81 protein-coding genes and 1 pseudogene (1 of these 82 running past the window's edge) are annotated in these 115,343 nt (G+C 72.1%); 44 read left to right on the plus strand and 38 right to left on the minus strand.

Going from position 1 to position 115,343, the window contains the following annotated elements; all coding sequences use genetic code 11:
• Window positions 1-812 precede the first annotated feature (812 nt).
• Together NE234_RS15535 and NE234_RS15540 are read left to right on the plus strand one after the other, a co-directional pair.
• On the plus strand, window positions 813-1,151 hold the full coding sequence (locus tag NE234_RS15535) for a cupin domain-containing protein (protein WP_252780985.1): 339 nt from the start codon (window positions 813-815) through the stop codon (window positions 1,149-1,151).
• 114 nt (window positions 1,152-1,265) lie between these two features.
• Complete coding sequence (locus NE234_RS15540; protein ID WP_252780986.1) at window positions 1,266-1,949, plus strand: LppP/LprE family lipoprotein; 684 nt, start codon at window positions 1,266-1,268, stop codon at window positions 1,947-1,949.
• A gap of 25 nt (window positions 1,950-1,974) precedes the next feature.
• Here the strand turns inward: NE234_RS15540 and NE234_RS15545 are convergent, their stop codons facing one another.
• From NE234_RS15545 to NE234_RS15560, 4 genes are all read right to left on the minus strand, one after another.
• Window positions 1,975-2,838 (minus strand): hypothetical protein, encoded by an 864-nt coding sequence (locus NE234_RS15545; RefSeq protein ID WP_252780987.1) that lies wholly within the window; start codon window positions 2,836-2,838, stop codon window positions 1,975-1,977.
• 85 nt (window positions 2,839-2,923) lie between these two features.
• Window positions 2,924-5,521: a D-alanyl-D-alanine carboxypeptidase family protein gene (locus tag NE234_RS45320; RefSeq protein WP_252780988.1), complete on the minus strand. Its 2,598-nt coding sequence runs from the start codon at window positions 5,519-5,521 to the stop codon at window positions 2,924-2,926.
• A 314-nt stretch (window positions 5,522-5,835) separates the two neighbouring features.
• Window positions 5,836-6,051 (minus strand): 4-oxalocrotonate tautomerase family protein, encoded by a 216-nt coding sequence (locus NE234_RS15555; RefSeq protein ID WP_252780989.1) that lies wholly within the window; start codon window positions 6,049-6,051, stop codon window positions 5,836-5,838.
• 83 nt (window positions 6,052-6,134) lie between these two features.
• The gene (locus NE234_RS15560; protein ID WP_252780990.1) at window positions 6,135-6,908 is read right to left on the minus strand and encodes an SDR family oxidoreductase; all 774 of its coding nucleotides are present in this window, start codon (window positions 6,906-6,908) and stop codon (window positions 6,135-6,137) included.
• A gap of 140 nt (window positions 6,909-7,048) precedes the next feature.
• Here NE234_RS15560 and NE234_RS15565 point away from each other — a divergent pair, with 140 nt between their 5' ends.
• Window positions 7,049-7,930, plus strand: coding sequence for an MmyB family transcriptional regulator (locus tag NE234_RS15565; protein ID WP_256528841.1), 882 nt, complete (start codon window positions 7,049-7,051; stop codon window positions 7,928-7,930).
• Between the two features lie 45 nt (window positions 7,931-7,975).
• Here the strand turns inward: NE234_RS15565 and NE234_RS15570 are convergent, their stop codons facing one another.
• From NE234_RS15570 to aspS, 5 genes are all read right to left on the minus strand, one after another.
• Window positions 7,976-8,680, minus strand: coding sequence for a hypothetical protein (locus tag NE234_RS15570; RefSeq protein WP_252780992.1), 705 nt, complete (start codon window positions 8,678-8,680; stop codon window positions 7,976-7,978).
• Window positions 8,681-8,838: 158 nt separating this feature from the next.
• Window positions 8,839-9,291, minus strand: a complete 453-nt coding sequence (locus NE234_RS15575; protein ID WP_252780993.1) for a YdeI/OmpD-associated family protein — start codon at window positions 9,289-9,291, stop codon at window positions 8,839-8,841.
• Between the two features lie 133 nt (window positions 9,292-9,424).
• A complete protein-coding gene (locus tag NE234_RS15580; protein ID WP_252780994.1) occupies window positions 9,425-9,913 on the minus strand; it encodes a hypothetical protein in 489 nt (162 codons plus the stop codon).
• Between the two features lie 29 nt (window positions 9,914-9,942).
• Entirely contained in the window at window positions 9,943-10,374 is a 432-nt protein-coding gene (locus tag NE234_RS15585) for an ASCH domain-containing protein (RefSeq protein WP_252780995.1), read from the minus strand.
• Window positions 10,375-10,479: 105 nt separating this feature from the next.
• Window positions 10,480-11,787 carry an aspartate--tRNA(Asn) ligase gene (gene aspS, locus NE234_RS15590; RefSeq protein WP_252780996.1) on the minus strand — a complete coding sequence of 436 codons (1,308 nt, stop codon included), beginning with the start codon at window positions 11,785-11,787 and terminating at the stop codon, window positions 10,480-10,482.
• A 254-nt stretch (window positions 11,788-12,041) separates the two neighbouring features.
• On the opposite strand from aspS, the gene NE234_RS15595 reads away from it, so the two are divergent.
• Together NE234_RS15595 and NE234_RS15600 are read left to right on the plus strand one after the other, a co-directional pair.
• The gene (locus tag NE234_RS15595) at window positions 12,042-12,524 is read left to right on the plus strand and encodes a TSCPD domain-containing protein (RefSeq protein ID WP_252780997.1); all 483 of its coding nucleotides are present in this window, start codon (window positions 12,042-12,044) and stop codon (window positions 12,522-12,524) included.
• Window positions 12,525-12,559: 35 nt separating this feature from the next.
• Window positions 12,560-13,270 (plus strand): NUDIX hydrolase, encoded by a 711-nt coding sequence (locus NE234_RS15600; protein ID WP_252780998.1) that lies wholly within the window; start codon window positions 12,560-12,562, stop codon window positions 13,268-13,270.
• A gap of 52 nt (window positions 13,271-13,322) precedes the next feature.
• On the opposite strand, the gene NE234_RS15605 is transcribed toward NE234_RS15600, so the two are convergent.
• A complete protein-coding gene (locus NE234_RS15605) occupies window positions 13,323-13,769 on the minus strand; it encodes an ATP-binding protein (RefSeq protein ID WP_252780999.1) in 447 nt (148 codons plus the stop codon).
• A gap of 109 nt (window positions 13,770-13,878) precedes the next feature.
• Here NE234_RS15605 and NE234_RS15610 point away from each other — a divergent pair, with 109 nt between their 5' ends.
• Window positions 13,879-14,754, plus strand: coding sequence for a helix-turn-helix domain-containing protein (locus NE234_RS15610; protein ID WP_256528842.1), 876 nt, complete (start codon window positions 13,879-13,881; stop codon window positions 14,752-14,754).
• On the plus strand, window positions 14,747-14,833 hold the full coding sequence (locus NE234_RS45930; protein WP_406567017.1) for a DUF397 domain-containing protein: 87 nt from the start codon (window positions 14,747-14,749) through the stop codon (window positions 14,831-14,833). Before NE234_RS15610 ends, NE234_RS45930 begins: the two co-directional genes overlap by 8 nt.
• A 101-nt stretch (window positions 14,834-14,934) precedes the next feature.
• Here the strand turns inward: NE234_RS45930 and NE234_RS15615 are convergent, their stop codons facing one another.
• The gene (locus NE234_RS15615) at window positions 14,935-16,170 is read right to left on the minus strand and encodes a hypothetical protein (RefSeq protein ID WP_252781001.1); all 1,236 of its coding nucleotides are present in this window, start codon (window positions 16,168-16,170) and stop codon (window positions 14,935-14,937) included.
• Window positions 16,171-16,425: 255 nt separating this feature from the next.
• Here NE234_RS15615 and NE234_RS15620 point away from each other — a divergent pair, with 255 nt between their 5' ends.
• Window positions 16,426-19,524, plus strand: coding sequence for a DUF3427 domain-containing protein (locus tag NE234_RS15620; RefSeq protein ID WP_252781002.1), 3,099 nt, complete (start codon window positions 16,426-16,428; stop codon window positions 19,522-19,524).
• A 61-nt stretch (window positions 19,525-19,585) separates the two neighbouring features.
• On the opposite strand, the gene fxlM is transcribed toward NE234_RS15620, so the two are convergent.
• The 4 genes from fxlM to NE234_RS15640 all read right to left on the minus strand — a co-directional run bounded on the left by fxlM (window position 19,586) and on the right by NE234_RS15640 (window position 26,308).
• Complete coding sequence (gene fxlM / locus NE234_RS15625) at window positions 19,586-21,658, minus strand: methyltransferase, FxLD system (protein ID WP_252781003.1); 2,073 nt, start codon at window positions 21,656-21,658, stop codon at window positions 19,586-19,588.
• A gap of 31 nt (window positions 21,659-21,689) precedes the next feature.
• On the minus strand, window positions 21,690-22,961 hold the full coding sequence (locus NE234_RS15630; protein ID WP_252781004.1) for a lanthionine synthetase C family protein: 1,272 nt from the start codon (window positions 22,959-22,961) through the stop codon (window positions 21,690-21,692).
• On the minus strand, window positions 22,958-26,068 hold the full coding sequence (locus NE234_RS15635; RefSeq protein WP_252781005.1) for a lantibiotic dehydratase: 3,111 nt from the start codon (window positions 26,066-26,068) through the stop codon (window positions 22,958-22,960). Before NE234_RS15635 ends, NE234_RS15630 begins: the two co-directional genes overlap by 4 nt.
• Window positions 26,069-26,167: 99 nt before the next feature.
• Window positions 26,168-26,308, minus strand: a complete 141-nt coding sequence (locus NE234_RS15640) for a hypothetical protein (protein WP_252781006.1) — start codon at window positions 26,306-26,308, stop codon at window positions 26,168-26,170.
• Window positions 26,309-26,483: 175 nt separating this feature from the next.
• Here NE234_RS15640 and NE234_RS15645 point away from each other — a divergent pair, with 175 nt between their 5' ends.
• The 3 genes from NE234_RS15645 to NE234_RS15655 all read left to right on the plus strand — a co-directional run bounded on the left by NE234_RS15645 (window position 26,484) and on the right by NE234_RS15655 (window position 30,864).
• Window positions 26,484-27,758, plus strand: a complete 1,275-nt coding sequence (locus tag NE234_RS15645) for a hypothetical protein (protein WP_252781007.1) — start codon at window positions 26,484-26,486, stop codon at window positions 27,756-27,758.
• A 344-nt stretch (window positions 27,759-28,102) separates the two neighbouring features.
• Window positions 28,103-28,948, plus strand: a complete 846-nt coding sequence (locus NE234_RS15650; protein WP_252781008.1) for an LLM class flavin-dependent oxidoreductase — start codon at window positions 28,103-28,105, stop codon at window positions 28,946-28,948.
• Window positions 28,949-29,205: 257 nt separating this feature from the next.
• Complete coding sequence (locus tag NE234_RS15655; RefSeq protein ID WP_252781009.1) at window positions 29,206-30,864, plus strand: serine/threonine-protein kinase; 1,659 nt, start codon at window positions 29,206-29,208, stop codon at window positions 30,862-30,864.
• Between the two features lie 51 nt (window positions 30,865-30,915).
• On the opposite strand, the gene NE234_RS15660 is transcribed toward NE234_RS15655, so the two are convergent.
• From NE234_RS15660 to NE234_RS15710, 11 genes are all read right to left on the minus strand, one after another.
• Complete coding sequence (locus tag NE234_RS15660) at window positions 30,916-31,515, minus strand: hypothetical protein (protein WP_252781010.1); 600 nt, start codon at window positions 31,513-31,515, stop codon at window positions 30,916-30,918.
• Window positions 31,464-31,904 (minus strand): hypothetical protein, encoded by a 441-nt coding sequence (locus NE234_RS15665; protein WP_252781011.1) that lies wholly within the window; start codon window positions 31,902-31,904, stop codon window positions 31,464-31,466. The genes NE234_RS15660 and NE234_RS15665 overlap by 52 nt, the downstream gene beginning before the upstream one ends.
• 101 nt (window positions 31,905-32,005) lie before the next feature.
• The gene (locus NE234_RS15670; protein WP_252781012.1) at window positions 32,006-32,719 is read right to left on the minus strand and encodes a hypothetical protein; all 714 of its coding nucleotides are present in this window, start codon (window positions 32,717-32,719) and stop codon (window positions 32,006-32,008) included.
• 602 nt (window positions 32,720-33,321) lie between these two features.
• Window positions 33,322-34,317 (minus strand): RNA polymerase subunit sigma-70, encoded by a 996-nt coding sequence (locus NE234_RS15675; protein WP_252781013.1) that lies wholly within the window; start codon window positions 34,315-34,317, stop codon window positions 33,322-33,324.
• Between the two features lie 216 nt (window positions 34,318-34,533).
• The gene (locus NE234_RS15680; RefSeq protein WP_252781014.1) at window positions 34,534-35,526 is read right to left on the minus strand and encodes a zinc-binding dehydrogenase; all 993 of its coding nucleotides are present in this window, start codon (window positions 35,524-35,526) and stop codon (window positions 34,534-34,536) included.
• Window positions 35,527-35,653: 127 nt separating this feature from the next.
• Complete coding sequence (locus NE234_RS15685; RefSeq protein ID WP_252781015.1) at window positions 35,654-36,793, minus strand: serine hydrolase domain-containing protein; 1,140 nt, start codon at window positions 36,791-36,793, stop codon at window positions 35,654-35,656.
• Window positions 36,794-37,084: 291 nt separating this feature from the next.
• Window positions 37,085-37,963, minus strand: a complete 879-nt coding sequence (locus NE234_RS15690; RefSeq protein WP_252781315.1) for a 2-hydroxyacid dehydrogenase — start codon at window positions 37,961-37,963, stop codon at window positions 37,085-37,087.
• Between the two features lie 236 nt (window positions 37,964-38,199).
• Window positions 38,200-38,442, minus strand: a complete 243-nt coding sequence (locus NE234_RS15695; RefSeq protein WP_252781016.1) for a hypothetical protein — start codon at window positions 38,440-38,442, stop codon at window positions 38,200-38,202.
• Window positions 38,443-38,549: 107 nt separating this feature from the next.
• A complete protein-coding gene (locus tag NE234_RS15700) occupies window positions 38,550-39,872 on the minus strand; it encodes an acyltransferase family protein (protein WP_252781017.1) in 1,323 nt (440 codons plus the stop codon).
• Window positions 39,862-40,749: a DUF459 domain-containing protein gene (locus NE234_RS15705; RefSeq protein WP_252781018.1), complete on the minus strand. Its 888-nt coding sequence runs from the start codon at window positions 40,747-40,749 to the stop codon at window positions 39,862-39,864. Before NE234_RS15705 ends, NE234_RS15700 begins: the two co-directional genes overlap by 11 nt.
• 34 nt (window positions 40,750-40,783) lie before the next feature.
• The gene (locus NE234_RS15710) at window positions 40,784-41,602 is read right to left on the minus strand and encodes a DUF459 domain-containing protein (protein WP_252781019.1); all 819 of its coding nucleotides are present in this window, start codon (window positions 41,600-41,602) and stop codon (window positions 40,784-40,786) included.
• Between the two features lie 162 nt (window positions 41,603-41,764).
• Here NE234_RS15710 and NE234_RS15715 point away from each other — a divergent pair, with 162 nt between their 5' ends.
• Complete coding sequence (locus NE234_RS15715; RefSeq protein WP_252781020.1) at window positions 41,765-43,471, plus strand: ankyrin repeat domain-containing protein; 1,707 nt, start codon at window positions 41,765-41,767, stop codon at window positions 43,469-43,471.
• 110 nt (window positions 43,472-43,581) lie between these two features.
• On the opposite strand, the gene NE234_RS15720 is transcribed toward NE234_RS15715, so the two are convergent.
• Entirely contained in the window at window positions 43,582-44,454 is an 873-nt protein-coding gene (locus tag NE234_RS15720) for a helix-turn-helix domain-containing protein (protein WP_252781021.1), read from the minus strand.
• 121 nt (window positions 44,455-44,575) lie between these two features.
• Between NE234_RS15720 and NE234_RS15725 the strand changes: the two genes are divergently transcribed.
• From NE234_RS15725 to NE234_RS15740, 4 genes are all read left to right on the plus strand, one after another.
• Window positions 44,576-45,379 carry an alpha/beta fold hydrolase gene (locus tag NE234_RS15725; RefSeq protein WP_252781022.1) on the plus strand — a complete coding sequence of 268 codons (804 nt, stop codon included), beginning with the start codon at window positions 44,576-44,578 and terminating at the stop codon, window positions 45,377-45,379.
• Between the two features lie 117 nt (window positions 45,380-45,496).
• Complete coding sequence (locus NE234_RS15730; protein ID WP_252781023.1) at window positions 45,497-46,126, plus strand: sulfotransferase family protein; 630 nt, start codon at window positions 45,497-45,499, stop codon at window positions 46,124-46,126.
• A gap of 180 nt (window positions 46,127-46,306) precedes the next feature.
• On the plus strand, window positions 46,307-46,930 hold the full coding sequence (locus NE234_RS15735; protein WP_256528870.1) for a sulfotransferase family protein: 624 nt from the start codon (window positions 46,307-46,309) through the stop codon (window positions 46,928-46,930).
• A 65-nt stretch (window positions 46,931-46,995) separates the two neighbouring features.
• Window positions 46,996-48,549, plus strand: a complete 1,554-nt coding sequence (locus NE234_RS15740; protein WP_252781025.1) for a SagB family peptide dehydrogenase — start codon at window positions 46,996-46,998, stop codon at window positions 48,547-48,549.
• A gap of 39 nt (window positions 48,550-48,588) precedes the next feature.
• Here NE234_RS15740 and NE234_RS15745 read toward each other — a convergent pair whose 3' ends face one another.
• Window positions 48,589-49,932 (minus strand): 6-phospho-beta-glucosidase, encoded by a 1,344-nt coding sequence (locus NE234_RS15745; RefSeq protein ID WP_252781026.1) that lies wholly within the window; start codon window positions 49,930-49,932, stop codon window positions 48,589-48,591.
• A gap of 299 nt (window positions 49,933-50,231) precedes the next feature.
• On the opposite strand from NE234_RS15745, the gene NE234_RS15750 reads away from it, so the two are divergent.
• Window positions 50,232-51,038 carry a trypsin-like serine peptidase gene (locus NE234_RS15750; protein ID WP_252781027.1) on the plus strand — a complete coding sequence of 269 codons (807 nt, stop codon included), beginning with the start codon at window positions 50,232-50,234 and terminating at the stop codon, window positions 51,036-51,038.
• 48 nt (window positions 51,039-51,086) lie between these two features.
• Complete coding sequence (locus tag NE234_RS15755; protein WP_252781028.1) at window positions 51,087-53,300, plus strand: WD40 repeat domain-containing serine/threonine protein kinase; 2,214 nt, start codon at window positions 51,087-51,089, stop codon at window positions 53,298-53,300.
• An 11-nt stretch (window positions 53,301-53,311) separates the two neighbouring features.
• On the opposite strand, the gene qcrB is transcribed toward NE234_RS15755, so the two are convergent.
• Window positions 53,312-54,991 (minus strand): cytochrome bc1 complex cytochrome b subunit, encoded by a 1,680-nt coding sequence (gene qcrB, locus NE234_RS15760; RefSeq protein ID WP_252781029.1) that lies wholly within the window; start codon window positions 54,989-54,991, stop codon window positions 53,312-53,314.
• A 178-nt stretch (window positions 54,992-55,169) separates the two neighbouring features.
• On the opposite strand from qcrB, the gene NE234_RS15765 reads away from it, so the two are divergent.
• Entirely contained in the window at window positions 55,170-56,450 is a 1,281-nt protein-coding gene (locus NE234_RS15765) for a PucR family transcriptional regulator (protein ID WP_252781030.1), read from the plus strand.
• A 5-nt stretch (window positions 56,451-56,455) separates the two neighbouring features.
• Here NE234_RS15765 and NE234_RS15770 read toward each other — a convergent pair whose 3' ends face one another.
• Window positions 56,456-56,932, minus strand: coding sequence for a hypothetical protein (locus tag NE234_RS15770; RefSeq protein ID WP_252781031.1), 477 nt, complete (start codon window positions 56,930-56,932; stop codon window positions 56,456-56,458).
• A 134-nt stretch (window positions 56,933-57,066) separates the two neighbouring features.
• Here NE234_RS15770 and NE234_RS15775 point away from each other — a divergent pair, with 134 nt between their 5' ends.
• The 3 genes from NE234_RS15775 to NE234_RS15785 are packed head-to-tail and all read left to right on the plus strand — an operon-like array spanning window position 57,067 to window position 59,800.
• Entirely contained in the window at window positions 57,067-58,329 is a 1,263-nt protein-coding gene (locus NE234_RS15775) for a sensor histidine kinase (protein WP_252781032.1), read from the plus strand.
• On the plus strand, window positions 58,317-58,967 hold the full coding sequence (locus NE234_RS15780) for a response regulator (RefSeq protein WP_252781033.1): 651 nt from the start codon (window positions 58,317-58,319) through the stop codon (window positions 58,965-58,967). The genes NE234_RS15775 and NE234_RS15780 overlap by 13 nt, the downstream gene beginning before the upstream one ends.
• Window positions 58,964-59,800, plus strand: coding sequence for a DUF4097 family beta strand repeat-containing protein (locus NE234_RS15785; protein ID WP_252781034.1), 837 nt, complete (start codon window positions 58,964-58,966; stop codon window positions 59,798-59,800). Before NE234_RS15780 ends, NE234_RS15785 begins: the two co-directional genes overlap by 4 nt.
• Before the next feature lie 27 nt (window positions 59,801-59,827).
• Here the strand turns inward: NE234_RS15785 and metG are convergent, their stop codons facing one another.
• Window positions 59,828-61,402, minus strand: a complete 1,575-nt coding sequence (gene metG / locus NE234_RS15790; RefSeq protein ID WP_252781035.1) for a methionine--tRNA ligase — start codon at window positions 61,400-61,402, stop codon at window positions 59,828-59,830.
• Window positions 61,403-61,647: 245 nt separating this feature from the next.
• On the opposite strand from metG, the gene NE234_RS15795 reads away from it, so the two are divergent.
• The 3 genes and pseudogenes from NE234_RS15795 to NE234_RS45935 all read left to right on the plus strand — a co-directional run bounded on the left by NE234_RS15795 (window position 61,648) and on the right by NE234_RS45935 (window position 63,937).
• Window positions 61,648-62,163, plus strand: a complete 516-nt coding sequence (locus NE234_RS15795) for a hypothetical protein (protein WP_252781036.1) — start codon at window positions 61,648-61,650, stop codon at window positions 62,161-62,163.
• A 293-nt stretch (window positions 62,164-62,456) separates the two neighbouring features.
• A complete protein-coding gene (locus tag NE234_RS15800) occupies window positions 62,457-63,107 on the plus strand; it encodes a maltokinase N-terminal cap-like domain-containing protein (protein ID WP_252781037.1) in 651 nt (216 codons plus the stop codon).
• 12 nt (window positions 63,108-63,119) lie between these two features.
• A pseudogene (locus tag NE234_RS45935) lies at window positions 63,120-63,937 on the plus strand (NADP-dependent oxidoreductase).
• Between the two features lie 53 nt (window positions 63,938-63,990).
• Here NE234_RS45935 and NE234_RS15815 read toward each other — a convergent pair.
• Window positions 63,991-64,458, minus strand: coding sequence for a MerR family transcriptional regulator (locus NE234_RS15815; RefSeq protein ID WP_252781040.1), 468 nt, complete (start codon window positions 64,456-64,458; stop codon window positions 63,991-63,993).
• A 77-nt stretch (window positions 64,459-64,535) separates the two neighbouring features.
• On the opposite strand from NE234_RS15815, the gene NE234_RS15820 reads away from it, so the two are divergent.
• The 4 genes from NE234_RS15820 to NE234_RS15835 all read left to right on the plus strand — a co-directional run bounded on the left by NE234_RS15820 (window position 64,536) and on the right by NE234_RS15835 (window position 66,800).
• Window positions 64,536-65,384 (plus strand): SDR family oxidoreductase, encoded by an 849-nt coding sequence (locus tag NE234_RS15820; protein WP_252781041.1) that lies wholly within the window; start codon window positions 64,536-64,538, stop codon window positions 65,382-65,384.
• A 24-nt stretch (window positions 65,385-65,408) separates the two neighbouring features.
• A complete protein-coding gene (locus NE234_RS15825) occupies window positions 65,409-65,840 on the plus strand; it encodes an Rrf2 family transcriptional regulator (protein WP_252781042.1) in 432 nt (143 codons plus the stop codon).
• Window positions 65,841-65,907: 67 nt separating this feature from the next.
• On the plus strand, window positions 65,908-66,642 hold the full coding sequence (locus NE234_RS15830; protein WP_252781043.1) for an NIPSNAP family protein: 735 nt from the start codon (window positions 65,908-65,910) through the stop codon (window positions 66,640-66,642).
• A gap of 17 nt (window positions 66,643-66,659) precedes the next feature.
• Window positions 66,660-66,800 carry a hypothetical protein gene (locus NE234_RS15835; protein ID WP_252781044.1) on the plus strand — a complete coding sequence of 47 codons (141 nt, stop codon included), beginning with the start codon at window positions 66,660-66,662 and terminating at the stop codon, window positions 66,798-66,800.
• 58 nt (window positions 66,801-66,858) lie between these two features.
• Here the strand turns inward: NE234_RS15835 and NE234_RS15840 are convergent, their stop codons facing one another.
• From NE234_RS15840 to NE234_RS15850, 3 genes are all read right to left on the minus strand, one after another.
• Window positions 66,859-68,889 (minus strand): LamG-like jellyroll fold domain-containing protein, encoded by a 2,031-nt coding sequence (locus tag NE234_RS15840; RefSeq protein WP_252781045.1) that lies wholly within the window; start codon window positions 68,887-68,889, stop codon window positions 66,859-66,861.
• A gap of 320 nt (window positions 68,890-69,209) precedes the next feature.
• The gene (gene ccrA, locus NE234_RS15845; RefSeq protein WP_252781046.1) at window positions 69,210-70,523 is read right to left on the minus strand and encodes a crotonyl-CoA carboxylase/reductase; all 1,314 of its coding nucleotides are present in this window, start codon (window positions 70,521-70,523) and stop codon (window positions 69,210-69,212) included.
• Window positions 70,524-70,531: 8 nt separating this feature from the next.
• Window positions 70,532-77,095: a type I polyketide synthase gene (locus NE234_RS15850; protein ID WP_252781047.1), complete on the minus strand. Its 6,564-nt coding sequence runs from the start codon at window positions 77,093-77,095 to the stop codon at window positions 70,532-70,534.
• A gap of 166 nt (window positions 77,096-77,261) precedes the next feature.
• Here NE234_RS15850 and NE234_RS15855 point away from each other — a divergent pair, with 166 nt between their 5' ends.
• From NE234_RS15855 to NE234_RS15900, 10 genes are read left to right on the plus strand one after another with little or no spacing between them, the layout of a single operon-like run.
• Complete coding sequence (locus tag NE234_RS15855) at window positions 77,262-78,794, plus strand: MFS transporter (protein ID WP_252781048.1); 1,533 nt, start codon at window positions 77,262-77,264, stop codon at window positions 78,792-78,794.
• Between the two features lie 5 nt (window positions 78,795-78,799).
• Complete coding sequence (locus NE234_RS15860) at window positions 78,800-80,095, plus strand: glycosyltransferase (RefSeq protein WP_252781049.1); 1,296 nt, start codon at window positions 78,800-78,802, stop codon at window positions 80,093-80,095.
• The gene (locus tag NE234_RS15865) at window positions 80,092-81,822 is read left to right on the plus strand and encodes a fatty acyl-AMP ligase (RefSeq protein ID WP_252781050.1); all 1,731 of its coding nucleotides are present in this window, start codon (window positions 80,092-80,094) and stop codon (window positions 81,820-81,822) included. Before NE234_RS15860 ends, NE234_RS15865 begins: the two co-directional genes overlap by 4 nt.
• Window positions 81,823-81,878: 56 nt before the next feature.
• Window positions 81,879-82,298 carry an acyl carrier protein gene (locus NE234_RS15870; protein ID WP_252781051.1) on the plus strand — a complete coding sequence of 140 codons (420 nt, stop codon included), beginning with the start codon at window positions 81,879-81,881 and terminating at the stop codon, window positions 82,296-82,298.
• A gap of 6 nt (window positions 82,299-82,304) precedes the next feature.
• Window positions 82,305-93,254 carry a non-ribosomal peptide synthetase gene (locus NE234_RS15875; protein WP_252781052.1) on the plus strand — a complete coding sequence of 3,650 codons (10,950 nt, stop codon included), beginning with the start codon at window positions 82,305-82,307 and terminating at the stop codon, window positions 93,252-93,254.
• A complete protein-coding gene (locus NE234_RS15880) occupies window positions 93,251-103,843 on the plus strand; it encodes a non-ribosomal peptide synthetase (RefSeq protein ID WP_252781053.1) in 10,593 nt (3,530 codons plus the stop codon). The genes NE234_RS15875 and NE234_RS15880 overlap by 4 nt, the downstream gene beginning before the upstream one ends.
• Before the next feature lie 28 nt (window positions 103,844-103,871).
• Entirely contained in the window at window positions 103,872-107,579 is a 3,708-nt protein-coding gene (locus NE234_RS15885) for an amino acid adenylation domain-containing protein (protein ID WP_252781054.1), read from the plus strand.
• Window positions 107,576-107,797, plus strand: a complete 222-nt coding sequence (locus NE234_RS15890) for an MbtH family protein (protein ID WP_252781055.1) — start codon at window positions 107,576-107,578, stop codon at window positions 107,795-107,797. Before NE234_RS15885 ends, NE234_RS15890 begins: the two co-directional genes overlap by 4 nt.
• Window position 107,798: 1 nt before the next feature.
• Window positions 107,799-108,581, plus strand: a complete 783-nt coding sequence (locus tag NE234_RS15895) for a thioesterase II family protein (RefSeq protein ID WP_252781056.1) — start codon at window positions 107,799-107,801, stop codon at window positions 108,579-108,581.
• Window positions 108,574-109,092 (plus strand): GNAT family N-acetyltransferase, encoded by a 519-nt coding sequence (locus NE234_RS15900; RefSeq protein ID WP_252781057.1) that lies wholly within the window; start codon window positions 108,574-108,576, stop codon window positions 109,090-109,092. The genes NE234_RS15895 and NE234_RS15900 overlap by 8 nt, the downstream gene beginning before the upstream one ends.
• Window positions 109,093-109,124: 32 nt before the next feature.
• Here NE234_RS15900 and NE234_RS15905 read toward each other — a convergent pair whose 3' ends face one another.
• Entirely contained in the window at window positions 109,125-109,778 is a 654-nt protein-coding gene (locus tag NE234_RS15905; RefSeq protein WP_252781058.1) for a hypothetical protein, read from the minus strand.
• A 243-nt stretch (window positions 109,779-110,021) separates the two neighbouring features.
• Between NE234_RS15905 and NE234_RS15910 the strand changes: the two genes are divergently transcribed.
• Window positions 110,022-110,786, plus strand: a complete 765-nt coding sequence (locus NE234_RS15910) for an NYN domain-containing protein (RefSeq protein WP_252781059.1) — start codon at window positions 110,022-110,024, stop codon at window positions 110,784-110,786.
• A 103-nt stretch (window positions 110,787-110,889) separates the two neighbouring features.
• Here the strand turns inward: NE234_RS15910 and NE234_RS15915 are convergent, their stop codons facing one another.
• Window positions 110,890-112,131 (minus strand): helix-turn-helix domain-containing protein, encoded by a 1,242-nt coding sequence (locus tag NE234_RS15915; RefSeq protein WP_252781060.1) that lies wholly within the window; start codon window positions 112,129-112,131, stop codon window positions 110,890-110,892.
• A 129-nt stretch (window positions 112,132-112,260) separates the two neighbouring features.
• On the opposite strand from NE234_RS15915, the gene NE234_RS15920 reads away from it, so the two are divergent.
• The 4 genes from NE234_RS15920 to NE234_RS15935 all read left to right on the plus strand — a co-directional run bounded on the left by NE234_RS15920 (window position 112,261) and on the right by NE234_RS15935 (window position 114,307).
• The gene (locus NE234_RS15920; RefSeq protein ID WP_252781061.1) at window positions 112,261-112,557 is read left to right on the plus strand and encodes a hypothetical protein; all 297 of its coding nucleotides are present in this window, start codon (window positions 112,261-112,263) and stop codon (window positions 112,555-112,557) included.
• A gap of 83 nt (window positions 112,558-112,640) precedes the next feature.
• Complete coding sequence (locus NE234_RS15925) at window positions 112,641-112,814, plus strand: hypothetical protein (RefSeq protein WP_252781062.1); 174 nt, start codon at window positions 112,641-112,643, stop codon at window positions 112,812-112,814.
• A 267-nt stretch (window positions 112,815-113,081) separates the two neighbouring features.
• On the plus strand, window positions 113,082-113,624 hold the full coding sequence (locus tag NE234_RS15930) for a DUF4240 domain-containing protein (protein WP_252781063.1): 543 nt from the start codon (window positions 113,082-113,084) through the stop codon (window positions 113,622-113,624).
• Window positions 113,625-113,749: 125 nt separating this feature from the next.
• Window positions 113,750-114,307: an isochorismatase family protein gene (locus NE234_RS15935; RefSeq protein WP_252781064.1), complete on the plus strand. Its 558-nt coding sequence runs from the start codon at window positions 113,750-113,752 to the stop codon at window positions 114,305-114,307.
• Window positions 114,308-114,406: 99 nt separating this feature from the next.
• Here the strand turns inward: NE234_RS15935 and NE234_RS15940 are convergent, their stop codons facing one another.
• Window positions 114,407-115,343: the 3' portion of an alpha/beta hydrolase gene (locus tag NE234_RS15940; protein WP_252781065.1), read on the minus strand. The gene runs 98 nt beyond the window's last position; only the last 937 of its 1,035 coding nucleotides appear in the window; its start codon lies off the right edge, out of view; its stop codon occupies window positions 114,407-114,409.

Below are 115,343 nucleotides of genomic sequence, written 5' to 3' on the forward strand. Positions count from 1 at the left end.
AAACTCTCCGTTAAGGCCAAACGACGATCATCGGCGAAGACGACCGCCAAACCCTACGAAAAAAATCCCGGCAAGAATCATACTTGCCAAAGGAATCCAAACCAACCACAATCAACCCTGAAAGAGCTGACCATGATCAGCGAGGACCATAAAGGCACTGGCTTTTAGCACACTGTTGAGTTCTCAAGAAACGGACACACACCGTCAGGTCCCTGTTTCCAGTTTCCCGTCTGGGGCATTTCCTTGGGTCTATCTTACCGATTTGCTTTCCTTTGTCGAATTGACCGACTCCGGATAACTCCTCGATACCCGCCCAGCATTCAGAAACCGAAGCCGAAACTTCAGTGACTTTCACTGGGAGGTTCCCGGCGACCGCGCCACCTTGTCGGTGTCACGTACTCGGCCGGGCCGACAACCCATCCTACCCGCGCCACAGAGTGACTCTGCCACGCGCTATCGAGTGGGGTGTCTTCCGCAGGGCCGGCCGCCTCTCGGCGTCCCGCTCCCCTGCGGGCAACGAGGACTCTACGTGGCCCCGGCAGCAAGGTCAAATTGCACCGCCGGCACGTAAAGATCGGCAGGTCAGCTTCGTTGTTCTCTCTACCCCCGTGGTTCGCGGGCGAAACCTCGATGGCCGGAACAATCTCCGGCGATCGCTCCGGGACGGTCCGCCGGGCCGCTCGTCCGGCGGATTCGCCGGCGCAGACGCCCACCCATGCGTACGTCCTCGGCCGTCACCCGAACTCCGTGACCAGGCCGATGGGACGGGCCGGCGCTCGGACCAGGGCCCGTACGGCGGCAAGATCGGACGCATGACAACGCACAACGAGACGAGTCCGGTGTCGATCGACGAGGTGATCGCCGGGCTGCCGGGCCCCTACCGACCGCAGGACCTGGTGACGGCGAACGACGCCATCGTGCGGGTCGCCCGGTTCGAGGGCGAGTTCCCGTGGCACCACCACGACGAGGACGAGCTGTTCCTGTGCTGGGACGGCAGCTTCCGCGTCGAGATGGAGGGCCGGGAGCCGGTCACGCTCACCAGGGGCGAGCTGTTCGTCGTGCCGAAGGGCGTCCGGCACCGCCCTGTCGCCGAGCGGCCCGCGCACGCCCTGATGCTCGAACGCCCGGAGACCGAGCAGTACGGGAACTGACCCGCCGTCGGGGAGGCCGTACGGTCCACGGCCTTCCCGCACCGATTCCGCCGCGAGCCCCGCCGATCCGCTCCGCACGAATTACGATCTCGACTGCCGCAGCAGGACGATCGGATGCCTGAGAGGGACGTTGCCGTGATCGACGAGAGCGTTCCCCTCGTACGCGTACGGCCTCGGGCGGCGGCGGTCGTCCTCCTGGCCGTCGTCGCCGCGACCGGCTGCCGGTCGGAGGAGCGGCCCGCCGCGCGGCCGCCGGCGTCCTCGGCCCCTGCCACGCCGGCCGCCTCCGCGCCGAGCCCCGCGCCCTCCTCCCCCCTGCCGGTGTCCGGCACCCTCACGGACGCTCCGAGTGCATCGGCTCCCGCCGTCGGGGTCCCGGACCAGGCCGCCATCCGGCGCGTGCTGACCCGTACCGTCGAGGCGGCGGACCCGTCCACGCACTTCGTCAGCGACCGCCCGCCGGTGACCACGCCGGACGGGCACGGCGGCACCCTCACCGCGGTGATCGGCCAGCGGTACCCGACCGCCGACGGCAAGGGCCAGCTGGTCTTCTTCTGGCACGGCACGCGATTCCTCGGCTGGGACGCCGTCACCGAGACCGACGCCGTACGGGAGGTGACCGCCGGTCCCGGCCGCTTCCGGGTCACCTACCTGCACTACGCGGCGCGGGACCCCGAGTGCTGTCCCTCCCTCCCACCCGCCGCCGTCACGTACACGTGGCAGGACGACGGCCGCCTGGCCACCGCCGGCACGCGCCCGCAGCACGGCGCCGCGGTCCGCGTGCGGCTCGTGCCGTAGCCGCCGGGCGCTCGGCGACGGGCGGTCAGGCGGCCGCGGCCGTCGTGCGGCGGAGGGTGCCGAGGTCACCGCGGAGGACGTCGGTGTACGGGATGGCGAAGTCCCCGTTCGGCATGGTGCCGGTGAAACGCGTTCCGATCACCCGGGCCGGGAGGTACGGCGCGGCGGGTCCGTGCCGGTCGGGGTGGCGTCCGTGTCCCGTACGGCTGTCGTCGGCGGTGTAGTCGACCGGGACGCCCCAGGAGGCCGGTGCGTTGTCGCGCCCGAGGATGACCCAGTGGTCCGTGGGAACGCGCGCGGTCAGGTCGGGGACGCCTCCGGTGTGGCAGTCCAGCGCCGGGAGGACGAAGTGGCGGAGGCTGTGCGGCCGGTACCACAGGAGCAGGGGGTTCGCCGAGCGCGCCTCGGTGTTGTCGAAGCAGCACACGATGATCGCGTGTCCGGGGTAGTGGGCGGCGTAGAAGTCGAACAGCGGCGGGTTTGGCCGGATCCGCCGGGGTTCGGGCACGCGTTCCAGCGCCTCGGGGATCAGTGTGGGGTCGGTGGCCAGGACGACGGTGTAGATGTCATGGTCGAAGACCTGGACGGGCGGTGGTCCGCCGGCCACCGCCACACAGCCCTCCGGCAGCGGCCCACGGCCGCGGGTCGGTGGAGCGAGGGCGTCGACCATGTCGCGCAGGACGCGCGGGCAGTGGCGGGTGTCGACGAAGTTCGCCGGGGTCATGCCGGTGGCGGGCACGTGGAGGAGCATCGCGTTCGGCCCGTCCGAGAGGTTGACCGCGGTGTTCTGGTAGCCCAGCACGTGAACCCGGCCGTGCTCGGGATGGCTCGCCCGGCCGTGGTACAGGATCGTGCCCGAGAACCGTGACGCCGCCGTCGACACGCACATCCGAACCCCCTCCCGAGGCCCGAGATCACCGGGAACCGTACCGCCCGGCCCGCCCGCGCGGCGGCTCCCCGCGCGGGCGGCGTGCTCACCTGAGACGGATGAGCCGCTTGAGGAGGGACGGTCGGTCCAGGTCGCGGTCGACGGTCACGGGGACGGCCGCGGAACCCGCCCGTACCGTTCCGACGCGCTCACCCTCGGCGGCCTGGTGCGGCGGATCACCGGTGACGCGGACGGGAACGGTCAGCCCGCTCCAGCCGACCACCGTCACGGGCTGGGCGGCGCGCAGCGGCACGCGCCCGCCGAGGCCGTCGTCGACCTGCGCGACCCGCGCGCCGGCCTTGGCGAGCGTGACCGAGGTCAGGGCGTTCTCGGCGGCGACGACGAGATGCTGGGCGACCTCGATCGCGCCCATCGCGCTGGGCGACTGCTGTCCCATCACCGCGCCGACGATCGTCGTGGTGACCTTCCCGATCCGCTTCTGGGCGGCGAAGACGAAGTTGCCGCCCGCCGCGTCGGTGTAGCCGGTCTTACCGCCGATCACGCCGTGCCGCCCGACCAGGACGTCACCGGCGGAACGCGGCGGCCGCCCGTCGTTGGGGACGTAGGTGTGCATGGCGACGATCTCGGCGAACGCCGGGAGCTTCATCGCCGCGGCGAGCAGTTTCACCTGGTCGGCTGCGGTGCTGACCGTGTGCGAGTCGTATCCGCTGGGGTCGGTGTACGTGGTGGAGGTCATCCCCAGCGACCGGGCGGCGGTGTTCATCTTCTCGACGAACGCCTGCTCGTCGCCCGCGTCCCAGCGGGCCAGTTCGTGCGCCAGGTTGTTCGCCGAGACGATCAGCAGCGCTTCCAGCGCCTTGTGCTCGGTGAACTCCTGCCCGGCGACGACCTCGACCAGCGACTCGCCCCGCTGCTTGCGCTCGGGAAGCCGGGCGGCCTCCTCCGCCGAGATCTGGAACGTCGGCCCGTCCTCGCCCGCCCGCAGCGCGTGGTCGTGCAGGACGACGTACGCGGTCATGACCTTCGCGACGCTGGCGGTCGGGGTCGGCGTCTGCCCGCCGGCGGACCCCATCGACCCGAGGCCCTCCGCGTACAGGGTCGCCTGGCCCTGCTGCGGCCACGGGAGGTCGAGGGCAGGGCCGCCGAAGGTGTACCGGGTCGTCGACAGCGTCAGGCGCAGCGTCGGCGTGGGCACCGGCCGTACGAGCTGGCCGGCCACTCCGCCCGCCAGCAGCATGAGCACGACGATGGCGGCGATCAGGCGGCCGCGCCGCCGCTTCCGTACGGGTGGGTCCGCCTCCGGGGCCGGTGCGGCGAGCTCCGCGACGGGCTGCCGGGTGGTCGCGGGCGGAAGCATCGGGGCCGGGGGCTGCGCCGTACGCGGCGAGGCGTCCTGGTACGAGGGCGCCGTACGCGGTGGGGCCTCCTGGTACGAGAACGCTGTACGCGGCGAGGCGTCCTGATACGAGGGCGCCGTACGAGGCGCGGCCTCCTCGAACGAGGACGGCGTACGAGGTGGGGCCTCCTGATACGGCGGCGTCGTACGCGGCGGGGCCGTCCGCGGCGGGGTCTCCCGATACGGCTCCATCGCCGGCGCGGGCGGGGCGATCATCGGCAGGCCGTCCCGCTGCGTCGTGTTGGCGAAGTCCGCCGGGGTGAACGGACGGGTGCCGGGCAGCGCCTGCTCGACCGTTCGCGGAGCCGGGGGATGCTCGGAGGCGGCCGCGCGCCGCGGCGGCACGGGCGTGTCCGCCTCCGGCTCACGGGGGGCACCCGGCGTACGCGGCTCGGGAACCGGGCTTGGAGCGGCCTGCGGAGGGCGCGGCTCTCGCGGAGCGAGCGTGTGCGGCTCGGGGACCGGTCCCGGAGCGGGCTGCGGGGAGCGTGACTCCCGCGGAGCGGGCGCGTGCGGCGCGGCCGGCTCGGTGCGCGGGTCCGTCCGTCGTCTCAGGGGATACGACAGGCGGGGAAGGTCCATGACCGTGGGGTCCAGAGACACGGCGGGCCGCTTCGGCCGTGGCGGCGGCTCGAACAGGGAGGGGCGCGTGACTCCGCTCTCCTCGGCACCCGTGTCCTCCGCGCCCGTACGGGAGTCGCCGGGTTCGGAGCTGGGTCGTCCGGTCTCGGCCGGGGACTCCGGGCGTACGTGCTCGGCGGTCACCGTCTCGTCGTCGCCGGAGGCGGCCTCGGCCGCGACGGTCTCGGCCGCGACGGTCTCGATGGAGGAGGGCTCGGCGGAGGACGGCGAGCGGGTGGAGGAGGGCTCGGCGGAGTCGGAGGACGGCTCCGGCCGTTCCTCGTCCTCTCGCTCGTCGTCCTCGGCGTCCGCGTCCGTGACGTCGTCCTCGTCCGCGTCGTGGCCGGTCGCCGGGGACGGGTGTTCCGGCTCCGCGTCCGCGTCGGCCGTGTCCTCGGACGCGGGCTCGGCCACGTCGTCGGACGCGGGCTCGGCCACGTCGTCGGACGCGTCGTCGGAGGTGGGTTCGGTGGCGGGTCCGGGCTCCGGGGAGTCCTCCCGTTCGGGCGCGGGCCGGGACGGCGCGTCGGATTCGTCGGCGTCGGCGTCGGACGGGGCGCCCGTCTCCTCCCCCGGCTCGGGCTCGCTCTCGGGATCGCCCGGCGACGGTGGTCCGGAGGTCTCGTGCCGTGCGTCGTCCTGCGACTCCTGCGACGCATCATTCACGGCGCGACCTCCTCGACTCTGGGACCGGGCGGAGGGGCGGGATCACCGGACAGACGCGTGCATCGACCCCGCCGACGCCTCTCATACAGGTGAAGACGCGGATGTCCGCGACAAAGTTCACGCGGTTCGCCAGTTCAAAGCCTTGATCGTCGGAAGGCGATGGCAGGCCGGGGCCGGTACCCCGCGATGCGCCGATACCGGGGAAGGCGGAACGCCGGCACCGGACCACCACGAAGCGCCCACCGGGGGCGATCACCACCCGATGGGCGCCGTACGGGGAGCCGGGCGCGCGGAGCGTGACCCGGCCCCGCGCGTCAGCCTTCCGGCGTCTGCTGGAGCATGGCCAGCGTCAGGACGTCGCCGCCGATACCCCAGCCGCCGTCGGTGACCTCCTCGACCAGGACCATGGTGTTGGCCCGGGCGCGTTCGCCGTAGATCTCGACGTACAAATCGGTCGTGCGGGTGACGATCTGCTTCTTCTGCTGCTCATCGAGGGTGCCGGCGGGCACCTTGAAGTTCGCGAAGGGCATGACTGTTTCCTTTCTGCGGTGAATGATCCGGATCCCCGCGGTGGTCGGGGCGGGGCCGGACGAGAGAACGGGGCCGCGGCCGGTCAGATGATGCCGCCGTTGGCCCGTACGACCTGGCCGTTGACCCAGTGGCCGGCCGGGGAGGCGAGGAAGGCGACGAGGTCGGCGATCTCGGTGGGGGTGCCGATCCGGTTCGCCGGGGTCTGGGCGGCGATGCGGGCGACGGTCTCCTCGTCCTTGCCGTCCAGGAACATGTCGGTGGCCGTGGCGCCGGGGGCGACGGTGTTCACGGTGATGTTCCGGTCGCCCAGCTCGCGGGCGAGGACCAGCGTGAGGGCCTCGACGGCGCCCTTGCTCGCGACGTACGCCCCGTACGTCGGGAAGGCGAGCCCGACCTGGGACGTGGAGAACGTGATGACCGCCCCGCCGGGCCGTACCGTGCGCGCGGCCTGCCGGGCCACGACGAAGGTGCCGCGGATGTTCGTACGGTGCAGCGCGTCGAGGACGGCCAGGTCCAGGTCGGCGATGGGCGACAGGTCCATCCGCCCGGCGGCGTGAACGACGACGTCGACGCCCCCGAACTCGGACTCTGCGGTGCCGAACAGCGCGACGACGGCCTCTTCGTCGGCGACGTCGGCCTGGACGGCGACCGCCCGGCCCCCGGCCGCGACGACCTCCTTCACGGCGGCCTCGGCCAGGTCGCGGTTCCCCGCGTACCCGACCACGACGGCGAACCCGTCGGCGGCCAGCCGTACGACCGCCGCCCGGCCGATGCCCCGCGAGCCGCCGGTGACGACGGCCACCCGCGGGCGGCCCGGGTCCTCCCCGGGCGTGGCGGGGCCGGCTGGAAACGACATGGGGACTCCTCGAAAGGTGGGGACGGGGCGTCGTGCCCCCGACGTGTCCACCACGATGAGGGGGCGGGCGCTCGTCAGCCAGGGCTGCGCTTACCCTGGGGTCGACGACCCCTGGTTCCGGGCTCGGAGCACGAGTCAGGATGGAGAGCGTGAACCTTCCCGAACTCGCCGCGTTCCTGAAGTCCCGGCGCGCCCGGGTCCGGCCCTCCGACGTCGGCCTGCCCACCGGCCCCCGGCGCCGGGTGCCCGGCCTGCGGCGTGAGGAGGTCGCGCAGCTCGCCGGCCTGTCGGCGGACTACTACACCGAGATCGAGCGCGGGCACAGCGCCCAGCCCTCGGCCCAGACCCTGGCCGCCCTCGCCCGCGCGCTCCGCCTGAGCGGCGACGAACGCGACCACCTGTTCCACCTCGCCGACCGCCGCATCCCGGAGGTGCACGGCCCGACCGCGCACGCCCAGCCCGCGCTCCTCGGCCTCCTGGACCGGCTGACCACCACGCCCGCCCAGGTCATCACCGACCTGCACGAGACTCTCGTCCAGAACGAACTGGCCGCCGCCCTCGTCGGCCGCCACCCGACCGTACGGGGCCCGGCGGCGAGTTTCGTCTACCGCTGGTTCACCGACCCCGCCACCCGCGACGTCTATCCGGTGGACGACCACCCGCACCACTCCCGGAAGTTCGTCGCCGACCTGCAGGCGGTCGCCGCCCGCCGCGGCCGCGACCCGGAGGTGGCGAGGATGGTGGCCTCGCTCCGGCGCCGCAGCGAGGAGTTCGCCGCGCTGTGGGACACCCACGACGTCGCCGTGCGCCGTACCGACCACAAGCGCATCGTCCACCCGACGCTCGGCGTCATCGAGCTCGACTGCCACAGCCTGCTCAGCGAGGACGGCCGCCAGCGCCTGCTGTGGTTCACCGCCCCGCCCGGCACCGAGGGCGCCGCCAAGCTCGAACTGCTCTCCGTCATCGGCACCCAGGATCTGGCGCCCGGCGAGGTCGCCCGCCCCGCTCCCGAACGGGCCTGACCGCCGGCGGTCCGGGGCCGCTCGGGGTGTGCCGCCCGCGCGGGCTCAGCCGATCGGCACCTGCTGGATCACGGCGTCCTGGTCCGGCGCGATCAGCGCCCACGACTTGACCGACCCGTGGCCCTCCCACGGCAGGTGGTCGGAGATCCCCTTGAGCGAGTCCCCGCCGTCGCCGTTGACGAGGGTCACCTCCTCGATCGGGCCGCTCGGCATGCGCGCCGCGAAGGTGTACCACCACAGCGGCCGGTCCGGCAGCGCGTACCCGGTGAACAGCCGCTCGGCGACGACCATGGTCGGCGACCGGTCCGCGGCCGCCTGCTGTGTCGTCTCGGTGAGGCCGCCGAAGTCGCGGATCGCGATCGGCCCGTAGTGGATCTTGGCCGCGCGCCGCCCGTCGAAGCGCGTCTCGGTGTGGACGTTCGCGGCGAGCCCGTGACCGGGCATGGCGTACGCGGCGAAGACCGGGAAGACATAATGCAGCCAGTCGTACGCGGCGGCGACCACCGGATGCCGGTCCTCCCCGCCGACGCCGACGGCCTGGTCCCAGGCGAACACTTCGCCCCACGCGGGATGGTTCACGCCGATCGGCATCCGTACGACCACGCCGTTCGGCTGCAGATCCGGGATGTCCACCGCGATCCGCAGCCGGGCCTCCGGAAGCTCGACGACGTTGTTGTCGAGCCGGCAGGCCAGGCCGTGCCCCTCCCCGAACATCCGGGCCAGCAGCTCCGCCGCACTCGCCGCGTCCATCACACGCCTTCCGCTCGGGATCATGAACGTTGATCCGACGAGGCGGCCGCTCCTTCGGTTCACGCCGTTTCGCGCCGGTCCCCTGGCCTCACCGGTTTCTGGATCGGCGAAGGCCGGGCTCGGGCCTCACCGCGGTCGGTGTGGACGCGCGACCCGGCTCAGCGCCGAGGACGCCCTTCGCGCAGCTCTTCGACCGCCTGGGCGACGCGGCGCTCCCGCGTCTCGGCCTTCTTCGCCTGTTCGATCCAGGTGACGTACGCCTTTTTGCGGGAGGGCGACAAGCCGTCGAAGCAGCGCTGCGCATCCGGCTCGGCCTTCAGCGCGTCCGCGAGATCGGCCGGCACGGCGAGCTCCTGCGGCGCGTCGTCGAGCTGGACCTCGACGTCCACCTCATCCCCGGCCGCGATCCCGGCGCCCTTGCGGTGCTCCGCGCTGACCGGGATCTTCGTCACGCCGCGCATGCTCCCGAACGTGGTCGCGTACGCGTAGCCGTTGATCTTGACCTTCACCCGGGCGCGCTTGCCGCCTCCGAGCGCTTCCACGACGTCGTCCGGAACATTGATCCCCGTCGCCGTCTTACCGTCCAGTTGCACCGTCGCACGGAACTCCATGGACGGGAGTATCCCTCTGAGACGCCTCGAGATCACCGTGTTCTGTGACGAACCAGCCCCGGATGGGGCTTGGCGATCAGAGAAGGCCGGTCCGAGGCGCGTTCCTTCCGCGTTCGGCCCAGCCGCTCCGCGCTCAAGCCACTGCCGGGCGCAGGCGACGTACGGCGGTGGTGATGTCGTCGAGCGAGTGATCGAGGGACTGGTCGGATAGGACGATCGGGGTGCCGTACCGCGCCAGGTTGCCGCGCGCCTCGCGGAACAGCCACGGCCGCACCCGGTCGACGACGATCTCCGGTTGAGTGGGAACGATCAGCAGCACCGGGGTGCTCGTCTTGCCGCGCAGGGCGACGGTGCGCCTGACATCGGCCACCTCGTCCCAGCTCAGGCGCACGCCCATCAGCGGGAGGCGGACCCCGCTCTCATCGACCGCCACCACCGGCACCCGGCCCACCGTGCTGACGACGACCGGACCGCCGAACAGCACCAGCAGCACAGCGCCGCAGACGGCGATCACCGTTCCCAGCAGGTCGGCTTGGGTCACCCCGAACACCAGCGCTGCCACGGCGGCCAGCATGAACAGCAGGTACGGCCCGTTGGGCCGCAGGCGAACGAGCAACGTCATGGGCACTCCACGATCGGCCGCTTCGCCGGTCAGGACCGGCCGGGTTCGCCGGGCGCCACCACGCGGAAGCGCTCGGCGACGACGAGTGTTCCATCGTCGATCACGGGAGTGTGCCCCAAAAACTCGCTTACTCCCTCGCTCCGGAAGAACTCCTCGTGCGCCGCCCGCCACTCCGCCGCGTCCGCGTACCCGCGCCCTTCCGCCCGCGCGTACTCGTCGTCGATCTCCTTGATGGGGATGACGCGGACGTCGACGAGCTCGATCACGACCGCCGTCCGGCCGTCGGAGTCGAGAACGGCGAACCGCTGCCCGGCCTCCGGCACCGCCTCCCCGGCGTGCTCGTAGATCTCAAGCAGCCCGGTGAGCGCCGTCTTCTCCCCGTTCAGGATCGCCGCCACGCCGCTGTCCCGCAGCGGACCGGGGAACGCGAGCTCGAGAGTCGGAAGATCGTCGTATGCCATTGCGCGAGCGTACGGAGAAGCGATCCCGGTGATCAACGCTCACTCGGTGCTGGCCCGGCCCCGCCCGGGCGCTCGTTCCGAACGGTGATGAGGACGGTCGGGACGTCAGGGCTCCAGGCGGTTCGGACCCCGGAACAGGAACGTCGCCTCACGGATCGACGAGAGGCCGAGCATCACCATCAGGAGCCGGTTGAGGCCCAGGCCGAACCCGCCGTGGGGTGGACATCCGTAACGGAAGCAGTTGAGGTAGCCGGCCAACGACGCGAGGTTCATCCCCTTCTCCTGCGCCTGGGCCGACAGAACGTCGTAACGGTGCTCCCGCTGGGCCCCTGTGGTGATCTCGATCCCCCTCCATAGGAGGTCGAAGCTCTCGGTCACCGCAGGGTCGTCCGCAGGCCGAAGGTGGTAGAAGGGCCGCACAGAGGCTGGGAAGTCGGTGACGAAGACGAACTCGTGGCCCGCCTCCTGAGCCAGGAGACTCGACAGGGCGCGCTCGCCCTCGGGGTCCAGGTCCTCCCTCTCCCCCTCGGGGTCCCAGCCCATGCCGCGTAGCCTCGCCAAGGCGTCCGCCATGGCGATCCGGGGAAATGGCAGATCTGGCACTGTGATTCCCACACCGAAGTGCTCGAGGATCGCCGCTTCGTGGGCTTCCCGGACGTCGGACAGCACACGATGGAGCATCCGCTCCTCGAATGCCATGACTTCCTCGACCGAATCGATCCACGCCATCTCCGCGTCCACTCCCGTGAATTCGGTGGCGTGTCGTGATGTGAACGAGGGCTCGGCACGGAACACCGGACCGATCTCGAAGACGCGGTCGATGCCGCCGGCAATGGCCATCTGTTTGTAGAACTGTGGCGACTGGGCGAGGTAAGCGGTGCGGTCGAAGTATCCGACTTCGAAGACCTCGGCGCCGGACTCCGAAGCGGTGCCCATGAGTTTGGGTGTATGCAACTCCGTGAACCCTTCAGCGGCGGCCGCTCCGCGCATGGCTCTTTCGACCGTGGTCAGCACCTCGAAGATCAGATGCTGCGCAGGACGGCGTAGGTCCAGGAAACGCCAGTCCAGCCGCTGGTCAAGGCCGGTGTGCTCGTCGATCGGGAGAGGTGCCTCCGCACGCGCGACGACCTCGAGTCGTTCAGGGAGTATCTCCAGTGCACCGAGTTTGACGTGAGCGTTCTCGACGACCTTGCCGGTGACTTTTACGGCTGATTCGATGGCCAGGTCCTCGAAAGCCGCTTCTAGGAGGTCGCCGTCACCGCCGCGCTGATGCGTGACCTGCACCGTTCCGGTGTGGTCTCGTACGAGCACGAACTGCATTCGCCGCTGCAGCCGGAGAGTGTTGATCCATCCATAGACGGTCACAGTCTCGTCAATACGACGATGAAGGTCACGAATGAGCGTGCGCGTCATTACGGGCAACTCCCTCGGTTGCGGGTGCGTTGGTCGCACCGGATGAACAGAGCGGTAGACGGCCGTCTGTGAGGAACTGATCCGAGCGTAGCGAAGCAACCTGGCCACGTCGCATCCTTTTTCCTGCGGCGCCGTCCGTCGGCGAGCCCTCCCGCGCCGCAACTGTCCGGCTCAGTAGGCTCCTCGGGCACCACGCGGAGGAGCCAGGCTCAGTGACCCTCCCGTGCTTCGTGGGACCATTCATCGAGGCGGATATGACGCACCTCTCAAGCCCGCGGCCACAACAGCACATGCCCCGGCGCCGGCCCGGCCTGACCACCGCCGTCACCATCGGCGGAGAGCGGTTCCATCTGACCGCCAACGGCCACCCAGACGGCACGCTCGGTGAGGTCTTCATCCAGTGGGGCAAGCAGGGCCAGACTCAGGCCGGGCTCGTGGCCATCTACGCCGTCACGCTCTCGGTCGGGCTCCAGCACGGCGTCCCGCTGCCCGACCTCATCCGCCAGGGCCTGGACCTGTGCTTCGTGCCCAACGGCCACACCGACGACCCGCAGATTCCGCGGGTCCGGTCGGTGGTGGACTGGGTGGCCCGGCGGCTGGGGATCGACTGGCTGCCGTACGAGGTCCGCGCCGCCGAAGGCATCCTCACGATCCAGGAACGCGAAACCGCCGCCACAGACTGGTCGGCAGCCGAGACCGCCACGATCCCGGCTCTCAGTTCTGCGAGCAGCTGGTGACTCTAGAGCCCTTCGATGTTCACCGGCTTCGCCTGGTGGAGGTCGAAGCGCCGCAGTTGTCGCTTGAGGAACAACACGCCAGGGACCGCGTGTGGGAGGCAGCGGTCGAGGCGAACCCGTGCCTGTTCGACGGTCCGGTGGTGGCGTGTGCGGGATTGGAAAGGGATGGCGCGCACGGTTTGATCCTGTCGTGGGCGCGGGTCACCTACCGGCACTTCGCCCTGCGTCGGGTTCCCGGCAACACCTCGTGGTTGCCCTCGCTCTTCGTGGACGTCGTACAGCCGACGGACGACGGGCACATTCTGGTGGGGAGGGGGTCCTCGTCAACCGCCGCGCCGGGCCGGTGGCAGCTTCCCGGCGGTTCCGTGGAGCCGCCCGAGGAAGGTGAGCCGCTCGATGAGGCCGCCCTGCGGCGCCACGCCGCGAGAGAACTGGTGGAGGAGACCGGGGTCGACCTCGCCCCGGAGAAACTAGGTCCGTGGGGCATCGTCCGCAGTGAAAGACACGACATCGGCTTCGTCTTCCTAGCTCCGCCTCGGCCAGAGGCGGAGCTACGTGAGCACTTCGAAGCCATGACAACTGCTGAGCGAGCGCTCCGACGCGACCCGGAGCTGGACCAAATGGCTCTGGTGCGCTCCCCGGCTGAGGTCGCCGCCCTACAAGGACCGCACACCTACTACCTTGAAGCGGTCGTACACCGGTACGCCGAGGCATCGTCCCGAGGGGATACCGAGAAGCCTCGGTAGGCGGTCGACACGTTGCCGCGAGACGAGGACACGGCGAAGCGCTATGAGGCCGCTAATACGAGCAGAGACGCTGCTCGGCCCATACGACCTTGCCGCCCTTCTCGCAGTGCACAGCCGACCAGCGCGCGCTGAGCATTTCGATGATTCCCAGGCCCCGGCCGTCTAGGTCGAGGTCGTTCGGCTGGCGCTTGGTCGGGAGGACTGGGTTGATGTCCCAGACCTCAGTGAAGAGGCTCGGGCTCGTCCATTTGAGACGTAGGCGGATACGGCCGATCTCGGTGATCCCCATGGCTCGGTGGAAGGCGTCGGTGGCCTTTAGCGCGTTCGTGGCCAGCTCCGACACGATCGTCTCCGTGTCGTAGATGAGCTCGGTCGGTAGGTGCCAGTGCCGAGCCACCTCGGCGACCAGGCGTCGGGCGAGAGGGACGGCGTTCGGTGCGGCAGCCAGGGTGACGGCCTGGTCCTGCTGGTTCGGGAAGAACGCCACGGTTGGCCTCATGCGATCACCACGCTCAGTAAAGTGTCGGATGCTTAGTGTGAACCTGCAACGAAGATCAATGCAACCTGTTGCATAGGATTCAGGTTGCATAGTTCTCAAGGAGGCCCCCATGCCTGCTCACCCGCGCCCTACTGTCCGGCTGCGCCGCCTGGCTGGAAGCTTGAGCCGATTGCGTACAGCTCGCGGCCTGAGCAGGGAGGACGTGGCAGAAGCCACCGGCATCAACAAGGCCACGCTCTACCGAATCGAGAAGGCGAAGGTCCGCCCGCAGACGCGCACGCTCGCCGCCATGCTCACGCTCTATGGAGTCGATCCCGACGAGCAACGGGCTCTGACCAAGCTCCTCAAAGACTCGCCGCAGCCCGGATGGTGGCAGGCGTACACGGACGAACTGCCCGAGGAGTACAGCACCTACATCGAGTTCGAGGACGAAGCTCGGAGCGTCTGGAACTACGAGAGCCTCTACATCCCGGGCCTACTCCAGACCGAGGAGTACGCCCGCGCCGTCATCCCCGGCGGCATGCCATCCCTAAGCCGGGAAGAAGTCGACCGGCGAGTCCAGGTCAGGATGGAACGCCAAGCGATCCTGGACCGCGACCCCACGTTCCACCTCTGGGCCATCTGCGACGAAGCTGCGATCCACCGCGCGGTCGGCGGCCCAACCGTCATGCGCGACCAGCTCTTGCACCTCGTCTCGGCCATGGAACAGCCGAACGTTACGCTTCAGGTCGTGCCATTCGCCACTGGCGCGCACCCTGGCATGCCGGGATCGTTCGTCGTGCTTCAGTTCCCCGACGATCCGTCTGTTGTCTACATCGACAGCATGGCCGGCAACCTTTTCCTCGAAGAGGAAGCAGACGTACGTCGCTACACTGGACTCTACGAACACCTCAGAGCGGTTGCAATCAGCCCAAATGCCACCAGACAGCTGCTAACGCGCGTGGCCAGTGAGTACTCAGCGAGTGGAGAGACAGGCGATGGGTGACTTGTCCCCGATTGATTGGCGCAAGAGCAGCCGATCCAGCTCCAACGGCCAGTGTGTCGAGGTTGGAGTAGTCGAATAAGAGAAATGAAACCTGATGGCCACAGGCCTACGTCCGTCATAGATCAACGAAGTTGACCGCTACCTCTCCGGATCGCCTGAGGCCTCGGTGAGCGAATCTCGTCATCCACGGAACTTCGTCGAGTAATGCCATTCGAAGTATGGCTTACTTTCTTCCGTGAAGGATCCACATAGGCGCCCTTCAAGGCGCAGTAGATGAGTCTGGAGAGGTCCACCTGACTCTAGCGTAGCGACCACGATCGCCCCGCTCTGGTCGACGGAAACGTAGCCAGTTTCATAGAGAGCGTCACAACCGAACTGACATGCAGGCATCGCAACGTTAGATAGGTCGCGACGCTCTTCATCGCCGCAGAGGCTCCGCTTCTTGATGTGCGCGGCAACCAAAAACTGAACGGGGTAGGCATCGCCGCAGAGCGCGCAGGTTGCGACTTCATGTGAGCCGAAAAGATGTGCGCGCAAGGCGCGTTGCTCCCCACGCTCTTCCGCCGTGACCGGCCTACTTAGATCACCTTCATAGGTGATCGCACCTTCGTCTTGCGACGGCTCATCAGAGGCGTTCACAGGGCGTGCTGCGATTACACACGGCTTGTCACCTTGTAGCTCAACTCCTGGGAGCGTGAGCAGCACTCCTCCAACGAAGGCCCTGACGTCATCGATCTCATCAGAACAGAGTGTGACTCGCCCTGACGCGTGAAGCTCATCAAGTGCAGTCTGTACGTCAGCGATCGGCACCTGCCAGTCGCCTAGAAAACTCCGCATCGCGATGATCACATAGGGAGGGCGCAGGTCGAGGATTCGCATGAAACGGCCATGCGGCGCCTTGAACTCTCGGCCTAGTAGCCGTCGTAGCAATTGGACAGCGCTGTCGTTAGCTTCTGCGGGCAGTAGCACAGGGGCATCGGGAAACCGGTTGCCGAAACGCTCCATGAACCGATTGGCAAAGAAGTCATCCAGCGGGAATAGATAACCCTGCTGAACGCGGCCATCGCTATAAAATGGCCCGCGTCGCGGGTGACCTGTGCGCCAATCGAGTGGGACCTCACCGAGCGAGATTCGCTCGAATGCCTCCCGGTAAGCGGTCCTTACTAGCCTACCCTCCTCATGCCAACGCTCAGGCAGCTGCGCAGGCCTCCGAGCAGCGACGGCAGCGGTTGTTACAACGCTGAGCGCCGCCACTCTGCCTGCGTAGTGAATCACTGTGTCACCTGGGCGCACCTCAGTCATCGACGTCCAGTGCGCCGGGCGTCTCCCGTCCTTCGTCTTGATCGGAGCCCAGAGGATGCCCTCCTCCAGCTCCTCCTTGAACGACTCCCCCTGGTTCACCCACCAGTACGCCATCCAGCGGACCCCTCCTTGATCTCAACAGCTCCAAACTACGGCAGGAGACCGACAAAAGCGGCAAAGTTGGGTATCCACCGACGTTGCCGGCTTAAGCGGTCGGAAGATGGGAGCGGACGCAGGTGGTGATTGCCCGAGCGGCTTCGCAACCTCCGAATATGCGCATGTGGCAGCAGCCGCTCCACGGCGATCCGCAACCGCGCGAGTCTGGGGGTGGACACCGCTTGACGGGCTGCAGACCGTACGGTTGCCTACATGGCCGAACTGCCCGCCGGGGTCTATGAGCACCTCATAACTGTTGACCTGCAACGACGCTTGGGTTCCGTGGACAGCGCCCTCGTCCACACCAAGCGCCTAGCCGAGGGCGACGCCGATGAGATGCTTGCGCGCCATCTCGATGAACTCACGCGTCGTGCGCTCAAGATGGTGCGTGAAGCCGGCGGGAAAGATCCGTTGGAAGCTCAGGTAGCCGCAGCGAATCGGATCGCCGAGGCTATTGCGTCAGTAACCGTTGATTCGGTCACTTACGGTGACGTCGTTGCTGATACACAGGAGCTGCTGCTCGCCATCGCGGCTAAGCATCAGCCCGATGGAACTGTTGCCTTCCCCGAGCGTCCAGATATCCCGCTCTCCACGAGTGCCCTTCTAGTGAACGGCAGGGACCAGCCGCAGATCGGCCGTGAGGTGGTCAAGGAGCTTGCATCGGCTGATCAGGTCGATCTCCTCTGTGCGTTCATCAAGTGGCATGGCCTGCGGCTCATAGAGGCTGGGCTCCGACGCTTCACTGAGCGTGGCGGGAAGCTTCGAGTGATCACTACTACCTACATTGGCGCAACGGAGCGGAAGGCGCTGGATCGGCTCATCGAGATGGGAGCCGAGGTCAAAGTCAGCTACGAGACCCGGACCACCCGTCTCCATGCCAAGGCATGGCTCTTTCACCGAGCTTCCCAGCTCGACACCGCGTACGTCGGCTCGTCCAACCTGTCCAAGACAGCGCTGACAGACGGCAAGGAGTGGAACGTCCGGATCGCGCGTGCGGAGCAGCCACACCTCCTAGACACCTTCGAAGCCACCTTTGACGAGTACTGGGCAGATCCCTCCTTCGAGGACTACGACCCGGACCGAGATGCCCAGCGGCTCGACGAAGCCCTGAAGAAAGAAGCCGGTGGTCCCCTCGAGCTCCCACTTCAGATCACTAACATCTCTGTTGCGCCGTATCCCTACCAACGCGAGATCCTGGATGAGCTGCAGGCAGCGCGCGAGCTACATGATCACTGGCGCAACCTAGTCGTCATGGCAACCGGCACTGGCAAGACCGTCGTTGCCGCACTCGACTACAAGCGGCTGCGAGCGCAGGGCACCGTCAAGTCGCTGCTGTTCGTCGCGCACCGCAAGGAGATCCTGCAGCAGAGCCTTTTGACCTTCCGGCAGACGCTGCAGGATGGCTCGTTCGGTGAGCTGCTGGTTGATGGTCAACGACCGCAGGAGTGGACGCACGTCTTCGCTTCGATCCAGTCGCTGTCCCGCCTCGAGATCGAGCCCGACCACTTCGACATGGTGATCGTCGACGAGTTCCACCACGCAGAGGCAGCGACGTATACCCGGCTCCTCGATCGCCTGAAGCCGAAGGTGTTGCTCGGCCTCACTGCGACACCAGAACGCACAGACGGCGCCGACATCCTTCACTGGTTCGACGGTGGCAAGCCGACCGTAGAGCTTCGGCTCTGGGAAGCCCTGGAACGAGACCTCCTCGTCCCGTTCCACTACTTCGGGATTCACGACGCGACTGACCTGTCTCAGATCACGTGGCGGCGTGGCACCGGCTACGACATCACAGAGCTGACGAACCTCTACACCGGCCATGAAGCGCGTGTATCCATGGTGATCAAGGCGCTGACGGACAAGCTCGCCAACGTCCGCGCCATGCGCGCAGTCGGCTTCTGCGTCAGCATCGCGCATGCGGAGTTCATGGCGGCGCGCTTCAACCAGGCGGGGATCCCGTCGATCGCGGTGACCTCAGCAACTGATCCCAGCGCGCGAGCGCAGGCCCTGGTAGACCTGCGCAATCGGGAGATCAACGCCGTCTTCACGGTGGACCTGTTCAACGAGGGCGTCGACGTACCTCAGATCGACACGGTGCTCTTCCTACGCCCCACCGAGAGCGCCACCGTCTTCCTGCAACAGCTCGGCCGCGGCCTGCGGTTCGCCGACAACAAGCCTTGCCTCACGGTCTTGGACTTCGTTGGGCGTCAGAACGTCAACTTCCGCTTCGACCTGCGATACCGAGCGCTCACCGGTGACAGTCCCCGCCAGCTCGAACGCGACATCCATGACGGGTTCCCCACTCTGCCCGCCGGCTGTCACATCGACCTCGATCGAGAGGTCAGCAAGCTGGTGCTGGAGAACCTGAAGCAGGCGCTCAACGCCAACAAGAAGGCGATCCTCGCGGAGATGCGCAGCTTGGCGGAGCGGAGCCTGGCTAGCTTCCTCGAGGAGACCGGGCTCCAACTCGAGGATCTGTACACCGGCTCACGAGGAGGCTGGGTTGGCCTTCGCCGCGAAGCTGGCCTTGAGCAACGGCTTCCGGAAGACCTCAAAGATGACCGTAGTCTTGCCGCTGCAATCAGCCGGATGCTGCACGTAGACGACCCCGAGCGGATCGCCTTCGTCCGTGATGTGCTCTCACGTGACGAGCCGCCTCGGCTGGAGGCTTTTGATGCTCGTCAACGGCGCCTCCTGGCTATGTTCCATGCATCAGTGGACAGCAGTCTGCCGCTAAGTGCCCTCACTCGGAACCTCGCGCGCTTCTGGTGGAACCCGGCTCGGAGGGATGAGGTCCTAGAGATCACCGAGGTGCTACGAGCCCGCCTTCACCGCATCACCCCTACGCTGGCCGAGGCGAGCCACATCCCTCTTCGCCTCCACGCCACCTACACCAAGGACGAAATCCTCGCTGCGTTCGGCATGGAGAAGCCGCGATCGTGGGTAGCAGGAGTTCGCTGGATGCCTGAGGAGCAAGCCGACATCTTCTTCGTGACGATCAACAAGACAGAAGAGCACTTCTCGCCGCAGATGATGTACAGCGACCGAGCCATCAGCCCTACGGACTTCCAGTGGGAGTCCCAGCATCTCACCCGTGAGAACTCCGAGACTGGCCAACGGTACATCCACCACGCCGAGCGAGGATCAAGCGTTCATCTCTTCGTCCGCGAGCACAAGGGCGATCCGTTCATCTACGCCGGTCCGATGACGTACAAGAGCCATGAGGGAGAGCGTCCAATGCGTATCCGCTGGCAACTGGCTCATGAGCTCCCTGCGGACGTCTTCCACTACGCCAAGGTCACAGCAGGATGATGCGCACTCCCGTCCGGGCCTGGCCCTAACGGCTGGGCGGTCCTCATCTCCCAGGGGTTCGTCACCAGCTGATCGTCACCCGCGTGGTGGGCCGATCAATGAGTATGCCGGGCGCGAGCTCCCCATCAGGAGTACCCGCGGGGTGGGCGGTGATGATGGGTTGGGAGGGCCGGTCGTTGTCCCATTGGTGCAGCAGGTCGGTGAGGCTGGCGGCGAGCTTGACGCTGTCGGGCCCGTGCGCGATCACGCCGAGCTCGTCGACGTCCTCGCTGCAGGGGCGTACCGCGATGTAGGCGATCGTGCCGCCGTCGTACAGGCAGGCGCCGGCCCAGCGCCGGGCGGGGTTGATCAGGCCGCTGTCGCGGGCTGCGTTGGTGACGGCCAGGCGGCCGAACCGGCTGGCGCTGGTGGCCAGCCACAGGTCGAGGTGTTCGACCGGTTCGTCGTCGCGGACCCGTAGTCCGGTCCAGTGCTCATGGGCGGGGTGGGTCAGGGCCTGGGTGAGCAGGTCGTCGTCGTGGGGGTCGCGGGCGTCCAGTTTCAGGACGACGTCGGGACTGAGCTGGGTGATGTGGTCGCCGTGGGCGGCGCTGCCGCGCATGGGCACGAACCCGCACACGCGGGCGTGCCTGCTGACCATCCGGCCCGAAGAATTGAGGTCGAAGGCGATCGAGCGGGTCAGGCCGCTGCCGTGCAGGCGCAGCGGCACGACGATCCGTCCGCCGGGGGCGAGCTGTTCCCACCATGGAGAGGGGATGTCCCACGCTTCGGCGGTGACGATGATCCTGTCGTACGGGGCGCCGACGGGATATCCGGCGGCGCCGTCCCCGCAGATCGCCTCGACGTTGCGGTAACCGGCCCTGGCCAGCGCGGCGCGGGCCCCAGCGGTCAGGTCCTCGTCGATCTCGATGGTGACGACTCGACCGGCGTCGCCGGCCACTTCGGCGATCAGGGCAGCGTTGATGCCGGTGGCCGCACCGATCTCCAGCACCCGGTGGCCGGGGTGGACGTCCAGGTCCTCCAGCTGGGCGGCGACCAGGTTCGGATGGGAAGCCGAGGAGATCGCGCTGCCGTCGGGGGCTCGTTTGGTGATGACAACCTGCGGGGCGTAGGCGGTCGCCAGGTCGACGCCTTCCAGGAACAGGTGCCGCGGCACGGCGAGGAAAGCCTGCTCTACCTGCGGGGTGCGGAACGTGCCGCGCCTGCGGATGTAGTCGACCAGGCCGGCCCGCAGCTGCGCGGGGTCAAGGCGCGAGGTGTCGATGGTGTCGTTGGCCACCGCTGTCAGCGTAGCCGCAGGTGCGGCGGCAAGCGGTGCCCTTCCGGGACCTGGAGGCTCCAGGTCCTGGTGGAAGACGGCATGGGCTGCTGTACCTGCGAGGACACCTTGCACATCGCCCGGCAGGCCCATCCGGTTCCAGGCGAACAGGATGTGGTGGGCGAGTACGGCCCGCACACCCCTAGTGAGGCGCCCGTCGATGGCGAGGTCGGCGATGCGCCGGCCGGTGTGGTTGAACGCGTCGGGCCAGGCGGGGACAGCCATGAGGGGACTGTCGACGCTGTGGCCGGCGGCGGTGATGAGCTGCTGCACGCTGCGCACCGCGGCCTCCGGCGGGACCGGCTGGTCGCTGCTCCGGTGAGCAGTTACCTGGGCCCACACGTCGCCTTGTTCGTACCAGTCCAGGCCGGCGCCGCGCATCAGCGCAGTGCCCAGGAGCAGCCCGAGTTCCCGCCGGTGGTCCAGGCGCGCGTGCCGGATGTAGTCGAGGACGTGACGGCTGTCGGCATGGAACAGCTGGTGGGCCAGGTCGATGCCGTCGGGGCCGCCGAACGCGCGGGTTTCGGGCTCATAGATCGAGGTGGTCCACCGCCGGATCGCGCCGGTGGCGGTCAGCTCCCGCATGAGCTGTTCGAGGAGGGCGGTGGCCTGCGTCTGTCTGCCAGGGACGGGAAGGTAGCGGATCCGCCAGGAGACGCCCTTGCGGAGGAACCACCACGAGGTGATCACCTGAGCGTGCTCGGCGGCGACCAGGTGCGGGCCGAGGCGGCTGACGGCGATCTGCTCGGCGGTCTGCCAGTCGTCGCACCACAGGGTCACTTGCCGCCAGAGGGTGTCCGTGGTCGGGATGTTCATCGCAGGGGGTTCCTTCACAGTTCGGCGTTGACTAGTTGATCAGCAGGCTCGTTTCCCAGCCTCCGGAAGTCCCGGTCGCCAGGGTGTGCAGGACCAGCGCGGTCCCGGCGTTCCCGTCGATGAGCCCCGGCGTCTGCCCGACACGGGAGGCGTCGACGGTGGCCAGGAGCGTGTCGAGCAGGCCGGGCAGCCGGGCGCCCAAGTCGGCAGAGAGCGCGTCGCCGGCGGCGCACCAGGTGGTGGCGATCAGACCGGCCCAGCCGTGGCAGATCGCGGCGTCGGTGAGCCGGGCGAGTTGCGTCGGGTCGCAGAGGCATCGGGTGAGGGCCTGTTCGGCGTGGCGTTGCCGTTCCCGGTCGCCGAGAGCTTGGGCGGCGAGTTGCTGGGCGCGGGCGATGCCGGGGGTGCCGTAACACCAGGAGGGCCGGGTCGGGCCGGTGCGGGCGGACCGGCCGGCCCGCAGGTCGGTCAGGGTGACCCGTTGTGGCCACCCGGGTCCCGTGGCGGTGTCGTAGCGCCAGGCGTCCAGCCACTGGCAGATCCGATGGATGGCGGTGGCCTGCCCGTCGACGGTGACGCCTTGCCGCATCGCGAGGGCGAGCAGCGCGAGAGGACCGCTGATCCCGTGGGCCATGCCGAGGTCGGCGTGGCCGCCCCGGAAGAGGTCCGCAGGCCTGCCGTGGGGAATGTCGCTGGTCCACCAGCCCGGTGCTGCGTGCCCGGCTTCGTCGCCGGCGGGGAGCGGTTCGGTCAGCCGCACCAGGTAGGTCAGCACCTGGCGGCTCAGCGGTCCGTGTGGGTCGCGGCGCAGTAGGTAGGCGCCGAGTCCGGTCAGGCCGCGTACGAGGTCGAATTCGGCTCGGCTGGGGCGTGCCACGGCGGCGATCCGGGCGGCGGCCGCCTGCAGGCGGGTCTGCACCAGCGCGGTCACGGCGGCGTCCAGCTTCTGCTCCGCCTTCGGATACCGGCCCGGCGGGGCTGTGACGGTGATAGCGAAGGCGACGGCGGGCGCCCCGTGCCATAGACCCGCGTTGGGGCCGGCGCTGATGTCCTCGCCGACGGCATGCGCCAGCCACTGGTGGGCGCGGCCCCAGTCGCCGAGACCGGCGCGCGCGCGACAGCCGTGCAGGATCGCGACGCCTGCGGCTCCCTTGGACAGGGACTGGCCCGGCCGGTGGGTGTCCGCAGGGCCCCGGTGTGTTCCGCAGGGCGGCGGGACGGCGAGGGCGTCTGACAGGCGGGCGGCGAGCTGGTGGGCGGCGTGCCGCTGCCGCGCGGGCAGGACCTCGGTGAGCGAGCTCATCGCTGCTCCTCGGCGGTGTCGTGGCGGGCGACCCAGCTGAGGGCGGCCGCGCGGGCGAGTCGATCGCAGAGCTGTTCAGCGTCGGGGTCGATCCCGCGGGCCCGGTTGTGGTGCAGGTGCAGCAGCGATCCGGTCACCGCGGCGGCCGTCACCGGGGAGCCGCCGGTGGCCAGGCGCTCGGTGTAGGTGACAGCCGCGTCACGCCGAACCTTCCAGGCATCGTTCAGCGTGCCGAGCTCGTGGAAGGCCACCGGAGCGTTCGGCGGGCCGGCCAGGCGGAGGGTTTCACGGACAAGACCGCGGTCGAGCGCCGGCGCCGGGGCGGTGCGCCTGGTGGCGACGAGCCAGCGCATTCCGGTACGGCGGTCTCCTGCCAGAGCGCAGGTCAGATCGATCATGCTGACGGCGGTGAGCACACTGGGATGGACGTCGCGCGTGGCGGTCAATGCCTGTACCTGCGCGACGGCGGCCGCGGAGTCGGCGGCGAACAGAGCTTCGACGGCGGTCTGAGCCGTGCCCGAGCCGTAACGGGCGGTCTCCGGGTGGTAGGTGTCCAAGACCAGAACAGTGGCCAGGCCGCGTCGCCGTAGCTCAGTTGTCCAGGATCCGACCCGGGAGGCGGCCTCGCCGTACTCCTCGACGCGGCGCAGGTGAAGGCGGAGCCGCAGGTGGGGGCGAGGGTCCCGGTACCGGATGAACCACCACATCGGCGCAGGCTCCCAACCGGCCAGGAGCTCGGGCACCGCTCGGGTGAGGATCGTGTCGAACACCTCCGGGTGCCCGTACACCTTGGCGAACAGCACGCCGGCCCCAGGGAGGACACCGTCCTGGTGGTCGACCAGCGGCAGGGGGCCGGGACGGTTCACGACGGCGGGCGCCGGACCCGAGGGTGTGGACGACGCGATGGGGACGACGAGCTCGTGGGCGCGACCGCCGAACCATCCATGGTCGGCGGCCGACGTCGCTTCGGACACCACGGTGGTCTGCCCTCGCTTGGTGGCCTTGTCCAGGTGGTCCCGCAGCACCGCGCGATCCATCGGCGCGTCCAGGTTCAGCCGCAGGAGACGATCGGACTCACCGACGCTCACGGTGGACGGGAGGCCGAGACGCTCGCGTAGGGCGCTCAGCGCGGCGTCCCAGACCGGGCCGGGGGCCTCCCGGCCGGGGAGCGCGGCTGCGGGGATGCGCCACCGTGCCGGAGCCAGAACGGTGCGACCGGTACGGATGCGGGGCAGGAACGGCATGCAACCGGCAGGTCCCCAGGCGAACGGTGTCAGCGCCGCGTGCCGGGTGCGGGCGAGCTCGAAGACGAACCGGGCGAGCGGCGGTAGGGCGTGCCGGGCCGGCGCATGGGCCAGCAGGGGCTCGACGATCTGTTGCCGGGACCGCGACAGGAGGTACAGGGCGTGGGGGTCTGCGGTGACCGCGAGGTCGGGGAGGCAGAAGCGTCCGGGTTCTTCAGCACGGTGCTCGGCGAGCGTGAGGATGTCAGGCAATAAGCGCGGTGCGCAGGTGAGGTTCTCTACGCGTGGATGCACGGGCGGAAAACACAGCTGCGCGGCGATCGCCCCGTCGACGCTGACCGGCAGCCGGTGGAACACGCCGATCATCCGCTGCTGGTCCTCATCGGGCAGCAGGTCGAGGAACCGGCCGGCCAGGGCCGCCGCTGTTCGGCCCACTCCGACAACCATCAGCGTGAACGCTCCTTCGGCCAGCGCGGCCATCGTCGGCGCGGACACCTCGACGCACATGGCCGCGTGCGGAGCAGGCCGCGGTTGGATCGCCTCTCCCGCCGTCAAGGTGTCGATGAGGTGGTCATCGAGGACGACTTCGCGAGCACCGTCCAGGGCCGCTTGCTGGGCCAGCGCCAGCAAGCGTTGATCCCGCTGCGACATCGGCGCCGCCTGGCTCTGGTGCTCTGGGTTCGCGTAGTGCGTGGGATACCCGAGGCCGGCCACCGGATCGATGAGCCGATCGAGAGGGACGACCGCGCCGGTGCCGTAGCGGGCCAGGAACCTGTCGTGGTAGTCCTGCCAGCCGGGGTGCCCGCCGGGGTAGGGGCTGAGGCGTACGAGCGCGTCGGCTGCGTGGGCGGCCTCGGCGGCGACATCGGTGGGCAGCACCGCGGCGCAGTCCAGCCGGACATTCAGCCGCAGCGGCTGCTCGACCTCCGCGAGCGCCCGCATCCGACGCACCGCAGCTTGAGTTTCGCTGGCGTCGCAGGGCCCGGAGGCGGACTGCAGCAGCGCCTGAACGTCCACCAGCTCGTGAACAAGGACCGCGGCCTCGTCGACGTCCGCAGCGTTCACCGCCTGGAGCTGGTCGAGGAGATGGGCGAGACCGTCGGTGCTCGTCGACGGCGGCCGCAGACACGTGACCAGGACACCGCAGGCGATCAGGTCCGCAACGACATCATCGAGCGCGGACGCCGCAGCGGCAGGGAGCGCGGCAGCCAGTTCCTTCAGCAGATCCTCGCCACGGATGGGCAACGCCGCCGTGCGCAGGATGACCTCGACCGCCCGGTTGGCTCGCACGGACATCTCCGCCGCGATGGGCCGGGCCGGGTCCCCGGCATGTGGCTGCCACGGCACGACCAGCCGCTCCCCACGCATGAACACCAGGTCGTTCACCGTGACGGTGAGGCGGTGCCGAAGCTCGACGCACGCTTCGAGCCGGGCGATCACACCGGTCAACCACACGGCGTCCGCTCGAACACGAACGTCATGCTCATCGCCGCACCGCGCGAGCGTCTCCGGGCCGAACCGAACAGGGGCGATCCCCGCGAACAGCGCGAACGGGGTTGCTCTGCCGCCGGCCCGCACCAGGTACCGGGACAGCGACAGCATCATGCGCCGCACCTTGTCCGGGCGGGGCCGATGTCCCCGGCTCACCGCCGCGACGCGGGCGGCCAGTGCGGGGCTGGCGATCGCGATGGCGTCAGCGATCGTTGTCTCGGACCAGACGGCGGTGAGCCAGGCGCACCACTGCTCGAGGTCGGGTTCGTCGTCCAGACCCGGCCAGATGCCGGGCAGCGGCGTGCTCGGGTAGGTGGTCGCTCGCAAAAGTGCGGCGTCCAGGGGACGGTACCGCCCTGGCGCTCTGCGCAACCTGGCACCTCGCTCCGCGTGTTCTGACCTTCGGGGTGTCCGGGTCCTTCGGGTGGCTGCCGTGGGCAGGCCGCTGCAGCCGCCCGAAGGGGAACAGAGTCAGCAGTCGCCGTTCTTCAAGGTGTCGCACCCGTCATCGGTGTTGCCCAAGAGCACGGAGACCGCGCTCCCGGCCTCGACGATGCGGATGTCCAGTTCGAGGGCGGAGCCGGCCTGCCGATCCAGCGTCACGGTGGTCATCGCTTCCTCCTGCTGCTGTGCGGATGGTCTGGCATCAGCAAAGACCTGGGCGGACTCGATCGGAAGACGCCGCCGTGTTGAAGGGTGTTGAAAGTCGGGCGAGCCCGTCGGGAGTCCGTCACAGTGAGGGGTGGATCGGTAAGCGCAAGCGGGGCACTCTCGAAGAGGTGAAGGCATGCCGGTCAACATCGCCTTACGGGCGGCGATCGAGGAGGCGGGATGGACTCTCGCGCAGACGGCTTCGGCGGTGAACGCGGTCGGGGCCGAGAACGGCCTCAAGCTCTACTACGACCGCACCGCCGTCTCGCACTGGCTGGCGGGCACGGTCCCACGCAAGGACGCGCTCTGGTGCGCGGTAGAGGCGTTCGCGCGGCGCCTGGGCCGGCCGATGAACCCGCAGTCGCTCGGATGGCCCGGTACCGAAATCACGGTATTGGACCCGTGGTCCGGTGAGGTGCTGATGCGCCTGACCCAGATCGGCCGAGACGACATGCTCGACCGGCGTAGCGTGCTCACCACCGGCGTCTACTCCCTCACCGCGCTCGCCATACCGGCAGCGCCGAGCCCGCGGCAGATATCGGGTACGGCAGGAGCCGCCGAGCAGATCCGGGAGACGACCCGGTGCTTGTCCCGGCTCGATGACCTGTACGGCGGCGGGGCCGCCCGCTCGACCGTCACCGCCTACCTCACCCACGACGTCGTCCCCCTGCTCCGCACCGCGAGAGGCCCAGCCCGCGCCGAGATGTTCTCCGCAGCCGCCGACTGCGCCTACCTAGCCGCCTGGATGGCCGCCGACGACATGCGCTCCGCCTTGGCCCAGCAGTACTACGTCCAAGCCGTCCGGCTGGCCGACGAGGCCGGCGACCCGATCGCGCGAGGAAGGGTCCTGCGATCGCTGGCGCTCCAAGCGCTCGAACTCGGCCACCCCGCCGAAGCGCTCCACATCGCCGATGCGGCCGTGGCCGCAATACGCTGCGGGTGCCCGGCCCGGACGCGGGCCTGGATCTTGGGGATGCGCGCCGAGGCCCTCGCCGCCGTAGGCTGCGGCCGGGAAGCTCGCAGCGTTCTACGTGCGGCGGAGCAGCTCCTGGAAGCGGCTGACTCGCCTCCGGAAGGCCAGTGGACGGGTAGCTATCGGCGCGAAGCGTGGCAGCATCAGGCCGGGACTCTGCTTGCGCGCCTGGACGATCAGAATGAGGCGGAGATGCAGCTTGCCGCCTCACTCGCGTCACGTCGCACGGTCGAGCGCAGATCTCGCGTACTGATCGGCACGCGGCTCGCCCGGGTCCAGCACCGCCGCGGCGATCGAGACGCGGCCGCGCAGACGCTGGCGCGGCTCCGCGACGACATCGAAGCGGTCTCCTCTGCGCGTATCGACCGTGAACTGCGAGCGCTGCCGAATGATCTACTGCCAACCGGCCCGAGCAGGAAGCGGCGTACCGCTCGCTGAAAAGGCGCGGCAGCAGGTCAGAAGTCGGGCTCCTCGACGTGCCGGGACACCTGACGGTAGTTCTGGCCGGGAACGGGTTCGAGATCAGCGGCGCGCATCCACACGTCCACGCCACGCCAGAGGACGTACTCGCGCGCGAGCCAGGCGAAGTGGGCATGCCAGGTGCCGCGCTTGTCCCGCGCCCAACCTGCTTGCCAGGCGGACGGGGGTCGGCTTACTGTGTGATCACTTCGACGAGGCGCTCGCCCAGAGGTATGCCGCAGAGCGGGAGCGTCCCACCTCGATGAGGTGATGGAGGGGCGGCAGGTTGTATTTGTCGACCCTTCCTCTCGGAGGTCTCTGTCATGAACGTCGGTATCGGTCTGCCCATCGGCGACCCGGCTCTCCTGCTCGACTGGGCGCGGCGCGCTGACGCCGGCCCGTTCAGCACGCTCGGCCTGCTCGATCGGCTCGTCTACGACAATCCCGAGCCCCTGGTGGCGCTCGCCGTCCTCGCGGGGGCGACGTCCCGTGTCCGCGTGCAGACCGAGGTGCTGCTGGCTCCGCTGCGCGACACCGTGCTGCTCGCCAAGCAGGCCGCCACGCTCGACCGGATGTCCGGGGGCCGGCTGGTCCTCGGCCTCGGGATCGGCGGGCGCGAGGACGACCACCAGGTCGCGGGCATCGACCCGCGGACGCGCGGCCAGCGTCTCGACGAGCAGCTGGCGGTGATGCGCCGCCTCTGGTCCGGCGAGCCGTACGGCGACGGTGCCGGGCCGATCGGGCCCGCGCCCGCTCGTACCGGCGGCCCTGAGGTGCTGTTCGGCGGGTTCAAGCCGGTCGCGCTCGAACGGGTCGCGCGCTGGGGTGACGGGTTCCTCGCCGCCGCGGCGCCGTCGTGGGCGGGCGATCTATTCGACACCGTCCGTGCGTTCTGGAAGGAGCACGGGCGTGAGGGCGAGCCGCGCATCGTCGCGCAGGTGAACGTCGCGCTCGGCTCGCAGGACGTGATCGACGACGCGCGTGCCCGCATGGGCGCGTACTACGCGTTCAGCGGCATGGCCGATCGGATGGTCGCCGGGATGCTGACCACGCCCGGCGAGATCCGTGAGGCGATCGCCGCCTTCACCGACCTCGGCGCCGACGAGGTGATGCTGTACTGCTACGGGCTCGACCCCGCCCAGGTGGACCGCCTCGCCGACGCCCTCTGAGGACTCCGGCGGGGCGAAGCGGGGCCGGCTCCACTCGCGCGGACCGCGTGGCCGCGTGGCCGCCCGGCGAAGGCGACCGCGCGGCCGCCGGTCACGCACCGACCCACTCCAGAGATCACTTCGTTACCGGCCGCGCCCGAACGGATCGCAGGGAGTGAGCGTCAGACTCGCCGACGAAACATGATCTTGAATGCCTGACGTGCTCACCGGATCTCTCGATCGGGCATGGACGGTTCGGCGGTGTGGAGGAGCGCGCGGTGACCAGTCGAGTTCTGTTGCCCGGCGACCCACGGCGCCTCGGCCCGTACGAGCTGACGGAACGTCTGGGGGCGGGCGGGCAGGGCGTCGTCTACCTGGCCAGACGTGCCGACGACCCCGGGGGCTTCCCGCGGCGCCTCGCGGTGAAGATGCTCCGCCAGGACCTGGCGATCGACGACGCGGCGCGCGCCCGTTTCGTACGGGAGGTCGCGGCGGCCAAGGAGGTCGCCCGGTTCTGCACGGCGCAGGTGGTGGACGCCGACGTGACCGGCGACCGGCCGTACATCGTCAGCGAGTACGTCGACGGCCCGTCCCTGCAGCGGCTGATCTCGGAGAAGGGGCCGCGGGACGGCGCCGATCTCGAACGGCTGGCGATCGCGACCGCGACCGCGCTCGTCGCCATCCACGAGGCCGGGATCGTGCACCGGGATTTCAAGCCGCAGAACGTCCTGATCGGCCCGGACGGGGCGCGGGTGATCGACTTCGGCATCGCGCGCGCGTTCGACGCCGCCGCCACGATGCCCGGCCAGGTCTTCGGCACCCCGCCGTACATGGCGCCCGAGCAGCTGAGCGGCGGTGTCATCACGACCGCGACCGACGTCTTCGCCTGGGCGTCGACCGTCACGTACGCGGCCTGCGGGCACCCGCCGTTCGGGAACGACACCTTCGAGGCCGTCGCCGCCCGCATCCTGACGCACGAGCCCTTCCTCGGCGGTCTGGAGAGTCCGCTGCGCGATCTCGTCGCCGACTGCCTGGCCAAGGATCCCGGCGACCGCCCGTCGGCCCAGCAGGTGCTGCTGCGTCTGCTCCGGCGCAGCGAGGTGGTCGCCAGGCCGGCCGGTGACGCGCCCGCCGGCGCGCCGGCCACCACGGTCATGCTGGCCGCGGGCACCGCGCTCGCCGACCCCACGGGGACCGCTTCGCTGCCGAGCGCCCTCCCCGGGGCGCTCGGTGCCGCCGGTTCCCACCGGAGCGCGGCGGACGTACCCTCCGGGGACACCATCGCACCGGCGCCCGGTGAGCCGGGTCTGGATACCTCGCCGTGGTCTCGGCAGGCGCCGCCCGGGGAGGGGACCGCGTCCGGCGAGACGCACGGCGCGGCGAGGCCGAGACGGCGGAGGCGACGCGTGGTCGTCCTGTGCTCCGTGGCGTTCGCGGTCGTGGCCGTCGCGGCGGCGACCGTGGTTCCCGGCCTCGTCCATCGAGGAGGACCTGGCGCCACAGAGGCGGAGGCGGTCCGCAGGCTGCTGGGCTCGCATCTGGCGGCGGGGGACCCGCTGGCCGGAAAGCTCGCGGCGACCTGCGACGACGTCGCCGCCTCGGTCCCGGCCTTCGAGCGGCTCGTGGCGGACCGCCGTATGGAGTCGGCTCAGGCGCGCGCCCTGCGGGTCGACCGGTTGCCGCACGGCGCCGAGCTGCGGCAGGCCATCGGTGACGCGTACCGGTTCTCGCTCTATTCCGATCAGGCCCACCTCAAGCACGCCAAGTACGTCACGTCGCTGGGCTGCGGCCCGCGGAACGCGCCGAACAGCGAGTACCTGCAGCAGGCGACCGGCCTCGACGACCGTGCCGCTGCCGCCAAACGGCGGGTCGTCGAGCTGTGGACCCCGATCGCGCGGAAGGAACACCTGCCGGTCTACCAGTGGAACCAGCTCTGACGTCGGCCCTGGACGGCCTCCCCGGTGCTCCCGGCTTCTCGGCGGGGCCCGTCAGGAGCGCAGGGAGGCGGCGGCGCGGAGGACGGCGGACCACTCCTCGGGGGTCGGGTCGACCTGGGTGTGGGCGGTGAAGAGGGGGTGGAACTCCACCTTCCGCGGCGGCTCGCCGGTGGCGGGGTCCAGGCGGAGGGCCAGGTCGCGCATATCGGGCACCGGGTTCCTGCCGAAACGGCGCGCGATCGAGACCAGGAGCCCGTCCAGGACGGCTGCGGGCTCCTCGGCGGGCGGGAAGGTGACCGCGTCGCCGCAGCGGCGGGCCTGCTCCTCGTAGCGGTCCTCCCAGAACTCCACCCGCCAGCCCGGCCACAGGTCCGGCAGGGCGGGAAGCAGGCCGGGGACGGACTCGATCGTCCACGCGCCGGCGGTACGGGACCGGACGTCGACGTGCAGGCCGCCCTCCGGAATCACGGGCAGGGTCACCTCCGCGAGGCCCCCCGCGGGGAGCCGGTCGAGGAGGGCCGGGCCCTGCCAGGCGCTGTGGTCGTCCGCCCAGTCGAACGGGTACACGGTCAGCCGGCCGGTCTCGTCCCGTACGGTCACTAGGTGCGGCGGCCAGTCCGCCGACGGGTTCGGCTCCAGCTTCTCCGGCATGGCCCGGTCGTCGGCGACGCGGACGACGGAGCGGTCCACGCCGACGTGGGCGGCGAGGTCGCCCAGGCCGTCGTACGCCCAGCGGACGTCCCAGCCGGCCAGGTGAGCGGGAGCAGGCGCAGGAAGGCGCGTTTGGGCGGCAGGTCCATCATCAGGTCGTCACCGAAGAAGACGAGCCGTCGGGTGCGATGGTCGACGACCGCGCCGCCTTCGCCCCAGACGTCGTTCAGCCACTCGTCCGGTGCGCGCCGGAGCTGTGCGGTGATGAAGCGGGTGGCCGCCTCGGGCCCGGCGACCAGGACCGAGCAGATCTGATTCGCGGCCCAGTGGTCGTAGTACAGCCGCCATCCGGTGTCGTCGACCAGCACGAAATTCGCACGGTTCCCCATGACGGTCATCCTGGCCCCGGGCGCGCGGCCACGTCACGGCATTATGCCGGTGCGGCCGGGTGCTCGACGGCAACCGACCGACCGGCCGACACGGAACTCGGTCACTTACCGCTTCTGCCGTAATAGTGGCGGCGTGCGATGCGCCGCGGAGTGAACCATCCGGGCCTGAGCCGGGTCGCGACGAACCAGGCGATCTCCAGCACCGCCGTCGCCCAGCCGACGCCCGCGGCGAACCAGCGCCCTACCGGCTGCCCGTCGCCGTGTCCTGGCATGACGGCGCAGCCGAGCCCCGCCCACAAGGCAACGATGCCCAGGCCATAGGCCCAGCGCGAGAGGTCGGACCACCAGGCGTACAGCGGGGCGTCATCCTTCAGATCGGCGCGGACGCGCCGCACGCGCTTGGCATCGCTGAGCCCGGGCCACCACTCGGCGATCTCACCCGGGGTCGCGACGTGACGGCGGGCCAGGAATCCCATCTGGACCGCCGTGATCAACAAGGAGGCGGCGGCGATGAGGAGTAACAACGTCACGCCTGGCCAGCGCAGCGAACTCGGCTGCTGGACGACCACCCCGGTGATCGCGATGGCGGCACCGGCGAGCAGCGGCGCGGCGATGCCGGTCATGAATTCGGTCGCCGGCGCCTCGCCGTAGAACTCGGGAACATCGAAGCCCTGCGGCTCGACGCCGCCTTTTCCGCCGGGCGCGGAAGGTCGAACAGGCGCGGCGGGTCCGGAGGCGCTGGAATCCGCCGGTGGCTCTATTGCGGACATGCGGTCAGCATAAGCAGGAGAAAGCGCGGGCGCACGCGCGATCAATTGATCAAGTCACGGGAAACACCGATGAGATCAACAGCGTTCGGCTCCTTGAAAGCGGCTTCGGAACGCGTCTACGCTCTCATTGTGAGTGACGATCGAATGTACGACGCTCCTGCTCCGCCGCCGGAGTCGAGACGGCGCTGCACGTGCGGTGCGCGGCCGGGAGCGGAGCACGACGTGGAGTGCGAGCTGGCGGAAGAGCCGGTGGACGAGCTCCTCGAGAATTCACGGCCCTCTTTCTGGAGGCGGCTGCGTCGCGACCGCAAAGAACGCTCCGAGCCGGAATCAGAACCAGAGCCCGAATAGGGTGCGGGCGGGCCGGCTGAAAGCACGTCCGATGCCCCGCCGGGCAGATGTTCGGCCGGTCATTCGAATCGAATGCGACGGGGGAAGTGCAGGCGGCCCTGGCCGGGCGTGCGGCGCGGCGCGGAGGACGGCGGGAGGAGCCATCGACCGGGCGGATGCCGCCGCCTGCGCCATGACCCGCTTGGAGAACAGCCTGCTCCCAGCGTTCGGGCTGCCACGATCACTCCCCAGCCGGCAGCCGCCGACCTGCTGACCCCACGGCACCGCGTCGCGGGCGGCGACATCGACCTCGATGATCAGCGCGGGAGCACGTCCGGGAGGCCGAACGCCGCGACCAGCGCGGGATCGTGGAATTTGATCACGCGGGAGACGCCGGCGGCGGTGGGGGCCAGCACCACGGCGCCGTCGGCTCGGAGCACGCCGTCCGCATCCCGGTGGTACACGACGGCGGCGGGTTGGCCGTTGGCCGCGGTGGCGATCATCCGCCAATCGCCCGGTGTGCCCAGCACGTACGCGTCGAGCGTGTGGATGCACCTCGCCCGGCCCGCCTGCCATTCGCGGAACGGCGTCGCCTCCAGCGTGGCGTCCGCGCGCAGCACCTGTTCCAGCAGTCCGGCGTCGGAGCGTTCGAAGGCCGCGATGTAGCCGTCGAGAAGCGCGCGTGCCCGTTGGTCGGTCGGTTCCAGTAGTTCCTCGGGCTTCGGCTCCACCTCGTCCAGGCGGGCACGGGCGCGCTGCAGACCGCTCTTGACCGCCGCCGTGGTGGTGTCGAGGATCTCCGCGGTCTCGGCCGTCGAGAACGCCAGCACCTCGCGCAGGATGAGGATCGCCCGTTGGCGGGCGGGCAGGTGCTGCAGGCCGGCGATGAGCGCGAGCCGCAGCGACTCGCGCTCGATCACCACCGCGGCCGGATCGTCGGCGGGTGGGGCGATCCACGCGTCCGGCAGCGGTTCCAGCCACGCGACCTCGCCCGGCGCGAGAGGACTCGGCGGGCGATCGGGGCCGTCGTACGGGCCCGCCAGGCCTGAGGGCAGCACCCGGATCGAGCGCGGCTGCAGCGCCTTCAGGCAGACGTTCGTGGCGATCTTGTAGAGCCAGGATCGAATCGACGCCCGGCCCTCGAAGCCGGAGTAGGACCGCCACGCCCGCAGGTAGCTCTCCTGCACCAGGTCCTCGGCGTCGTACGCCGAGCCGACCATGCGGTAGCAGTGCGCCAGCAGTTCCCGGCGGAACTGCTCGGTCTCGGCGGTGAACCGGTCGTGATGCGGTGCCGCCCGCAGCTCCGATGTCACGCCGGGAGCCTAGTGCCGCGACGCCTTCGGGCATGGTCCACGGGCCGACGCCGCCAGGCCCTGTTCCGGCCACCGTCGACGTCGGTGGGGGTGTCGTACATCACGACGAATCGCGCCGGCCGCTCAGGGGCCGGGTCCACGGTCGCGGTCATCTGTTCCAACTCCTGTCGTGGGAACCTCCGGTGCGCGGTGCCACCGGCTCGGCACGAGGGATTTTCAGGGCAGCAGGGCCAATTTGCCGACGGTGGCCCTGGCCTCCAGTTCCGTCAGCGCTTTCGGGCCGTCGGCCAGTTCGTACACGGTCGGCGTACTGGGGGCGAGCACGCCGGCCGCGATCAGCGCGGACAGCTCCCCCATCAGCTCGCCGAAGATCTGCGGTGCGGCCTGGATCAGCATGCCGATGTTGAGGCCGATCAAGTGGACCTGGTGCTCGTACACCAGCTCCCAGTTGGTGATCGGGGCTTCGCCGCCCGCCACGCCGTAGACGATGACCCGGCCGGTGACCCGCTTGGCGGCGGCCAGGCCGGCGGCGAAGGTGGCGCCGCCGGCCGACTCCAGAACCACATCGGCGCCGGAACCGCCGGTCAGCTCCATCACCGCGGCGGCGAGGTCGCCGCCGCGAGAGTCCAGGACGTGGTCGGCTCCCAGCGCCAGCACCGTCTCGTGCTTGCCCGGCGAGGCGGTGGCGATGACCGTCGCACCGTAGTGCTTGGCCATTCTCACTGCGGCCTGGCCGGTCGCACCCGCCGCGGCGTGGATCAGTACGACCTGCCCGGCGGTGATGCCGCCCAGCGGCCTGAGCGCGGCCAGCGCGGTGGGCCAGTTCACGACCAGACCCAGCGCCTGCTGCTCCGTCCAGCCCGCGGGCACCGGCACCGCCGCGGGCGCGGGCAGGACCATGTACTCGGCGAAAGCGCCGGTTCCGACGCCGACGACGCGGGCCCCCGGTCGCGGGCCGGTCACCGCCTCGCCCACCGCGACGACCTCACCGGCGGCCTCGAAACCCGCCAGGTACGGTGGCCGCGGGCCGCCTGCGAACGTGCCATGGGCCTTCGAGAGGTCGGCGAAGTTGACCCCGGCGGCGGTGACGCGGATCAGGACCTCACCCCGGCCGGGGCTCGGCACCGGCGCGTCGGTGATCAGGCGCATGTCCTGCGGGCCGTGGAGGGAGGTCTGCTGCAGCGCGCGCATGGTCGCGGGAATGCTCATCGGCGATCGGCCTTCTCTCATGTAGATCCCGGCCACCACGAGAAGGAATCGGCCGTTCCCGGAACCGCACGGGCTCGGCTTCCGCCGGCAGGCCGCGGTCGGGCCGCCGAGCCGTCGTACGGGCCGGTCAGCCGCAGAAGGCGGCCTCGGCGACCTTCTTCAGGTCGGCATGGAAGGCCGGGTCGGCTTGGAGCTTCTCGTCCGTCTGGTTGTAGGAGATGATCGCCTGCCGCCTACCGTCCTTGCTGGTGTACGCCCAGGTCCGGTAGCCGGGCCATCCGCCGTCGTGGCCCCAGGCGCTGCCGCAGCGGAGGCGTACGCGGTAGACGCCGAGGCCGTAGTCCTCCGGGGTGCCGTCGTCGATGACCGCGCGCGTCGTGGTCAGCTCGCGCTGCTGGGCGCGCGGGAGCAGCCGGCCGGTGAACAGGGCCCGGTGGAACGTCGCGACGTCGTCCACGGTGGAGATCATGCCGCCGGAGGTCCAGCCGCTGGACGGGCTGATCACGGTGCTGACGTCGCCGTACGAGCCGTAGTAGCCGTGGACGTACGGGCCGGAGAAGCCGGTGCCCCGGGGCATCGAGGTGTGCTTCAGGCCGAGCGGCCGGATGATGCGCCGGCCGATCTCGGATTCCACTCGATGCCCGGTGACCTTCTCGATGATCATTCCGGCGAGGATGTAGTTGGTGTTGGCGTAGCTCCAGCCCTTGCCCGGCTCGAACAACGGCTTCTTCTCCAGGGCCATGTCGACCAGTTCCCGCGGCTGCCACACGCGCGCGGGCTGCGTCTGGATGCGCGGGTCCAGGGCGTACTCGTTCAGGCCGCTGGTGTGCTGCAGCAGGTTCCGTACCGTGATGCGGCGGCCGTCATTGCCGTTCGCCCGCACGACCCCGGGCAGCCAGTGGTCCACGGTGTCGTCCAGCGAGAGCTTCCGCTCGGCCACCAGCTGCAGCAGCACGGTCGCGGTGAACGTCTTGGTGATGCTGGCGATCCTGATCTGGTCACGGGGGTCCATCGGAGCGCCGGTCTCCTGATCCGCGACACCGGCGGCGAGGTGCGCGACCTCGTTCCCCCGGCGCGTCGTCACGATGACGCCGGGCTGCCCGTCGGCGACGAGGCGGTCGACGGCCGTGCGCAGCCCCTTCGGCTGCCGACCGTCGGCCGTACTCGCCTTCGGGGAGGTCGGACGGTCGGCCGCGTTCGCGAGCGGTGCGCAGACGGCCGTTACGACCGCCGCCGCGAGCAGGCCGGCCGTCGCACGTCGGGCCACAATTCCAGCGCGAGCCATCACGTCTCCAGGTTCAGCGTTCAGGTCGGTCGGTGACGTGATCAACACTGCTGGACGACGGGTGGGGCGCACATTGGTCCCAACCGGCGTATCCGAGGGTGTACCTGGCACCACCACGGCTTCGATGCCTCGGCGATGTCCGGCCGGACATCAGGGCGGCGATCGGCGGCATAGCCGTGCGGCGCCCGGATGTCCCCTTCGACGGATTCCCAGGCGGGGATCCGATCATTGCAGGGCTCACGGGGCCGGCGGGCCGCGTGGCGCACGCGTCGGTCAGGCCGGGCGGGTGACCTGGTTGAGGAGGGGCTCTCCGGCGGCGAACCTGCGCAGCTGCTCGGCGATGAGGCGTTCGGCGCGCGGGTAGAACGTCGCGGAGCCGCCGGCCACGTGCGGGGTGATCAGGATGTTCGGCGCCGACCAGAGGGGGTGGCCGGGCGGGGGCGGCTCGGGGTCCGTGACGTCGAGGGCGGCGCGGAGCCGGCCCGATCCGGTCTCGGCGAGGAGGGCGGCGGTGTCGATGGTGCCGCCGCGGCCGACGTTCACGACGAGCGCGTCGTCGGGCAGGGCGGCGAGCAGGCGGCCATCGAGGAGGCCGGTGGTCTCGGCGGTGAGCGGCAGGGTGGACACGACGATGTCCGCGTGCGGCAGCAGGTCCGGCAGTTCGCCGACGCCGTGCACCGACTCGGCCGGGCGGGCGCGGCGGGCCACGCGCCGTACCTCGACCTCGAAGGGCAGCAGCCGGGCCTCGACGGCGGCGGCGATCGAGCCGTACCCGAGCAGGAGCACCCGCGAACCGGCGAGCGAGCGGGTGAAGTGCGGCCGCCAGCACTCCTCGTCCTGCTCGCGGACCCACCGGGGCAGCTCGCGCTGCGCGGCGAGGATCAGGCCGAGCACGTGTTCGGCGACGCTGGCGTCGTGCAGGCCCCGGCCGTTGCACACCGTGACGCCCGGCGGCACGTGCGGCAGCAGGGTGTCGACGCCGGCGCTGAGGCTCTGCACGGCCTCCAGTTTCGGCATGCCGCTCAGGAGGTCGAGGGTGCCGGGCCCCTTGGCGTACGGGAGCACGTAGAACCGGACCTCGGACAGGTCCGCCGGGGCCGGGCCCGTACCGTCGTAGATCCCGACGGTCAGGGAGCCAGGCCAGCCGCCCATCAGGTCGGCGACGTGCGGCCAGGGGACGAGCGTGTCGGGCGGGGCACTCACGAGCTCATCTTCCCGTACGACGTTCGACCGGCGCCCGTTGAGTTCGTCCCCGTACGGCTTGGCGTCGTCGGTGACGGTCGTCAGGAAGACGCGGGCCCCGTCCGCGCCGAGGACGCGGACGGCCCGGTCGAGCTGCGCGTCGAACCGCGCGCGGAACACCGGAGTTCGCGATGGACGGCGTCCGGTCAGCCCGCGAAGTCCGCCGGGTTCCAGTGCGTCCCGGCGTTCCGGTTGCACATCTCCGCGACATAGCGTGGCGTGAAGCCGTTGTCCCGGGCGTACGCGTTGATGCCTGCGACGGACTGGCAGATCCCGCCCGTTTCCTGCCGGACACCGGCCGCCGCGGCCGCTCCGCCCGCCAAGGCGAGAACGGCGGTCGTCATCGCCGCGAACGCCATTCCGGCGCTCTGCGTTCGTGAGATTCGCATGGTCACAGCCCTCCGTTCGATCGATCGTCTTTGGCACGGTAGCCAGTCGGCGAGGCCGAATTGAATGGCGTTTCGGTCAAGGGATCTCAGCCCCGCTTAAACGTTCGCTACGGTCCGCTGACCTGGACGTCGTCGCGCTGCTCGACGGGCGCCGGGGGCTGGAGAAGAACCGCCGCGCAGGCGACGACCGCTGCGACCGCCAGGAATGCGGGAGCCATTACCTTCATCGGCTTTCGGCTGTGCCGCAGGGGATTCTCCACCCAATGGTACGAGGCGGTCGCGAGAACGGCCGTGGCGATCGCGGCCGCGATGACGCGATCGACGGCGGGCCATTGCGGGAATCGCGCGGCGAGGAAGACCCAGATCGGCCAGTGCCAGAGGTAGAGCGAATAGCTCACCTTGCCGATGGCGACGAACGGCCGGGAGCCGGCGATCCGCGCGGGAAGCCCGTCCCCGGTGAGGACGAGGGAGCCGATGAGCGTCGCCGCCGCGACCCCGGCGACGGGCAGCTGCCAGGTGTACAGGGATCGGCCGCCCAGGTCCGCGGTGAACCAGAGCCAGGCGAGGCAGGCGGCGGCGAGGACGCCCGCCGGGGTGGTGACGCGCGCGGGCAATCGGCGGTCCACGGCCGCCGCCGAGGTGGTGAGGACGGCGAGCAGGGCGCCCAGGGCCAACCCGCCGGCGCGGCAGTCGGTGCCGAGGTAGGCGCGGTCCGGCGCGCCCGGGACGAAGAACAGGTGCATCGCCGTGTAGGCGCACCCGGCGCAGAGCAGGGCGGCGCCCGCCAGCACCCGCCGGGAGCCGAGGACCCCGGCCAGCGCGACGAAGAGCAGCGGCCACACGAGGTAGTACTGCTCCTCGACCGCCAGCGACCACAGGTGGTTGAGCGGTGCCCGGTCAACGGGCACGCCCCAGTAGCCGACCTCCGCGAAGATCGAGTACCAGTTGGAGCCGTACACCAGCGCGGCGAGCGTCTGCGCGTTGACGGTGTGGCGCATCGGCCCTCCGGCGCCCAGGTGCATCCACGCCTGGACCACGACCAGCACCGTCAGCACGGCCGGGAACAGGCGACGGGCCCGGCGCGCCCAGAACACCGCCAGCCGCGTGGTCCCGGTGCGCGCCCGCTCGGCGAGCAGGAGCCGGGTGATCACGTAGCCGGAGATGACGAAGAACAGGTCGACGCCCAGGAACCCGCCGCGCAGCGGAAGGCCGAAGTGGTAGGCGATCACCCCGAGTACGGCCAGCGCGCGCAGCCCGTCCACCGCCGGGAGATGCGGCGCGCCCGCGCGCCGTCCCCGATCGGCAGGGGCGACCGGCTCCTCGCGGAGCCGGGGGCCGCCGGCGCCGTACGGGACGGAGAGGCGCGCCGGGCGGGCCGGGACGAGATTCCGGACCGGGTCGCGGCGCCGGGGGCCGCCGTCAGGACGCATGGGCGTGCAGGTCGGCGTGGATCGCGTTGAGGAGCCACGCGGCGAGCCGGTCGCGTGCGGCGGGGGTCGGATGGCCCGTCTCGTCGTAGACGTCGATGCCGGAGATCACCCGCGGGCAGTCCCGGTCGCCGGTGCACAGCTGGCCGTGCAGGTCGAGCAGCCGGACACCGGGGTCACGGGCCGCCGCGGCGCGCAGGGCGGCGTTCATCAGGTTCGACCAGCGCCCGTTGACCTCGTTCCAGTACGGCTTCGCGAGGTCGGTGACGGTCGTCAGGAAGACCCGCGCCCCGCCGGACCCGAGGACGCGGACGGCCCGGTCGACCTGGGCGCCGAACCGCGTCCGGAACACCGGATCGCTGATCGAGGTCGGCCCGTCCTGGCCGGGGAGCTGCTGCCGGGTGTGCGCGTCGTAGATCCCGGTTTCGAGCAGGACCGCGTCCGGACGGACCCTGGCCACCAGGCCCCGCCAGAACTCCGGCCAGTCGTTGCACTCCGGCTTGGCGACCAGTTGATTGGAGATCACCACCTTGGCGGGCTGCATGATGCCGCACCCGCCGCGGGCCGCCTTGACGACGACGATGTGCCGGTCCGGGGCCGCGTTCGCGAGCTTCTCCATGCCGTTGCCGAGGGTTCCGCCCCAGGAGTCCCCGACCACGAGGACCCTCAGGTCCCGGACCTCCGGGCGCAGCGCCGCGTCGCCCAGCGGCGGGACGTTCGGGCCGACCCGCGGCCCGGCAGGCGGCCGTACGGACGGCCCGGTGGGCGGTCGTACGGGCGGTCGCGTCGCCGCGCCGCCGGTGCCGCCTCCGAGCGAGAGGCCGAGCGCGCAGCAGCCGGCCGCCGCCAGGCACAGGATCACCCGGCTCGTCGTGCCCATCACGGGGACTTCCCTTCTCCAGCGGACGTGCGGGTCATCGGGTTCGGCGGCCGGCGGCCGTCCACAGGGTGGTGAGGATCCAGTTGCCGAGCCGGTCGTGGGCCGGAGCGGTCGGGTGGCCGGTCTCGTCGTAGACGTCGACGCCGTGGATGCGGGCCGGGCAGTCGTCGCTCACGCACAGCTGACGCCGTACGTCGAGCAGGTGGACGCCGCGCCGGGCGTTCCGCTGCACGACCGTCTCCACCTGCCGGTTCATCTCCCGGGCCGTACGGGCCTCGGCGCCCTTGCCGAGCACCGCGGTGCCCACGAACACCGCCGCGCCATGGGCGCGCAGCAGCCCGATGGCCCGGTCCATGTCGGCCTGGTAGCGCTGCCGGAAGACCGGGTCGCCGAGGTCGCGCGGCTTACCGCCGTCGATCACCTGGGGCGTCTGGTCCCAGTACGCGGTGTACAGCACCACCGCCTGCGGCCGGTACCGCTCGACCAGCCGGGGCCACTGCTCGGGCCAGGTCCGGCACGCGGGCCGGGTCTCGGTCAGCCGGCCACCGGGCGCCTCCTTGGTGGGCAGCATGATGCCGCAGCCGCCCTGGGCCGCGTTGACCACCGTGTAGCCGCGTCCCCGGCCCGCGTTCGCCATGCCGACGCCGAGGTTGCGCGCCCATGAGTCGCCCACGACGAGCACGGTCAGCCCGTCGGCCCGCGGAGCCGGGCCCTGCGTGCCCAGCGGCGGAGCGACCGCCTGCGCCGCCCCGCCGGCCGGCGTCGGAGCCTTGGCGGCCGGGTGGCCGCAGCCGGCCACACCTCCGAGCAGCACCGCGACGGCACCCACACCGATCGACCTGATGATTCCCACGTCACCCTCGCCCGGCCGTCCTCCACAAGATCAGGTAGAGACGTTGCCGAGTGTGATCAGGCGTAATCCGTGCGGCAGCCGATCGATTGGCAAACATCGATCCAGGGCGAGCAGGGTCACGGACACCGCGGTTCTGTCGGTCATTCCGGCAAAATCGCCTGCATGGGCTTCTTCGACGATCTGATCGTGCCGGACCCGCCGGAACAGCCTCAGCCGGAGTTCAGGGAGCTGGGTCCGCTCACGCCGGGCGCGAGCAGGCCGCCGTCGGACTGGTTCCTGCCGGCGACGGTGCCGGTGGGACGCGAGGTCGGCGCCGGGCCGTACGTCCGGGTGATGCTGCACGGCTTCTCGGTGTGGCCCGACTGCGTGACCGTCCACCTGGCGGTGTTCGCCCGGCGGATCCGGACCGCGAGGCGACGCGCGTTTCCGCACCACGGCCGCCCGAAGGCGGGTGCCCTGCACGTCGGGCTGCTCTTCGGCGACGGGCTGCGGGTGACCACGCTGGACGGCGACCCGTACGGCGGCGCCGAGCGGCTCAGCCTGCGGCCGACGCACGGTTCGGGCGGGGGCGGGTTCCACTACACCGTCGACCTGCTGCTCAGCGGGCTGCCACCGGCGGGACCGGCCGAGCTCGTCGTCCAGTGGCCGGACGAAGACGTGCCCGAGACGCACACCGAGATCGACATGGGCCAGATCATCGAGGCGGCCTCGCGTGCGGTGGAGATCTGGCCGAGCCTACGGCCGCCCGAGCGGGGCCTCGGCAGGCTGATCGGGACGATCACGATGAGCGGCCACGGGGGAATGATGGGCACGGCCACGCCCGCCGTTGCGGCTTGGCGCGGGGCGGGGCCGCAGAAACCCGACGAAGAGGACCGGTACGCGCCGCGGGCCGAATGGCCCACGGAGGACGACGACTGGAAGGACCTGCGTCTCATCAAGGCGCGGCTGACCGGTGGCGCCGATCCGGAGGCGGACCTCGGCTATCACGGCACGCCGCTGCACCGGGCCGCCGCCGACGGGAGCGCGGAGGTCGTGGCCGAGTTGGTCCGCCACGTCGGCGACATCGACCTTCCCGACCAGAACGGCTTTCCCCCGCTGTACGCGGCCGTCCGCCACGGCAGGCTGGCCAACGCCGCGGTCCTGCTCGGCGCGGGGGCGGATCCGGCGGCGAGCCTGGGGACCGGCGGCACCGTCGGCCGGCTGGCGCTGGTCACGCCGCTGGCGTCCCTGTTCGAAGGGCGGCCGGACGTGAAGCCGCTGACCAGAGCCGAACGCGCCGCGCAGGAGGAGGCGGACCGGCTCATCCGCGTGTTCCGGCACGTCGACACGGACGGGCTGGGGGCCGCGTTCGTCGGCGGCCTGGACGAGGAGGAGGTCATCCGGCGACTCGGCGCGCAACCGGAGGACTGCCCCGTGCTCGACCTGGAGCGGGAGCCCGGCCCGTACGGCACCGGACCGGGCGGCTTCGACCCGTACGACTTCGAAGAGGCGCTCCAGTACGTCGGGGTCACCGCGGTGCCGGGCGGCTGCGTCATCAGCCAGCCGAACGGCTACCTGCCCTCGAGGCGGGAGTTCCTGCTCCCGCTGTCGCGCGGCACCGTGGCCGGCGGCGTGTTCTTCAACCCCAAGGGCGGGCGGTACGGCTGCGTGATCCGGGACGAGGAGGTCGGATTCGACTACGAGTTCTTCGATCCGGGTCCGGACGCGCCGTACGAGCACTGGCTGTACCGGTTCTGGGACAAGCAGCGCGGGTTCACCCGTGGGAGCGAGCTGGCCTTCGTCGCGGGAACGGCCGGCGTACGGCCCGAGGACGCCAGGATGCTGAAGGGATCGCCCCGGCGCTGGGTCCGCGTGCCCGAGGAGGACTGAGGGGCCGGGCGCCGCACCCGCCCCGGGCGGTCGGGGGCGCGGCGTCGAACGGTGGGCGGCCCTGGTCGAGGAGTCCGCCCGGGCGATGCCGCACTGACGCCGCCGGAGGGTCAGCGGCCGCTGCGGGCGGCGCGCCAGCGGCCGGGTGACAGGCCCTCCTGGCGTTGGAAGAACGCGGTGAAGTTCGCGGGGTCGTCGAAGCCGAGGCGCTCGGCGCAGCGGGCGACGGGCAGGTCGGTGTGGGCGAGGAGGCGTTTGGCCTCCAGCAGGATCCGCTGGTCGAGGAACCGCTTGGCGCCCACGCCCGCGTCGGCGCGGGTGGCCCGGGTCAGGGTGCGCGTGCCGTAGCCGAGCGCGCGGGCGTAGTCGCCGACCTGGTGCCACCGCGTGAAGTGCTCCTCGACGGCGGCGCGGTAGCGGCGGAAGACGGTGTGGTCCTCGGCCGCGACCGGGGTCGCCGGCTCGGCGGGGACGACCCGCAGGACGAGGGCCGCGAGCAGGTGGGCGAGCACCGGCGGCGAGGCCAGGCGCGGATCGGCGACGGCGACCTCGTGCTCCCGGGCCAGGTGGTCCGCCGCCCGCAGGCATAGCTCCCACGGGGCGGTGTCCAGGTGAAGGGTGGTCGGCGCGAAGGCGTCCGCCGCCGCGCGGGCGGCCGGACCGGCGGGCAGGAAGCCCTGCTCGAACAGGAACAGCGGGCCGTCGATGCCCTCCACGTCGGTCCAGCGGTGGACGACGCCGGGCCGGATCCACACGGCGCTCCGCTCGGCCAGGTCATGGTCGACGAAGTCGGCCGTGTGCCGTCCGGTTCCCGAGCGGACGAGGGCGAGGACGTGGAATTCCGGGCGCTGCGGCCGCGTGCGCCGGCGACCCGGGTCCATGCGCCGCAACCGCTCGAAGCTCAGCGCCTCGACCCCGGACCCCGCCCCGGGGGCCGGGGAGTACCGCAGCTGCCGGACTCCGGGGAGCTGACCGTTTTCCACAATGGCGACGCTCCTTTCCACCGTGCCTCCCGTCCGATCCGACCCTAGCGTTGACGACTGTGAGGGCATGACCCGGACGGCCCGGCACGGGCGGTCCGGACTTCCAGAGGAGAACACGGTGATGACGGAAACCACAATCACGAGCGTGCCGGTGACCGGCGGGGCGATCGACGTACGGCGGCAGGGGCGCGGCGGTCCGACGCTCGTCCTGCTGCACTACTGGGGCGGGTCCGCGCGGACCTGGGACGCGGTCGTGGACCGGCTGCCGGCCGAGCGCGACGTCGTACGCTTCGACCAGCGCGGCTGGAGCTCGTCGCGGCGGCTGCCCGGCCCGTACGACCTGGACCGGCTCGCCGACGACGTCGCCGAGGTCGTGGCGCGTCTCGGCCTGGAGCGGTACGTCCTGGCCGGGCACTCGATGGGCGGGAAGGTGAGCCAGCTCGTCGCCGCCCGGCGTCCCTCCGGACTCGCCGGGATCGCGCTGGTCGCCCCGGCGCCGCCGCGGCCGCCGGCCATGGTGACGCCGGAGTACCGGCAGGTCCTCGCGCACGCGTACGACTCGGCGGAGAACGTGGGGCAGGCGCTCGACCACGTCCTGACCGCCGTCCCGCTGGACCCCGCCGTCAGGGACGCCGTCGTACGCGACAGCCTGGCGAGCGACGCGGACGCGCGCGAGGAATGGCCGCTGCGCGGGATCGCGGCGGACGTCTCGGCGGCCGCAGGGCGGATCGACGTGCCCGTTCTCGTGCTGGCGGGCGAGAACGACCAGGTCGAGCCGCCGTCCGTCCTGCGGGAGCACCTCCTGCCCCACCTCCCGGACGCCCGGTTCGAGGTCGTCGCGAAGAGCGGGCACCTGCTGCCCCTGGAGGCGCCCGACGCCGTCGCCTCGGCGTTGGAGGACTTCGCCGCCCTCCTCGGCGACTGACCGGGGACCGAACGGGCGATTTCGGCGTACGTTACCTATTCTGTCAAGTGGCTGCCTGACCCATTTACTCCTTTACTGCCACCCGCCTCTTCGGCGGACCCCAAGGAGGGACGCGTCATGCTCGAGGTCATCGGCGTCGGATTCGGACGCACCGGCACTCTTTCGTTGAAACTGGCACTGGAACGACTCGGATTCGCTCCCTGCCACCACATGACCGAACTCGTCGACAACGCCGAGCAGACGGATCTGTGGGCGCGCGTCGCCGCCGGAGAGCCGGTGGACTGGGACGAGGTCTACCGCGGCTACCGGGCGACGACCGACTGGCCCGGAGCGCACTACTGGCGGCGGCTGATCGAGCACTTCCCGCAGGCGAAGGTGATCCTCACCGTCCGCGACCCGCAGAAGTGGTACGAGAGCGTGCGCGGGAGCATCTACCGAGTCAGGTCCCTCCCGATGCCCGACGGCCTCGACGTGAAAAGGCGGGATTTCGTCGACGAGATGATCTGGGAGCGCGAGTTCGGCGGCCGGTTCGAGGACGCCGACCACGCCATCACGGTGTTCAACGAGCACAACGAGGCGGTACGCCGGGAGGTCCCCGCCGAGCGGCTCCTGGAGTTCCAGGTCGGCGACGGCTGGGAGCCGCTCTGCGGCTTCCTCGGCGTGCCCGTCCCCGACGAGCCGTTCCCGCGTAGCAACGACCGGCAGGCGTTCGCCGACCGGGTCGCCCAGCGGCTGCAGGCCCGCTGAGGAACCGCGCCGTCCCCGGCCGCCCGGCCGGGGACGGCGCCGGTCCCTCCGGCCGGGGGTGCCGGTCCGTCCGGGCGGCCGGGTTACCCGGCCCGTGACGTGCGGATTCATCCTGGTTCGTCCCTCTTAGGAGCGGGGAGAACGCAAGCGGGAACTGCCACTCCCCGGGGGGACGCCGTGCTGGACGTGATCGGGGCCGGATTCGGCCGTACGGGGACGCTGTCGTTGAAGCTCGCGCTGGAACGGCTCGGATTCGGGCCCTGCCACCACATGATCGAGCTCATCGACGACCCCGAGCAGATCGACCGGTGGACGCGGGTGATCGAGGACGGCGACCGGGACTGGGACGAGGTCTACCGCGGCTACCGCGCGACCGTCGACTGGCCCGGCGTCGCGTTCTGGCGGGAGCTCGCCGAGCACTACCCCGAGGCGAAGGTGGTCCTCACCGTCCGCGACCCGGAGAGCTGGTACGAGAGCGCCCGCGAGAGCATCTACCGCGCCAGCTCGATCCACACGGACGATCCGGTCGGCGTACGACGGCGGCGGCTCGTCCACCGGCTGGTCTGGGAGGGCGACTTCGGCGGCCGGTTCGAGGACGCCGAGCACGCGATGGCGGTGTTCACCGAGCACAACGACGCCGTACGCCGGGAGGTCCCGGCCGACCGGCTGCTGGAGTTCCGCGTCCGCGAGGGCTGGGAGCCGCTGTGCCGTTTCCTCGGCGTGCCCGTGCCCGGCGAACCGTTCCCCCGCACCAACGACCGCCGGGAGTTCGCCGAGCGGGTCGCCCAGCGGCAGGGACGATGACGCGTCCCGACCGGCGCATGACCTCGACGCTTGTGGGGTGAGTCCGCGACGGGTATACAGCGCGGATGAGCGAGCTCGCCCGGCTTTACCACGAAGCGACCGGCTTCGGCTCCGGACGCCCGCCCCGGCCGAGCGTCCCCGGATTCATACCGTCCGACCCGGCCAATCGGCCCGTCCCGTTCAAGCGGTACTCCGGCGCGCCGGTCCTCGGCCTTCCCACGGACCTTCCCCCGGGAGGGGCGCCGGCGGTCGCGGCGCTGTCCGGGCGGGTGCCGCCCGCCGGGAACGGCGTGGACCTGGAGTTCCTCGCCCGGCTGCTGTTCCTCTCGGCGGGGGTCACGCGGTGGGCGGAGGTGCAGGAACAGGCCGTCTGGTTCCGTACCGCGCCGTCCGCGGGCAACCGGCACCCGGTGGAGGTGTACGTCGCGGCCGGCGCCGTCGCGGGGCTGGAGACCGGGCTCTACCACTTCGCGCCGGACGTGTTCGGCCTGGAGGAACTGTCCACGGGCGATCACCGCCCGGCCCTGGCCGACGCCGCCGCCGCGCCGGAGGTCGCGGCCGACCCGCTCGTCCTCGTCCTCACCGGCGTTCCCTGGCGCACCGCGTGGAAGTACGGCGAGCGGGGCTGGCGGCACGTGTACTGGGACGCGGGCACGATGCTCGCGAACCTCCTCACGGTCACCGAGGCGTACGGGATGCGGGCGCAGGTCCTGCTGGGGTTCGTGGACTCGGCGCTGAGCCGGCGGCTCGGAATCGACGGTATCGCCGAGTTCCCGATCGCGGTGGTCACGATCGGTGGTCCCGGTGAGCCGACCCCGACCGGCGAGCAACCGGCACCGCACCTGGCGGCGTCTCCCCCGGCCCCCGCTCCGCTCGAACTGCCGCTCATCACCGAGGTCCAGCGGGCGGGACAGCTCGCGACGACCGGGCAGGTGACGGCCTGGCGGGCGGCGGCGCCCGCCGGGACGCGCGGCGCGGACACGGTGGAACCGCCCGCGAACGCGCCGGACGAGACGATCGACTCGCTGATCCTGCGGCGCGGGTCGACCCGGCGGATGCGGCCGGACCTCGTGCCGCCCGAACTGCTGGAGTGGGGCATGGCCGTGGCCGGCCGGCCCCTGCCCGCCGACGCCCTCCCCTCCGGGGCGACCCTGCTCTCCCACCGGCTCACCGTCCACGCGGTCCGGGGTCTGGAAGCCGGGCTGTACGACCGGACCGGGGGGCGCTCGGAGCCGTACCGGACCGCGTCGGAGGCGTCGGTGCGGCGGCTGAGCCGGTACCTCTGCCGGGACCAGGCGCTGGGCGGCGACGCGGCCTTCACCGACTACGTCTTCACCGACCTCGACCGGGTGCTCGACGCGTACGGGGACCGGGGCTACCGCGTCGCGCAGCTCGAGGCGGGGGTGGCCGCGGGGCGGCTGCAACTGGCGGCGTTCGCCCTCGGGTACGGCGGCACCGGCCTGACCTTCACCGACGACGACGTGGCGGCGGCGTTCGGCGGCCGGGGAGCGTGCATGCTCGCCGTCTCCGTCGGAATCCCCGCCTACCAGGCCCGGCCCGGCGGCCCGCCCGGCCGGCCGACCCGCCTGGACCGGGTCGTGACGTCACGCCGCGCGTAGGCCGGCCCGGATCCGAGCGCGGGCCCGATCGGCGGCGTTTCAGGCGCGCAGGTAGGCGAGCTCGGGGAACCGGGTCTCGTACCGCTCCAGGAGGCGGCGCGCCACGGAGACGGAGTCGACCAGCGGATGGGTGGCGAGGGCGCGCAGCGCGGCCGGGCGGGAGCCGGTCGTCGCGGCCTCCAGGACGGCGCGCTCCACCGCCTTGACCGTGGTGACGAGGGCGAACTGGTGGTCGGCGAGCGGCGCGCAGGCGACCGGCCGGGCGCCGTTGGCGTCGACCAGGCACGGCACCTCGATGACGGCGTCGTCGTCCAGGCCCGGCAGGGCGCCCCGGCCCCGGACGTTGAGGATCAGGGTGGTGCGCTCGTCGTGGGCGATGGCGCGCATGAGCGCGAGGGCGACGTTCTCGTACCCGCCGGACTCCAGGTCGCAGGACTCGCGCTCACCCGCGCCGGCGGCCTCGCGGTTCTCCGCCATGTAGGTGGTCTCGCGGGCCATCCGGGTGGTCTCCCAGGCTTCGAGCGCGGAGCCGGGCGAGTCGGGCGTACGGGCGTAGAAGTCGCGCTGCTGGTCCAGAACCAGCGCGCCCCGGGTGAGCTCGGCGTTCCCGGCGGCGGCGACGGCGTCGCGCGCGAAGTAGTAATAGTGCAGGTACTCGTTGGGGACCGCGCCGATCGCGCGCAGCCACTCGCCGCCGAACAGCCGGCCCTCCTCGAACGACGCCAGCGCCGCGTCGTCGGCCAGCAGGTCGGGGAGCACGTCGCGGCCCTCGACGCGGACGGCGCGCAGCCAGCCGAGGTGGTTCAGCCCGACGTAGTCGAACCAGGCGGCGCCCGCGTCCACGCCGAGCGCGGCGGCGACGCGGCGGCCGAGGCCGACGGGCGAGTCACAGATGCCGATCACGCGGTCGCCGAGGTGGTGGGACATCGCCTCGGTGACGGTGCCCGCCGGGTTGGTGAAGTTGATGACCCAGGCGTCCGGCGCCACGGCGGCGACGCGGCGGGCGATGTCCACCGCGACGGGGATCGTGCGCAGGCCGTACGCGATGCCGCCCGCGCCGACGGTCTCCTGCCCGAGCACGCCCTCGTCGAGCGCGAGCCGCTCGTCGGCCGCGCGGCCGGCGAGCCCGCCGACGCGAATGGCGGAGAACACGAAGTCCGCGCCGGTCAGCGCCTCGTCCAGGTCGGTCGTCGCGGTGACCGCCGGGGCGTCCGCGTAGCCGGCGGCCTGCTCGGCGAGGACCTGGCGGATCACGGCCGTACGGGCGGGGTCGAGGTCGTGCAGGACCACATCGGTGACGCGGCCCTTGCCGCGGTCGGCCAGGAGCGCACGGTAGACGAGCGGCACCCGGAATCCGCCGCCGCCGAGGATGGTCAGTCGCATGGTCCCGAGGCTAACCCGCGCACGCGACGCGCGGATCGGAGATCGCGCGGCCGCGGATGGGGCCGGAGATCGCGGGGCGTGGACGACCTGGGCCGGGTCGCCGGAGCGGCGAGCGTCGCATGGGACGGCCCGCTAACCTCGGGAACGGCCAAGGTCACCGTCGGTGATCGTTCGGTCGGGCTGCGTACTCGGACACCTCACAGGAAGCCCTCAGGATGCGGGGAGTTTCGAGGGTTATCCCTAAGGAAAGAACGCGGCAGGGGGGTGCGATGCGTAGATTGTTGTGTTTGTTGGCGTCCGTGGCTCTGCTGGCCGGCTGCACCGAGGCCCGCGGAGGGACGCCGCACGTCGCGGCGCGCGCCGGGAGCGTCGAGACGCCGTCCCCATCACCGTCCCCGACGAGCGCGACCCCGACACCTCTCCCGAAGGGCACGCCGACCGCGAAGGCCCTCACCGTGGGCCGCCGCGTCGGGGCGATCTTCTCCCACGACACCTCGGGCACGCACTTCTGCACGGGCAGCACGGTCGACAGCCCGAACCACAACCTGATCATCACCGCCGCGCACTGCCTGCACGGCGGTAAGGGCAGCGACTACACCAGCGACCTGGTCTTCGTCCCCGGCTACCACGACGGCGAGGCCCCGTACGGGGTCTGGAAGATCCACTCGTTGCTCGTCGACACCCGCTGGGCGCACGACTCCGACGAGGACCTCGACGTCGGCTTCGCCGTCGTCGAGCCCCTGAACGGCAGGAACGTCGGCGACGTCGTCGGCGTCAACACGCTCGGCATCGACCCCGGCTTTCGCAACGTCGTACGCGTCACGGGCTACCCGATGCGGTCCGACAAGCCCGTCACCTGCGTGAACGCCACGGCCAAGGAGGACACCTACCAGCTGCGCTTCGCCTGCAACGGGTACTTCCCCGGCACGAGCGGCAGCCCCTGGCTCGCCGACTTCGACCCGGACCGCGGCGGCCGGGTCGTCGGCGTGATCGGCGGCCGGGAGGAGGGCGGCGACGAGGACGACATCTCCTACAGCTCCTACTTCGACGAGGACGTGAAGCACCTCTACGACGAAGCCGTCCGCGAGAGCGCCTCCCCTCAATAGCGTCCGGAGGCGCAACCGCGCGTGGCGGGCGCGCGTCCAATGATCGTGGTGGACGGCACGCCGGAGGGCGGGCAACAGCTCATCAAGGGCCGGTACCGCCTGATCGAGGTGATCGGTCAGGGTGGCATGGGCACGGTCTGGCGCGGTCACGACGAGATGCTCGACCGCGAGGTCGCCATTAAGCGGGTGCGCTTCCCGCCCGGCCTCGGCGCCGAGGAGCGCGCGGAGCTCAGCGCCCTCGCGCTCCGGGAGGCGCGGGCCACGGCCCGGCTGAACCACCCCGGAATCGTCACGATCCACGACGTGATCGACGACGACGGCGTCCCGGTCATCGTCATGGAGCTGCTGACGGGCCGCCCCCTCGCCGAGATCCTCCGCACGCAGGTGCGCCTGCCGTACCGAAGGGCCGCCGAGATCGGCGCCGCCGTGCTGGACGCGCTCCGGGAGGCCCACGCCGCCGGGATCGTGCACCGCGATCTGAAACCCGCGAACATCCTGATCTCGGACCGGCGGATCGTGCTCACCGACTTCGGCGTGGCCCAGCGGGTCGGCGAACGCGCCGACGGCTTCGACGACGTCCTGGGGACACCGGCGTTCATGGCGCCCGAGCAGGCCGAGAACACCGCCGCCAGTCCCGCCGGCGACCTGTGGTCGCTCGGCGCCGTGCTGTTCAACGCGGTCGAGGGCCGGCCGCCGTTCCAGGGCCCGGATCACGCGACCGTCCTGCTGCTCCTGCTCACCCAGGAGGCACCGCCCCTGGTGAACGGGGGCCCGCTGCGGCCGCTGATCAGGTCGCTCCTGGTCAAGGACCCGGCGCGCCGCCCGACCGCCGGGGAGACCGCGGCACGGCTGGAGACCGTCCTGCGCTCGGGCACCGGCACGCCGCCGGCGCCCGCGGCCCCCGGGCAGGCTCCGTTAGGCGGCACCCCCGCGCAACCCGCGCCGGGGACAGCCGCCTCCCCGCGAAGCGGCGCCCTCCCGCCGACCGGTGCCTCCCCACAGACCGGCGCCTCCCCGCGAACCGGCGCCTCCCCGCGAACCGGTGGCGCTCCGAAGGGCGCGCCGGGGACCGGGGCGGTTCCGAAGCGGAACCGGGTGCGCCCGAGCGGGTCTCGGAGGCGCGTCGCGACTCCCAGGCGCCCGACGCCCATTCCCCGGCGGCGAGCGCGCCGCTCCCTCACCGCTCTCCTCATCGCCGTCCCGGGCCTCGCACTGCTGTACTCCTGCATGACCGACCTTCCGAGCGACGGCGGCTCGAGTCACGTCACCGCGAACCGGTCCGATCCGTTCGGCCTCCCGGCGTCCCCGCCCGCTGCTCCCCGGCGGACCGGGTCGTCGGTGCCATTGGGGTTCGACGCGACGGCGTTCAGTCCGGACGGCCGCACCGTCGCCTTCGCCGGCGAGTCCGGGGTCGTCCGGCTCTACAGCACCACGACGTACGAGCCTCTGCGCGTCTTCCGCTCCTTCGCAACGGAGGATGAGGAGATCTCCGCGCTGGCGTTCAGCCCGAACGGCAGGTCGCTCGCGGCCGGACGCCGTACGGCCGGCCGGGTCGACATTTGGGACCTGGCGAGCGGTGAGGGACTCCCGCACGGCGGCTTCCCGGACGAGCCGATGGTGGTGCGCTTCACCTCCGACAGCCGGACGGTGATCGCGGGCGGCCCGCGGGCCGACGTCGGACTGTGGACGCCGAGCACCGCCGACTACCGCTGGAAGTCCATGGCGCGGCTCGGCGGCGGTGAAGGCTGCCTGAACATGGCCATCGATTCGAGCGGAGACGTCGCCTGCGGCTACCACGGCACCGAGAGCGGCGTGGTCGTGTGGGACGTGTTCAACGACACGCAGGTCGGCACGTGGCCCGCCTCCGGTGTCCCGGCCGGACTGGCGCTGAGCGCGGACGGCCGGAGCATCGCCTTCGACGACGGCCGGTCCGGCCGCGGCCTCCAGGTGCGGGACGTCCGCTCCTCCCGAAGGGCCCGCGTTCTGCCCGTTCGCGTCGTCGCGGCCGACGGCCCCGTCGTCTTCAGCCCGGACGGTACGCGGCTCGCCGTTCCCACCACCCACCGGACCGACGACGGGTTCACCGTCGAGGTGTGGAACGTCTCCGGTCAGAGGAGGATCAGCACCCTGCGGGTCGGCAAGGGCCTGCGCGGCCTCGCGTTCAGCCCGGACGGCCGCCTGCTGGCCACCGCCGACGATGACACCGGCGGCGGGCTCTACGACGTGCGGACGGGCAGGAGGGTCGTGTCCTTCGCGGAGTGACCTTCGGGCGGTCAGTGGGGGCGGCCGCGTCCGGCCGGGGTCCGGGCCGGGGCGCGCTCGCCGTCGCCGCCGGTGATCGCGATGCGCCTCTCCTCGCCGTCGTCCGTACGGATCCAGGCGGTGTCCGGGGCCGGGACCACGTCGACGAACGCGTGGTTCAGCCGCACCCGTACCCGGCTGGCGGGGCGGTGGGCCGCCTTGGGCAGCACGCCGTGCTCGTCGGCCTCCGCGAGGGTCATCACCTTCGCGGGCGGCGCCCGGCGGCCGAGGACCACCGCCGCGCCCGTCTCGTTGATCGGGGTCTCGACCTCGATGTACGCGCCGTTGGGCAGTCGTTTGATGATGCCGCTCTCCATGCCGTGTTCGAGCATGTCCCGCTCCCGGCGCTGCAGGCCGAGGCACATCCACCGGGCGACGAGGAACGCGATGATCGGCCCGATGATCACCATGACCCGGAAGAACCACGTCGTCGCGAACAGCGGGATCTCGAACGTCTTGGCGATGATGTCATTCGCGCCGGCCGCCCACAGCAGGCCGTAGAAGACGGCGCCCGCCATGCCGATGCCGGTGCGCACGGGCACGTCGCGCGGCCGGTCGAGGAGATGGTGGATCTCGTAGTCGCGGGTGACCCAGCGTTCGAGGAAGGGGTACACCGCGAGCCCGGTGAACAGCACGCCGGGCACGATCAGCGCCGGGACGATGACGTTCATCGGCAGCGTGTGCCCCCACGCGTTGATCTCCCAGCTCGGCATGAGCCGTAGCGAGCCCTCCAGGAAGCCCATGTACCAGTCCGGCTGCGACCCCGCGCTGATGGCCGCCGGCGTGTACGGGCCGAACAGCCACACCGGGTTGATCTGCAGGAACGTCGCCATCAGCGCGATGATCGCGAACACCCACAGGAAGAACGCCGTGGTCTTGGCGAAGAACACCGGCCACATCGGCTTGCCGATGACGTTGCGGTTGGTGCGGTTCTTGCCGGGGAACTGCGTGTGCGTCTGCCGCCAGGTGAGGATCACCCCGTGCAGGGGGATCAGCGCCAGAAGGATGCCCGGGATCAGCAGGATGTGGATGGTGAACAGCCTTGGGATGATCACGTTGCCGGGGAACTCGCCGCCGAACAGGAACATCGACAGGTACGTCCCGACGATCGGGATGCTCAGGAGCACGCCCTCGAGGATCCGCAGGCCGGTGCCGGACAGCAGGTCGTCGGGCAGCGAGTAGCCGAACAGCCCGTTGACGAGGGCGAGAAGGAACAGCACCACGCCGATCAGCCAGTTGATCTCCCGTGGCTTGCGGAACGCGCCGGTGAAGAAGTTGCGCAGCATGTGGGCGACGATGGCCCCGATGAACAGGACCGTCGCCCAGTGGTGGATCTGCCGCATGAGCAGGCCGCCGCGCACGTCGAAGCTGAGGCGGATCGTGGACTCGTACGCCTCGCTCATCGTGACGCCGCGCAGCGGCATGTACCGGCCGTTGTAAACGACTTCGTGCATGCTCGGTTTGAAGAAGAAGGTCAGGAAGACGCCGGTCACGACGATGATGAAGAACGAGTACATCGCGACCTCGCCGAGCAGGAAGGTCCAGTGATCGGGAAAGACCTTCCGCAAGGCTTTTGCAAAGAAACGGGCGCCCCCGACGCGTTCGTCGACCGCTCGGCCCGCGCTGGACAGTGGTTTCGGCACCGTGGCCATCGCCGCACTCCGCTCTGGCGGCCCCCCGACCGCCCCGGCATTCGGGTCTTCCACCCACTTCTACTCCCCGATTGGTAACGCAACGGAGTTGAGATGGCCACTTTTGGCACAATTAGTGCAAGTAGTCACTTCTGGCCGGTAACTTGCGATCTCAGCCGTGGGCTGGGGGAGGTTCCGCGTGACGAACGAAGGGCGGCCGTGGTCGTACATTCCACCCGAACTCGCCGCCAAGGTCGCCCCAGGGCTGGCCGACGAGATGATGGAGGAGATCCACCACCGGATCCCCGAATACGCCCGCCGCTGGGATGACGCCTTCGCGACGGTCATCCGCTCGGCCATCGACCGGGTGATCGACGAGGTCTTAAGGCGTCTCGCCGCGACCGAGGACGCCGCGCACCTCGCCGGGAGCGGGGACGCCACGCGTCCCGCCGGTCCCACCGACCCCGCCGCCGAGCCCATCGCCGACTTCTTCCGGGCGATCGGCCGCAGCGTGGCCCGCGAAGGTCGCGGACTCGACGGGCTCCAGACGGCGATCCGCGTCGCCGGGCTGGCCGTCTGGCGCCGGATCTCGGCCGACGCCGGGCCGCTCCGGCTCTCCGCGCAGGTGCTGTGCGTGCTCGGCGAGACGGTCATGCTGATCCAGGACGAGGTCGCCGCCGCGGCCGCCGAGGGCTACGCCCAGGCCGAGGCCGCCGTGGCCGGAGAGCTGACCCGCCGCCGGAACCAGCTCGTCAACCTGCTCCTCGCCCGGCCCCCCGCCTCCCCCGAGGACGTCGCCGAACTCGCCCGCGTCGCCCGCTGGCCGGTGCCGCGCACGGTCGCCGCCGTCGCCCTCTACGAACGCCGCCAGGGCGTCGGCCGGCCCGCCCTGCCGCCCGACATCCTCGCCGACCTCAGCCGCTCCAAGCCCTGCCTGATCGTGCCCGACCCCGACGGGCCGGGGCGCGCCCGCCTGCTCGACGCCGCCCTCACCGACTGGGTCGCCGTCGTCGGCCCGACCGTCGGCCTGTCGGAGGTGGCCCGGTCGATGCGCTGGGCCCGCCAGGGCCTCGACCTCGTACGCCGCGGCCTCATCGCCGGCACCGACGTCGTACGGTGCGCCGAGCACATGTCCACGCTCATCCTCTTCCAGGACGAGGAGCTGCTCGCCGCCCTCTCCGCCCGGCAGCTCGCGCCCCTGGCCCATCTGCGGCCCAGCCAGCAGGACCGGCTGGCCGAGACGCTGCTGGCGTGGCTGCAGGCCGGGCGCAACGCCAACGAGGTCGCCGTACGGCTCCACGTCCACCCCCAGACGGTGCGGTACCGGCTGCGCCAGCTCGACGACCTGTTCGGCGACCAGCTGCAGGACCCGGACCTGCGGTTCGAGCTGGAGATCGTGCTGCGCGCCCGCGCCCTGCTGTCGGAGGACACCCGCGCCCGGGAGCACGCCGAGGGACAGGTGATCAGTCTCCGCCGCTGACCCCGTCACCGGGAGCGGGGCAGCGTGCGCCAGGCCAGGACCACGGAGAACACCGCCAGGGGGACCTCCAGGAGCACCGCCATCGCCACCGCCGTCATCTGGTCCGCGCCGGGCGCGGCGGTGGACACGTCGAACCACGCGTCCGCGACCAGCAGCGTCGCGGTGACCATCGCGGTCAGGCACGCCCGCGCGTCCCGCCGGATCACCAGCACGCCCGTCGCGACGAAGGACAGCGCCTCCAGGGTGTCGAACCCGACCCAGGCGACCCGCCAGTGGGAGGCGGTCGCCGTCGCCGGCAGGCCGGTGGCCAGCACGAACAGCCACGGCAGGAGCGCCACCCCGGCGCCGATCAGCCCGAGGCCCAGCCGCGCCGTCCACGGTGAGCGGGCCCGCGGCGCGACCCGCGGGGTCACCGGCGTCGCAGGAACGGCGCGGCGGTCGACGTGGGAACGAGGCGGCGGGGCGGCGGTGATCAGCGACATGACCACAAGCATCGCGATCGGGGACGTCACCGTCAGTCACGCCGCTTTCCGACCTCGGGGTGGTACTGGCTTCACCTCCGGCCGGGCATCCGCTCCATGGCCCGACGGGATCCGCCCGAAATAGAGTCGGCCCCATGACTTCTGCGGTCGCCCCGAACCGCGCCTCCCCCTCCTGGACCGACCACCTCCCGTGGTCGCGCGGCGCCTGGCGGAACACGACGTTCGTCACGGCCGGAGTGCCCGTCCACGCCCTCACGGTGGCGCTGATGTCCCTGCCCTGGGTCGGCGCGCCCGTCGCACTGCCGAAGGTCCTGCTCGCCACCGTGCTCTCGCTCGCGCTGCCGTTCGCCGCGCTGTGGCCGCTCAACGTCGCGCAGCGGAGCCGGTTCTGGGGGCTGCTCGCGGTCGACGTGCCCGCCCCGCCCCGCGGCCGGCGCGACTTGCGCGCCGTCCTCCGGTCCGGGACGACGTGGCGGGCGCTGGCCTACCACGCGCTGGCGGGCCCCCTCCTGGCTCTCGGGGGACTGCTGGTCGTCGTGATGTGGGCGACCGGCTTCGGCCTGGCGGGGCTGTACGCGTACGCGTGGGCGCTGCCGCCGTACAGCCCGCTCTACGTCCCGGAAAACCAGAAGTTCATCAACGTCCTCACCGTGTGCGGCGTTCTTCTCCTGATCGTCACGCCCACCGTCGCGGCGCTGGTCGCGCGGCTGGACGTCCGCGCCGGCCTGGCCCTGCTCGGGCCGAGCCGTACCGAAGAGCTCGAACGCCGCGTCGAGGACCTCGCCGAGAAACGGGCCGGCGTCGTCGACGCGGCCGACGCCGAACGCCGCCGCATCGAACGCGACCTGCACGACGGCGTGCAGCAGCGGCTCGTCTCGCTCGCCATGAACCTCGGCCTCGCCCGGGAGACGCTCACGGACGTCCCGGACGACGCCATGCAGGTGATCGCCGAGGCGCACTCCGAGGCCAAGGAGGCTCTCACCGAACTCCGGAACGTCGTACGGGGCCTGCACCCGGCCGTCCTCGACGACCGGGGCCTGGACGCGGCCCTTTCGGGCATCGCCGCCCGCGCCCCCCTGCCCGTCAGGCTCCGGGTCGACGTGCCCGAACGCCCCGCGCCGACCGTCGAGGCGGTCGCGTACTTCGTCGCCTCCGAGGCCCTCACCAACGTCGCCAAGCACGCCCGCGCCTCGCACGCGGAGGTCGTGCTGACCCGCGAGGAGGACGTGCTGCGGATGACCATCACCGACGACGGGATCGGCGGCGCCGAACCCTCGAACGGCACGGGCCTGACGGGCCTGCGGCAGCGCGTGGCGTCGGTCGACGGTACGTTCCGGATCACCAGTCCGGCCGGGGGGCCGACCGTCATCACCGTGGAGTTGCCGTGCGCATTGTGATCGCCGAGGATTCCGTCCTGCTGCGAGCCGGATTGATCAAGCTGCTCGAGACGTCGGGATTCGAGATCGCGGCCGCCGTCGACGACGCCGAGGGCCTGCTCACCGCGGTCGAGGAGCACCGGCCCGACCTGGTGATCGCGGACGTGCGGATGCCCCCCGGCTACTCCGACGAGGGCGTAAGGGCGGCGCTCGTCATCCGCCGCCAGTGGCCCGACATCGCCGTGCTGCTGCTGTCGCAGTACGTCGAGGAGCGGTACGCCGCCGACCTCCTCGCGACCAACACCAGCGGCGTCGGCTACCTGCTGAAGGACCGGGTCGCGGACGTGTCGTCCTTCCTCGACGCCCTGCGCCGGGTGGCGGCCGGCGGCACCGCCCTGGACCCCGAGGTCGTCGCCCAGCTGCTCGTACGCCGCCAGAGCGACCCCCTCCAGGCCCTCACCCCGCGTGAGCGGGACGTGCTCGCGCTGATGGCCGAGGGCCGCTCGAACAGCGGCATCGCCCAGGCGCTCGTGGTCAGCGAGAGCGCCGTCGCCAAGCACATCAACAACATCTTCGCCAAGCTCGGCCTGGTGGAGGGCGCGGCCGCCGACCACCGCCGCGTCCTCGCCGTGCTCCGCTTCCTGGAGGGCGGATCGTGATCACCGACGTGCCGCATACCCGTGAGTCCGCGATCGAGGCGGGCCCGTCGCGTCCGCGCCGCCGGGGCCTGTGGACCTTCGTCGCGGCGCTGACCGCGTTCGTCGTCGTCGTGCCGAACGGCGTGCAGATGTGCGGGCGGCTGCTCCGCCAGACGCAGCGGAGCCGCCTCCTGTCCGTCCAGCACCGGATCACGGCGCTGGAGGTGGACATCGGCGATGGCGACCTGTCGGTCAGCGCCGGCGGCACCGGCGGGGTGACCGTGGACCAGACGCTGAAGTGGGCGACCCACAAGCCGCACGTCCAGGCCACCTGGGCGGGCACGACGCTGCGGCTCAGGGGCCGGTGCGATGCGTGGGCGCCGCTCTCCAGCCTCTCGTGCAGCGTCGGCGTGCACGTCCAGGTTCCGGCGGGCGTGGCGCTGCAGGCGACGTCCACGTCCGGCACGGTCGCCGCCGACGGGCTCGCCGGCCCCGTACGGCTGTCGACCTCCTCCGGCGTCGTCTCCCTGCGGAACCTCGCCGGGCCGGTCTGGGCGCGCGCGGACTCCGGCGTCATCGAGGGGACCGGGCTGCGGTCCGGCCGCGTGGACGCCGGACTGTCCTCCGGCGCCCTCGGGCTGACCTTCGCGCAGGCCCCCCAGGAGGTCACGGCGCGGGCCTCCTCCGGGTCGGTCGCCGTCTTCGTTCCGCCGGGACAGCGCTACCAGGTGACCACGAGGTCGTCCTACGGCTCCCCGGGAGTCGAGCGGGGGCTGGCCGACGACACCGCGACCCGCCGCATCGACGCCCGGACCTCCTCCGGCTCGATCGAGATCCGCTACGCCCGCCCCTGACCGAGCGTTCCGTACAGCGCTCGCCGATCACGGGCCGGCGAGCCGCGGGAAGACCGGTGACGGGGCGGGTAGGCGGCCGTCGGCCGCCGCGCACTGCCTCGCGATGCGATCCGCGGCGTCCGGCAGGAACGGCGACAGCTCCTCGCCGAGCGTCCGGCACGCGTGCAGCAGCACCGCGAGGGCCGCGTCGAGGCGCCGGCCGGCGTCGCGGTCACCGGCCCGTTCGGCGCGCGCGAGCTCCCACGGGCGTACCTGTTCGACGAACCGGTTGGCCGCGTCGGCGATCGCCCGTACGGCCTCCGTCGCCGCCCGGAGGTCGAACGCGTCGAGCGCGGCGGCGACGAGCGCGGGCGCCCGGTCGCACGCCGCGACCACCTCGCGGGACGGCGCGTCCGGCAGCCGTCCGGCGTCGCGGGGACGCGTCTCATGGTCGAGGAGGACCTCGCCACCGGAACCGGGGAGGGCGGGCGGGCGGCCGTCGCGGTAGCGGTGCAGCATCGCGACCACCCGGTTGACGAGGTTGCCGATCCCGTTGGCGAGCTCGTCGTCGGCGCGCGCGATCAGCCGATCGTGGGTGAAGTCCGCGTCGCCGGCCCGCGGCACCTCGCGCAGCAGCCACCAGCGGACCGCGTCGGTGCCGTACGCGTCGACGAGCGTGACCGGATCGACGGTGGTGCCGCCGGACTTGCTGATCTTGCGGCCGTCGGCGGTGAGGTAGCCGTGGACCAGGATCTCCGTGGGCAAAGGCAACCCGGCCGACAGGAGCATGGCCGGCCAGTAGACCGCGTGGAAGCGGACCACGCCCTTGCCCACGAGGTGGATCCGGCGGTCGGCCGCCGACCACCAGCGCCGCAGGCCCGCGTCGCCGGTGCCGTACCCGAGCGCGGTCAGGTAGTTGCCCAGGGCGTCCCACCACACGTAGACGACCTGGCTCGGATCACCCGGCACCGGGATGCCCCAGCCTCGGGCGCGGGCGACGGAACGCGAGACGGAGAAGTCCTCCAGCCCGCCCGCGATGAAGCCCAGGACCTCGTTGCGGCGTTCGGCCGGCTCGACGCGCAGGCGACCGCTCGTGATGAGGTCGTGCAGCCGGTCGGCGTAGCGGGACAGCCGGAAGAACCAGTTCTCCTCGGCCACCCGCTGCGGCTCGGTCCCGTGCTCGGGGCAGCGGCCGTCGTCGAGCTCGGCGGGGGTGTAGAACTGCTCGCATCCGACGCAGTACAGGCCCTCGTAGTGCTTGCGGTACAGGTCGCCCGCGGCCTCGCACGCCCGCCAGAACCGCTCGACACCGGCCCGGTGCCGGGGATCGCGGCTCGTGTGGACGACGTCGTCGGCCGAGACGTTCAGGGGCCGGTGCAGCGCCGTGAACGCCGCCGCGTTCCGGTCGACGAACTCCTGGACCGGCACGCCGGCCCGCTCGGCGGCCTGCACGTTCTTCAGCGCGTTGTCGTCGGTCCCGGCCTGCAGCCGGACGTCGTCACCGCGCCGGCGATGATGCCGGGCCAGCACGTCGGCCTGTACGAGTTCGAGCGCGAACCCGACGTGCGGGCGCGCGTTGACGTACGGGATCGTGGTGGTGACGTAGACGTGGGATCGGGTCATCGGAACCTCCCGGGAGAGCCGGGGCTCCGATGCGCGGGAACGAATCGAGGCCCCGTGTTCAGGGCCTCGGATCTCGTGCGTCCGTCAGTGGCGGCGGCCCCGTGCGGGGCGCATCATCACCTGACCTGTGGACGTGTTCATGCCTCCACCCTACGGCCTGCGGCCCGGTACGGCACGGCGATTTCTCGGTCACGCAGAGCGGCCAATCCGTTACCCGCGAGGCCCGGTGGGGTTAACGTCGTTCCATGACCGACAGGATTGAGAGCGACTCGCCGGACCGTGAGTACCTCGACGAGTTCGGTGATCTAGACCTGGCCGTCGAACTCGTCCGAGGGCTGAACGACGAGCTGGGCGAACCGGATGATCGGTTAACCCGACGTCTGCAGGACCGGTTCTCGAGCGAGCAGGCCATCGACGACGTCCGCACCGGCTGCATGACGCTCCTGATGTTCCTCGGCGCGACGTTCCCCGAGCCGCCGCTCGACTTCATCCCCGCCGCCGTCCGCAAGATCCGGAAGCTCGGCGTCGTCCCCGAGGACGTCCTCCCGATGATCGCGGGCGGGATGACCGCGGCGTTCCTCCGCATCTCGCCGAACGGGTGGCGCGACGCCCTCGGCCCGGTTCCCCGCGCCGAGTCGCTGGCCTGGGTCTACGCCGCCTGGGCCCTGGTCAACTACGTCGACTTCTGCCTGGAGGAGAAGGGCGCGGCGCTCCGCCACCTCGACGACCTCGTGAACGAGGTGCTGGACGCGGACGGTTAGCCCCTGCCGGGAGTCGATCGGGCCCTGGCCCGCGGTCATCCCGGCGATCGCGGTCATCGGTGGCACCGGAGCCGCCCTGCCGATCGGCATGCCCGCCGGTCTCTACCCGGCGACTCGCGCCGCCCGTCTGCCCCGGTGGAAGCCCTCGCCCTGTGAAGCCGCCTGCGCCGAGGGTTTCCGTCGTTCGAACGACGGAAACCCTCGGCGCCGGGCCGACACAGACAACCGGCGTAGGCGGGCGGCGGATGGGAGGATGCGAAGGTCGTGCCGACCCAACGGAAGAGATCCTGAGCATGGCCGTCATCCATCACACCACCCTCAGGCCGACCAAGCTGGAACTGCTGGCCTCCTGGCTGCCCTCCCGGCCGTGGTACCTCGGCGGCACCGACGAACCGGACCTGGCCAAGGCCGGTGGCTTCCGGCTGGACGACCCGCAGGGTGCGGTCGGGATCGAGTTCATGGTGGTCACCGACGCCTCCGGCGCTCGGCCGACCGCCTACCTGGTGCCGCTCACCTACCGCGGCGCCCCGCTCGACGGGGCGGAACACGCCCTCGTCGGCACGATGGAGCATGGGGTGCTGGGGCGGCGCTGGGCCTACGACGGCTGCCACGACCCGGTACTGGTCACCCAGTTGCTGGCTCTGATCGAGGGCCGGGTCCAGGCCCAGGCCCAGAGCATCAGCGACACCCCCGACCTGGAGGTCACCCGTTCCTACACCGGTGACGGCCTGGCCACCACGGATATCCGCCCGACTCCCACCGACGACCGAGAGGCCACTGAACTGCCCATCTCGCAGGGCGCGATCCTCCATCTGCACCGAGTCCTGCGCCCCGCCCCGGACGACGCTCCTCTGCCAGAGGGAGCGGCCGGCCACGTAGCGGGTCCCTGGCGAATGCCGGACGGCACCCGCGAGCAGGGACTCTTCGCCACCGTGCGCGTCTGACTCCGTCGCGAGATCCGCATCCGCGTCGCGGCGGCCAGTGTCAATCCCGTCGACTGGAAAGTGCGTTCCGGCGCGGTGCGCGAGGTGCTCCCCGTGGACCTGCCCGCGATTCCGGGGCGTGATGCCGTCGGCGTGGTCGACGAGGTCGGTGAGGGCGTGCAGGGGGTGGGCATCGCGACCGTGTCTTCGGGCTGGGCGGCGTCACCGGCGCGACAGCAGAGTCGGCCGTCCTCTCGGCCTGGGCCTACGCGCCCACCACGTGGACCGACGAGGAGGCCGCCAGTGCCGGTCTGGCATCCGTGACCGCGATGGGCGGGCTGAAGGCGCTCGGTCCCCTGCGAGGGCGCACCCTTCTCATCGAGGGCGCCGCCGGAGGCGTGGGCAGTGCCGCGGTCGAGATCGCGGTGGCTCAGGGCGCCACCGTGATCGGGACGGCCAGCGAGCGCAACCACGAGTTCCTCACCTCTCTCGGAGCCGTTCCCACCACCTACGGCACCGGCCTCGCGGAGCGCCTCGCCACCCTGGCTCCGGACGGTGTCGACCTCGCGCTCGACACCGCGGCCTCCGGGTCCCTCGCCGATCTCATCGCGATCGTGGGCGACCCTGCTCGCGTATTGACGGTCGCCGACTACGCCAACGCGCATCGCCTGGGCGTGCATCTGGCCAACGCGGAGAACGACCCCACGCTCCTCGCCGAGGCGGGCGAACTCGGCCGACAAGGCCGCTATACCCCGCGCATCGAGCGGACCTACCCGCTCGAGCAGATCGCGGAAGCGCACACGTACGCCGAGCGCGGGCGCACGCGGGGGAAGATCGCGATCCGCATCTGAGCTCCCACCTGCCATCGCACTGCGCTCATCGTCGTCCTGCGCTCCGATTCCCGCTACGTCTCACACTGCTGCGCGGAGTCAGCGGACCAGTCGGGAACCCGGTCGCATTCGGGGCCGTTGCGCCACAGGCCGTCGGCCGTGCCCGCAACGAGATGCCGGGCATAGATCTCGACCTTCGCGTGAATGACGCTGAGAGCCTCCTGCAGGTCGGCGACCTGCTGCTGGACCTTCGCCTCGTGCCGGCGCAGGATCTCGAAGCGCTCCGCCTCGTTGCCGGCGCCCTCCCGCACCAACTCCGCGTAACGCCGGATCTCGGGCAACGGCATCCCCGACGATCGCAACTTCGCGCACACCTCCAGCCAGGCCACGTCCCCCTCGGTGAACACGCGCCGGCCTGCGGCGTTGCGCCGCACGGGAGGGAGCAGCCCCTCCTGTTCGTAGAAGCGCAGGGTGGGAGTGGTCAGACCGGTCCGCGCGCTGACCTCGCCGATGCTGAGCGCGACCTTCTCGGTGTTCGCCATGCACGCCACTATACGAATTTGACTTCAAGTCGACTTGAACTCCTAGCGTCGATGGCGACATCGACGAAAGGAAGATCGTGTCCACTACCTGGTTCATCACCGGCACGTCCTCCGGCTTCGGCCGTCTGCTCACCGAGCGGCTGCTGGCACGCGGCGACCGCGTCGCCGCGACCCTGCGCCGACCCGAGGCGCTGACGGATCTGCGGGCCCAGTACGGCGACCGCCTCTGGCTCGCGCAACTCGACGTGACCGATCCCGAACAGGTGCAGCGGGTCGTCACCGAGGCCTTCGAGACGCTCGGCGGCATCGATGTGGTCGTCAACAACGCCGGCTACGGCGTGTTCGCCTCCGTCGAGGAGGCGGGCGACGAGCAGATCCGGCGAGTGATCGACACGAACCTGCTCGGCTCGATCCGCGTCATCCGCGCCGCACTGCCGCATCTGCGCGCTCAAGGACGCGGACGCATCCTGCAGGTCTCGAGCGCCGGAGGTCAGACCACCTACCCGAACTTCAGCTACTACCACGCCTCGAAGTGGGGGATCGAAGGCTTCTGCGAGACGGCGGCCCGCGAGATCGCACCGTTCGGAATCGGCCTCACCATCGTCGAGCCCGGGGCGACGCCGACCGGATTCGGCAGTGGCCTCGACACCGCGCCCATCATGCCGGAGTACGAGAACACTCCGGCGGCCGAGGTGCGCCGCGCGATCGCCGACGGGTCCTTCGGCCTCCCCAACGATCCACAGAAGATCGCGGACGCGATGATCCACCTTGTCGACTCCGGTGAGACGCCGTTGCGCCTTCCCCTCGGGTCCGACACCTACGACGACGTGCGGGCGTCGCTCGTCGCCCGGCTCGCCGAACACGATGCGCACTGCGACGTCGCGTTCTCCGTCACCAGGGACGACCTGACGCGACGCGACCTGTAACGTTCTTTGTTACAGGAGGTGGCCATGGCGGCGAACAGCCGGCTCACGATCGCCGTGCACGCTCTCGCATGGCTGGCGCTGGCGCAGCGACAGGGGCGAGAGCAGCTCACGTCCGACCAGGTCGCCGCGAGCATCAACACCAACCCCGTGATCATCCGCCGTAGCCTCGGCGAGCTTCGCCGGGCGGGCCTCGTCAGCGTCCGCCACGGGCCCGGGGCCGGCTGGAGCCTCGCCCGGCCTGCGGAGGAGATCTCCCTCGCCGAGGTCTACGACGCGGTCGAGCGGGATTCGCTGTTCGGCCTGCACCACACCGAGCCGAATCTCGAATGCCCGGTCGGCAAGGGCATTCGGCCGGCGCTCGGGGCGATCTACGAGGGCGCCGAGCAGACCCTGCGGCGGGAGCTGGGCCGCACGTCGATCGCCGACGTGCTCCGTCAGACCCTGCGGGTGAGCTGAGCGACCACATCCCTGCCAGCCACCGGGCAAAAATGTAATAAGCTTTGTTACAGAAAGGACGTCGCCGATGAGCGGAGCCCGGTCGCAGGTCTTGGAGCTGCGGCAGTACACGTTGCACGACGACGCGCGCGACGTGCTGATCGATCTCTTCGAGCGGGAGTTCGTCGAGTCGCAGGAGGCGACCGGCACCGAGGTGATCGGCCAGTTCCGCGACGTGGACGCCGCCGACCGGTTCGTCTGGCTGCGCGGTTTCCCGGACATGCGGAGCCGGGAGGCCGCGCTCCGCGCCTTCTACGGCGGTCCGGTGTGGGCGGCCCACCGGGACGCGGCCAGGGTCACGATGGTCGACACCGATGACGTGCTGCTGCTGCGGCCCGTGGACGAGGACTCCGGCTTCCCCGCGCCGAGCGGACCGCGACCGCCGGTCGGCCGGGCGGAACCGCCGTCCTCGCTGGTCGTCGCGACCCTCTACCGCCGCGACCGGCCGTTCGACAAGGAGTTCGCCGAGTTCTTCCGCCGCCGGGTGCGGCCGGTGCTGACCGAAACGGGTGCCGCGCCGCTGGCGTACCTGCAGACCGAGCACGCCGAGAACACCTACCCCGCGTTGCCCGTACGGACCGGCGAGAACTTCTTCGTGTGGTTCGCCCGGTTCGCCGGCCGGGACGACCTCGCCGGGCACCTGGGGCGGCTGGAGCGTTCACCCGCGTGGCGCGACGACGTGCTGCCGAAACTGTCGGCCGTCCTCACGGGCGAGCCACAACGGCTGACGCTCGCCCCGACCGCGCGGTCACTCCTGCGCTGAGCTGGTCGCCTGCCCGGATGGCCGAGGGCAGCGGCGGCTCGGCGTGGCGCCCCGCCCCGGACGACACGCCGGAGGGAGCGGTAGGCCACCTGGCGGCCCCCTGGCGGATGCCGGACGGCACCCGCCAGCGGGGACTCTTCGCGGTCGTGCACCCCTGATCCCTGGTCTGTGCCGAGGGTTCTCGTCGTCGCGACGCCGCCCGGTCCTTGACGCCCACTAGGCGTTCATGAACTCACGGGGCGACAGCGCCCGGTCGGTGATCCGCACGTCGCCGATGGTGCCGTGGAAGACCTGGTTGACCGCGCCGGCCCATTGGTATCCGCCGAGCAGGAACGGCATCTTGAGCGTGGTCAGGCCGATGGCTTCGCTGGTGGGGTTGCGTCCCTCTTCGCAGCCGTTGACATAGAGCTTGATGATCCGGCCGTCGTTGGTGACGGCGACGTGCCACCACTGTTCCTTCTGCAGCAGGTGGCTCCAGGCGGTCGTCGCTCCGTTCTGGTTGAGCGGGTAGGCGTTCCACTGCAGCTCGATGGAGCTTGACAGGCTGAGGGTGAGGACGGGCTCGTCCGCGGTGGCGGAGGGGCCGTTCTTTCCGGCCTGGCCGGCGCTGCCCGCCCGGCTCAGCATCGATGACCAGCCGTTGCGCCCCCCGTCCCAGTCGGCCGGCACCTTGAAGAACACCTCGAACGTGTAGCCCTTGGCGAAGGTCTCCTGGTTGATCGGCGCGCGGTCGACCGTCTGGAGGTAGGCGCCGCTGACCGGGTTGCCCTGACCTGCGAAGACCAGGCCGGCGTGGCCGGGCTGGTCGGGGTGGTGGTCGTCGGTCCAGGTGAGCGCGTGCGCGGGAGTGCCCGGCACGCTGCGCAGGACCAGGTCGTTGCCGTTCCCCGCCTGGTCCTTGACCACGGTGTTCGCAGCGACGTCGCCGCCGACGGCGCCGCCGTTGTCGAACCGCCAGTAGGCGAGCGTCCCGCGTACCAGCATCTGACGCGCGGGGCGGGCCTTGCGCGGCGGCACCGGCGCGAAGCCGGCGAAGCGCTCGTCGAAGTCGATCGCCATCGAGAAGTAGTCGACCGGCGAGGTCAGTTCCATCTCCTCCGCGGCGAGGGAGTTGGCCTCCTGCCTCGCGGCCAGCTCCCGGATCCATGGCGAGAAGGTCGCGACGTCGATCCTGCCCCTGTCGAGGTCGAAACGGTAGGAACGGATCATTCCGGCACCGCCGTAGTACCGGTCCTGGTAGTTGGTGATGTGCAGGTGCACGTCGTTGCCGTGGCTGTTCTTCATCACGGTCGAGCCGGGCGGCCAGTAATGCCCGTTGAGGGTGAGGAAGATCTGGTCGTTGTTCTTGATCAGGTCGTCCCACATCTGCTGCCCGTAGTCGGACAGCCCGGCCGTGCCGTCATCGTACGAGCCGACGATCTCATGGGTGGTGACGATCACCGGCAGGGTCGGGTTCGCGGCGATGACCGCGTTGGCCCAGGCGAAGCCCTTCTGCGACATCCGCCAGTCGAGCGCGAGGAGCATCCAGGAGCGGCCGCCGGCCCGGAAGATGTGGCAGGTGTTGTAGCCGTCCGGGCTGGAGGAGTGGTAGCTGGGAGTCTTGCGGGCCCGCGCGGAGCTGAAGGTGTCCAGGTACGGGGTGGCGCCGCGCTGGTCGTCTCCGTGGACATCGTGGTTGCCGGCCAGGACGCTGTACGAGGCGCGCGCACGGTCCAGCATGTCGAACACCTTGGTGGCCGCGGCGTACTCCTCGGTGAGGCCGTTCTGGGTCACGTCACCGAGATGGGCCAGGAAGACGATGTTCTCGTCGCCGCCCCCCGCGCGGCCCTTCGGGTCGAGGACGTAACGGAAGGACGCCTCCATGGGGACCGGGTGAATCCTGTCCTGGTCGAACATGTACTGCGTGTCGGGCATGACGACCAGGGTGAAACGGGTGCTCTCGGGGTCCGGCCTCCACTTGCCGCGCGGCGCCGGAGTCATCGCGGTCTGACCGTACGGGTCGCGGTCCGCGCCCGACCTGCTTCCCGATGCGTACGCGGGCGTCGCGCCCAGCAGGCCCGCGGCTGCCGCACCTGCGCCGAGAACGCCGGCTCCGCGCAGGAACCTGCGGCGGCTCGACGCGGCGATGCCGTTCCCGTCGAGGTCTGCGGTGCGGGGGCAGGCGCAACCGGCCGCGTGCTCGTCATGCCCGGTGTGCTCGGTGGCCGCCGCCTGCGCCTCCTCCTGGTCGGGTTTCGGAGTCGTCATAGGGAGTGATCCGGTTTCACCGGTGTCGCCGCCGCCCGCAGGAGAGCTGTGCATTTGTGCTCCAATGTCGGAATTCAAGCGCAGCTACGGTACGGCCGATCATGGAACGGCGGCCTTGCGCGCCGGATACCGGATACCGAACGCTCAGCCAACAGCATGACCGCCACGGAAAGTACTTTTACGGCTACAGCGACGGCTCCGGCCGGTGACCCGCACCCACCTGAGCCGAGCGGGCTGTTCGACCGGCGCGGCCCGCCCATGCCGAGGGTCTCCGTCGTCGGAACGACGGAGACCCTCGGCGGCGGTGACCGGCACGGCGGTCAGCGGCGGTACAGCGTCAGGTTCTCCTCCCCTACGCGGTCGCGGAGGGCCGGGTTCTCGATGCCCTGGCCCTCCTTCTCGGCGGCGACGAGGAGGCCGACCTTGCCGATGTGCTGGTTCGTCTGGACGGCGCGGGTCGCCTCGCCCGCCTCCGCCAGGGGGTAGACCGTGGACAGCGTCGGGTGGATCATGCCGAGGCCGATCAGGCGGTTGGTCTCGACGGCCTCGTGGTAGTTGAAGCCGTGGCTGCCGACGATGCTCTTGATGTTCATCCACAGGAACCGGTTGTCGTACTCGTGCCGGTAGCCCGTCGACGATCCGCAGGTGACGATCTTGCCGCCGCGCCGGGCGACGTACACCGACGCCCCGAACGTCTCCGCGCCGAGGTACTCGAACACGATGTGCGGGTCCTCACCGGTAAGGGACCGGATGCTCTCGCCGAGCCGCCGCCACGCCTTCGGGCTGCGCAACCCCTCGTCGCCGAGTTCGAGTTCGCTGCGGTTGATGACGTGCTCGCAGCCCTGCCGGCGGACCAGGTCGGCCTTCTCCTCGGAGCTGACGACCGCGACCGGGATGCCGCCGCCGTTCCTGACGAGCTGCACGGCGTACGAGCCGAGGCCGCCGGTGCCGCCCCAGACCAGCACGACGTCGCCCTGCTTCATGCGGGCGCCGTGCGCGCCGACCAGCATCCGGTACGCCGTCGCGGCGCACAGCGTGTTGGCCGCCGCCTCCTCCCACGTCAGGTGCGCGGGCTTGCGGATCAGCTGGTTCGCCTTGACGACCGTGAACTCCCCGAACGCGCCGAAGTTGTTCTCGAACCCCCAGGCCAGGGCGTGGCTCGACACGCCGTCCTCCTGGCTGGCGGGCTCCTGGTCGTCGATCACGCCGGCGTGGACGACGACCCGGTCACCGACCTTGAAGTTATGCACGCCGTCGCCGACCCGGACGACGACGCCCGCGGCGTCGGAGCCGAGGATGTGCCACGGCTGGTCGTGCCGGGCGCCCCACGGGCCCGTACGGCCGAGCTTCTCCAGGAACGCGAAGGTCGGGATCGGTTCGAAGATCGCCGACCAGACGGTGTTGTAGTTGATCGCCGCGGCCATCACCGCGACGACGGCCTCGTCCGGGGCCGGTTCGGGCATCTCGACCTCGCCGACGTGGATCGAGCGCCGGACGTCCTTGTCCGTCTCGCCGTCGAAGATGCCCACCTCGTCCTTGAGCGTGTGCGCGGCACGGAATCGCGTCGGCAGCTCGCAGGCGAGCAGTTCGGCGGGTCCGGCACCCGCGCGGACCGCTTCGAGCAGATCGGACATGGAACCTCCTACTGGATGAGCAGTGCCCCCAGGTGGCCGGCGAGGGCGTGCACTGCGGGCGGATCGAGCAGGTTGAGGTGGTGGGCGCCCCGGATCGGGACGACGTCCAGGCGGGGGCAGAGGTCGCCGAAGCCGTTGGTCTCGTCGAGCTCGTAGCGGGCGTCCCGTACGGTCCAGGGCGTCGGCTCGGTCGCGCGGTACAGCACCACGCGGCCGTCGTACGGCTCGGGCCGGTACGCCTCCAGGGACCGCGTGTCCTCGTGCGAGGTGAGCTGGTGGTGCAGGATCGCGGGCGGCAGCTTCTCCATGAGCGGCGCGGCGCGCTCCATCACGAGGGCGAGCTGGGCGTCCTCGCCGAGCGGGCGCAGCTCCTCGACGTCGAGGACCACGCCCAGGTCGTACGTCTCGTTGAGGTAGGCCGCGAAGTCGGCGTACCGGCGGGCCGCGGCCTCGCCCGGGTCGTCGGCGCGGCGGGGGATCCCCGCGTCGATCAGCGCGAGCAGCTCCACGTCACCGAGGATCCGGGCCGTCTCGTACGCCACGACGCCCCCGAAGGACCAGCCGCCGAGCCGGTACGGGCCCTCGGGCTGCGCCTCGCGGATCAGGTCGGCGTAGCGCGCGGCGCGCTCCTCGACGCTCGGCGCGTCCGCGAACCGCTCCAGCCCGAAGAACGGCCCGCCGACCAGCGTGGCGAGCTGCCGGTACACGCCCGTCGTCCCGCCCGCCGGATGCACGCAGAAGAACGGCCGTCCACGCGCTGCCGAGGTGAGCGGCCGGACGATGCGGCGCGCGGCCTCCTCCTCGCCCGCCCGGATCACCGAGGCGAGGTGCTCGACCGTCGGGTGGGCGAACAGCTCCGCGTGATCGATCGGGCGGCCCACCTCGAGCTCCAGGATCTCCAGGACCGTACGGGCCTGGTCCTCGCGGCCGCCGAGGGCGAAGAAGTCGTCGGTCGCCGACACGCGGTCGGCGCCGAGGACGCGTTCGAAGACGCGGACGACGAGGCGTTCGGCCGCGTCGCGGGCGTCGACGAACCCCGGGCGCGTTCCCGCCGCCGGGGCGGCCGGCGACTCCGGATCGGCCAGGCCCAGCTCGGTGAGCGCCCAGGTGGTCAGGACGTTCACGCTGCCGCCCTGCAGCAGGACGGTGGCGGGCACGGTCAGCCCGAGGTCGTGTTCGAGCGCGCTCTTGATGCGGACCGCCACGAGCGAGTCCAGCCCCAGGTCGGTCAGCGACTGCGCCGGATCCGGGGCGAACCCCAGGACGGTCGCGACCCGCTCGGCGACCCGTCCCCGAACCAGCGCGCGGGCGGCGGACGGCTCGGCCGCGCGCAGCGCCTCCGCGCCCGGCCAGTCGTCCTCGGCCTCGGGCAGCGCCTCGACCAGCGCGGAGAAGTACGGCATCCGGCCGAGTTCGGGGAACGCCGCCACGGCCTGCCGCGGGTCGAAGCGGAGCACGCCGGTCGCCGGCCGGCCGTGGGCGAGCAGCGCCTCGAACGCCTCCGCGCCCTCCTCGGGCGTGATCGGGTCGATGCCGCTCGCGGGACCGCCGCTCAGGTTCGCCGCGCCGCCGACGCGGGACCAGGTGCCCCAGTTGATCGTGTACGCGGGCACGCCCCGCTCCCGGAGCGACCCGGTGAGGGCGTCGACGGCGGCGTTCGCGGCGGCGTACGCGCCCTGGCCGGGCGAGCCGAGCAGCGCGGCGGCCGAGGAGTACACGACCCACCAGTCGAGGTCACGGCCGCGCGTCGCCGCGTACAGCCGGTACGCCCCGTCGACCTTCGGCTCCCAGACCCGGCGCAGGTCGGCCGCGTCGATGTCGGTGAAGATGCGGTCGGCCAGCCCGCCGGCCGCGTGCACGACGCCGCGCAGCCGGTCCCCGGCGGCGGCGACCATCCGCTCGGCGACGCCGGGCGCGGCGACGTCCCCGAGGACGACCTCCACCTCGACGCCGCTCTCGCGCAGCTCGCTGATGGCCTTCTCCGCCTCCGGCGGCGGCCCGTTCCGCCCGGACAGCACGATCCGGCCCGCACCCCGCTCGGCCAGCAGCCGGGCCGTGACGAGCCCGAGACCGCCGTACCCACCACTGATCACGTACGCGGCCCCACGCCGCACGACCGCACGCCGCCGACCGCCACCGGGACGCCCCCCGTCGGAGCGCCCCTGACCGGACCCGCCCACGCGGCCGTCGTCACCGAGTCGGCTGCCGCCGAGACGCCCCTCACTCCGGCCGCCGTGAACGGGACCGCCCACGCGGCCGTCGCCGCCGTGGCCCCCGTCGAGTCGGCCGCCGTCGAGGCGGGCGACGGCGAGCCGGGCGACGTACCGCTTGCCGCCCCGCCGGGCGATCTCGGTGTCGGCGGGCCGGGCGCGGAGCTCGGCGGCGATCGCCTCGACGGCCGCGTCCGGCGGGCCCTCCGGATCGAGGTCGAGGTGGGTGGCGCGCAGGCCCGGCGTCTCGAACCCGAGCACCCGGACCATCGCGCCGGCGAACGCCTGTCCCGGGTCGCCCTTGCCGGTCCCGGTGGGGCGGAGGGCGCCCCGGGTCACCAGCCACAGGCGCGGCGGCACGGACCCGCTGGTCAGGCCGCGTACCAGGCCGGACACCGCGAGGACGAGACGTTCGTCGGTCAGGTCGGCGGGCGGCAGGGTGACGACGTGGGCCGGAACCTCGGCCGCGGTCACCAGGTCGCGGGCCGAGCGTTCGGCGCCGACCCAGTCGTCGATCTCGCGGACCACGCCGTCCGGTAGCGCCCCGGCGACCGGGTCACCGGGGGCGGCCAGCACGACGGCGTCCGCGAACGGGTCGCCGTCCGCCGCCCCTGCCGCGGATTCCTCGGCCTCGGAAGCGACGGCGGCGGGGGTTCCGGCGGTCGAGGGATCGGCCGGAGTCGCGTCGGCCGATTCCCAGGTGAGCTCGGCCAGTTTCGCGCTCAGCGGCACGGGCAGGTCCGTGCGCCCGTACGAGCGCATCCGGATGTCGGTCGCCTCGGCGAGGGTCCGTCCGCCTTCCCCGACCAGGCGGAGGCCGACCAGGCGGCCGTCGTCGGCCGGGGTGAGGCGGATGAGGCAGCGGCCGCCGTGCCGCGTCGGCCCGTACACCCGCAGGCCGCCGATCGACTCCGGCAGCCAGGCGCCTTCACCGAGCAGGTCGGCGGCCGCTGCCAGGCAGCGGCCGAAGACGTCCGGGTGAAGCCGGAAGTGCCGGTTGCCCTCTGCGGCGGGCCCGATCTCGACCTCGGCGGCCACGCCGAGGTCGTCGATCGGGTCGCCGGTCTCGTCGGCCGGGCGGGCGGGGCGCGCTGAGACGGTGGCGGAGGCGATCGGGGTCCAGGTGGCGGCGGGGGTGCGGGTGTGGATCTCGACGGTCGCGCCGTCGTCGGCCAGGGTGACGGACGTGGTGAGGGTCGTGTGCTCGTCCAGGGGCACGGGCCGGTGCAGGTGGAGTCCGGAGACGGCCGCGTCCGGGCCGAGCAGTTCGGTGCCGGCGGCCAGCGCGATCTCGGCGTACGCGGCGGCGGGCAGCAGGGGGTGGCCGAACGGGCGGTCGGCCCACGGCGAGGCCGCCGCGCCGACGTCGGCGCTCCAGACGTGCCGGTCCTCGCCGGGGAGTTCGACGTGCGCGCCGAGCAGGGGGTGCAGGCCGGTCGCGCCGCGCGGGGTCGCGTCGATCCAGTGCCGCCGGTGCTCCCAGGCCGGGGCGGGCACGTCGATGACGTGGCCGTCCGGTGTGCGGGCGGGCAGGTGGCCGTGGACGGTCAGGGTGGCGAGGGCCTCGTGGAAGGTCACGGTGTCGTCGGCCTCGGGCCGTCGCTCCTGGTCCGGGCGGTGGGGCGGGCGGCGCAGGGTGGGGACGACGAGCGCGCCGTCGGCGGTCTCGGTGATCGCCTGGGCGAGCAGCGGGTGGGCGTTGACCTCGACGAACGCGGTGAACCCGTCCTCGGCCGCGGCGGCGACCGCGTCGGCGAGGCGTACGGTGCGGCGGGCGTTCGCGGCCCAGTAGTCGCCGTCGAAGGCCGGGGCCTCGCGCGGGTCCTCCAGCACGGTGGAGTAGAAGGGCACCTCGGCGAGGCGGCCGCGGACGTCCGCGAGCCGGACGCGCAGGGGGTCGAGGATGGGGTCGACGGCGGGCGAGTGGCCGGCGCCCTCCGCCTGGACGACGCGGGCGAGCAGGCCGTCGTCGGTGGCACGGGCGGCGACACGCGCCAGTTCGCCGGCGTCGCCGGTGAGGACGGTCTGCCGGGGCGAGGAGCGGACCGCGACGTGGACGTCCGCGCCGGACCGTGCGTAGGCGAGGGCGTCGTCGGCCGCGCAGCCCATGACGAGCATCGCGCCGCCGCCCTCCTCGGCGATGCCGTCGAGCAGCCGCGCCCGGCAGGTCATGACCGTGACGCCGTCCTCCATGGACAGCGCGCCGGCGACGACGGCCGCGGCGGCCTCGCCCATCGAGTGGCCGATGACCGCGCCGGGCTCGGCGCCGTACGAGCGCAGCAGCGCGGCGAGGCCGATCTGCAGCCCGAACAGCGTGGTCATCGTGCGGTACACGCCGGTGACCCGTTCGCCGCTCTCGAGGGTGTCCCACAGCGAGAAGCCCGCCTGCGCGGCGAACGGCCCGTCGAGCGCGTCGATGGCGGCGGCGAACGCCGGTTCGTCGGCGAGGAGGCGGCGTCCCATGCCGGGCCGCTGCGCCCCGTACCCGGAGAAGACCCAGACCGGTGGGGCGTCACGGGCGACGGTGACGCCGGTGATGCGCGGCGCGCGGAGTGCCGCGGCGAGGGCCGTACGGTCGCGGCCCACCACGGCGGCGGCCGCGCGGCCGCGCCCGAAGCGGCGGTTCAGCGTGCGGGCGACGTCGGGCAGTGCCGCGTCCCCGGCCTCCAGCCAGTCGGCGAGGCCGGCGGCGTACGGGCCGATCCGGCCGGCGTCGACGTCGGAGAGCAGGAGGGTGTGCACCGGCGGTTCGCGGCGGCGGCGCGGGCGTTCGTCTTCGGCGGGCGCCGCTTCGAGGACGACGTGCGCGTTGGTGCCGCCGAACCCGAAGCCCGAGACTCCGGCCAGGGCGGGTCGGTCACGGGTCTCGGGCCAGGGCGTCTCTTCGGCGGCGACGGCGAGCCCGAGGGCGTCGAAGTCGATGTGCGGGTTCGGCTCGCGGTAGTGGAGGCTCGCCGGGATCCGCCGGTGCGCGAGCGCGAGCACGACCTTGATCAGTCCGGCGACACCGGCGGCGGCCTCCAGGTGGCCGAGGTTGGACTTGACCGACCCGATGAGGACCGGCGGGCCGTCGGGGTCCGGGCCGCCCAGGGCGGCGCCGAGGGCGCGGGCCTCGATGGGGTCGCCGAGGAGGGTTCCGGTGCCGTGCGCCTCGACGTAGTCGGGGCGGCCGAGCCCGGCGTACGCGGCGCGGAGGACGGCGACCTGGGCCTCGGCGTTCGGCGCGACGAGTCCGGTGGAGCGGCCGTCGGAGTTGACCGCCGACCCGCGGACGACCGCGAGCACGCGGTCGCCGTCGCGCCGGGCGTCGGACAGCCGCTTGAGGACGAGGGCGCCGCAGCCCTCGGCGCGGACCATGCCGTCCGCGGACGCGTCGAACGGCTTGCAGCGGCCGTCCGGGGCGGTCGCGCCGCCCAGGTCGAACGTCTTGGTGATCAGCGGGGACAGCAGCACGTTGACGCCGCCGGCGACGGCGAGATCGCTCTCCCCGGCGCGCAGCGACCGTACGGCCAGGTGCGTCGCGACCAGCGACGACGAGCAGGCCGTGTCCACGATCATGGAGGGGCCGCGCAGGTCGAGGAGGTAGGACAGGCGGTTCGCGACGATGCTGAGCGCGGCGCCGGTGGCGGTGTAGGGCCGCAGCGGCGCGGTCCCGGTGACATAGCCGTACTCGGGGGCGGACACGCCGACGAACACGCCGGTGCGGCTGCCGCGCAGGCTCGGGGGCGCGACGCCCGCGTGCTGGAACGCCTCCCAAGCGACCTCGAGCAGCAGCCGCTGCTGCGGGTCCATGACGTCGGCCTCGTCGGGCGTGATGCCGAAGAACCGCGAGTCGAAGCCGGCGACGTCGTCGAGGAACCCGCCGAACCGGGTGACGTCCTCCAGCGTGCCGTCGTCGAAGGGATCCCAGCGGCCGTCGGGCACCGCGCGGATCCCGTCGCCGCCGTCGAGCAGAAAACGCCAGTAGGTCTCCGGTCCGGAGACGCCGCCGGGGAAACGGCAGCCGATTCCGATGACGGCGATCGGTTCGTCGGAAACGGCCGAAAGTGGCGGCGCGTCATTCACCGAATCACCGTACGGAGCGGAGAATTCACCCTCGGCTATCACGTCGGTGAGACGGGCGATGGTCCGGTGTTCGTAAAGGAGGGTCGCGGGCAGTCGCGCGCCGACGAGCTTTTCGAGTTCGCCCGCGATGGCGACCGCGTCGCGCGAGGTCAGGCCCAGTTCGTCCAGCGGCCGGTCCGGGTCCACCTCGGTGGCGGGCACCTTGCACCGGCTCGCCACGGCGTCGACGAGGAAACGGCGGATCGCCGGTTTTCCCGGTCGGCGGGGGCCGGGTCCGCCCGGCTCGGTAGCCGCCATTTGTGCTACCCCCATTACGCACGGTCACTGATGAAACAACGCGGAAGAGTGAACACCGTGTCTTATCCGGCATGAGTCTCGATGCGCACAAAGGTCACTTTTCTCTCAGCTGCCTTATCACCGCGATGACAAGACTCACCGTGGTGAATATGGCCTTATAGGTCGAATGACCCGCACGCGACATGGATGGACGCTCACTGTGATCGCGGTCGCCGGGTTCATGACCACACTGGACAACACGGTCGTGAACGTCGCGCTGCCGTCGATCCAGCGTGACCTGCACATCTCCCTGTCCGCCCTGGAATGGGTCGCGACCTCGTACATCCTGATCTTCGCGAGCGTCATGCTCGCCGGCGGCCGCATGGCCGACGTGTACGGCCGCAAGCGGATCTTCCTGATCGGCCTGGCCGTCTTCACGGCGGCGTCCGGGCTCGCCGGGCTGGCCGGAAGCGCCGAGACGCTGATCGCCGCCCGCGTCGTCCAGGGCGCCGGCGGCGCGCTGGTCATCCCGGCGGGGCTGGCGCTCGTCACCGTCGGCCGTACCGAGCGGGAACAGGCGCGGGGCACCGTCGTCTGGGTCGGCTCCGCGGCGCTCGCGCTCGCCCTCGGCCCGGTGGCCGGCGGGTACATCGCCCAGCACTGGGCCTGGAACTGGATCTTCCTCATCAACCTCGCGCCCGGCCTCGCCGTCGTGCTGCTGGGCGTGTTCGTGATCCCGGAGTCGCGGGACACCACCGCGGACGGCGTCGACCTGCCCGGCATGCTCGCCTCCGGCACCCTGCTGTTCGCCGTCACGTACGCGCTGAACGAGGTCGCCTCCCACGGGTGGGGCAGCGGCGTGGTGCTCGGGGCCTTCGCGCTGGCCGCCGTGGCGATCGTCGCGCTGGTCGCGGTCGAGCGGTGGGCGCCCACGCCGATGATCGACCTGGTGTTCTTCCGCAGCCGGGCGTTCACGGGCGGGGTCGCGGTGCAGATCCTGTGGGGCGTCGGCTTCAACGGCGTGCTGTTCTACGCCTCGCTGTTCCTGCAGCAGGTGCTGCGGTTCTCCCCGACGAAGACCGGCTCGGTGTTCCTGCCGCCGGCCGTGGTGATCGCCGCCCTGACGCCCGTGTCGTTCTGGGTGGGCCGGAGGATCGGCGCCCGGTCGACGATCGCCTGGGGCCTGTTCCTCATGGCCGCCGGGATGGCGGCGTTCGCGCTGCTGCGGCCCGGGGACGGCTACGCCGACCTGCTGCCCGGCGTGGCCCTGATCGGCGTCGGCTCCGCGCTGAACATGCCGCTCACCGGCTACGTCCTGACGTCGATCCCCGAGCAACGTTCCGGCGTCGCGGGCGGCATCCTCAGCGTCGGCCGCGAGGTCTCCGGCGCCTTCGGCATCGCGATCATCGGCGTCATCATCTCCGCACGGCAGCGGTCCGAACTCGCGTCCGGGAAGGGGCACGCCGCCGCGTTCCAGCACGCCACCTCGGTCGGGCTGCTGTGCGGCGCCGGCCTGGTCTGCCTCGGCGCGCTCATCGCCTTCGCGACACTGCCCGCCCGCCCGCGCCGCGCCCGGCACGCCCGCCCGTACGGTCCGGCCCGGGACGAGATCCGGCGTGAGACCTGGAGCGAGACCCTCGATGACGTCCCCGGCGTCGCGGAGGCGCCGGAACGGCCGCCGCTGCGGGCCTGGTCACCGCCTGCCGAGAGCGTGCGGTGACCGGGGTGCGGCGCGACATCGTCATCTTCGCCGCCGGCTCGCGGGGCGACGTCCAGCCCTGCGTCGCGCTCGGCCGGGGCCTGGCCGAGCGCGGCCACGGCGTCCGGCTCATCGTCGCGGCCGGCCAGGAGCCGCTCGCCGCCGGGCTGGACACCTCCGTCCTGTCCGTCGACCCGGCCCGGCTCCTGGAGACCGATGAGGTCCGCGAGTGGCTGCGACACGGCCGCAACCCGCTCGGCTTCGTCGCGGGGTTCCGGCGCGTGATCCGGCCGATGGCCGAGATGCTGCTCGGCGAGATCCTGGCCGGCTGCAAGGACGCCGATCTGCTGATCTTCCCGACGCTGGGCTTCGTCGGGCACCACCTCGCCGAGTACCTCGGCATCGACGACGCGCTGATCCACTTCCAGCCCAGCCAGCCGACCGGCGCCTTCCCGCACCCGCTGGTGTCCCGCGCGTACGGCGCGAACCGGCTGAGCTACCACCTGGTGGAGCAGCTCGCCTGGCAGCTCTCCCGCCCCTTCCTCAACACCTGGCGGCGCGACACGCTCGCGCTGCCGAAACTCCCCCTGGGCGGCCCGATCCGCACCGTACGGGACGTTCCGGTGCTGGCCTGCTTCAGCGAGGCCGTCGTTCCCCGGCCGCCCGACTGGCCCTCGCACGTCCACGTCACGGGGTACTGGTTCCTGGACGAGCCCTCGTGGACGCCGGACCCGCGGCTCGCCGACTTCCTCGCCGCCGGGCCGCCGCCGGTCTACGTGGGGTTCGGCAGCATGACGCCGCCGCACCCGGAGGCGATGGCCGCGACGGTACGGGCGGCGCTGCGCGCCGCGGGCGTGCGCGGGATCCTCGCGTTCGGGGAGGACGAGGCGGGCGACGACGACGTCCTGGTGGTCGGGGACGTGCCGCATTCGTGGCTGTTCCCCCGGATGCTGGCGGCCGTGCACCACGGCGGCGCGGGCACCACCGCCGCCGCGCTGCGGGCCGGGATCCCCGCCGTCGTCTGCCCGTTCTTCGGCGACCAGACGTTCTGGGGCGGCCGAGTGGCGGCGCTCGGCGCCGGCCCCGCCCCGCTGCCGATCAGGAGACTCGCGCCGGAACCGCTCACCGCGCGGATCACGGCGGCCGTGGGCGACGAGCGGATGCGCCGCCGGGCGGCGGACCTGGGCCGGCGGATCGCGGCGGAGGACGGCGTCGCCCGCGCCTGCGCCGCGCTGGAGAACGCCTGCGGGGCCGGGGCGGCCCGGCGCGTCGGAGACGGCCCGGGGGCGGCCGGGAACCAGGGAAACGGGGATGATCGATGACGAGCTTCGTGCACCACCTGCGCACCCAGGTCGCGCGCCACGGCGACGACCGCTGGTACGCGCTGGTCGACGAGCACAAGGGCGAGCTCGTCGAGCTCGAACGCGTGACGTTCGCGGAGCTGGACGGCCGCGCGCGGTCGGCCGGCGCGTGGCTCGCCGGCGCCGGACTGGGCGGTGAGGCCGCGCTGCTGCTCTACCCGACCGGGCTGGAGTTCCTCCGTGTCTTCCTCGGCTGCCTGTACTCGCGGGTCATCGCCGTGCCGTCGCCGCTGCCGTCCACCGACCCGCGCGCGCTCGAACGCGCGGAGGGCATCATCAAGGACGCCGACATCCGGATGGTCCTCACCGACACGGCGAACGCGCCGATGCTCACCTCCTGGCTGCGCGAGAGCGGGCTGGACGGCCGGGTGACGTGCGTGGCCACCGACGCCGCCGCGATGCCGGACCCCGACGCGTGGGAGCCGCCGGAGCTGGAGCCGGGCGCCCCCGCGTACCTGCAGTACACCTCCGGCTCCACGAGCGAGCCGCGCGGCGTACTGCTGTCCCACGGCAACCTGCTGCACAACTCCGCGCAGATCTACACGATCCTCGGCCGCCCCGAGGACGGGATCGGCGCGGGCTGGCTGCCGCACTACCACGACATGGGGCTGATCGGCCTGCTCCTCCAGCCGCTGTACGCGGGCGGCAGCCTGGCGTTCGCCTCACCCGTGTCGTTCGTGATGAGGCCGGCGCTGTGGCCGCGGATGATCAGCCGGTACCGCGCCCAGTACACCGTCGCGCCGAACTTCGCCTACGAGTGGCTGGTGCGCGGCGTCAAGGACGAGCAGCTCACCGGCCTGGACCTGTCCTCGCTCGCGTGGGCGCTCAACGGCGCCGAGCCCGTCCGTACGTCGACGCTGGAGAAGGTCGTCCGGCGATTCGGCGAGGTGGGGTTCCGGCGGGAGGCCTGGGCGCCGGGCTACGGGATGGCCGAGGCGACGCTGCTGGTCACCGGCACCCAGCGCGGCCGTGGCCCGGTCGTCGGCCGGTTCGACCCGGCCGCGCTAGAGCAGGACCGCGCCGAGCCCGCCGCCGAGGGAGTGGAGCTGGTCGGGTGCGGCCGGCCGATCGACCTGACGGTGCGGATCGTCCACCCCGAGTCGGCCGAATCGCTGCCCGACGGCCGGATCGGCGAGATCTGGGTCGCGGGCGGCAGCGTCGCCCTCGGGTACTGGCAGCGCGCCGAGACGACCGGGGAGACCTTCCGGGCGCGCCTGGCCACCGGGGAAGGGCCGTTCCTGCGCACCGGGGACCTCGGGTTCGTCCACGACGGCGAACTGTACGTCACCGGCCGGCTGAAGGACCTGATCATCGTCAACGGCCGGAACATCTATCCACAGGATGTGGAGGAGGCGAGCCGGGACGTCCATCCCGCCGCCCGCGCCGCCGCCGCGTTCGGCGTGGAGGCCGGGCGCGAGCACGTCGTCCTCGTCCAGGAGGTACGACCCAAGGACCTGGGCGACCTCACCTACGCGGACCTCGCCCGGCGGATCAAGGGGGAGCTGGCCCGTGCGTTCGGGCTGCCCTCGATGAACGTCGTCCTCGTCCAGCGCGGCGGCGTCGGCAAGACCACCAGCGGCAAGATCCAGCGGCGGCGGATGCGCGAGACGTTCCTGGCGGGCCGGATCACCCCCCTCCACGCCGAACTCGAACCGGAGCTGCGCGCCCTCATCCCCACCGGTGAATGACGCCCGCCGACCGGCCGGGCCCCCCGCACCCGGCGCACGACCTTACGGAGGCCCCCATGCCCAGTGAGACGCTCATCCGCGACTGGCTGATCGAGCGCGTCGCCGAGTACCTCGAACGCTCCCCCGCCGACATCGACCCGTCGGCGATGCTCGCCGAGTACGGCATGGACTCGGTGTACGCGATCAGCCTGTGCGGCGACATCGAAGCGGAGTACGACCTGGACGTCGAGCCGACCCTCGCCTGGACCCACCCCACCATCCACGCCATCGCCGCCCACCTCGGCGAACGCGTCGGCGACCGTGTTCCCCCCGACCAACCGACCCCGACCGACCTGCTGCGCTCCCCCGACCAACCGACCCCGACCGACCTGCTGCGCTCCCCCGACCAACCGACCCCGACCGACCTGCTGCGCTCCCCCGACCAACCGACCCCGACCGACCTCCCGGCTCTCCCCGACCGACCGACCCCGGCCTGACCCTCCATGACCACACCCTGGCCGCTGTCGGCGGCGCAGCGCGGCGTCTGGTACGCCCAGCTGCTGAACCCGGACGTTCCCGTCCAGGTCGCGCAGTACGTCGAGATCGACGGACCGGTCGATCCGCAGGTCTTCGCCGCCGCCGTACGGGCCTGCGCGCACGAGGTCGAGGCGGTGCACGTCCGCCTCGTCGAGACCGCCGGCGACGGCCCGCCCGGACAGGTCCTCGACGTCGCGCCGGTCGAGGTCCCCCTCGTCGACTTGAGCGCCGAGGCCGACCCGATGACGGCCGCGCGGGCGTGGATGCGCGCGGACGCGGCCACCCCGGTCGACCTCATCGGCGAACGGCTGTTCGGGAACGCGCTGCTGCGCCTCGCCGCCGACCGTCACCTGTGGTACCTGCGCTGCCACCACCTCGCCGTCGACGGCTACAGCGGCCCGCTGATCACGCGACGGCTCGCCGAGGTGTACACGGCCATGGTCGAGGGACGGCCGTACGGCGCCGGGACACTGGGCTCGCTGGAGGTCCTGCTCACCGAGGACGAGGAGTACCGCGCCTCCGGCCGGTTCCAACGCGACCGCGCGTACTGGCGGGAGCGCTGCGCCGGCCTGCCCGAGGCCCCGTCGCCGTCCGCGCGCCCGGGGCACGGCACGCGGCCGTCCGCGCGGCCCCACCGGGCGACCGGTCGGCTCGGCCCGGACGAGGCCGACGCCCTCACGTCGGCGGCACGGGTGCTCGGCACCACGCTCACCGGGCTGACGATCGCGGCCGCCGCGGCGTACACCGCGCGTCTGTGCGGCGTCTCCGACGTCGTCCTCGGCCTCGCCGTCACCGCGCGGACCACCCCGGCGGCGCGCCGCACGCCCGGCATGCTGTCGAACGTCCTGCCGCTCCGCCTCACCGTACGGCCCGCCGACACCGTCCGGGAGCTCACCGCCCAGGTCACCGAGCAGGTCGGGCGGCTGCTGCGGCACCAGCGGTACCGCCTGGAGGACCTGCGCCGCGACCTCGGCCTCCTCGGCGACGCCCGGCCGCTGTACGGGCCGGTCGTCAACATCATGGGGTTCGAGCAGGACCTGGACTTCGCCGGGCACCGGGGCGTGCCGCATGTGCTGACCACCGGCCCGGTCGAGGACCTCGCCGTGAACGTCTACGAGGGCGAGGGAACGCGCGTCGACCTCGACGCCCACCCGGAGCGGTACACCGAGGCGGAGGTCGCCGCCCACCACGCGCGCCTCCTGGCGTTCCTGCGCACGCTCGCGACCGCCGCGCCGGACCGCCCGACGGGCGTGCTCGACGTCGCGCTCCCGGAGGAACGCGCCCTCGACCGGGCCGTGCCCCCGGAGGAGCAGACCACCGACCGGCCCGGAGCGTCCCGGACGCGGCGGGCGACGCCCCCGGAACCGCGTGTCCCCCACCGCGCCGGGGCGACGGAGGATGAGGCCGGCGTCCACACCGGGATGTGGCGGGCGACGATTCCGGAGTTGTTCGCGGAGCGCGTCGCGCGGGACCCGGACGCGGTCGCGGTGACCCATGACGGCGCGTCGCTGACGTACGCGGAGCTGAACGTCCGCGCGAACCGGCTCGCCCACCGGCTCATCGAGCGCGGCGCCGGGCCGGAGCGGCTCGTCGCCCTCGCCTTCCCCCGGTCCGCCGACCTCGTCGTCGCGGTCCTCGCCGTGCTGAAGGCCGGGGCCGCGTACGTGCCCATCGACCCTGACCAGCCGGCCGCCCGGATCGCGGCCGTGTTGGAGGACGCCGCGCCCGCCCTCCTCGTCACGGCCCCGGGCATGGAACCGCCCGCGGGCGTCGAACGGATCGTCCTCGACGACGACCTGCTCGCCGGGTCTCCGGAGCACGACCCCGTCGTGCCGCTGCGGCCCGAGCACCCGGCGTACGTCATCTACACGTCGGGGTCCACCGGGCGGCCGAAGGGCGTCGTCGTCCCGCACGCCAACGTCGTGCGGCTGTTCGACGCGACCGACCCCTGGTTCGGGTTCGGGCCGTCGGACGTGTGGACGCTGTTCCACTCCTACGCCTTCGACTTCTCGGTATGGGAGCTGTGGGGCGCCCTGCTGTACGGCGGCCGTCTCGTCGTCGTCCCGTACGACGTCAGCCGGTCACCCGAGGAGTTCCTGCGGCTGCTCGACGACCAGCGCGTGACCGTGCTGAACCAGACGCCGTCGGCGTTCGGGCAGCTCACGCGCGCCGACCGGGACAAGACCCGCGACCTGGCACTGCGGTACGTGATCTTCGGCGGCGAGGCGCTGGACCTCTCCCGGCTCGCCGGCTGGTACTCCCGGCACGCCGACGACGCGCCCGTCCTCGTCAACATGTACGGGATCACCGAGACGACGGTGCACGTCACGTACGCTCCGCTGGACGCCGCGAGCGCCGCGGCCGGGACCGGCAGCGTGATCGGCGGTGCCATCCCCGACCTGCGCGTGTACGTGCTGGACGCGGCGCTGCGGCCGGTGCCGCCCGGCGTGACGGGCGAGCTCTACGTCGCGGGCGCGGGACTCGCGCGCGGCTACCTCGGGCGGCCGGATCTCACCGCCGAGCGGTTCGTGGCCGACCCGTACGGGCCGGGCCGCATGTACCGCACCGGCGACCTGGCCCGGCGGCACGCCGACGGACGGCTGGAGTACGTCGGGCGGGTCGATCACCAGGTGCAGCTGCGCGGGTTCCGGGTCGAGCTGGGCGAGATCGAGGCCGTTCTCGGCGCGGACCCGTCCGTCGACGAGGTCGCGGCCGTCGTCCGCGAGGACGGGCCGGACGAGGACCGGCACCGCCGCATCGTCGCGTACGTCACCGGCCGCGACGCGGACCCCGCCGCGCTGCGCGAACACGTACGGGACGCCCTCCCCGGTCACATGGTCCCGGCGGCGATCGTGCGCCTGGACGCGCTGCCGCTGACGCCCAACGGGAAGCTCGACCGCCGGGCGCTGCCCGCGCCGGAGGTGGAGTCGTCGTCGCGGGGCCCGCGCACGCCGGTCGAGGAGGTCCTGTGCGGGATCTTCGCGGAGGTGCTGGGGACGCCGGCCGTCGGGGTGGACGACGGGTTCTTCGCGCTGGGCGGGGACTCGCTGCTGGCCACCCGGGTCGTCGCGCGCGTGCGGTCCGTGCTCGGGGTCGAGGTGCCGGTCCGGACGCTGTTCGAGACGCCGACCGTCGCGGGGCTCGCCGCCGCGCTGGACGCCTCCGCACCGGCCCGCCCGCCGCTGACGGCCGCCGAGCGCCCGGACCCGGTGCCGCTGTCGTACGCGCAGCGCCGGGTGTGGTTCCTCGACCGGCTGGAACCGGACGCGGCGACCTACACGATGCCCGTCGCGCTGCGCCTGACCGGCGACCTGGACGTCGACGCGCTGCGGGCCGCCCTCGCCGACCTCGTCGCGCGGCACGACGTGCTGCGGACCGTCTATCCCGAGACGGACGGCGAACCGCGCCAGGTCGTCCTGGGCGGCGTACGGCCGGAGGTGGCGGTCACCCGGACCGACGACATCGAGGCCGCGCTCGCCCGGGACATCGCCCACGGCTTCGACCTGACCACCGAGATCCCCCTGCGCGCCCGCCTGTACACGGCCGGGCCCGGTGAGCACGTGCTGCTGGTCGTGCTGCACCACATCGCGACGGACGGGTGGTCGTTCGCGCCGCTGGCGCGCGACCTGGTCACCGCCTACGCCGCGCGCGCCGGCGGACGAGCCCCCGCGTGGGAGCCGCTGCCGGTGCAGTACGCCGACTACGCGGCCTGGCAGCGGGACCTGCTCGGGTCCGAGGACGACCCTGACAGCCTCATCTCCCGGCAGGTCGCCTACTGGCGGGAGGCCCTGGCCGGGCTGCCGGACCGGCTCGACCTGCCCACCGACCGGCCGCGTCCCGCCGAGGCGTCGTACGCGGGCGGGCGGGTTCCGGTGCGGCTGGACGCGGAGGGCCTCGCCGCGCTGGCGCGGGCGACCGGCGCGAGCGTGTTCATGGTCGTGCAGGCGGCCCTGGCCGCGCTGCTGACCCGGCTCGGCGCCGGGACCGACGTCCCGATCGGCACGCCCGTCGCCGGACGGACCGATGAGGCGCTCGACGACCTCGTCGGCATGTTCGTGAACACGCTCGTCCTGCGCACGGACACCTCGGGGAACCCGACGTTCCGTGAACTGGTCGGGCGGGTGCGGGACGTCGACCTGGCCGCCTACCAGCACCAGGACGTGCCCTTCGACCGCCTGGTCGAGATCCTCGACCCGCCGCGCAGCATGGCCCGCCACCCGTTGTTCCAGGTCATGCTCGCCTTCCAGAACACCGACCGGGTCGAGGTCGAGCTGCCCGGCCTGACCGCGCGGATCCGGCCGGTCGGGACGGGGACGGCCAAGTTCGACCTGCTGCTCGACCTGGATCCGAGCGGGGCGGGCGCGCTGGAGTACGCGACGGACCTGTTCGACGCGGCGACCGCCGAGGCCATCGCCACACGGCTCGGACGCCTGCTCACCGCCGTCGCCGCCGACCCGGACGCCCGCGTCGGCGCGATCGACCTGCTGGACGACTCCGAGCGCCGGCGAGTCCTGGAGGACTTCAACGGCACGGGACGGCCGGTGCCGCCCGCAGCCCTCGGCGAACTGTTCGACCAGCAGGCGGCCCGGACGCCGGACGCCGTCGCGGTCGTCGACCCGGCGAACTCCGTCACGCTGACGTACGCGGAGCTGAACGCTCGGGCGGACCGGCTGGCGGGCGCGCTCGCCGAGCGCGGCATCGGCCCTGAGGACTTGGTCGCCGTGGCGCTGCCGCGCTCGGCGGAGCTGATCGTCGCGCTGTGGGGCGTGCTCAAGGCGGGCGCCGCGTACGTCCCGATCGACCTCGGCCACCCGGCGGAGCGGATCGCGCTCCTGCTCGACGACGCCCGGCCCGCCTGCGTCATCGCGCGGGAGGAGACCGCGCTGCCCCGGGACCTGCCGCGCCTGCGGCCGGACGAGGAGGGGCACGCGCCGGGCGTACGGGAGGTGCGGCCGGACGATGGAGATGCGCCGGGTGTGCGGCGCCTGCGGCCGGGTGGGGAGGGTCAGGCGCCGGGCGCGCGGCGGGTGCGGCCGGGGAACGCCGCGTACCTGATCTACACGTCGGGGTCCACGGGGCGGCCGAAGGGCGTCGTCGTCCCGCACCGCGGGGTCGTCGACCTGGTCGACTGGGCCGTCCGCGACTTCGGGCGGGAACGGCTGTCGCGGGTGCTGGCCGCCACCTCGCTGAACTTCGACGTGTCGGTGTTCGACACGCTCGTGCCGCTCCTGGCCGGGGGTTCGATCGAGATCGTTCCGGACCTGCTGGCCCTGCTGGAGCGGCCGGTCGACGTCGACCTGATCTGCGCGGTGCCGTCCGCGCTGGCCGCCGTGCTCGCCGAGGGTGCCCGGCCGAACGCCGGCACCCTCGCGCTGGCCGGCGAGGCGCTGACGCCGCGCCTGCTGCGGGAGGCGCGCGCCGCGCTGCCGGGGACCCGCATCGCCAACATCTACGGCCCCACCGAGGCCACCGTGTACGCGCTGGCGTGGGAGAGCGACGGCGGCGACCCGGACGGGGCCGTCCCGATCGGCAGGCCGCTGACCAACACCGGCGCGTACATCCTCGACGCCTGGCTGAACCCCGTCCCGGTCGGCGTGCCCGGCGAGCTGTACCTGACCGGCAGCGGCCTGGCGCGCGGCTACCACGACCGGCCCGGCCTCACCGCCGAGCGGTTCGTCGCGAACCCGTTCGGGCCCGGCCGCATGTACCGGACCGGCGACCTCGCCCGCTGGACCGCCGACGGCCAGGTGGAGTACCTCGGCCGTACCGACCAGCAGGTGAAGATCCGCGGGTTCCGGGTGGAGCCGGGCGAGATCGAGGCGGTGCTCGGGGAGCACGACGCGGTCGGCCAGGCCGTCGTCGTGCTGCGGGAGGACCGCCCCGGCGACCGGCGCCTCGTCGCGTACGTCACCGGGCACGCCGACCCGGCCGGGCTGCGCGCGTTCGCGGCCGGGCGGCTGCCGGGCCACATGGTGCCCTCGGCCGTCGTCGTCCTCGACGCGTTCCCGCTCACGCCGAGCGGGAAGCTCGACCGGGCCGCCCTGCCCGCGCCGGAGACGCCCGCCACGGCGCCGTCGCGCGCGCCGCGCACCCCCGCCGAGGAGATCGTCTGCGGGATCTTCGCCGACGTGCTCGGCGCGGAACGGGTCGACCCCGACGACGGCTTCTTCGACCTGGGCGGCAACTCGCTGCTCGCCACGCGGGTGATCAGCCGGATCCGCTCGGCGTTCGGCGTGGAGCCGACGATCCGGGCGCTGTTCGAGGCCCCCACGCCCGCCGGTGTGCTGCGGACGCTCGACACGGCGGGCACCGCCCGGCCGCCCCTGCGGCCCGTGGACCACCCGCCGATCGTCCCCCTCTCGTACGCGCAGCAGCGGCTGTGGTTCCTCGACAGCCTCGAGGACGAACCGTCGGGCACCTACAACCTCCCGGGTGCCCTGCGGCTGACCGGAAAACTCGACGAGGCCGCCCTGCGGATCGCGCTGTGCGACCTCGCCGAACGGCACGAACCGCTGCGGACCGTCTTCCCGGTCTCCGGCGGCACGCCGTACCAGCTCGTCGTCGACGGCATGGCGCCCGAGCTGACGGTCGTCGACATGGCCGAGACCGCGGAACTGTACGAACGGGTGGCGGCGGACGCCGCGCGGGGCTTCGACCTGTCGGTCGAGCCGCCGCTGCGGGCGCACCTGTACGCCCTCGGCGCGGACGAGCACCTGCTCCTCCTCGTCGTCCATCACATCGCCTGCGACGGCTGGTCGCTCGCCCCGCTGGCCCGCGACCTCATCACCGCGTACGCCGCACGGGTCGACGGCGAGACGCCCGCGTGGGACCCGCTGCCCGTGCGGTACGCCGACTACGCGCTCTGGCAACGGGCCCTGCTGGACGACGACGATCCCGAGGGACTGGTCGGGCGGCAGGCCGCGTACTGGCGCGAGGCGCTCGCCGGGCTGCCCGACCGGCTGTCCCTGCCCACCGACCGGCCGCGCCCGGCGCGCGCGTCCTACCGCGGGGCGACCGTCACGTTCGGCGTGGACGCCGCGCTGCACGCCCGGCTCGAAGCGCTGGCGCGGGAGCGCGGCGCGACCGTGTTCATGGTCGCGCAGGCGGCGCTCGCCGCGCTGCTGACCCGGCTCGGTGCGGGCACCGACGTCCCGATCGGATCGCCCATCGCGGGCCGTGCCGACGAGGCGCTGGACGACCTCGTGGGCATGTTCGTCAACACGCTCGTCCTGCGGACCGACACGGGCGGCGACCCGTCGTTCGGCGAGCTGCTGGCGCGGGTGCGCGAGACGGACCTGGCCGCCTACCAGCACCAGGACCTGCCGTTCGAGCGGCTCGTCGAGATCGTCGCGCCGGAACGCTCGATGGCCCGACACCCGCTGTTCCAGGTCATGCTCGCCTTCCAGAACACCGAACGGGCCGTCATCGACCTGCCCGACGTCCAGGTGGCCGTCGAGCCCGTGCACGCCGGCGTGGCCAAGTTCGACCTGCACCTGATGCTCGAGGAACGCCGGGCGTCCGACGGCGGCCCGGCCGGGCTCGACGGCACCCTGGAGTACGCCCTCGACCTGTTCGACGCCGGAACCGCCGAGCGGATCGCGGCCCGCTTCGTACGGTTCCTGGAGACGGTCGCCGCCGACCCGGACGTGCGGATCGGCGCGGTCGACCTGCTCGACGGCGCGGAGCGCCGGCGGGTGCTGGAGGAGTGGAACGCCACGGCGTGTCCCGTTCCGGCGGTGACGCTGGCGGACCTGTTCGAGGCGCAGGCGGCCCGGACCCCGGACGCCGTGGCCCTCGTGTACGAGGGCGTCGAGCTGACGTACGCGGAGTTCGACGCGCGGGTGAACCGGCTCGCGCACTACCTGGCCGAGTGCGGCATCGGCCCGGAGCGGTTCGTGGCGCTGGCGCTGCCGCGCTCCCTGGAGCTGCCGGTCGCCATGTACGCGGTGATCAAGGCGGGAGCGGCGTACGTGCCGGTGGACCCCGACCACCCGGCCGACCGTCTCGCCTACGTGCTCGCCGACACCCGCCCGGCCGTGGTCGTCACCACGACCGGACTCGCCGGCCGGCTGCCGGCCGATCTGCCGCTGCTCATCCTCGACGACCCGGGCGTACGGGAGGAGCTGGAGGCGCTGCCGGCCACCGCCCCCGACCGATCCGTCTCGGCGGGTCACGCGGCCTATGTCATCTACACGTCCGGTTCGACGGGGCGGCCGAAGGGCGTCGTCGTCCCGCACGCCGGCATCGTCAACCGGCTGCTGTGGATGCAGGCCGAGTACGGGCTCAGGCCCGGCGACCGCGTCGTGCAAAAGACCCCGGCGACGTTCGACGTGTCGGTCTGGGAATTCTTCTGGCCCCTGCAGACCGGCGCGGCACTCGTCATCGCCCGGCCCGGCGGGCATCGGGATCCGGGCTACCTGGCCGACCTGATCCAGCGTCATGGCGTCACGACGGCGCACTTCGTGCCGTCGATGCTGGCGGCCTTCCTCACCGACCCGGAGGCGGCGAACTGCACGGGCCTGCGGCGGGTGCTGTGCAGCGGGGAGGCGCTGTCACCCGAGCTGGCGGCACGTTTCCACGCCCTGCTTCCGGGGGTGGAACTGCACAACCTCTACGGGCCGACCGAGGCGTCCGTCGACGTCACCTCCTGGCGCCACCGGCCAGGGACGGGCAGCGTGCCGATCGGACACCCGGTCTGGAACACCCGCCTCTACGTCCTGGACACCGCACTGCGGCCCGTACCACCCGGCGTCCCCGGAGAGCTCTACCTCACCGGAGCCCAACTCGCACGCGGCTACCACGACCGGCCCGCACTCACCGCCGAACGATTCGTCGCCAACCCCTTCGGACCCGGACGCATGTACCGGACCGGAGACCTCGCACGCTGGAACCACCACGGCCAACTCGAATACCTCGGACGCACCGACCACCAGGTCAAAATCCGCGGCATCCGCATCGAACCCGGCGAAATCGAAACCGTCCTCGCCGGGCAGGAGGGCGTGACCTCGGTCGTCGTGCTCGCGCGGGAGGACCGGCCGGGCGATCGGCGTCTCGTCGCCTACGTCACCGGTGACGTGGACCCGGCCGAGGTGCGGCGGGCCGCCATGCGGGCGCTGCCGGAGTCCATGGTCCCGGCGGCGGTGGTCGTGCTGGAGGCGTTCCCCCTGACCCCCAGCGGGAAGGTCGACCGGGCGGCGCTGCCCGCGCCCGTGTTCGGCGCGACGGCCGGGTCGCGGGCTCCGGAGACCCCGGCCGAACGGCTGCTCTGTGAGATTTTCGCCGAGGTGCTGGGGTCGGAGTCCGTCGGGGCGGACGACGGGTTCTTCGACCTCGGCGGCGACAGCATCCTGGCGATCCAGCTCGTCTCGCGGGCGCGGGCCGCCGGGTTGGTGATCAGTGCGCGGGACGTGTTCCAGCACCGGACCCCGGCCGCCCTCGCGGCGGTCGCCCGTACGGCCGCCGACGTGACGGCGCGAACGGAGCCGCCCGGCGCGGGGATCGGGCCGGTGCCGCGCACGCCGATCGTGGCGTGGCTGGCCGACCGCGGCGGGCCGTTCGGCGGGTTCAGCCAGTCGATGCTCCTCACCGTGCCGCCGCACCTGGGCGTGGACCGCCTCACCGCGGCGGTGCGGACGCTGCTGGACCACCATGACGCGCTGCGGATGCGGCTGCACCGGACGGACGGCGACGCGTGGTGGCTGGAGATGGCGCCGCCCGGGATCGTGGACGCGACGAGGTGCGTGAGCCGGGTCGAGGGGTACGACCGCGAGGCGATCGCGGCGCGGGCCGAGGCCGCCCGCCGGAGCCTCGATCCGGAGGCGGGGGCGATGGTCCGGGTCGTCTGGTTCGACGCCGGTGACGCGCCGGGCCGGCTGCTCCTGGTCCTGCACCACCTGGTCGTGGACGGGGTGTCCTGGCGGATCCTGCTGCCCGACCTGGTGCTCGCGCTGGAGGGCGTGGCCCTGGACCCGGTGCCGACCTCGTACCGGAGGTGGGCGCAGCGGCTGGCGGCCGCCGCCGGCCATCCACAGGTTGTGGACGAGCTCCCGCGCTGGATCGAACTCCTCGACGTCGCGGACCCGCCCCTCGGCGATCCCGGCGCGCGGGACGTCGCCGCGTACACCGGAGCGGATCTGCGGCGATTCACCGTGACCTTGCCGCGCGCGCAGGCCGAACCGCTGCTGACCACGGTCCCCGCCGCGTTCCACTGCGGCGTGAACGACGTCCTGCTCACCGGGCTCGCCCGCGCCGTCACCGCCTGGCGACGCGACCGCGGGCGGCCGTCCGACAACGGCGTACTGATCGACCTGGAGGGGCACGGGCGCGAGGACCCCGACGACCTCAGCGGTGAGACCGCGCCGGACGCGCGCGGCGGCGTCGACCTGACGCGGACGGTCGGCTGGTTCACCGCCCTGCACCCGGTACGGCTGGACCCCGGCACCGGCGACGCCGGGCAGGCGCTGAAGCGGGTGAAGGAGCAGCTGCGGGCGGTCCCGGCGGGCCTGACGTACGGGCTGCTGCGCCACCTGAACCCGCGAACCCGGCAGCGGCTCGCCGCCCTGCCCGCGCCGCAGATCGTCTTCAACTACCTCGGCCGGGTCGACACCGGGGACGGCGACTGGAGCCTGGCCCCGGAGTCCGACGTACTCGGACCCGGCCACGACCCGGACCTGCCGCTCGCCCACGGCCTGGAGATCGACGCCGTGACGCGAGACGGCGACCTGCAGGCCACCTGGGTCTGGCCCGGCGGTTGGCTGCCCGAGGACGCGGTCCGCGACCTGGCCGACCGCTGGTTCGCGGCGCTGCGGGACCTGGCCGACGCGGACGGCGGCGGGCACACGCCCTCGGACCTGACCCTCGTCGAGCTGGACCAGGACGAGATCGACGCGCTCGAGGACCTTTGGGAGCAGGATTGAACCGGTCGCAGATCGAGGACGTCTGGCCGCTGTCGCCGCTGCAGCACGGCCTGCTGTTCCACGCGCTCCTCGACGAGCAGGACGTCTACGCGGCCCAGGTCGTCCTCGACGTCGAAGGCGCCGTCGACGCGGACGCGCTGCGGAAGGCGGGCCAGGACCTGCTGCGCCGGCACCCGAACCTGCGCGCCGCGTTCCCCCACGACCGGGTGAAGAAGCCGGTGCAGGTCGTACCGCGCTCGGTGGAGCTGCCGTTCCGTGAGATCGAGGCGGCCGACGCGGCCGAGGCCGACCGGATCGCCGACGCCGACCGCGTCGCGCCCTTCGACCTGACTCGACCGCCGCTGATCCGCCTCACACTCGTACGGACCGGTCCGGAGCGCGCCCGGATCATCCTCACCCACCATCACATCCTGCTCGACGGCTGGTCGACGCCGCTCCTCGTCGCCGAGCTGCTCGCCCGCTACGCCGGGGCGCAGCCGCCGGCGACCACTCCCTACAAGCAGTACCTCGCCTGGCTGAAGCGACAGGACCAGGCGGCGGCGACCCGCGCCTGGACGGCCGCGCTCGACGGGGTCGAGGAGCCCACCCTCCTGCTGCCCGAGGCGGCGGGCCGAGCCCCCGTCCTCCCGTGCGCCGTGTCGGAGCAGTTGCCGGAGGAGCCGACCACCCGGCTCCGGCGACAGGCCCGCAGGCACGGCGTCACGGTCAACACGCTCGTCCAGGCCGCCTGGGGACTGCTGCTGGCGCGGCTGACCGGCCGGTCCGACGTTGTGTTCGGCCAGGTCGTCTCCGGACGCCCGCCGGAGCTCCCGGGCGTCGATCAGATGATCGGCCTGTTCGTGAACACGGTCCCCGTACGGCTCCGCGTCCGGGAGGACGAGACGCTCGCGGACCTGCTCACCCGCCTCCAGGCCGAACAGGCCGCGCTGCTCGACCACCGGCATCTCGGCCTCGCCGAGATCACCGGCCTGGCCGGTGGCGCGGGAGCCGGATCCGCGCTGTTCGACACCCTCACCGTGTTCGAGAACTACCCCTTCGACCCGTCCGCGATGGACGAACCGGTCGCGGGCCTCCGCCTCACCGGCGCGACCCAGCGGGACGCCACCCACTACCCGCTGACCCTGTACGTCGTCCCCGGCGACCGGCTGACGTTCCGCCTCGACCACCGGCCGGACGTCGTCGACGGGGACGCCGCCGCGACACTGCTCTCCCGGTTCCTGAAGCTGCTGCGCGCCATGGCCGAGACGCCCGACGTACCGGTCGGCGCGGTGGACGTCCTGCTGCCCGGCGAACGCCGGCGGGTGCTGGAGGAGTGGAACGCCACGGCGTGCCCGGTACCGGCGGTGACGCTGGCGGACCTGTTCGAGGCGCAGGCGGCCCGGACCCCGGACGCGGTCGCGCTCGTGTACGAGGGTGCCGGGCTGACCTACGCCGACTTCAACGCGCGGGCGAACCGGCTCGCGCACTACCTGACCGAGTGCGGCATCGGCCCGGAGAGCCGCGTCGCCCTGGCCCTGCCCCGCTCCCTGCAGCTGCCGGTCGCCATGTACGCGGTGATCAAGGCGGGAGCGGCGTACGTGCCGGTGGACCCCGACCACCCGGCCGACCGCATCGCGTACATGCTCGCCGACACCCGTCCGGCCGTGGTCGTCACGATGACCGGACTCGCGGGGCGGCTGCCGAGTGGGATGCCGCTGCTCGTCCTCGACGACCCGGCGGTGGCCGAGGAACTCGCCGGGTTCGCCGACACCGACCCGGCCCGTACGACGAGCCCGGACGGCGCCGCGTACGTCATCTACACGTCCGGTTCGACGGGTCGGCCGAAGGGCGTCGTCGTCCCGCACGCCGGCATCGTCAACCGGCTGCTGTGGATGCAGGCCGAGTACGGGCTCAGGCCCGGCGACCGCGTCGTGCAAAAGACCCCGGCGACGTTCGACGTGTCGGTCTGGGAATTCTTCTGGCCCCTGCAGACCGGCGCGGCACTCGTCATCGCCCGGCCCGGCGGGCATCGGGATCCGGGCTACCTGGCCGACCTGATCCAGCGTCATGGCGTCACGACGGCGCACTTCGTGCCGTCGATGCTGGCGGCCTTCCTCACCGACCCGGAGGCGGCGAACTGCACGGGCCTGCGGCGGGTGCTGTGCAGCGGGGAGGCGCTGTCACCCGAGCTGGCGGCACGTTTCCACGCCCTGCTTCCGGGGGTGGAACTGCACAACCTCTACGGGCCGACCGAGGCGTCCGTCGACGTCACCTCCTGGCGCCACCGGCCAGGGACGGGCAGCGTGCCGATCGGACACCCGGTCTGGAACACCCGCCTCTACGTCCTGGACACCGCACTGCGGCCCGTACCACCCGGCGTCCCCGGAGAGCTCTACCTCACCGGAGCCCAACTCGCACGCGGCTACCACGACCGGCCCGCACTCACCGCCGAACGATTCGTCGCCAACCCCTTCGGACCCGGACGCATGTACCGGACCGGAGACCTCGCACGCTGGAACCACCACGGCCAACTCGAATACCTCGGACGCACCGACCACCAGGTCAAAATCCGCGGCATCCGCATCGAACCCGGCGAAATCGAAACCGTCCTCGCCGGACATGAGGAGGTCGCCCACTGCGCCGTCGTCGCCCGGCCGTACGGCACGGACGGAGTCCGGTTGGTCGGGTACGTCGTGGCACGCGCGGCCGGCACCGATCCCGCCCGGCTGGTGGCGGACCTGCGGGCGCTCGCCGCCCGCAGCCTTCCCGAGGCCATGGTCCCGGCGGCCCTCCTGGTCCTCGACGAGCTCCCCCTGACCTCCAGCGGCAAGCTCGATCGCCGGGCCCTGCCCGAGCCGGAGTTCTCCGCCTCGTCCTCGCGGGCGCCCCGGACGGCGGCCGAAGAGATCCTGTGCGGGCTGTTCGCCGAGTTGCTGGGAGTGGACCGCGTCGGTCCGGACGACGACTTCTTCGCGCTCGGCGGTGACTCGCTCCTGGCGATCCGCATGGTCGGCCGGATCCGTGCGGTGCTCGACGTCGAGGTCGGCGTGCGCACCCTCTTCGACGCTCCGACCGCCGTCGCTCTGGCCGCACGGCTCGACGACGCACGCCACGGCTCACAGCCGGAGCTCGCACCCGTGCCGCGGCCGGATCGGGTTCCGCTGTCGTACGCGCAGCAGCGGTTGTGGTTCCTCGACCAGTTGGAGGGCCGCAGCGCGACGTACGCCATGCCGCTGGCGCTCCGGCTGACCGGGGAGATCGACGTCGACGCGCTCCGCTCCGCGCTGGCGGACGTGGTCGCGCGGCATGACGTGCTGCGGACGGTTTATCCACAGGTCGACGGCGAGCCCTGCCAGGTGGTCCGGGACGACGCACGGCCTGAGCTGCGGGTCGAGGAGGTCGATGACCTGGCGGCCGCTCTGGCCCGGGACGCGGCGCACGGGTTCGACCTGGCGACGGAGATCCCGGTCCGCGCCCGCCTGTACAGGACCGGCCCCGGCGAGCATGTGCTGCTGCTGGTGCTGCACCACATCGCCGCCGACGGATGGTCGTTCGCGCCGCTGGCCCGGGGCCTGATCACCGCGTACGCCGCCCGCGCCGAGGGACGGTCGCCCGCCTGGCGGCCGCTGCCGGTGCAGTACGCCGACTACGCGGTCTGGCAGCGGGAGCTCCTCGGGTCCGAGGACGACCCCGGCAGCCTCATCTCCCGCCAGGTCGCCTACTGGCGCGACACCCTCACCGGCCTGCCCGACCAGCTCGACCTGCCCACCGACCGGTCCCGGCCCGCGCAGGCCTCCTACCGGGGCGGGAGGGTTCCGGTGGACATCGATCCGGAGCTGCGCGCCGGGATCGCCGCGCTGGCCCGGAGCGCGCACTGCAGCGTCTTCATGGTGGTGCAGGCGGCCCTCGCCGCGTTGCTCACCCGGCTCGGAGCGGGCACCGACGTCCCGATCGGCACGCCCGTCGCCGGACGCACCGACCAGATGCTCGACGACCTGGTCGGCATGTTCGTCAACACGCTCGTCCTGCGCACCGACACCTCCGGCGACCCGACCTTCCGCGAGCTCGTCGCCCGCGTGCGAGACACCGGCCTGGCCGCCTACCAGCACCAGGATCTCCCCTTCGAACGCCTGGTGGAGATCCTCAACCCGCCGCGCAGCATGGCCCGCCACCCCCTCTTCCAGGTCATGCTCGCGTTCCAGAACAACCCGCGCGCCCGGCTCGCCCTCCCCGGCCTCACGGCCGAGCCCCTGCGCGCGGACACCGCGACGGCCAAGTTCGACCTGCACTTCGTGCTGGAGGACGGTGACGGGCTGAGCGGCGTGCTGGAGTACGCGACCGACCTGTTCGACGAGGCGACCGCCGAGACGATCGTCACGCGGTTCGTCCGGGTGCTCCGCGCGGTCGTCGCGGATCCGGGCGTCGCGCTGCGCGACATCGACGTCCTCGACGAGCGGGAACGGCATCGGGTCCTGGAGGAGTGGAACGCGACGGTCCGCCCGGTTCCCGAGGCCGCGCCCGTCGAGCTCTTCGAGGCGCAGGTCGCACGCACGCCGGACGCCCCGGCACTCGTCGCGGGCACGCTGGACGACCCGGCCACCCCGGTGACGTTCACCTACGCGCGGCTGAACGAGGAGGCGGACCGGCTGGCCCGTCACCTCGTCGTGGAGCACGGCGCCGGCCCCGAACGGCTCGTCGCCCTCGCCCTGCCGCGTACGGCCGAACTCCTCGTCGCGCTGCTCGCCGTGCACAAGACGGGCGCGGCCTACCTGCCGATCGACACCCGCTTCCCGGCCGACCGCATCGCGATGATGATCGAGGACGCCCGGCCCGTCGCGGCGGTGACCTGCGACACCACGGCGCACGTGCTCCCCGGCGACCTGAGCACGGTCCGGCTCCCGCTGCGGCCGGACGACCACCCGGCCGAACCCGTCGCCGCTCGCGCCCGGCGGCCCGGCCACCCGGCGTACGTGATCTACACGTCCGGGTCGACGGGGCGGCCGAAGGGCGTGGTCGTGCCGCACGGCGCCGTCACGAACCTCCTGGTCTCGATGGCCGAACAGGTTCCGCTCACGCCGGACGACACGCTCGTCGCGGTGACCACGGTCGGCTTCGACATCTCGGTGGTGGAGGTCTACCTGCCGCTGCTGACCGGGGCGCGGGTCCGGCTCGCGCGCGAGGAGGAGGTCACCGACCCGGCGCGGCTCGGCCGACTCCTCGCGGACGCGACCGTCATGCAGGCCACGCCGACCCTCTGGCAGGAGCTCACCGATCTTCCCGAGCTCGACGGGCTCCGGGCGCTCGTGGGCGGCGAGGCGCTGCCCACCGGGCTCGCCCGCGCGCTGCTCGACCGCGGCTGCGCGGTCCGCAACCTGTACGGCCCGACCGAGACGACGATCTGGTCCACCGGCACCGAGATCCACGAGGCCACGGCGGCGCGGCCGCCGATCGGACGGCCCCTCGCCAACACGCGGGTCTACATCCTGGACGACGCGCTGCGGCCCGTGCCGCCGGGCGTCCCCGGCGAGCTGTACATCGCCGGTTCCGGGCCGGCACGTGGTTACCTCGGCCGCCCGGACCTGACCGCCGAGCGGTTCGTGGCCGACCCGTACGGGCCCGGCCGCATGTACCGCACCGGCGACCTGGCCCGGCACCGCCCCGACGGGCGGATCGAGTACCTCGGCCGGGTCGACCACCAGGTGAAGGTCCGCGGGTTCCGCATCGAGCTGGGCGAGATCGAGGCCGTGCTCACCGCGCACGAGGCCGTCGCGCAGGCCGTCGCCGTCGTCCGGGAGGACCGGCCCGGCGACCGGCGCGTCACCGCGTACGTCGTCGGGGCGGTGGAACCGGCGGAGCTGCGGAAGTTCGCCGGGCAGAGCCTGCCGGACTCCATGCTGCCGTCCTCGATCACGGTCCTCGACGCGCTGCCGCTGACGCCCAACGGCAAGGTCGACCGCCGGGCCCTTCCGGCGCCGGAGGTGGAGTCGTCGTCGCGGGGGCCGCGCACGCCGGTCGAGGAGGTCCTGTGCGGCATCTTCGCCGAGGTGCTGGGAGCGTCGTCGGTCGGGGTGGACGACGGGTTCTTCGCGCTGGGCGGGGATTCGCTGCTGGCCACCCGGGTCGTCGCCCGCGTCCGGTCCGTGCTCGGCGTGGAGGTCCCGGTCCGGGCGCTGTTCGAGACGCCCACCGTCGCCGGCCTCGCCGAGGCGGCCGAAGGGGCGGACACGGCCCGGCCGCCGCTGACGCCCCGCCCGCGAACGGCCGGCGCACCGCCGCTGTCGTACGCGCAGCGTCGCCTCTGGTACCTGGCCCGGCTGGAGGGCCGCAGCGCGACGTACGCCATGCCGCTGGCGCTCCGCCTGACCGGCGACCTGGACGTCGACGCGCTCCGGGCGGCGCTGGCGGACGTGGTCGCGCGGCACGAGGCGCTGCGAACGATCTTCCCCGAGTCGGACGGCACCCCGTACCAGGTGATCCTGGAGGACGAGCGCCCTGAACTCCGGGTCGAGGAGGCCGATGACCTGGCGGCCGCTCTGACCCGGGACGCGGCGCACGGGTTCGACCTGGCGGCGGAGATCCCGGTCCGCGCCCGCCTGTACGCCGCCGGGCCCGGTGACCATGTGCTGCTGCTGGTGCTGCACCACATCGCCGCCGACGGATGGTCGTTCGCGCCCCTGGCCCGCGACCTGATCACCGCCTACGCCGCCCGCGCCGAGGGACGGTCGCCCGCCTGGGAACCGCTGCCCGTCCAGTACGCCGACTACGCGGTCTGGCAGCGCGGGCTCCTCGGGTCCGAGGACGACCCCGGCAGCCTCATCTCCCGCCAGGTGGCCTACTGGCGCGACGCCCTCACCGGCCTGCCCGACCAGCTCGACCTGCCCACCGACCGGCCGCGCCCCGCCCAGGCGTCCCACCGGGGCGGGCAGGTGCCCGTGCGACTCGACGCCGAGGGGGTCAGGGCGCTGGCCCGGCGGACGAACGCCAGCGTCTTCATGGTGGTGCAGGCGGCCCTGGCCGCGCTGCTCACCCGGCTCGGAGCGGGCACCGACGTCCCGATCGGCACGCCCGTCGCCGGACGCACCGACCAGGCCCTCGACGGCCTGGTCGGCATGTTCGTGAACACGCTCGTCCTGCGCACCGACACCTCCGGCGACCCGACCTTCCGCGAGTTGGTCACCCGCGTGCGGGACACGGACCTGGCCGCCTACCAGCACCAGGATCTGCCGTTCGACCGCCTCGTGGAGATCCTGGACCCGCCGCGCAGCATGGCCCGCCATCCCCTCTTCCAGGTCATGCTCGCCTTCCAGAACAACCCGTCGGCCGAACTGCACATCCCGGGCGGCGCCGCGGAGCCGCTGCCGCTGCACGCGGGGGTCGCCAAGTTCGACCTGACGCTGAGCCTGGAGGAGAGCCTCGACGGGGTCCTGGAGTACGCGACGGACCTGTTCGACGCGGCGACCGCCGAGGCCGTCGCCGCGCGGCTCGGCCGCCTGCTCACCGCCGTCGCCGCCGACCCCGACGCGCGCATCGGCGCGATCGACCTGATGGACGACTCCGAGCGCCGCCGGCTCCTGGCCGACTTCGACGGCACGGCCCGCGCGGTGCCGCCGATGACGCTGGCGGAGCTGTTCCGGACGCAGATGGCGTCGACGCCGGAGGCGACGGCGGTTGTCTTCGAGGGTGAGGAGCTGACGTACGCCGAGTTGGCCGCGCGCGCGGAGGAGCGCGCGGGGACGCTCACCGGGCTGGGCGCCGGGCCGGAGCGGATCGTGGCGATCGCGCTGCCCCGGTCCGTCGAGCTCGTCGTGACGATGCTGGCCGTCGCCATGACCGGTGCCGCGTACCTGCCGATCGACGTCACCCATCCGCCGGACCGCGTCGCGTCCATGCTGGACGACGCCCGCCCGGTCTGCGTGGTCACCGAGAACGGCGTCGAGCGGACCGACGGCCCGCCGTCCCCGGCCGCCGGCGGCGCGCGGGTCGACGGCGCGGCGTACGTGATCTACACATCCGGGTCGACGGGGCGGCCGAAGGGCGTCGTCGTCACGCACCGGGGGATCGCGAGCCTGGCCGCGACGCAGCGCGAACGTCTCGGGATCGGGCCGGGAAGCCGGGTGCTGCAGTTCGCGTCGCCGGGCTTCGACGCGGCGTTCTGGGAGCTGGTCGCGCTGCTGTCCGGGGCGACGCTCGTCCTCGCGCCGCCCGACCGGCTCGTCCCGGGCACGCCGCTGGCCGAGCTGGCCGCCGCGCAGCGGATCACGCACGCGACGCTGCCGCCCGCCGCGCTCCCGACCCTGGAGGGGCTGCCGCCGGGGCTGACCCTCGTCGTCGCCGGTGAGGCGTGCCCGCCCGAACTGGTGGAGCGCTGGTCGCGGGACCACCGGATGATCAACGCGTACGGGCCGACGGAGACGACGGTGGCCACCACGGTCGGCGCGCCGTTGTCCGGCCGGGTCACGCCGCCGATGGGCGCCCCTGTGGCGGGCACCCGCGTGTACGTGCTGGACGAGCGTCTGCGACCCGTGCCGCCCGGCGTGCCCGGCGAGCTGTACGCCGCCGGCCTCAGCCTGGCGCGCGGCTACCTCGGACGCCCGGGCCTCACGGCGGAGCGGTTCGTCGCGGACCCGTACGGCGCGCCGGGTGAGCGGATGTACCGGACCGGCGACCTCGTCCGCCACCGCGCCGACGGGCGGCTGGAGTACCTCGGCCGTACGGACCACCAGATCAAGATCCGGGGGTTCCGGGTGGAGCCGGGCGAGGTCGAGTCGGTGCTGGCCGGGCACGAGGGCGTGTCCCAGGCGGCCGTGGTCCTGCGGGAGGACTCGCCCGGCGGGCGGCGTCTCGTCGCGTACGTCGTGGGCGACGCCGACCCGGCCGGGCTGCGGGCGTTCGCCCGTGACCGGCTGCCGGAGTACATGGTCCCGGCGGCCGTCGTCCCGCTGCCCGCACTGCCGCTGACCACGAGTGGGAAGCTCGACCGCGCGGCGCTGCCGGCGCCGGAGTTCCGCGCGTCGGGCCGGGCACCGCGCACGCCGGAGGAGGAGCTGTTCTGCCGGCTGTTCGCCGAGGTCCTCGGCCTGGACGGGCCGGCCGGCGCCGACGACGGCTTTTTCGACCTGGGCGGGGACAGCATCGTGGCGATCCAGCTCGTCGCGCGGGCGCGGCGCGAGGGTCTCGTCCTCACGGCGCGGGAGGTGTTCCGGCACCGGACGCCGGGCGCGCTGGCGGCGGTGGCGCGGCCCGCCGGCCGGGACGGCGCGGAGCCGGAGCCCGAGGGCGCGGGGATCGGGCCGGTACCGCTCACCCCGATCATGAGCTGGTTCGCGGAGCTGGGCGGTTCGCTGCACCAGTCGGCGCTGCTGACCGTGCCGCCCGGGCTGGGCCTGGACCGGCTGACGCGGGCCGTCGAGACGCTCGTGGACCACCACGACGCGCTGCGCCTGCGGTTCGACGGGCGGCGGGCCGAGGTCACGCCGCGCGGCACGGGACGCCCGCACGTCTCCCGCGTCGAGGGCCTGGACGGCATCGCGGAGCAGGCGGAGGCGGCGCGGCGGGCCCTGGACCCGGCGGCCGGCGCGACGGTGCGCGTCGTCTGGTTCGACGCGGGCGACGCGCCCGGCCGGCTGCTGCTGACGCTGCACCACCTCGTCGTCGACGGCGTCTCCTGGCGGATCCTGCTCCCCGACCTCGTCCTCGCGCTGGAGGGGCATCCGCTCGACCCGGTTCCGACGTCGTTCGGCGGCTGGGCGCGGCGGCTCGTCGCCGCCGCGAACGATCCACAGCTTGTGGACGAACTCCCGCACTGGACCGCCCTGCGGGACGACCCCCCACTGGCCGCCCGGCCCCTGGACCCGGCGGTGGACACCGCCGAGACCGTACGGCACCTGCGCGCGAGCCTGCCGCCGGAGGTCACCGCACCGCTGCTGACGACCGTTCCGGCGGCCTTCCACGGCACCGTGAACGACGTCCTGCTCACCGCGCTCGCGCTCGCCGTGCGCCGCCGGCGCGGCCGGGAGAGCGTGCTCGTCGACCTGGAGGGCCACGGCCGCGCCGACCTAGGCCCGGACCTGTCCCGCACGGTCGGGTGGTTCACGAGCCTGTACCCGGTGCGGCTGGCCCCCGGTACCGACGACCCGGGCCGCGCGCTGAAGCGGGTCAAGGAGCAGCTGCGCGCCGTTCCCGGCGAGGGCCTCGGGTACGGGCTGCTGCGGTACCTCACCCCGGCGACGCGCGGCACGCTCACGGTGACCCCGCAGCTCGGCTTCAACTACCAGGGCCGGGTGAATCCCGGCCAGGGCGAGTGGTCCACCGCGCCGGAGTCCGGCCTGCTCGGCATGGGCCACGGGCCGGGCACGCCGCTGCCGCACGGCATCGACGTCAACGCGGTCGTCCACGACCTGCCCGACGGCCCGCACCTGCTGGTGACCTGGTCGTACGCGTCCGGTCTGTACGAGGAGGACGACGTGCGGGAGCTCGCCGACGCGTGGTCGGCGGCGCTGCGGGAGCTGGCGGTCACCGAGGACGGCGGGCACACGCCGTCCGACATCTCCCTGGTCGACCTCGGCCAGGATGAGATCGACGAGTTCGAGGCGGAGCTGGAGGACCTGTGACCACCGGACGCGGGCGGCGGGAGGATCTGTGACGACCGGACGCGGGCGGCTGGAGGACGTCCTGCCGCTGTCCCCGCTCCAGCAGGGGCTGTACTTCCACGCCGTGCTGGACGACCGGGACCTGTACGCGACGCAGCTCGTGCTCGACCTGGAGGGCCCCCTGGACGTCGTCGCGCTGAAGCGCGCCGCGTCCGCGCTGCTCGCCCGGCACGCGAACCTGCGCTGCGGCTTCCGGCAGCGCAAGAACGGCGAACCGGTCCAGCTCGTCCACCGCGAGGTCGCCCTGCCCTGGGAGGAGGCGACCGGCGAGCCCGGCGCCGTCGCCGAGCGGGAGCGCGCCCGGCCGTTCGACCTGGCGCGGCCGCCGCTGCTGCGGTTCACGCTGGTCCCCGGCGGGCCGGAGCGTAACCGGCTCATCGTCACGAGCCACCACATCCTCCTGGACGGCTGGTCGATGCCGGTCCTCGCGGAGGAGTTCTTCACGCTGTACCTCGGCGGCGCGCTCCCTCCGGTCACGCCGTACAAGCGGTACCTGGAGTGGCTGGCCGGCCGGGACCGTACGGCGGCCCGCGAGGCGTGGGCGAAGGCCCTCGACGGCGTCGAGGAGCCCACGCTGGTCGCGCCCGCGACGGCGGCCGGGCCGCCGATGCCGCCGCGCCGGGTCACCACCGAGGTCGCGCTGGACCTGTCGGCGGTCCGGCGGCACGGGCTCACCCCCAACACGCTCGTCCAGGGCGCGTGGGGGCTGCTGCTGTCCCGGCTGACCGGCCGCGACGACGTCGTGTTCGGGGCGGCGGTGTCCGGCCGTCCCCCGGAGATCCCCGGCGTCGAGCGGATGGTCGGGCTGTTCGTCAACACGGTCCCGGTCCGGGTGCGGATCGACGAGGAGCGGTCCGTCGCGGCCCTGCTCACGCGGCTGCAGGACGAGCAGGCCGAGCTGTTCCCGCACCAGCACGCCGGGCTGACCGAGATCAGCCGGACGCCGCTGTTCGACACGATGACCGCGTTCGAGAATTATCCCCAGCCTGGGGATACCGCGCTCGGCGACGTACGACTGACCCGCGTGGATCTCTTCGACGCGACGCACTACCCCCTCGCCCTGGTCGCCGCGCCGCTCGGCGGCGACCGGCTGTGGCTGCGGCTCGACCACCGGCCCGACGTGTACGACGACGCGGAGGCCGCGCTGCTGCTCGCCCGCGTCGAGCGGCTGCTGCGCGCGATGGCCGCGCGCCCCGACGCCCCCGTCGGCGACCTGGACATTCTGCTGCCCGGCGAACGCGACCGGATCCTGGGCGACTGGGCCGCCGGGCCGCCCGCCGCGCCGCCCCGTACGCTGCCGGAGCTGGTCGGGACCTGGGTCGGGCGCACGCCCGACGCCCCGGCCGTGACCTCCAGGGACACGACGCTCACGTACGCGGAGCTGTGGGCGCGGGCCGGTGCGCTCGCCGAGGAGCTGACCGCGCTGGGCGTCGGCCCGGAGACGATCGTGGCGATCGCGCTGCCCCGGTCGGTGGACTTCGTCGTCTCGGCCCTGGGCGTGAGCCGGGCGGGCGGCGCGTACCTGCCGATCGACCCCGGCCATCCGCCGGACCGCGTCGCGTTCATGCTGGATGACGCCCGGCCCGCCTGCGTGATCGCCCGACCCGGCGTGCCGCTTCCGTACGACGGGCCGCGCCTGTCCCCGCCGGCGGCCGGGCGCGACGTCCGCACGCGGCCCGTCCGGCCGGAGAACGCGGCGTACGTCATCCACACCTCCGGGTCGACCGGGCGGCCGAAGGGCGTGGTCGTCTCGCACGCGGGCCTGGCGAGCCTCGCCGCGACCGAGATCGAGGGGTTCGGCCTCGCGCCGGGCGACCGTACGCTGCACTTCGCCTCGCCGAGCTTCGACGCCTCGGTGTTCGAGCTGCTCATGGGGCTCGCGTCGGGCGGGACGGTGACGATCGTGCCCCCGGACGTGTACGGCGGCGAGGCGCTCCGCGACGTGCTCCGGGAGGTGACGCACGGCTTCGTCGCCCCGGCCGTGCTCGCGGGCGTCGACGCCGACGGCCTGGCGCACCCGCGCACCCTCGTCGTCGGCGGCGAGTCCTGCCCGCCCGGCCTCGTCGAACGCTGGGCGCCCGGCCGCCGGATGATCAACGCGTACGGGCCGACGGAGACCACCGTGGCCGCGACGATGAGCGCGCCGCTCACCGGCGACGCCACGACGATCGGCCTGCCGATCACCGGCGCGCGGGTGTACGTGCTCGACGGGCGGCTGCGGCCCGTCCCGCCCGGCGTGCCCGGTGAGCTGTACGTCGCCGGGATCGGCCTGGCCCGCGGCTACCTGAACCGGCCCGCACTGACCGCCGAGCGCTTCGTCGCCGACCCGTTCGGGCCGGGCCGGATGTACCGGACCGGGGACCTCGTCCGGCGCCGGGCCGACGGCCGCCTGGAGTACCTCGGCCGTACGGACACGCAGGTCAAGGTGCGCGGCTTCCGAATCGAGCCGGGCGAGATCGAGGCGGTGCTCGCCGAGCAGGACGGCGTCGGGCGGGCCGCCGTCGTCGTCCGCGAGGACCGGCCGGGCGACCGGCGCCTCGTCGCGTACGTCACCGGCGACGCCGACCCGGCCGAGCTGAGGCGGGCGGCGGCGCGAACCCTCCCCGGCCACCTGGTCCCCTCCGCCGTCGTCGTCCTGGACGCCCTCCCGCTCAGCCCGAGCGGCAAGCTCGACCGCGCGGCGCTGCCCGCGCCGGAGCTATCCGTGGCCTCCCGCCCGCCGCTGGGGCCGCTGGAGGAGGTCCTGTGCGGCCTGTTCGCCGAGGTCCTGGGCCTGGACCGGGTCGGCGTCGAGGACGGGTTCTTCGAGCTCGGCGGCGACTCCCTGCTCGCCACTCGCCTGGCCGGCCGGGTCCGCGCCGAGCTGGGCGCCGACCTGCCGGTCCGCACCGTGTTCGAGGCGCCGACCGTCGCGGCGCTCGCCCTCCGCCTCGACGCGGCGCCCGCCGGCGGGACCGCGCCGCTCGACGTGCTCCTGCCGCTGCGCGCGCGGGGCGACCGGCCGCCGCTGTTCTGCGTGCACCCCGCCGTCGGGGTGGCCTGGTCGTACGCCGGGCTGCTGCGCCACCTGCCGGACCGGCCGGTGTACGGCCTGCAGGCCCGCGGCATCGCCCGCGACGAGGACCTGCCCGGATCGATGGAGGACATGGCCGCCGACTACGTCGCCGTCATCCGCGGCGTCCAGCCCCACGGCCCGTACCACCTGCTGGGCTGGTCGCTCGGCGGCCTGATCGCACACGCCATGGCCGTACGGCTGCGGGCCGACGGCGAACAGGTCGCCCTCCTCGCGCTCATGGACGCCTACCCCCTCGACGGGGACCCGGACGCCGAGGTGCCGCTCCCCGACCTGCTCCGCGACCTCGGGTTCGCGGTGCCCGAGGACGTGACTGCGGAGGACGTCGCCGGTCTCCTGGAGGGCAGCGCGCTCGGCGGGATCGACGTCCACCGCCTGGAGGGCCTCTACCGCGCCTACCTGAACGCCCTGCGCAACGGGCGGAGGTTCGTGCCCGGGCGGTTCGACGGGGACCTGCTGCTGTTCATCGCCACGCGCAACACCGAGGCGCCGCCCGCCGACGTGTGGGCGCCCTACGCCGCCCGCGTCGAGCCGTACACGGTCGACTGCGCGCACACCGAGATGGCCGATCCCGGCCCACTGGCCCACATCGCCGCCAAGTTGAAGGAGAGTCTGGTTCCATGACCAACCCGTTCGAAGACCCCGACGGCCGCTACCTCGTCCTCGTCAACGAGGAGGGGCAGCACTCCCTGTGGCCGACGTTCGCCGACGTCCCCGCGGGATGGACCGTCGCACACGGCGAGGACACCCGGCAGGCGTGCCTCGACTACGTCAACGAGCACTGGACCGACATGCGCCCGAAGAGCCTGATCGCGGCCATGGAACAACACGAGAGGGGCTGACGTGCCGGGCTGGATCCGCACCTTCCAGGCCCGGCCCGCCGCGGCCACGCGGCTGATCTGCTTCCCCCACGCCGGCGGGTCGGCGGCGTTCTACCGGCCGTGGGCCCTGGCGGCCACGGAGCTCGACGTCCGCATCGCGGAGTACCCCGGCCGGGCGGACCGGCTGTTCGAGCCCCTGGTCGACGACGCGGTCGAGGTCGCCCGCGCCGTCACGGAGGCGCTGCTGCCGCTGCTGGACCGGCCGGTCGCGCTGTTCGGGCACAGCATGGGAGCGACCATCGCGTACGAGACGGCCCGCCTGCTGGCCGCGCGCGGCACCCCGCCGGCGCACCTGTTCGTCTCCGCCTCCCGCGCCCCCGACGACCGCCCGGTCAAACCGGCCGAGGAGGTCATCCACGACAAGGACGACGACGTCCTCGTCGCCGAGTTGGTCCGGCTCGGCGGGACGGACGCACAGGCCCTCGCCGACCCGCAACTGCGCGAACTCGTCCTCCCGTACATCCGGAGCGACTTCCGGCTGCTGGAGGGCTACCGGCACGCGCCCGGCCCGCCCCTCGACGTCCCGATCACCGCCTTCACCGCGGACGCCGACCCGGTCGTCACGCCCGCGCAGGCCGAACGCTGGGCGGAGGTCACCACCGGCGCGTTCGCGCTGCAGGTCTACCCCGGCGACCACTTCTACCTGCTCCCGCACGGGGACGCGCTGCTGGCGGCGATCCAGGAACGCGTCGCCGGCCGGTCCGCACCGTCGCCCTCCAGGGAGAGGGGTCGCGCCCATGGCTGATCCGGTGCGGCTGCGCCCGGTCGAGGAGGACGACCTGCAGATCCTGGAGGACCTGACCCAGGACCCGGAGAAGGCGGGGACGTTCGCGCGGTTCGGGTGGTTCGACCCGGGGCGCTACCGGCGGCGGTGGGCCGAGAGCGGTCTGATCGGCGACGACGGCGGGACGCTGATGGTCGTACGGGGCGAGGAGCGGCTGGGCTTCGTGGCCTGGCGCCGCCGGCAGACGACGCCGGCGGCCCACTGCTGGAGCATGGGCATCGCGCTGCTGCCCGAGGCCCGCGGCCACGGGTACGGCACGGAGGCGCACCGGCTGCTCGCGCGCTACCTCTTCGCCCACACCACGGTCCACCGGATCGAGGCGGACACCGAGGTGGAGAACATCGCCGAGCAGCGGGCGCTGGAGAAGGCGGGCTTCTCCCGCGAGGGCGTCATGCGCGGCATCGGCTGGCGCGACGGCGCCTGGCGAGACGGCGTGACCTACAGCCTGCTGCGGACCGACCCGCCGGTCTGACTGCGCCGATCGGCGGGATCAGGCCCGGCGGGTCAGGTGAAGTTGACGCCGTCCGTGATGGGCTGGATGGTGCCGAGGACGATGGAGTCGCAGATCGGCGGCTTCTGGCCGCTGTCCCCGGAGTACGTGAGCGGGATCCAGGAACTGTTCCAGGCGACACCGAGACCGGAGGTGACCCCGCCGCAGTCCGGGCCGGTGTGCCACTTCATTCCCGCGAACACCGAGTTCCCGGCGCGCAGCGCGATCGTCCTCCCCCTGCCGGGGTAGTTCTGGCGCGTCGCCGGCAACGGCCGATAGTCCGGCCCGCCCGCGCCGATCGGCGCCCACCCGGCCGGGATCAGGCACTGGTGATTCGACCGGTTGGTCAGAATCAGCATGCCGATGCCCTTCTCCTCGGAGTTCGAGTTCTGCACCTGAAGATCGGCGCGAAGCTCGGCGGCCATGCAGGTCGGCATGGTCCCGCTGTTCGAGGCCGTCGTCGTGTGACCCGTCGTACCTCCCGCGTTCCCACCACTGCTCCCCGTGGACGAGGCCGACGACGACGCGGTCGGGCTGGACGACGGCTGCTCCGCGTCGAAGGGGGGCTTCGGCTTGTCCCCGCCGACATTGCACCCGGTGACGGAGAGGGCGACCAGACCGCCTCCGCAGGCGAGAACAACGGCGGAACGCAGGCGCTTGAGCTTCATTCGTGAGCCTCCCAGCGGAATCAGATCCGGAACACTGAAGGAGATGCCCGCGCCCCGGCGAGAGTTCGCCGTGACATCCCGGCTGATCAGCGGAAACGCGGTGATCGTCTTCACACGAACTTCGTACGCGTCCGTGCCGTCCGCGCGCGAAAGCGTCACGCTTCGCTCACGGTGCCATCTTTTCCGTGATCGTCGGCGTCTCATCTGTCGCGAAGGGCATCCGATCCCGCCGAAAGGAACGCCATGGCGGACAACAACGGGAACGACCAGGTCGCACTGTTCATCGACCTGGAGAATCTGTCGATCAACGCGAAGACGACGCTTCCCGGCCAGGTGACGAACCCGGTGCCGTACAAAGTGCTGGAAGGGCTGTGCCGCCGCTACGGGCACGCGTCGATCCGGCGAGCGTACGCCGACTGGTCGAAACCGGAGTTCGCGCGGTTCCTCAAGGATCTGGACCTCAACGGAATCGACCCGATCCAGGTCGTACGCCTCGGCGCGCAGCAGAAGAACGCGGTCGACATCCACATGTCGGTGGACGTGATGGAGGTGCTGTTCACCCGGCCCGAGGTGACGACGTTCCTGCTGGCCACCGGGGACAGCGACTACGCGCCGCTGGTGAAGAAACTGCGCGGCTTCGGCAAGCACATCGTCGGCATCGGCACCGAGGCCAGCGCGAGCAACCGCCTGATCGCCAACTGCTCGGAGTACAAGTACTGGGGCACGCTGGTCGCGGAGGTCGACCCGGTGGCCCGCGCGACCATCGGCGACACCTTTCCGATCGCCGAGGCGAAACGGCTCGTCCTGTCCGCGTTAGAAGAGAGCGCGACGCCCGAGGCGAAGGGCGCCTGGCTCAAGTCGAAGATGCGCACCCTGGACCCGTCCTTCGACGAGAAGAACTACGAATGCCGCAGCTTCCGCGAGTTCCTCGGCCGCCTGGAGGGCGTCGTGACGGTCACGACCTCCAGCCACGGCGACATGATCGTCACTCCCGTCACCCGCAAATGAGGCTGCAGCCGGGTCGGTCTTCGCGCTCTGCGCTGTGCCGTCAGGAGGGACAAGTCCCTCCTGACGGCACAGCCCGGATCGCAAGACATCGCCGATCGCGTGTTCAGCCGGCGATCTGTTCTCCGACCTCCACGACGCAGGGATGCGTTGGCCACTTGGCGGCCATGCGCGCGTGTACGCGAGCGATTTCTCCGAGGGTCCTGGTGCCTCCGGTCACCGAGACGATCGCGTGGGCGTGCCGCAACCCCGCCGACGCGGCGTCGGGTTCGCCTCCGGCGGCGAAGGCCGCAGCGGCTCGGACGCGATACCAGGCGACCCACTCGGAGTCGCGTACGGCAGGAGCCAAAGCCTCGATGGCGTCCGAGATCGTATCGGCCGCCCGGATGGAGGCGGTCGAGCCGTCCGCCAGGTAGGACAGGATCAGGCCCCGCTGCATCCGGAGGTATTCCGGCCCGTAGAAGTAGAGGGAGTCCGGGTCGTCACCGGATGTCCTGCCGGCAAGGACCTCTTCGGCCTCACCAATGGCCTCGATCGCGCTCTTCTTGTCGCCCATGATCGCGAGTGCGCGGCCTCGTTGCTGGATGGCGACGGTCCGGGTTCCGGTGGCCGTGGCCGTCCTGGCCGCTGCTTCCGAGAGGGCGGCCATCGAGCCGATATCACCCGTTACCCATGCCAGGTGACCTTGCATGGAAAGGGCGGTGGCCGCCAGGTCCTCCTTGCCTGCCTGAATGCCGAGCCGTAGCGCCTGGTCGTACAAGGCGCCAGCGGCGTCGTGATGACCGGTGGCGGTATGGAGCCAACCATTGAACTGCGAGGCTTCAGACGCGGTGGCGGCCAGATCGTCGGCCAGAGAACCACGTGCCTCCCGGAGGATCCGAACGGTGAGCTTGAGTTGCTCCCCCGCCGGTTCGATGATCGCCGCAGACCCGATCATGTCCTCGATACGGCGCTGACCTGCGAGAGTCCCGCTCAGATCGGCGACGACGGCAGCATCGACGCGTGATGGGCGGCGCGCGGATCGGATCAACCGATCATTATCGTCAGGGGTCCGCTCTCGGTGGTCGCCCTTCCCGATCACGGCCGAAACCTCGCCGCGGCGGACCGCCCTTGTGATCGATGCGGCCTCCTCCAACATGCTCAACTCGGCACCGAGCGCGATGGCTAAAGCGGGGAGATGAACGGTGGGGATACGCCCACCGCGTTCATAGCGCGAAATGTCCCAACGCGTCAGATTGCCTCCTGAGATGCCGTTGACCCGTTCCGCCAAATCGGCCTGGGACAACCGCATTTCGGCGCGTAGACGCGCGAGAAGCAGGGCGATCGGGAGTCGCGTTCGCTCATTCATACGACGGCCTCCGTCAGGGGCTGTGGGCCTGTCGGCGGCCCACGGTCGGGGCTCCTCCCATCATGCCGCAGCGCGCGTGAAATGGGACGCACAGTCACCGACTCAGCACATACGGCAAGGAGGTCGCGCATGGAAAGGGAGACTCACCCCTACAGAACGTGGAGCCACGTCCAGAAGGTCGATCGGCTGACCGAGCTATGCCGGGAGCTGATCAAGCGCGGAATCCGGGTCGAGATGAGCGACGCGCGTCCGGCCTTGTCGGCGCGGTTCAGCCTGACAACGCCTCGCTTGTCGGTCCAGATGGTCGATGGTGCGTTCGTGTGGCGGCGCGACGACACGGACCGGCATGCGGCCGACGATGTGCCCGGGGCGGCACACCGGATCGCCGACTTTCTCAAGGCACGTGACGGGAGCGGCGCGTCATGACGGAGGCGACTGCGGCGGGCCGGCGCGTTCCCTCGTCGACCGTTCGGGGAGGTACGTCCCGCCGGTCCTACAGCGGCTCTTGGATGAACCCCGATCCTGCCTGGGTGATCTCACAGCGGTTCCCGGGTCTCATCTTCTGGTTCGGCCGGAGCACCAGATCATGGTGGGCGGTGGTGCGGGTTCCGGCCGGGTGGCGGCTGGTCGAGGCGGCCGACACCGACCAGCTCACCCGAGCGGTACTGGAAGCGCGCACCTGACCGTGGCCTCGGGCGACATGATCCGGGGACTCATCTGCGCGCCGACCTTCCAGCGAAGGCGGACCCCGAGTCGGCCGCCACTGCGGCCTCCTTGCCGTCGCAGCTGACCCGATCTCGTCCCACTTGTGCGCTCTGCGCCGTCAACACCGACGGCAAGCATCAGTACGTCGACTCGCGAGCCGCAGGTCAACGGTCATGGTCCAAGTCCGATCGGAAGGTCAGAGACGGGTCGTCGCGTTTGTCGGAGGGGGTGATTAGCATCCGCGGATGACTGCTGATCAGGATGGTCAACGCTTTCCGACGCCGGATGAGGAAGTGCGGTTCTGGGGCCTGCTTGAAGCCGCGTGGGAACCGTTGGGTGACGACGTCGATCAGGCGCGGCGGGCATTGGCGAGCCGCGTGCCGGACGATGATGGTGACTCCGCGCTCGTCTCCATCATCGATGGTGCCTTCGAGAATTTCCTGCGCAACCTCACGGAGCAGAGCCGGGAACTATCAGCGGCAGAGCTGACCGAACTTGATCGAGTCCTTGAGCGAAAGCTCTATGACATCGACCGCGCAGACATCCAAGCGGTCACCGACGGCTCCGACGACGGCTTCTTGTATGCCCGAGGCTTCATCGTCGCACTCGGTCCTGCCTACTACGCCGCGGTGGTCCGCAATCCTGAAATGGCTGTGCTTGATGCGGACTGTGAGGAGATGTGCTATTTCTTTGCCCACCTGCACCACCAGCGGTTCGGTGGCTTCCCGCAGACCGGTTCGGGAATCACGCGAGAATCGTGTTCGAATCCCGCCGGCTGGCACTTCTGACCCCATCCTCGGCATCTCGCGAGCACCGGTGATCGCCGGCCACCGAGTTGTGAGTGCCGAAAACGTCAGGACGGCAGCACGGTTGGCCACGCTGGGAGCCTCCCGGGCGCTGCGATGATGGCGGCATGTCCGAACCGGCGAGCGCCGGCCCCGCACCGGTCGAGGCCCTCGTTGTGATCGATATGCAGAAGGGCTTCCTCGCAGGAGATGCGGCGGTCGCGGGAGCCGACCGGCTGATCGCTAACGTCTCCGACCTGCTTCTCCGGGCTCGCCAGGCCCAGGCCCTCGTGATCCATCTGCAGAACGACGGCTCGGCGGGGGCGGTCGACGAGCCCGGCCGGCCTGGCTGGGAGCTCTGCCTCACCGGCGTGGATGAGGCCGTCGTCCGCAAGACCTCGGACGACGGCTTCGCCCATACGCCCCTCGGCGCACTCCTCGAGCGGCGCCGGGTGCGGCGCATCGCCATCGGCGGCCTGCTCTCGGAGATGTGCGTGAGCGCCACCGCCCGCACCGCTCTGGCCCGGGGCTTCTCCGTCGTACTGCCGCGTGACGCTCACTCCACCTACCCACTCGACGACATACCGGCGCACGTCGTCGCACGGGTCGCCGAACACAGCCTCGGCGACGAAGTGGAGCTCGTCGGCACCTCCGCCGCCGTGGACTTCGTCGCGCCGCCCGCCTGACCGATTCGGCGTAAATCCGGCCGGTCCACCGCAAAGGCGTATCAACCGCCACCACAGGCCGCCGGCGTCACGCGCCCCGGCGGTGCGGGGCGGCGGGGGTCAGACGCGCTTGGCGCCGATGGCGGCCATGATCTTGGGCCAGGCGGTGTGCATCTCGCGCTTCCAGGCGGGCCAGGAGTGCCGGCCGTCGCCGTAGATGTGCGAGGTGATCGGAACGTGGAGCTCCTGGGCCTTCTGCAGGAACGTCACGTTCGTGGCGCCGACCATCCGCTCGCTGAGCAGGCCGATGTCCCAGGGCGCGGTCTTGGGATTGTCGCCGGGGCCGGGCTTGCCGGTCGTACCCGACGAGATGTAGACACCCGTGCCCTTGAGCCGCTGGATGAGGTACAGCGGGTCGTGCTGGCGCCAGTTCACGTCGTCCAGGCCCGGCACGCCCCAGATGCGGAACGGGTCCGTGCCGTCGTTAGCGCCGACGATCGTGAACATCAGCAGCGCGGGCACGCCCGGCGACCGGATCGACAGCACGCCGCTGTACGAGGCGGCGTACCGGTACAGGCCCGGGTAGCGCTCGGCGTACGTGATGGCGCCCTCGCCGCCGGAGGAGTTGCCCATGACGGCGCGCGCGGTCCCGGCGTGGTAGGCACGCTCCACGATCTCGCGGACCTCCGTGGTGTGGAAGGTCTCCCACTGGGGGGTGCCGTACTTGCCGTAGTTGTACCAGTTCGTATATGAGCCGTTCACGCCGCCTTCCGGCATGACGACCATGACGTTGTACTTGTACGCGTAGGTCTCGATGTCGGTGCTGCGGGTCCACGACTGGTAGTGGTCGCGGCCGCCGTGCAGGGCGTACAGCACCGGGTACCGCTTGGTCGTCGAGGTCTTCCAGCCCTTCGGCACCAGGATCCGCACCTTGACCGACTCGCCGAGCGCGACCGACTTCACCGTCAGGTCGACCTCGTGACTGGTGAGCCACTTCTGCGAGGTGACGCGCGCCCCGTCGCTCGCCTTGGCGGTCGTCGGCACCTTGTTGCTCGGC

This window comes from Actinoallomurus rhizosphaericola (assembly GCF_024055675.1).
Classification (GTDB): domain Bacteria; phylum Actinomycetota; class Actinomycetes; order Streptosporangiales; family Streptosporangiaceae; genus Actinoallomurus; species Actinoallomurus soli.

Bases quoted from the DNA above. Each gene is read 5' to 3' on its own strand.
- NE234_RS15905 (WP_252781058.1), bottom strand. From the start codon at position 109,778: ATGAAGCTCAAGCGCCTGCGTTCCGCCGTTGTTCTCGCCTGCGGAGGC.
- NE234_RS15930 (WP_252781063.1), top strand. From the start codon at position 113,082: ATGACTGCTGATCAGGATGGTCAACGCTTTCCGACGCCGGATGAGGAA.
- NE234_RS15815 (WP_252781040.1), bottom strand. From the start codon at position 64,458: ATGGCGAACACCGAGAAGGTCGCGCTCAGCATCGGCGAGGTCAGCGCG.
- NE234_RS15695 (WP_252781016.1), bottom strand. From the start codon at position 38,442: ATGCGAATCTCACGAACGCAGAGCGCCGGAATGGCGTTCGCGGCGATG.
- NE234_RS15935 (WP_252781064.1), top strand. From the start codon at position 113,750: ATGTCCGAACCGGCGAGCGCCGGCCCCGCACCGGTCGAGGCCCTCGTT.
- NE234_RS15585 (WP_252780995.1), bottom strand. From the start codon at position 10,374: ATGGCATACGACGATCTTCCGACTCTCGAGCTCGCGTTCCCCGGTCCG.
- NE234_RS15650 (WP_252781008.1), top strand. From the start codon at position 28,103: ATGAACGTCGGTATCGGTCTGCCCATCGGCGACCCGGCTCTCCTGCTC.
- NE234_RS15870 (WP_252781051.1), top strand. From the start codon at position 81,879: ATGCCCAGTGAGACGCTCATCCGCGACTGGCTGATCGAGCGCGTCGCC.
- NE234_RS15835 (WP_252781044.1), top strand. From the start codon at position 66,660: ATGGCCGAGGGCAGCGGCGGCTCGGCGTGGCGCCCCGCCCCGGACGAC.
- NE234_RS15770 (WP_252781031.1), bottom strand. From the start codon at position 56,932: ATGTCGCTGATCACCGCCGCCCCGCCGCCTCGTTCCCACGTCGACCGC.
- NE234_RS15715 (WP_252781020.1), top strand. From the start codon at position 41,765: ATGGGCTTCTTCGACGATCTGATCGTGCCGGACCCGCCGGAACAGCCT.
- NE234_RS15605 (WP_252780999.1), bottom strand. From the start codon at position 13,769: ATGAGGCCAACCGTGGCGTTCTTCCCGAACCAGCAGGACCAGGCCGTC.
- NE234_RS15545 (WP_252780987.1), bottom strand. From the start codon at position 2,838: ATGTGCGTGTCGACGGCGGCGTCACGGTTCTCGGGCACGATCCTGTAC.
- NE234_RS15615 (WP_252781001.1), bottom strand. From the start codon at position 16,170: ATGGCGTACTGGTGGGTGAACCAGGGGGAGTCGTTCAAGGAGGAGCTG.
- NE234_RS15630 (WP_252781004.1), bottom strand. From the start codon at position 22,961: ATGAGCTCGCTCACCGAGGTCCTGCCCGCGCGGCAGCGGCACGCCGCC.
- NE234_RS15535 (WP_252780985.1), top strand. From the start codon at position 813: ATGACAACGCACAACGAGACGAGTCCGGTGTCGATCGACGAGGTGATC.
- NE234_RS15610 (WP_256528842.1), top strand. From the start codon at position 13,879: ATGCCTGCTCACCCGCGCCCTACTGTCCGGCTGCGCCGCCTGGCTGGA.
- ccrA (WP_252781046.1), bottom strand. From the start codon at position 70,523: ATGTCCGATCTGCTCGAAGCGGTCCGCGCGGGTGCCGGACCCGCCGAA.
- NE234_RS15830 (WP_252781043.1), top strand. From the start codon at position 65,908: ATGAGCGGAGCCCGGTCGCAGGTCTTGGAGCTGCGGCAGTACACGTTG.
- metG (WP_252781035.1), bottom strand. From the start codon at position 61,402: ATGACCCGATCCCACGTCTACGTCACCACCACGATCCCGTACGTCAAC.
- NE234_RS15840 (WP_252781045.1), bottom strand. From the start codon at position 68,889: ATGACGACTCCGAAACCCGACCAGGAGGAGGCGCAGGCGGCGGCCACC.
- NE234_RS15560 (WP_252780990.1), bottom strand. From the start codon at position 6,908: ATGTCGTTTCCAGCCGGCCCCGCCACGCCCGGGGAGGACCCGGGCCGC.
- NE234_RS15575 (WP_252780993.1), bottom strand. From the start codon at position 9,291: ATGGAGTTCCGTGCGACGGTGCAACTGGACGGTAAGACGGCGACGGGG.
- NE234_RS15725 (WP_252781022.1), top strand. From the start codon at position 44,576: ATGACGGAAACCACAATCACGAGCGTGCCGGTGACCGGCGGGGCGATC.
- NE234_RS15620 (WP_252781002.1), top strand. From the start codon at position 16,426: ATGGCCGAACTGCCCGCCGGGGTCTATGAGCACCTCATAACTGTTGAC.
- NE234_RS15890 (WP_252781055.1), top strand. From the start codon at position 107,576: ATGACCAACCCGTTCGAAGACCCCGACGGCCGCTACCTCGTCCTCGTC.
- NE234_RS15665 (WP_252781011.1), bottom strand. From the start codon at position 31,904: ATGGGGAACCGTGCGAATTTCGTGCTGGTCGACGACACCGGATGGCGG.
- NE234_RS15925 (WP_252781062.1), top strand. From the start codon at position 112,641: ATGAACCCCGATCCTGCCTGGGTGATCTCACAGCGGTTCCCGGGTCTC.
- NE234_RS15875 (WP_252781052.1), top strand. From the start codon at position 82,305: ATGACCACACCCTGGCCGCTGTCGGCGGCGCAGCGCGGCGTCTGGTAC.
- NE234_RS15700 (WP_252781017.1), bottom strand. From the start codon at position 39,872: ATGCGTCCTGACGGCGGCCCCCGGCGCCGCGACCCGGTCCGGAATCTC.
- NE234_RS15660 (WP_252781010.1), bottom strand. From the start codon at position 31,515: ATGCCGGAGAAGCTGGAGCCGAACCCGTCGGCGGACTGGCCGCCGCAC.
- NE234_RS15645 (WP_252781007.1), top strand. From the start codon at position 26,484: ATGCCGGTCAACATCGCCTTACGGGCGGCGATCGAGGAGGCGGGATGG.
- NE234_RS15680 (WP_252781014.1), bottom strand. From the start codon at position 35,526: ATGAGCATTCCCGCGACCATGCGCGCGCTGCAGCAGACCTCCCTCCAC.
- NE234_RS15705 (WP_252781018.1), bottom strand. From the start codon at position 40,749: ATGGGCACGACGAGCCGGGTGATCCTGTGCCTGGCGGCGGCCGGCTGC.
- NE234_RS15580 (WP_252780994.1), bottom strand. From the start codon at position 9,913: ATGACGTTGCTCGTTCGCCTGCGGCCCAACGGGCCGTACCTGCTGTTC.
- NE234_RS15640 (WP_252781006.1), bottom strand. From the start codon at position 26,308: ATGACCACCGTGACGCTGGATCGGCAGGCCGGCTCCGCCCTCGAACTG.
- NE234_RS15775 (WP_252781032.1), top strand. From the start codon at position 57,067: ATGACTTCTGCGGTCGCCCCGAACCGCGCCTCCCCCTCCTGGACCGAC.
- qcrB (WP_252781029.1), bottom strand. From the start codon at position 54,991: ATGGCCACGGTGCCGAAACCACTGTCCAGCGCGGGCCGAGCGGTCGAC.
- NE234_RS15910 (WP_252781059.1), top strand. From the start codon at position 110,022: ATGGCGGACAACAACGGGAACGACCAGGTCGCACTGTTCATCGACCTG.
- NE234_RS15690 (WP_252781315.1), bottom strand. From the start codon at position 37,963: ATGGGCGGCTGGCCTGGCTCCCTGACCGTCGGGATCTACGACGGTACG.
- NE234_RS15865 (WP_252781050.1), top strand. From the start codon at position 80,092: ATGACGAGCTTCGTGCACCACCTGCGCACCCAGGTCGCGCGCCACGGC.
- NE234_RS15740 (WP_252781025.1), top strand. From the start codon at position 46,996: ATGAGCGAGCTCGCCCGGCTTTACCACGAAGCGACCGGCTTCGGCTCC.
- NE234_RS15850 (WP_252781047.1), bottom strand. From the start codon at position 77,095: ATGGCGGCTACCGAGCCGGGCGGACCCGGCCCCCGCCGACCGGGAAAA.
- NE234_RS15595 (WP_252780997.1), top strand. From the start codon at position 12,042: ATGACGCACCTCTCAAGCCCGCGGCCACAACAGCACATGCCCCGGCGC.
- NE234_RS15555 (WP_252780989.1), bottom strand. From the start codon at position 6,051: ATGCCCTTCGCGAACTTCAAGGTGCCCGCCGGCACCCTCGATGAGCAG.
- NE234_RS15900 (WP_252781057.1), top strand. From the start codon at position 108,574: ATGGCTGATCCGGTGCGGCTGCGCCCGGTCGAGGAGGACGACCTGCAG.
- NE234_RS15800 (WP_252781037.1), top strand. From the start codon at position 62,457: ATGGCCGTCATCCATCACACCACCCTCAGGCCGACCAAGCTGGAACTG.
- NE234_RS15730 (WP_252781023.1), top strand. From the start codon at position 45,497: ATGCTCGAGGTCATCGGCGTCGGATTCGGACGCACCGGCACTCTTTCG.
- aspS (WP_252780996.1), bottom strand. From the start codon at position 11,787: ATGACGCGCACGCTCATTCGTGACCTTCATCGTCGTATTGACGAGACT.
- NE234_RS15570 (WP_252780992.1), bottom strand. From the start codon at position 8,680: ATGGACGCGGCGAGTGCGGCGGAGCTGCTGGCCCGGATGTTCGGGGAG.
- NE234_RS15915 (WP_252781060.1), bottom strand. From the start codon at position 112,131: ATGAATGAGCGAACGCGACTCCCGATCGCCCTGCTTCTCGCGCGTCTA.
- NE234_RS15920 (WP_252781061.1), top strand. From the start codon at position 112,261: ATGGAAAGGGAGACTCACCCCTACAGAACGTGGAGCCACGTCCAGAAG.
- NE234_RS15855 (WP_252781048.1), top strand. From the start codon at position 77,262: ATGACCCGCACGCGACATGGATGGACGCTCACTGTGATCGCGGTCGCC.
- fxlM (WP_252781003.1), bottom strand. From the start codon at position 21,658: ATGAACATCCCGACCACGGACACCCTCTGGCGGCAAGTGACCCTGTGG.
- NE234_RS15565 (WP_256528841.1), top strand. From the start codon at position 7,049: ATGGAGAGCGTGAACCTTCCCGAACTCGCCGCGTTCCTGAAGTCCCGG.
- NE234_RS15795 (WP_252781036.1), top strand. From the start codon at position 61,648: ATGACCGACAGGATTGAGAGCGACTCGCCGGACCGTGAGTACCTCGAC.
- NE234_RS15745 (WP_252781026.1), bottom strand. From the start codon at position 49,932: ATGCGACTGACCATCCTCGGCGGCGGCGGATTCCGGGTGCCGCTCGTC.
- NE234_RS15540 (WP_252780986.1), top strand. From the start codon at position 1,266: ATGCCTGAGAGGGACGTTGCCGTGATCGACGAGAGCGTTCCCCTCGTA.
- NE234_RS45930 (WP_406567017.1), top strand. From the start codon at position 14,747: ATGGGTGACTTGTCCCCGATTGATTGGCGCAAGAGCAGCCGATCCAGC.
- NE234_RS15825 (WP_252781042.1), top strand. From the start codon at position 65,409: ATGGCGGCGAACAGCCGGCTCACGATCGCCGTGCACGCTCTCGCATGG.